Raw genomic sequence first — 115343 nt, 5'->3', positions numbered from 1 at the left:
CTCATGGCCACGACCGGCGCCAGGGTGAAGATCATGCGGTCGACGAAGGGCGGGTTCCAGTCTTCCTTGAAGAACATCTTCAGCATGTCGGCTGCGATCTGGAACATGCCGAACGGGCCCACGCGGTTCGGACCATAGCGGTCCTGCCACCAGCCCAGCAGGCGACGCTCGACGAAGCTGAGCAGCGCGCCGCAGACCACCACTGCCAGCAGGACCACGATGGCCTTGACGACGGCGATGATCGCATCCATCACTTCGGGGGTGAACCAGCTCATCGTGCTGCCTCCTGCAGGCCTTCGACGGATGCACCGAAGATGGCGGGAGGAATGCCCGCCAGGCCTTTGGGCAGGGCAACCAGGCCTGCGCCCAGCTCTTCATTGATGCGCAGCGGCAAGCGCAGCGACTGGCCAGCCACCTTCAGGCTGAGCAGCGCGCCTTCGTTGACGCCCAGGCGGTCGGCCTCGGACTTGGCCAGGGCCACGTACGCCTCGGGGATGCGCTCCAGCACAGGCTCGGCGCGCGAGGAGTTCTCTTCGCTGCCGAACAGGTGATAGAACGGCACGGCCTTCCAGGTGCCACGCACTGGGTTGAACGCAGCCGGAATGGCACTGAACCAGCGCAGGCGGTCGCCTTGGGACTCGATCAGGCGCACGCCTGGGTCGCCGGCGCGCAGATGACCACCAACCTCGTCCTGGAACTTGTTCCAGGCCTGTGGCGAGTTCCAGCCCGGGGACCAGGCGAATGGCACCTGCTGGCGCGGCTCGGCGGAGCCCGAGTAGCCTTCCATCGAGAAGGCGAAGGCAGTGTCGCGGTCCTGCGGGGTACGTGGCTCGTGCACGCTGATGTTGGCGCGCATCGCGGTACGGCCCGAGTAGCGCAGCGGTTCGCGCGCCAGCTTCATGCCCTTGATACGGAAGGACGCCGACGGCGCGGCATCGACAATGCCAGACAGCTGCGGTGCGGCTTGGGCGCAGGCGCCGGTGACATGGTCAAGCTGGGTCCAGTCGACCGGCTTGTTCAGCAGGGTTGCACGCAGGGCGTGCATCCACCGCCAGCCTTCATGGACCAGGATGCTGCTGTCCAGGTAGGTAGGGTCGAACACCTGGAAAAAGCGCTGGGCGCGGCCTTCCTGGCTGACCAGGGTGCCATCGCCTTCCGCGAAGGAGGCGGCGGGCAGCACCAGGTGGGCGCGCTCGCTGGTGGCGGTCTGCTGGTGATCGGCAACGATCACCACCTTGGCGGCAGCCAGGGCAGCATCGACCTTGGCGGCCGGCAAGCGGCTGTACAGGTCGTTTTCCAGTACCACGATGGCGTCGGCCTTGCCGCTGATGACAGCGTCCAGCGCGGCATCGGCGGAGTCACCGCCGAGCATGGCCAGGCCGAAGCTGTTGGCTTCCGGCACCACCAGGCTCAGCGAGCCGTTCTTCTCGCGCAGCTTGAGGGCCTTGGCGATGTTGGCCGCGGCTTCGATAAGCGCGGGGGCCGCGAGGGAAGTGCCAGAGACGATCAGCGGACGCTTGGCCGCGACCAGGGCATCGGCGATGCGCTGGGCCAGTGCGATGGCCTCGGCATCGAGGCCAATCACCGCAGGGGCGCTCGGGTCGATGGCGTTGGCCACGGCAAAGCCCAGGCGCGCCAGGTCATCGGGGGCTGCATGCACGCATTCCTCGGCGACGTCATCGAGCTTGGTCTCGGCAAGGCTTGCAATGAACAGCGGGTACTTGGCGTGCTGTCCGATGTTCTTCACGGCAGCGTCGAGCCAAGGCTGCACGCGCATGCCTTCAGCCATTGCCTCGGCCTTGCCCTTGACCGACTGGCGCAGGGCCAGGGCGACGCGGGCGGCGGTCTGGGTCAGGTCTTCGCCGAGGACGAACACGGCGTCATGGTCTTCCATGTCGCGCAGGGTCGGCACAGGCAGCGGGCTGTCGTTGAGCACCTGCAGGGCCAGGCGAACGCGGGCCAGCTCACCGGCTTCCATGCCCGAGTAGAAGTGGTCGGCGCCGACCAGTTCACGCAGGCCGAAGTTGCTTTCGAGACTCGCACGCGGCGAGCCGATGCCGACGATGGTGCGTCCGCGCAACAGGTCTGCGGCCTTGTCGAGGGCAGCGTCGAGGCTCAGCTTGGTGCCGTCCGCCAGCAGTGGCTGCCGTGGACGGTCCTTGCGGTTGACATAGCCGTAGCCAAATCGGCCACGGTCGCACAGGAAGTACTGGTTGACCGAGCCGTTGAAGCGGTTCTCGATACGGCGCAATTCCCCATAACGCTCGCCCGGGCTGATGTTGCAGCCGCTGGAGCAACCATGGCAGATGCTCGGGGCGAACTGCATGTCCCACTTGCGGTTGTAGCGCTCGGAGTGGGTCTTGTCGGTGAATACGCCAGTCGGGCAGACCTCGGTCAGGTTGCCAGAGAACTCGCTCTCCAGCACGCCGTCCTCGACGCGGCCGAAGTACACGTTGTCGTGGGCGCCGAACACACCCAGGTCGGTACCGCCCGCGTAGTCCTTGTAGTAACGCACGCAGCGATAACAGGCGATGCAGCGGTTCATCTCGTGGGCGACGAACGGGCCGAGATCCTGGTTCTGGTGGGTACGCTTGGTGAAACGGTAGCGGCGCTCGTTGTGGCCGGTCATCACCGTCATGTCTTGCAGGTGGCAGTGACCGCCTTCCTCGCACACCGGGCAGTCGTGCGGGTGGTTGGTCATCAGCCATTCGACGACGCTGGCGCGGAACGCCTTGGATTCATCGTCTTCGATGGAAATCCAGGTGCCGTCGGTGGCGGGGGTCATGCAGGACATGACGATGCGCCCGCGGGTGTCGTTTTCGTCGGTGTACTGCTTGACCGCGCATTGCCGACAGGCGCCGACGCTACCGAGCGCCGGGTGCCAGCAGAAATAAGGGATGTCGAGGCCGAGCGACAGACAGGCCTGTAACAGGTTGTCTGCGCCGTTGACTTCGAGCTCTTTGCCGTCTACGTGGATAGTGGCCATGGTTCAAAGTTCTTCGTTGGCCCGCGTGAGCGGGCGTGGCTAATGGAAATCTGTGTGCCTGCGGCTCGCCCGGAATTCTTCTGGCAAGCGGTGCAGGCCGCGGGTGGCACGGACCACCCGCGTTTCAATGCTTAGGCGCCGACCACAATCGGCCTGGCCAGGTCCGGGCGCGGGGCGGCGCTGCCAGTGGCAGCGATGCCGGCCTCGAACTCCGGACGGAAATACTTGATCGCGCTGCCCAGTGGCTCGACCGCGCCTGGCGCATGCGCACAGAACGTCTTGCCTGGGCCGAGGAAGCCCACCAGGCCCAGCAGGGTCTCGATGTCGCCTTGCTGGCCCTGGCCTTTCTCGAGGGCGCGCAGGAGCTTGACGCTCCATGGCAGGCCGTCGCGGCACGGGGTGCAGAAGCCACACGACTCGCGGGCGAAGAATTCTTCCATGTTGCGCAGCAAGGACACCATGTTGACGCTGTCGTCCACCGCCATGGCCAGGCCTGTACCCATCCGGGTGCCGACCTTGGCGATGCCGCCTGCATACATCTGCGCGTCCAGGTGCTCGGGCAACAGGAAACCGGTACCGGCGCCGCCTGGCTGCCAGCACTTGAGCCTGAAGCCATCGCGCATGCCGCCGGCGTAGTCCTCGAAGAGCTCGCGGGCGGTGACGCCGAATGGCAGCTCCCACAAGCCTGGGTTCTTCACCTTGCCGGAGAAGCCCATAAGCTTGGTGCCATGGTCTTCGCTGCCTTCGCGGGCCAGCGACTTGTACCAGTCGTTGCCATTGCCGACGATGGCCGGCACGTTGCACAGCGTCTCGACGTTGTTCACGCAGGTCGGCTTGCCCCACACGCCGACGGCGGCAGGGAAGGGTGGCTTGGAGCGCGGGTTGGCGCGGCGGCCTTCGAGCGAATTGATCAGCGCGGTTTCTTCACCGCAGATATAACGCCCTGCGCCGGTATGGACGAACAGCTCGAAGTCGAAACCGCTGCCCAGGATGTTCTTGCCCAGCAAGCCAGCGGCCTTGGCTTCCTCGACCGCACGGTTGAGGTTGCGGGCGGCGGTGGTGTACTCGCCCCGCAGGAAGATGTAGCCGCGGTAGGCCTTGAGCGCACGGGCGCTGATCAGCATGCCTTCGATCAGCAGATGGGGCTGCTGCTCCATCAGCATGCGGTCTTTCCAGGTGTTGGGCTCCATTTCATCCGCGTTGCACAGCAAGTAGCGGATATCCATGGATTCGTCTTTGGGCATCAGGCCCCATTTGACGCCAGTCGGAAAGCCCGCGCCGCCACGGCCCTTGAGGCCGGAGTCTTTCACGGCCTGGACGATATCGTCCTGGGACATCTGCGCGAACGCCTTGCGCGCGGCGGTGTAGCCGTCCTTGGCCTGGTACTCGTCGAGCCACACGGGCTCGCCGTCGTCACGCAGGCGCCAGGTCAGGGGATGGGTCTCGGCGCTTCGCGCAATGCGGTTGGCCGGGCCGAAGGAAGTGATGGTCATGCGTAGCCCTCCAGCAGTTTGGAAACGCCAGCAGGCTGCACGTCGCCAAAGGTGTCGTCATCGATCATCAGCGCCGGGGCCTTGTCGCAGTTGCCCAGGCAGCACACCGGCAGGAGGGTGAAACGCCCATCCGCAGTGGTCTGGCCCAGGCCGATGCCCAGTTCGTCCTGGATCTGGCTGACCACCGACTCGTGGCCGCCGATGTAGCAGACCATGCTGTCGCAGACGCGGATGATGTGCCGGCCGACCGGCTGGCGGAAGATCTGGCTGTAGAACGTGGCCACGCCTTCGACATCGCTGGCCGGGATGCCAAGCACCTCGCCAATGGCGTAGATAGCGCCGTCAGGCACCCAGCCGCGTTGCTTCTGAACGATCTTCAGGGCTTCGATGGACGCCGCGCGCGGGTCCTCGTAGTGGTGCATCTCGTGCTCGATGGCCGAGCGCTCGGTTTCGCTCAGGGCGAAACGGTCGGTTTGGATAAGCGTGCTGTTCATGCTTAGCGGTCCACGTCAGCCATAACGAAGTCGATACTGCCCAGGTACGCGATAAGGTCCGCGACCATGCTGCCCTTGATCACCGAAGGGATCTGCTGCAGGTGCGGGTAGCTCGGGGTGCGGATCCGGGTGCGGTAGCTCATGGTGCCGCCGTCGCTCGTCAGGTAGTAACTGTTGATGCCCTTGGTCGCCTCGATCATCTGGAAGGACTCGTTGGCCGGCATGACCGGGCCCCACGAAACCTGCAGGAAGTGGGTGATCAGGGTCTCGATGTGCTGCAGCGTGCGCTCTTTGGGCGGCGGCGTGGTCAGCGGGTGATCCGCCTTGTACGGGCCTTCCGGCATGTTGCGCATGCACTGGTCGATGATGCGGATGCTCTGGCGCATCTCCTCGACACGGACCATGCAGCGGTCATAGGCATCGCCGTTGTGGGCCAGTGGCACTTCGAACTCGAAGTTCTCGTAGCCCGAGTACGGGCGGGCCTTGCGCAGGTCGAAGTCCAGGCCGGTGGAACGCAGGCCGGCACCGGTGACGCCCCAGGCCAGGGCCTCCTTGGTGTTGTACTGGGCGACGCCGATGGTGCGGCCCTTGAGGATGCTGTTCTGCAGGGCAGCCTTGGTGTATTCGTCGAGGCGCTTTGGCAGCCAGTCCACGAAGTCCTTCACCAGTTTTTCCCAGCCGCGCGGCAGGTCGTGGGCCACGCCACCGATGCGGTACCAGGCCGGGTGCAGGCGGAAGCCGGTGATGGCTTCGATCACGGTGTAGGCGCGCTGGCGGTCGGTGAAGGTGAAAAACACCGGGGTCATGGCGCCCACGTCCTGGATATAGGTACCCAGGAACAGCAGGTGGCTGGTGATGCGGAAGAACTCGGCGAGCATGACGCGGATCACGTCGACCTTCTGCGGCACCTTGATGCCCGCCAGCTTCTCGACCGCCATTACGTACGGCAGGTTGTTCATCACCCCGCCGAGGTAGTCGATGCGGTCGGTGTAGGGAATGAAGCTGTGCCAGGACTGGCGCTCGGCCATCTTCTCGGCGCCACGGTGGTGGTAGCCGATGTCCGGTACGCAGTCGACGATCTCTTCGCCGTCCAGCTGCAGGACGATGCGGAAGGCACCGTGGGCCGATGGGTGGTTAGGGCCCAGGTTGAGGAACATGTAGTCCTCGTTGGCGCCCTGGCGCTTCATGCCCCAGGCTTCGGGGTTGAAACGCGCGGATTCTTCCTCGAGCTGCTGCTTGGCCAGGGTCAGGCTGAACGGATCGAACTCGGTCGCCCGTGCCGGGTAGTCCTTGCGCAGCGGGTGACCTTCCCAGGTCGGCGGCATCATGATGCGGGTCAGATGCGGGTGGCCGGCAAAGTCGATGCCGAACATGTCCCAGACTTCGCGCTCGTACCAGTTGGCGTTGGGCCAGATGCCGGTCACGGTCGGCAGGTTCAGGTCACCCTCGCTCAGGGCCACCTTGATCATCACGTCGCTGTTGCGCTCCACCGAAAGCAGGTGGTAGAAAACGCTGAAGTCGGCGCCCGGCAGGCCGCGGCGCTGGGTCCGCAGGCGCTCGTCGACGCCGTGCAGGTCGTACAGCATGCTGTACGGCTTGGCCACGTTGCGCAGGAAGGTCAATACCTCAACCAGCTTGGCACGGGTCACCCACAGCACCGGCATGCCGGTACGGGTTTCCTGGGCGACGAACGCCTGCGGGCCAAATTTGTTGTTGAGTTCGACGACCACATCCTGGTCGTCAGCCTTGTAAGGCGGAATATAAATAGCGGTGTCCGCTGTCATGGTCTCGGTCGCTTTCGGTCAACGTAGAGAATGAAGCCAGGCCGCCGGCTCGAAGGAACGGGCGGCAGGTCGCTGGATCAGACTTCGTCGGGGCTGCGCAGGTTGGTGACCTGGATGCGCTGTTCACGGCGTTGCTCTTTCTGCGACGGCATCTCGGCACGGTAAATGCCTTGATCACCGACGACCCACGAAAGAGGACGACGCTCCTGGCCAATCGATTCCTGCAACAGCATCAGGCCTTGCAGGAAGGCTTCAGGGCGCGGCGGGCAGCCAGGCACGTAGACATCCACGGGGAGGAACTTGTCGACCCCCTGAACGACCGAGTAGATGTCATACATGCCACCGGAGTTGGCGCACGAACCCATGGAGATGACCCACTTGGGCTCGAGCATCTGCTCGTACAGGCGCTGGATGATCGGCGCCATCTTGATGAAGCACGTACCGGCGATGACCATGAAATCGGCCTGGCGCGGCGAAGCCCGGATGACTTCGGCGCCGAAGCGGGCGATGTCGTGGGGCGCCGTGAAGGCCGTGGTCATTTCCACGTAGCAGCAGGAGAGGCCGAAGTTGTACGGCCACAGGGAGTTCTTGCGACCCCAGTTGACCGCGCCCCGCAGAACATCTTCGAGCTTGCCCATGTAGATGTTCTTGTGGACCTGGTCCTCTAGCAGCGAATCGGAGACGGTTTCCCGGTCTCCGACTGGATACTGCTCGTTAGGCGCGTCCGGATCGATTCTGGTGAGATTGTATTGCATTGCCAAAGCCTCATTGTTTCAGCTTCGCTTGCCGCTTGCGACGACCCACGGGAGCCCAATCGAGCGCCCCGACCCGCCAAAGGTAGACAAGACCTGCCAACAGAATTGCTATGAAAACGAGAGCTTCGACGAATCCGGTCCAGCCGCTTTCGCGGACGGACACAGACCATGCAAAGAGAAAGAGGGCTTCGATATCGAAGATCACGAACAGCATCGCGACCAGATAGAATTTGGCGGACAGGCGCAGGCGGGCGGTGCCCACGGGCAACATGCCGGATTCGAACGGTTCGTTCTTGCTGCGGCCCCAGGCCTTGCTGCCGAGCAGGCTGGACAGGCCGAGCATGAAGGCGCACAGGCCAACGACACCGAGGAGGAAGATGGCAAAGCCCCAGTTGTGGGCGATCAGTCCTGTCGAATCGGGCATGCTGGTAGTCCTTGTACAGAGGCCGGGCTCTGCGTCTAGAAAGAAGTAAAGCAGTGACGAAATGTCGCAGCGCAATCAATCGCGCTGATTTTATGGGTAAAGCGTTGGCAAGTAAAATTTCTGTCGCAAATTTATTCGAAGGTATAAGAAGAAAAGACTCGCGTAACTGCCTGAGAGCCTTGGTTTTTGGGCGTTTGGCAAGGTTTCGTCAAATATGTTTCTCGCAGGATGTAACAACACCTTACTTCCGTAATGATAATTAATATCATTACGCTTTGAGTGGGGTTGCTAGTTGCTTTCTGCGGTCGAAAGTTGAGGGTGCGGCGCCGTGGTACTTGCCAAAGCTCGATTGGCAGGTTCTACCCCTTCTGGACCACGCCTGCACCGTTCTGGATCAATGTTTTTTCAATGGGTGTGAATAAGAGCATAGACGGTGGCCGCCTCCTTCGCGCAGCGAAGGGCGGCGCCACAAAGGAAAAGGCCCGGCCTCATTGCAAGGCCGGGCCCTCTGGGCTGATCACACTCAGTGGAACTGCTCTTCCTCCGTCGAGCCGGTCAGCGCCGTCACCGACGAAGCCCCACCCTGGATCACGGTGGTCATGTCGTCGAAGTACCCCGTGCCCACTTCCTGCTGGTGCGCCACGAAGGTGTATCCCTTGCTTGCGTCGGCGAACTCCTGCTCCTGCAGCTTGACGTAGGCGGTCATGTCGTTGCGGGCGTAGTCGTGTGCCAAGTTGAACATGCCGTGCCACATGTTGTGGATGCCGGCCAGGGTGATGAACTGGTGCTTGTAGCCCATGGCGGACAGCTCGCGTTGGAATTTGGCGATGGTCGCGTCATCCAGGTTCTTCTTCCAGTTGAAGGAAGGCGAGCAGTTGTACGACAGCAGCTGGTCCGGGTACTCCTTCTTGATCGCCTCGGCAAAGCGGCGGGCTTCGTCCAGGTCGGGCTTGGCGGTTTCGCACCAGATCAGGTCGGAGTACGGCGCGTAGGCCAGGCCGCGGGCAATGGCCTGGTCAAGGCCGGCGCGCACCTTGTAGAAGCCCTCGCGGGTACGCTCGCCCAGCACGAACGGCTGGTCATACGGGTCGCAGTCGCTGGTCAGCAGGTCGGCGGCGTTGGCGTCGGTACGGGCCAGGATGATAGTCGGCACTCCGGCGACGTCGGCCGCCAGGCGGGCAGCTACCAGCTTTTGCACGGCTTCCTGGGTCGGTACCAGAACCTTGCCGCCCATGTGACCGCACTTCTTGACCGAGGCGAGCTGGTCTTCGAAGTGCACGCCCGCGGCGCCCGCCTCGATCATGTTCTTCATCAGCTCATAGGCGTTGAGCACACCGCCGAACCCAGCTTCAGCGTCGGCGACGATCGGCGCGAAGTAGTCGACGTAGCCCTCGTCGCCTGGGTTCTTGCCGGCTTTCCACTGGATCTGGTCGGCGCGGCGGAACGAGTTGTTGATGCGCTTGACCACGGTGGGCACCGAGTCCACCGGGTACAGCGACTGGTCCGGGTACATGGACTCGGCCGAGTTGTTGTCGGCGGCCACTTGCCAGCCAGACAGGTAGATGGCCTGGATGCCGGCCTTCACCTGCTGGACTGCCTGGCCGCCAGTAAGGGCGCCCATGCAGTTGACGAAATCCTTATCGGGACGGAAGGAAGGGTGGGCACCTTGGGTGACCAGCTTCCACAGCTTCTCTGCACCTGCCCGGGCCAGAGTGTGCTCTGGTTGCAGCGAGCCACGCAGGCGGACGACATCAGCGGCGGTATAGGTACGGGTCACGCCTTTCCAGCGCGGGTTTTCGGCCCAGTCTTTCTCAAGGGCTGCAATTTGCTGTTCGCGTGTCAGTGCCATGGAAAATAACCTCGTCGCATCGGTCTTGGGTAGAGGGTGCTCAACACTTGCAATGCGGCTCGAAGGCCCTGTCCAGGGCCCTTGATCAGCAGGGAGCGGGGCCATCATGCCTTCGCCAAAAGAGGTCGTCAAATGTTTTGTAGTGCTTTTTTGCTGGCACTACATCTTTGGTCTAATGCGACTTGGTGGTCATTTTGAAGGCCTCTGGTCGAGGCCTTGAAGTGCCTGGATCAGTCCAGGGCGTCGACCTTGATGCGCAATGTCATGTTATCGCCGCGCTGGGTACTGTAGCTGCGGCTCGACCCGCTGCGATCTGCCTGGCTTTGCCGGTTGAATCCGGCAACGGTGATCCATTCGCCAAGCGGTCCTCTCACAGTCGTGTCGGTACTTTGCACGTTCACTACATCAGCACGTTCCGGGTTTATCCGGTCATTATTGGTGCTGATCGCGACCTCGGCGGTGTCTCCATCAAGGTTCGCGGTAACGTAGAAGCCTTGTGTCACGTTGCGGTATTCGGTGTAGCTCTGCATGCCGCCGTAGCCGTCCGGACTGCTGCTGGTGACGGGCACGCTCTGGCCGACCTGGATCAGCGCCGGCTTGCCCTCGATGGCCTGTACCTGCATCAGTCCGCCATCACGGTTGGTGGTGCCATAGCGTATGACACGGCCCTTGCCATGGGTGTCCTGGACGTTGCTGTCGGTGTTGTCGACGCTGATCATCAGGCGTCGCGGAAGTACATCGGGCGCGGCCTGGGCCGCAAAGGTAGTCGCGAGCAGCAGGGAAGCGAGGAGGGGGCGTGAGCGCATGGCGAGGTCTCCACAAGTGATGTAGACATGATCGCAGATCACTGGGGCCTGTGCGGGCCTCTTCGCTGGCAAGCAACCACCACCTGAACCTTTGCCGCGCAGGCACAGTCGCAACATGACCTGCCCCCACGGTCGCCGCCCCATGAAAGGTCTCGTCCTGCTGGTCTGCCTGCTCATGCCCTCGCTCGCTGCGGCTGACACCCTGCGCATCAAGCACCTGCAACGTTGTGGCGACCTGCTAGCCCAGGACTCGCCACGCTGGTGCCTGGATACCGAGGGCCTCGGCCAGACGACGCCCACGGTCTGGCTCGGCGAGCGGCGCCTGGCCCAGGACCGCATCCAGCGCCACGGTGATCAACTGCAGCTGGAGCTTGCCAAGGCAGCCACGCACAGCGCCCCGCTCTGGCTGGAAGCCGGCAACCAGCGCAGCAACCCGGTCTGGCTCACCCAGCGCTCCAGCCATGTGGTCGCTGCCGGCCCTGATGAAGTGGCCAAGAACATGGACGGCCTGACCACCTACCTCGATCTGGTCAGTCTGTTGATCGAAGAACAGCATGACGGCCTGCAGGAAGCCCGCCGCATTGCCGAGAAGTACGGCGCCAAGGTAGTGGGCGCGATCCCGCCCTTGAACGTCTACCAGCTGCGCCTGCCCGCCCGTGACCTGGAGCAGCGCGATGCGTTGATCCTGCGCATGGGCAGCGAAACCAGTGTCGATGCGGTGGTTGTCGAAGAGTCCGCGCCCGAGCGGGGCGAGGAGGGCGAGCCCCGTCCGGCCGGGACAGCCAGCCAGGATGATGAGTGGGCCGCCAATCGCTTCACGGATGCCCTCTACTACTACCAGAGGCGCATCCCCGCCTCCAGGGTGCCCGTGCAGCCGATACGGATTGGCGTGATCGAGCGTGATATCGATTTCGACACGCCGGCTTTCAGTGCATACCGGAACAGCTGCACGGCAGGTCAGACCTGCGTCTATGCGCGCGATGGCAATCGAGCCGACGGCCATGGCAGCCATGTCACGGGCATCCTTGCGGCGAAAGGCGAGGGCACCGAGGGTGGTTTTCTGACTGGCCTAGGCCCCTCCAGCCCAGGCTTCGAGGTCATTGTCGAACGCAACTCCGATGCCGGCATCACCGCCAACGTCGCAGCGTCCGTGAACCTCGTGGAAGACGGTGTGCGGGTGCTCAACTGGAGTTGGGGCATCCATCGCGTCGGCGCCCGCAACATCGAAGGGGACGAGGTCGACTCGCTGGTCCGCTCGGGCCTGGCCATGAGCGGGTACGAGGAGCTGCTCGAGGAGTTCTTCCTGTGGCTGCGAAAGGAGCATCCTGATGTTCTGGTGATCAACTCGGCAGGCAATGGCGCTTCGTGGTCCGGCACGGACGAATACCGGCTGCCCTCGTCCTTCGTCACCGAGCAGTTGCTGGTGGTCGGCGGTCACCAGCGCAGCGACCGGTCAACGCCGGTCCAGGATCCGTCACATGTAGTCAAGCGCACCCGCTCGAACATCGACATGCGCGTGGACATCAGCGCCGCCGCCTGCATTCGTGCCGCCGCCGACAAGGACGCGCACTGCGGCACCTCCTACGCAACCCCGCTGGTGACCGCTACCGTGGCCACCATGTTGTCGATCAATCCGCGACTGACCCCCGAACAGATACGCATGCTGCTAAGGCGCAGCGCCCTGACGATGGGCACAGAACAGGACTTCGAAGCCATGGACGCCGAAGACCTGACCGCGCCGATCCTGCCCTCCGAGCGCAACGGCTTGCTGCATCACCCGGACCTCGGCCGCTCGGCCCGGCTGGACATGCAGCGCGCGCTGGACCTGGCCGTGCAGAGTCGTGAGCGGGTGCGCTGAGGCGTGTGCGGCTGGCCCGCACCAGACAAATTCCGTAACATCCCCGCTCTTTTTTCCCGTCCGGGCTACTGCTGCCCGGGACACGCCACAGGATCCGCATGAAACCAGCCCGCCTCCGCGCCGACGTGCTTGCCGGCCTCACCACCTCCTTCGCGCTGGTGCCCGAGTGCATCGCCTTCGCCCTTGTCGCCCACCTCAACCCGCTGATGGGTCTGTACGGCGCCTTCATCATCTGCACCCTCACCGCGCTGTTCGGCGGTCGCCCGGGCATGATTTCCGGCGCGGCCGGCTCAATGGCGGTGGTGATCGTCGCGCTGGTAGTGCAGCACGGCGTGCAATACCTGCTGGCCACGGTGCTGCTGGGCGGGGTACTGATGATGCTGTTCGGCCTGCTGCGCCTGGGCAAGCTGGTGCGCCTGGTGCCTTATCCGGTGATGCTCGGCTTCGTCAACGGTCTGGCGATCGTCATTGCCCTGGCCCAGCTGGAGCATTTCAAGGCTGGCGAGCACTGGCTGAGCGGGACGTCGCTGTACCTGATGCTGGGCCTGGTCGCCTTGACCATGTTCATCGTCTATGTGCTCCCGCGCCTCACCCGTGCCGTACCCCCGGCGTTGGTGGCCATACTCGGTGTCGGCCTGCTGGTGTACCTGTTCGACCTGCCGACGCGTACCTTGGGCGACATGGCTCACATTGCCGGTGGCCTGCCACAGCTGGCCTGGCCCGAGCTGCCTTGGAGCCTGGAAACGCTGAAGATCATCGCCCCGTACGCGGTGCTCATGGCCATGGTCGGGCTACTGGAAACCCTCCTGACCCTCAACCTGACCGACGAAATCACTGAAAGCCGCGGCTTTCCCGATCGTGAATGCGTGGCGTTGGGCGCGGCCAACATGGTGTCGGGGCTGTGTGGCGGCATGGGCGGCTGCGCAATGATTGGTCAGACTGTGATCAACCTCAGCTCCGGTGGCCGTGGTCGCGTCTCGGGTGTCGTGGCGGGAGTCATGATCCTGCTGTTCGTGCTGTTCTTGTCGCCGTTGATCGAGCGCATCCCACTGGCGGCGCTGGTCGGGGTGATGTTCGTGGTTGCCCAGCAGACGTTTGCATGGGCCTCGCTGCGGGTACTGCACAAGGTGCCGGTCAGTGACGTCCTGGCGATCATCGCAGTAACGGTGGTGACCGTGTTTACGGACCTGGCCACCGCCGTGCTGTTCGGGATCGTCATCGCGGCGGTCAATTTCGCCTGGCAGCACGCGCGCGAGCTGTATGCCGACAGTCACTTGGACGAAGAGGGCGGCAAGGTCTACCAGATACACGGGACGCTGTTCTTTGCCTCGAGCACGCCTTTTCTCAACCAGTTCGACCCGGCAAACGACCCGGCACGGGTAACGCTGGATTGCCGGCACCTGAGTTTTGTCGACTATTCGGCGGTTGCCGCGCTGCAGACCTTGCGCGAGCGCTATGCAAAAGCCGGTAAGCACCTGCGGGTGGTACACCTTTCGGAGCGGTGCCGTCAGTTGCTGCGCCGGGCCGGCGAGCACGGTTGATGCCATGGGGGGCCGATAGCCTTCAGCCTATCCCCCCCGATTCTTCTTCACGATCGCCTCCGCAATATTGCCCGGCGCTTCCGAGTACTTTGTGAACTCCATCGAATAGCTCGCCCGCCCCTGGGTCATCGAGCGCATGTCGGTGGAGTAGCCGAACATTTCGCCCAGTGGCACTTCAGCGCGAATGACCTTGCCCGCAGGGCTGTCCTCCGAGCCCTGTATCAGACCGCGACGGCGGCTGAGGTCGCCCATGATGTCGCCCAGGTAATCCTCGGGGGTGACCACCTCGACCTTCATCACCGGCTCCAGCAACACTGCGCCGCCTTTTTGCGACAACTGCTTCGTGGCCATTGAGGCGGCAATCTTGAAAGCCATCTCGTTGGAGTCGACGTCGTGGTATGAGCCGTCGAACACGGCGGCTTTCAGGCCAATCAGCGGATAGCCAGCGAGCACACCGTTGCGCATCTGCTCCTCGATGCCTTTCTGGATCGCCGGGATATACTCGCGCGGCACCACACCGCCGACGACCTCGTTGATGAACTCAAGTCCTTCCTTGCCCTCCTCGCCAGGGGCGAAGCGGATCCAGCAATGCCCATACTGGCCGCGCCCGCCGGACTGGCGGACGAACTTGCCCTCGATCTCGCAGGTGTTGCGGATCTTCTCGCGGTAGGCCACCTGCGGCTTGCCGATATTGGCCTCGACCCCGAATTCGCGGCGCATGCGGTCGACGATGATATCCAGGTGCAGCTCGCCCATGCCGGAAATGATGGTCTGCGCGGTCTCCTCGTCAGTCTTGACCCTGAACGACGGGTCTTCCTGGGCCAGCTTGCCCAGGGCAATGCCCATTTTCTCCTGGTCCGCCTTGGTCTTCGGCTCGACGGCCACGGAAATTACCGGGTCGGGAAAGTCCATGCGTTCCAGGATGATCGGCTTGTTCAGGTCGCACAGGGTGTCGCCCGTGGTCACGTCCTTCATGCCGATCAAGGCAGCGATGTCGCCCGCGCACACGGCCTTGATCTCGGCGCGCTGGTTGGCGTGCATCTGCACCATGCGCCCGACGCGCTCCTTCTTGCCCTTGACCGAGTTGAGCACCGCATCGCCGGAGCTCAATACCCCCGAGTAGACGCGGGCGAACGTCAGGGTGCCGACAAAGGGATCCGTGGCGATCTTGAACGCCAGGGCCGAGAACGGCTCGTTATCGTCGGCGTGGCGTTCGAGGTGCTTGTCTTCGTGGTCCGGGTCGGTGCCGTTGATCGCCGGGACTTCGCTGGGTGCCGGCAGATAGTCGATCACCGCATCGAGCATCAGCGGCACGCCCTTGTTCTTGAACGATGACCCCAGGATGGTCGGCACGATTTCGTTGGCCAGCGTACGCTGGCGCAGGCCGGCCTTGATCTGCTCAATGCTCAGGTCCTGCCCTTCGAGGTAGAGCGTCATGAGCTCGTCGTTGGCTTCCGCCGCGGCCTCGATCATATGGGCGCGCCATTCGTCGGCCAGGGCCTGCAGTTCGGCAGGGATCGGCTCTTCGCGATAGCTGGTGCCCTGGTCGGCATCGTTCCAGTAGATGGCCTTCATCTTCACCAGGTCGACCTGGCCGATGAACTGCTCCTCGGCGCCAATGGCCAGCTGGATCGGTACCGGATGATGCCCCAGGCGCTGGTCGATCTGCTTGACCACGCGCAGAAAGTCCGCGCCCTGGCGGTCCATCTTGTTGATATAGGCCAGGCGCGGTACGTGGTACTTGTTGGCCTGGCGCCACACTGTCTCGGACTGCGGTTCGACCCCGTCAGCGCCGCTGAACACCACCACGGCGCCGTCGAGCACCCGCAGCGATCGCTCCACCTCGATGGTGAAGTCGACGTGGCCGGGAGTGTCGATGATATTGAATCGGTACTTGTCGGCGAACTGCTTGGCCGAGCCCTGCCAGAACGCCGTCGTGGCTGCCGAAGTGATGGTGATGCCGCGTTCCTGCTCCTGCGCCATCCAGTCCATCGTTGCCGCGCCATCATGCACCTCGCCCATCTTGTGGTTCACGCCGGTGTAGAACAGGATGCGTTCAGTGGTAGTGGTCTTGCCGGCATCCACATGGGCGACGATGCCAATGTTGCGGTAGAGCTCGATGGGGGTTGTGCGGGCCATGATGGAATCACCTTCGGGTGAAATGCGCGGCAGTGGTTTCCCCAAGGTAGCAGAGGCAGATGATCCTGCTGACCGATTCGTGTCGCGCTTTGTCGAATGCATGGAGAACAGCGCATGACCCTTCGGATACCGCTTGAAACCTGGTGCCGGGAGCACCCCGTAATCGCCGATCTGGCGCGGCATGCGCCGGTGACCTGGTTCAATCCGGCCGTAGCCCCGAGCGCCGAGGCGCTTGCGGATGTGCCGCTGGGCACGTCCGATATCGCCGACGCCAGCGAACGCCTGGCGCGGTTCGCGCCGTTCATCGCCTCGGCATTTCCCGAGACGGCTGCCAGGCAGGGCGTGATCGAATCGCCACTGCTGCCGATCCCCCAGCTGCAAGCGGCGCTCTGCGACGAACTGGACATCGAGCCGAGTGGCAGTCTGTGGCTCAAGGCCGACAACCTCCTGCCGATATCGGGTTCGATCAAGTCCCGTGGTGGTATCTACGAAGTGCTCAAGCACGCCGAAGACCTGGCCTTGGCTGGCGGCCTGCTGCAACCGGGCGATGACTACAGCCTGCTCGACAGCGAACGGGCGCGCACCTTTTTTGGCCAGTACGCCATTGCGGTCGGTTCGACCGGCAATCTCGGCCTGTCGATCGGCGTCATGGGCGCGCGCCTGGGTTTCAGGACCACCGTGCACATGTCGGCCGATGCCCGGCAATGGAAAAAGGACCGGCTACGCAGTTGTGGCGTACAAGTGCGGGAGTACAGCGCCGATTTCAGCGTGGCCGTGGCTGAAGGCCGGCGCGAAGCCGACGGCGATCCCCATTGCCACTTCGTCGACGACGAATATTCCACCGACCTGTTTCTCGGCTATGCAGTCGCGGCCGAGCGGTTGCGCGGGCAGCTGGCACAGGCTGGGATTCTGGTCGACGCCGAGCATCCGCTGTTCGTCTATCTCCCCTGCGGCGTAGGCGGCAGTCCAGGCGGCGTGACCTTTGGCCTGAAGCAGGCCTTTGGCGATGCGGCGCATTGCCTGTTCGCCGAGCCGAGCCATTCGCCGTGCATGCTGCTCGGGGTCTATACCGGATTGCATGAGCAGGTGTCGGTATATGACTTCGGCCTGGACAACCACACCGCCGCCGATGGCCTGGCGGTGGGGCGGCCGTCCGGTTTTGTCGGGCGAGCCGTGGAGCGCCTGGTCGATGGGTACTACACGGTCAGCGATGCAGAGCTGTTTCGTCTGCTGGCGCTGGCACAGCTGAGCGAAGGACTGGTGCTTGAGCCCTCGGCGCTGGCGGGGGTCCCGGGCATGGGCCGTGTGCTGCAGGAGACGCAGGGTTATCGGCAGCGGCTGGGTTTGGGCGAAGCGGACATGGCCAAGGCCACTCACCTGGTCTGGGCGACGGGCGGCAGCATGGTGCCGCAGGATGAAATGAATACCTACCTGGAGAAGGGCAGGGCGTTGCTGCATGGGCGCCAGGGGTATTGAGCCGCGCTGGCGCGCATCGCCGGCCTGTCAGTCGACCTGGGCTTGCATCAGCCACTGGCCGTCCACTTCACGCGCCAGGCCACTGGCTGGCAGCAGGGCCAGCAGGCGCGGGTGCAGTGAGTAGTCGGTGAAGGTCTTGACGGTGGACAGGTCGAGCACGCCGATCGGGTTCAGCTCGGCCTTGGTGTAGGACAGCCAGGCCTTCTTCAGGACCATCAGCACATCGCTGCCAGCGGTGTTGGCAAAACGCCGGTGCAGTGGGCGGCCATCGAGGCTGAAGCTGTGTCGATGGGTGTAGGTGCTCTCGTCGCCGCCGCTTTCATGGCAGCGGTTGCAGCGGCAGGCGCCGTCGCCGAAGGCATTGCGCAGGTAGTTGTTGAAGTCCACCACCGGCTTGAGGCTCAGGCGTTTGTCGACCTCGAACAGGTCGGCGATCAGGGGTTGTTCGGCGCTCACTCGGCGGTCCTCGTTGGGTGTGGCAGTTGACGGCGGGCACCTTAACAGCCTGGGTGGGCCAAGGCTATGTCGGGGTGGGACATCTCGTCGATCGCGACACAAGACGCTCCTCCAGTTACCCTACGCACCTCAGGCGCACCGGGCGCCCATTTTTCCTGCCGTTGGAGTCAATGCATGTACAACTACACAGCCACCGTAACCGTCAGCAACGAGGGGAGCGGCGAGGTCGAAGCGGTGGAGAACCTCAATCAGCGCATTGGCCTGGAAGCGGTCACCGAGACCCTGAAAAAGGTGCACTTCATCGGCACCCTGGCCGCGCCGGACAAGGCTAGCCATATCTGCGTCACCCTTGACAACGGCTTGACCTACTACGGGCCGATCGTCAACGGCCACGCCGAGCTCGAAGGCGGCTGGATCGCCTTCGAGAACGACATGCTCACCCCTGAGGAGCTGGGCCTCTAAGGCCTAGTCCAGGCGGGCCAGGCAGCGTTCCAGGATGTCCAGGCCCTCCTCGAGCACCTGCGGCTCGGTGGTCAGAGGTGCCAGCAGCCGAATGATGTGCCGCGCCTTGCCGCTGGGCATCAGCAGCAGCCCCGCGTCACGTGCCAATTGCAGCAGCTGGGCCAGTTGCGCGGGCGCTGGGCTGCCATCGGCGTCGACCAGCTCGATGCCGCGCATGGCACCGACGCCTGTCAGCCGCCCTAGCCACGGCGACAGGTTGCCAGCCTTCCAGCGTGCATGGCGGGAAACAATCGCCTGCTCCTGCCGTTCGCCCCAGGTGGCAAGGTTGTCGTCGGTCATTTGCGCAAGGCTCGCCAGGGCTGCAGCACACGCGATGGGATTGCCCGAATAGGTGCCGCCCAGGCCGCCCTTGGGCAAGCTTCCCAGCACCTCCCTGCGGCCGACCACCGCACCCAGTGGCATGCCGCCGGCCAGGCTCTTGGCCAGGAGCAAGAGGTCGGGTTCGATGCCCAGTCTCGGGAATGCGAAGCGCTGGCCGGTACGGCCGAATCCTGACTGGATCTCGTCGATGATGATCAGGATTCCGTGGCTGTCACAGAAGCGTCGCAGGGCCTGGGCGAAGTCCGGTTCCATCGCCAGGAAGCCGCCTTCGCCCTGCACGGGTTCGAAAATGAACGCCGCCACGTCTTCCACGGCGATCTCAACGCTGAACAGCCGCTCCATTGCCTTGAGCGCCTGTTCGGTGGTCACGCCGGTATCCGCGCTGGGGTAGGGCAGGTGATACACCGGGCCCGGTAGCTCGCCGACCCGCTGCTTGTACGGTGCAACCTTGCCATTCAGGTTCAGGGTCGCCAGCGTGCGTCCATGGAAGCCGCCGTCGAAGGCGATGATCGCCCGCTTGCCAGTGGCGCCGCGAGCCACCTTCAGGGCGTTTTCCGCTGCTTCCGCGCCGCTGTTGGTGAGCATCCCGGCCATGGGGTAGCTGAGTCCGACGAACTGCTCGAGGCGTTGCATCAACTGCAGGTAGGGTTCATGGGGCGCGGCATTGAACGCGTAATGGGTCAGGCGTGATGCCTGGACCTGGATCGCCTCGACGACCGCAGGGTTGCAGTGGCCCAGGTTGAGCACGCCGATACCACCGACAAAGTCGATGTAGCGTTTGCCAGCGGTATCCCACACTTCGGCGTTGCGGCCATGGGAAAGTGTGATCGGGTGAACTATGCCGATGGACTGGCTGATACTTTCCTGATTCATGCGCACGCATACCTTGTTCGAGTTTCTTATTATCCAAGCGCGTCGAGCTGCCGTCGTGCAAACGAATTATCCGATTGCAATCATTCCGGAAAATATCGAACTTCCCGCCAGTCCCTTGATTTTTGTCGGGGATGCACTGGGGGCTGTCGCGCCGCCGTCGGCCCGCTTCGAGCTGTTTCCCGGCGTCATGGATGAAGATCATTCCGTAGAGGAATCATGTGCGTCGAAAAGGTCGTTTGTTAGCCTTGCGTGCTTGGATTAAAACTGACCCGTCTCAACGATCACAAAACGTTGTAATAACAAGAACCTCGCACTACCCACTTACAAGAAATCTGCTCCAGCTTCAGTCGCATTTGCGTGCGGCCGACCCACTTGAGGGTTTTTGAATGGCATCGCTACAACAAGACAAGCAGCGTTCGCTGCAACATGGCCTGACCTCCCGCCAGGTATCCATGATCTCCATCGCAGGCATCATTGGCGCCGGCCTGTTCATCGGTTCGTCGAACGCCATCGCCACGGCCGGCCCGGCCATCCTCATCTCCTACGCTCTGACCGGCCTGCTGGTGCTGCTGGTGATGCGCATGCTGGGCGAAATGGCCATCGCCAACCCCAACAGCGGTTCATTCTCGACGTATGCCACCGAGGCCATCGGGCCTTGGGCGGGCTTTACCATCGGCTGGTTGTACTGGTGGTTCTGGGTACTGATCATTCCGGTCGAAGCCATCGCTGGCGCGGATATCCTGCACACCTATTTCCCGGATGTGCCGTCCTGGCTGTTCGCCTTCCTGATCATGATCCTGCTGTCGGGCAGCAACCTGGTCAGCGTGAAGAACTTTGGCGAATTCGAGTACTGGTTCGCGCTGGTCAAGGTCATTGCCATCGTGGCCTTCATCGTGGTGTGCACGCTTGCCATCTTCGGCTTCTGGCCGCTGGCCGAAACCCGCGGGGTCAGTCAGCTGTGGGCCAATGGCGGCTTCATGCCCAATGGCTTCGGGACTGTGCTGGGCGGGGTGCTGATCACCATCTTCTCGTTTTTCGGCGCAGAGATCGTCACCATCGCTGCCGATGAGACGGCCAATCCCAAGGACAAGATCCGCCGCGCCACCAACCTGGTGGTCTACCGCATCGGCATCTTCTACCTGGCATCGATCTTCCTGGTGGTGTCGCTGGTGGCCTGGAACGACCCGGGTCTCAAGGCAGTGGGCTCGTTCCAGCGGGCGCTGGAGGTGCTGAACGTGCCAGGCGCCAAGCTGGTGGTCGACCTGGTCGTCCTGGTCGCGGTGACCAGCTGCATGAACTCGGGTCTCTATACCGCTTCGCGGATGCTCTATTCGCTGGCGGCACGGGGCGAGGCACCGAGCATGGTCAAGCGCATTTCCGGCAGCGGCGTGCCCACCGTGGCGGTAATCCTGTCGACGCTGGCGGGGTTTGCCGGCTGCCTGGTCAACTACGTGTTCCCCGGCAAGGTGTTCGGCTTCCTGCTCTCGACCACCGGCGCCATCGCGCTGCTGGTGTACCTGGTGATCGCCGTGTCGCAGTTGCGCATGCGTGCCCGCGCCGAGCGCGATGGCACCGAGCTTGCGATGAAGATGTGGCTTTTCCCCTGGCTGACCTGGCTGGTGATCGGGGTGATCGTCATGGTCCTAGGGTACATGCTGTTCAGCGATGCCTACCGTTATGAAACCTTGATGACGGCAGGTGTGACCCTGACCATCCTGCTCATCTCCCTGAGCCGGCGCCGTGGCGTGCAAGTTCCGGCGAGTCCCTCCATGGCCAGCGGCAAGGGCGCCTGACCCTCGCGGCTTGGCAACTGGAAGCCCGTGACCTGGTCACGGGCTTTTTTCGTTGGCGCGTCCCCTGCGCGGGACTACCATCGATAAGGCCAGGCTTCGCAAGCTGAACCCACGAAGCCAGCTGAATGCCCAAGGCGCGCTGCGGAGGACCGCATGATCCAGTGCAAGCGAGTGTACGACTCCCTCACCGACACTGACGGGCATCGTGTGCTGGTCGATCGCCTGTGGCCGCGCAACCTGCGCAAGGAGGACCTGCACGGCGAGTGGTTGCGTGACGTGGCACCGTCCAGCGAGCTGCGTCAGGCGTTGCACGAAGGCCGATTGGATTTTGCTGTGTTCACGCAGCGTTACCGCCAGGAGCTGGCGGGGCATCCTGAACACTGGTGGGCGCTGCTGGAAGTGGCAGGGAAGGGCTGCCTGACCCTGCTGTATGCCGGCCGGGACATCGAGCACAACAACGCCCTGGTACTGGCTCGCTGGCTGGAGGACGAACTGGACCGGCAGGGGCCGGCCAGCTCCCCCGTGTGCTACGCCAGCAGTGCATCGCATGAATGAAGAGCTCCGCAGGGAATTGAAGCTGACCCCTGCCAGCGATCGTCACCTCACCTTCGCCCGGGACCTCACCCGCCGCGCCATGCTCCCGTACTACCGTGAATTCGACCTGCTCTGGATGGAAGAGGCCTTCGACCAGGCGTGGTGCTGGCGCGAGCAGTGGCTGGTGATGGAGAGTGATCGGGTGCTGGGATACTGCAGCCTCAGCCAGGACCGCCAGGCCCTGTACCTTCGTGAATTGCACCTGCTGCCCGAACACCGCGGACGAGGAGTCGGCAGCTGGGTGCTTGAGGAACTTGCCGCCTGGGCTGCGCTGCGCCGGGTGCCGCTGCTTCGGCTGATGGTGTTCAAGAGCAATCCCGCGCGCTCGCTTTACGCACGGCACGGCTTCACCGAGATGGGTGAAGATGAGTGCTTCGCGCGCATGCAGCGAGCCATTCCTTTATCGGCCTGATGGCCAACTCATGGCTTGTGCCCAGGGAAGCGCTTTGTGCATAGTGCAGGGCTCATGAGTCGCGTGGCGGCTTGAAGGTTGCTGGAAGCAACCGTGGCAGCTCAATTCGGAAGAGGTCTTGTATATATGAAAGCTTTTGGTCCGCGCATCAGGGCAGAACGCGAGCGGCTGGGCATGACCCAGCGGGTCTTTGGTGACATCGGCGGCGTGGAGCCTAATGCACAAGGCAAGTACGAGAGTGGCGAGCGCACTCCGCGGATCGATTACCTGGCTGCTGTCACAGCGCAAGGCGTCGATGCGCCCTACGTGCTCAGCGGCATTCGCACTCCGGCAGCGGTGGACAGCCTGACCCCGGAAGAAGACCACCTGCTGGCGTGTTTCCGGCGTCTGCAGTCGGCCGATCAGGCAGCCGTGCGGCGACTGCTCAGCAGCTTGTCCGGCAGGGCTGGAGGGCCTGAGCACAACGGGTTCCGCCAACAGGTGCGATCAGCGCACAACCTTGAAGTTTTACGCTAGGTTCGCGCAGGAAAATTTTGATAAGGTGGCGGGATCCAATTCCCGCCGCGTGACGAGGTGTCTGCTTGATTAGGGTCCTTGTGGTCGATGACCACGATCTGGTGCGTACCGGCATCACCCGCATGTTGGCCGATATCGACGGTCTGCAGGTGGTGGGTGAAGCGGATTCGGGCGAAATGGCACTCAAGTTGGCCCGCGACCTCAAGCCGGACGTGGTCCTGATGGACGTCAAGATGCCCGGCATCGGCGGCCTCGAAGCCACCCGCAAGCTGCTGCGCAGCCAGCCTGACACCAAGGTGGTGGCGGTCACCGTCTGCGAGGAAGACCCTTTTCCCACGCGCCTGCTGCAGGCTGGCGCCGCTGGCTACCTGACCAAGGGGGCAGGCCTCGACGAAATGGTCCAGGCAATTCGCCTGGCCTTTGCCGGTCAGCGCTACATCAGTCCCCAGATCGCCCAGCAACTGGCGCTCAAGCCGTTTCAGCCGCAGGGTTCGCCGTTCGACACGCTGTCGGAACGCGAAATCCAGATTGCCCTCATGATCGTCGGTTGCCAGAAGGTCCAGATCATTTCCGACAAGCTGTGCCTGTCGCCGAAGACCGTGAATACTTACCGCTATCGAATCTTTGAAAAACTCTCGGTCACCAGCGATGTCGAACTGACGTTGCTGGCGGTCCGTCATGGTATGGTCGACGCTAGCCTTTAATGGCGAATTCCTGAGTTCTCATGTCCCAGACTTTTGATCCAAGTGCCTTCCTGGCGACCTGCAGCGGTCGCCCGGGCGTCTACCGCATGTTCGATGCACAAGCCCGCCTGTTGTACGTGGGCAAGGCCAAGAACCTGAAGAAACGCCTGGCCAGCTATTTCCGCAAGACTGGCCAGGCGCCCAAGACGTCAGCGTTGGTGGCGCGGATCGCGCAGATCGAAACCACCATCACCGGCAATGAGACCGAGGCGCTGCTGCTCGAGCAGACCCTGATCAAGGAATGGCGCCCGCCCTACAACATCCTGTTACGCGATGACAAATCCTACCCGTACGTGTTCTTGTCTGACGGCGCCTTCCCGCGCCTGGGCATCCACCGTGGCGCCAAGCGCGCCAAGGGCCGCTATTTCGGCCCCTATCCCAGCGCCGGGGCCATCCGCGAAAGCCTGAGCTTGCTGCAGAAGACGTTTTTTGTCCGCCAGTGTGAAGACAGCTATTTCAGCAACCGCACCCGGCCGTGCCTGCAATACCAGATCAAGCGCTGCAAGGGCCCCTGCGTCGGCCTCGTCGACCCTGCCGAGTACGCCGAGGACGTACGTCACTCGGTGATGTTTCTCGAAGGCCGCAGCCAACAGCTGAGCAACGAGCTCAACAGCGAGATGGAGCAGGCCGCCATGGCCCTCGACTTCGAGAAGGCTGCCGAGCTGCGCGACCAGATCGGCCTGCTGCGCCGTGTCCAGGACCAGCAATACATGGAGGGCGGGACCGGCGATATCGACGTGGTCGCCGCCTTCGTCAACCCTGGCGGCGCGTGCGTCCACCTGATCAGCGTGCGCGGCGGGCGGGTGCTGGGCAGCAAGAACTTCTTCCCCCAGGTGGGCATCGAGGAGGAGGTGGCCGAAGTCATGTCCGCCTTCCTGTCCCAGTACTACCTGGGCAACGCCGAGCGCGAGCTGCCGGGCGAACTGATCGTCAACGTGGTCCACGAAGACTTCGCCGTCATCACCGAAGCGCTCGAGACCCTGCGCGACCGTGAGGTCGCGATCAGCCATCGGGTACGCGGCACCCGCGCACGCTGGCAGCAGCTGGCCGTGACCAACGCCGAGCAGGCCCTGGCCGCACGCCTCGCCAACCGCCAGCACATGGCCTCGCGTTTCGATGCCCTTGCGCAGGTACTGGGCCTGGACGAGGTGCCCCAGCGCCTCGAGTGCTACGACATCAGCCATTCCAGCGGCGAAGCCACCGTGGCTTCCTGCGTGGTGTTTGGCCCGGAAGGTCCGATCAAGTCCGATTACCGGCGTTTCAACATCGAAGGCGTCACCGCAGGCGACGACTACGCCGCCATGCACCAGGCGCTGACGCGCCGCTTCAGCCGCATCAAGGACGGCGAAGGCAAGTTGCCCGACGTGTTGCTGGTCGATGGAGGCAAGGGCCAGCTGAACATGGCCCGCGACGTACTCCAGGAGCTCGCCGTGCCCGACCTGATCCTTATCGGCGTGGCCAAGGGCGTGACCCGCAAGGCCGGTTTCGAGACGCTTTATCTCAACGAGGTCAGCAACGAGTTCACCCTGAAGGGCGACTCCGCCGCTTTGCACCTGATCCAGCAGATTCGCGACGAAGCCCACCGCTTTGCCATCACCGGCCACCGGGCCCGCCGTGGCAAGGCCCGCCGTACCTCAAGCCTCGAAGACGTGGCCGGGGTAGGGCCCAAGCGCCGCCGCGAGCTGCTCAAGCATTTCGGTGGCCTGCAAGAGCTCAACCGCGCCAGTGTCGATGAAATCGCCAAGGCCCCTGGCATCAGTAAAAAGCTTGCCGAGTCGATTTATGCCAGCCTGCATAGCGAGTAGAATGCCGGGCTCAACTTGCAGCCAGTCGTGCCGATGAATATTCCAAACCTGCTCACCGTACTACGTGTCCTGCTCATACCCATCTTCATCCTGCTGTTCTACATGCCGTACCACTGGAGCTACGCTGCCGCCAGCAGCGTGTTCGCCGTAGCCGCCGCCACCGACTGGCTCGACGGCTACCTGGCGCGTCGCCTGCAGCAGAGCACCCCGTTCGGTGCCTTCCTCGACCCGGTGGCCGACAAGCTGATGGTTGCGGTGGCGCTGGTCCTGCTGGTGCAAGAGCACGCCAACTTCTGGCTGACCCTGCCAGCTGCGGTGATCATCGGCCGCGAGATCGTCGTCTCGGCCCTGCGCGAGTGGATGGCAGAGATCGGGGCGAGGGCACACGTGGCCGTTTCCAATCTCGGCAAATGGAAGACCGCCGCGCAGATGCTCGCCCTGGTGATCCTGCTCGCCAACCCGGCTGCGCTGACTTTCTGGGTTGCACTCGGCTACGGCCTGCTGCTGATCGCTGCCGGCCTGACCCTGTGGTCGATGGTGCATTACCTGCACGCTGCCTGGCCGCACCTGCGCGAAGGCTCCGAACAGAAATAAAGTATTTTTGAATCAAGGGGTTGACGCCATTCATCAGATCGCTAGAATGGCCAGCACCAAGACGCGGGAATAGCTCAGTTGGTAGAGCACGACCTTGCCAAGGTCGGGGTCGCGAGTTCGAGTCTCGTTTCCCGCTCCAGACATAGCTTCATGTGATCGCAATGATCACATGGGGATCAGAAAAAAGGACCTTCGGGTCCTTTTTTCGTTGCTGCGTGAACCTACTGGAGATTACTTCCGTGCCACATCCGGACTCCAGGGCATGCCGGATCTGAAAATACGCGTAAAAGTGGATATGTACTTGCTCAGGTACAAAATTAGTTTCTTTCCTCTCCTCCTCCTGGCTCATTGACGTTCTTAAGTGCAATGCTATTTTAGTGGTGCAGTCTTCGTGCGGCGTCAGGTCTGGGCGCTGCTTGCCTCGATACGCCGCCACCGAAGCTGCGCATCAACGCTGTTTGGATCGACAACAATAAAGCTCGGCGCCGACAGGCGCGGCACTAACTTCTGAACCAGGACCTGTCCACAATGCATCCAGCCACACTTGGCTTCACCGCTTTGGCTCTTGGCCTTTCAAGCCTGTTGGCACAGGCTTCGGATCAATCAGACGCCAAAGGCTTCACCGAGGACGGCAGTCTGCGTCTGCTCAATCGCAATTTCTATTTCAATCGTGATTTTCGGGATGCCGCGCCCGGCGACCAGAGTTACCGGGAAGAGTGGGCGCAAGGGGTCATGGCGTTCTACGAATCGGGCTTCACTCAAGGCACAGTCGGTCTTGGCGTTGACGCCCATGGTCTGCTTGGCCTGAAGCTCGACAGCGGGCGCGGGCGCTCCGGCGCGGATCTTTTGCCGGTGGACAGTGATGACCGGCCAGAGGACAGCTATGCCAGCGCGGGTGCTGTCGTGAAGGCGCGCGTGTCCAATACCGAGCTACGGTATGGCGACATGCGCACCGAATTGCCGGTATTGGCTACCGCTGACTCCCGGTTGCTGCCAGAGACAGCGACAGGGCTATTGCTCAGCAGCAGGGAAATCGAGGATCTGGAAGTGAATGCAGGTCACTTCACTGCGTACAAGCTACGCGATTCCAGCAACCACGATGGTGACCTCTACCTGAACTACGGGGAGGGCAAGATCGGCAAGTCAATCGACTTCGTTGGGGGTACTTATGCTGTGAGCAAACAGCTCACGGCCAGCCTGTATGCTTCCGATTTTGCTGATACCTGGCACCAGTACTATGGAAATCTGCTGTACGTGCTTCCCTTGGGTGATACCCAGTCGCTGGATTTCGATTTCAACCTGTACAACACCCAGGACACCGGTAAGGCGCTCCAGGGGGAGATCGACAACACGACCTACAGCTTCGCCGTGGGCTACGCCTTCGGTGCGCACAAACTCACCGCCGCGTACCAGAAAGTGGAGGGTGATACGCCTTTCGACTATGTCGGTGGCGACTCCATCTTCCTCGCCAACTCCGTCAACTACTCCGACTTCAACGGCGCCAATGAGCGTTCATTCCAGCTGCGCTACGACCTGGACATGGCCTCTTACGGGGCGCCAGGCCTGAAGTTTTCCGCTCGCTACATAAAGGGTGACGACATTGATGGCAGCAAGGCCGATGCTTCGGGTGGCTATGCGGGCCTGCAGGGCGAAGGCGGCAAGCACTGGGAGCGTAACCTCGACGTGCGCTATGTAGTGCAGTCAGGTGCGGCCAAGGACTTGTCACTGCGTGTCCGCCACGCCACTCACCGTGCGAATGAAGCCCAGGGTGAAGGCGATGTGGATGAGATCCGGATCATCGTCGAGTATCCCCTGGACATCTTCTGATAACGGGCCTCAGGACCTGGTCGCGGCGCCTTTGGCCAGGCACTGCGGCCGATGGCAGGCTTGAGGCGGGCACGCGGTCTATGCCAGTGGGCAGGTCGAATCAAGCAGAACGCGAGCAGCGCATGCTCGCGTATACTGTCGTGCAGTTCCAGCAACACAAACACACCTTCCATTGGTTCTGATACATGGCATCGAGCACCCTGGTCCAGCGAATCGTTTCTGAAATTCGGCAAAAGATTCAGTTGGGCGAACTGACCACTGGCGCACACTTGAGCGCACAGAAGGTGGCGGACGACTTCCACGTCTCTCGCTCACCCGCGCGTGAGGCTTTGACGGTGCTCGCCGAGCAAAAAGTGCTTGAGCAAATTGCGAATCGGGGTTTCTTCGTTCTCGAAAGCCCACGGGATCTGCCTGCCAGTATCGACGAGGTCCACTCGCTTGAGGAGCCGCCGGAGTATTACCGGCTCTCGGAAGACTGGCTCAATGACGCAATCCCGGCGCAGGTCACCGAAAAGTACCTCCGTGAGCGCTACGACCTTACCAAATTCCAGGTCATCGACATTCTCAATCGTGCGGCGAAGGTAGGCTGGGCAGAACCGAAGCCTGGCTACGGCTGGCGCTTTCTGGACGTGGCCAAGACGCCAGAGACCCTGGAGCAGATCTACCGGGTGCGCTCACTGATCGAGCCGGCGGCCTTGCTGGAAAGCAGCTTCAGCTGCGATCTCGAAGTGCTCCGGCGCCTGAAGAAGGAGCAATGCGATTTGTTGGCGGGAGGTATCGAGTCCTTGCCCGCGGACAGGCTGCTCAAATCGGGCATTCGTTTTCACGAGGATCTGATCCAGCTCTCAGGCAATCCTCTCTACCTCATGATCCTGCGCCAGCTCAACAACATGCGGCGGCTGATCGAGTACCGCTCGATGATTGACCGAAAGCGGCTCTATACCCAGTGCGCAGAGCATCTGCGCATGCTTGAGCTGGTGGAGGCGGGTGATAACCTGGAAGCGGCCCACCTGATGCGGCGGCATCTGAGTGGTTCGTTTGCCCGCAAGTCACCCATCCTGGAGTTGCGTCGTGCGGCAGAAGGGCAGGCGGCGGTGTCGGCCGAAGCAGAAACCTGAATCTCGATTCCAGTGTCACTCTGCGCGGTCGTCTTCAAATGACGGCGCGCGACTCAGCCAGAGCTTCAGCAGCGGCTCGGCGCAGAGCATGACCACGACCAGCCGCATGATCTGCATTGCCGTCACCATCCCCGCTCCCAGATTGAGTGCTTCGGCGGTCAAGTACATCTCCGTTGTGCTGCCGGGCATCATGCCCAAGGCCAAGGTGTACAGTGCAGAGCCGGACAATACTGCAAAGACCCAGGCAAACAGGAACGTGCCGGTGATCATCGCCAGGGTGAAGGCCAGCACCTTCAGCAGGTAGACGGGTGAGCGGCGGAAGAACGCCCGGTCGAAGAAGCTTCCCAGGGCACAGCCGATCATCAGTTGGCCGTAATGGCTCAACTCCACCGGCAACGCCATGTGCAGGTCGAACGCTGCGGTGATTGTCCCGCACAGGGCCATCGGCCCGAACATCCAGGGGTTGGGCAGGCCCAGTCTTTTCCACAGCAGCGCCATCGCCACACCCCCCGCCAGCATGGGGCCGAGCCAGTGCCAGTCCGCCGGTGGACGAACGTATACCGCACCTGGGGCAACATGCAGGAGCAGGTACATTGCGGGCGGTACGCTGAGCACGATTACCACCAGGCGGATGCTGTGCGCGGCGGCAATCTGGCTGACATTGGCTTGGTAACGCATGCCAAGCTGGATCATCTCGGCAAAGTTTGCCGGCATGAACGCGAAGTAGGCGGTCGTCAGGTCCATGCCTTGGCGCCGCATGAAGGCGATGCCGGCCAAGGCGAGCAAGAGAGTGATGAACGCCGCGGCGAGCATCAGCGGAAAGTGCCCGGCGATCTCGTGGACAACCGCTTGGGTAAAGTGCAGGCCAATGGACGTGGCGATCAGCCATTGGCCGGATTTGCGGCCGTTGGGGATTTCGGCGATGGTCCATCCACTGCAGCGTACGATGATGACCGCCAGCATCGCGCCGATGATCCACGGCAAAGGCCAATTGGCCGCGCTGGCCAGCAATGCACCCGCAACACCCACAAAGGGAGTTGCCCACCAGCTTCTGAAGGTATTGAACATTTTTCGTCCTTGGGATGCCTCCCCCGTCACTTCACTATTTGAGCGGATACCGCCGATGCAGGTCTGCGATCTGCTCTGGAGTCAACGTGCGGAACCTATGCTGAAAGATCAGCAGGAACAGCTGCGCCGTAGCTTCCAGTTCCTCGGTGGCATCCACGGCGGCATGCAGGTCACTGCCCGCAACCACCGGGCCATGGTGGGCCAGGAGCATCGCGTGGTGCTTGCCGGAAAACGCCCGCACCGCCTCGGCCAGCGCCGGATCACCAGGAGCGTAGTAGGGCACCAACGGCAATTTTCCGACGCGCATGGCGTAATAGGCAGTGATCGCCGGCAGCAGGTCCTCCGGATCAAGCCCGTCGAGCACCGAGACAGCCACCGAGTGGGTTGAATGCAGATGCACGACGGCACCGCTGGTGGGCCGCTCCTGATACATGGCCAGGTGCAGCATCAGCTCCTTGGAGGGTGTGTCACCACTGACATGGCGGCCGTCCCAGTCGAGCTTGGTCAGGCGCGCCGGGTCCAGTCGGCCCAGCGATGAGCCGGTAGGCGTGAGCAGCCAGCCGTCATCCAGCCGCACGCTGATGTTGCCGGTGCCGCCGTGGGTCAGGCCGCGGTCGTACATCGACTTGCCCAGTAGAACGATTTCTTCTCGTTGCTTGCTCTCATTCATGGGGCCATCTCCAGTGCTCGGGTGAAGAAGTCGGGGCCACCAAAGTTACCGGATTTGAGCGCCAGCGCCACGGTTGTCCGCCCTTGACCCAGCGTCCAGGGCACGCCGGGCGCGATCGATGTACCGATACGCAACGCCTCGACGCCGAGTGCCTTGACCACGGCGCCCGAGGTTTCACCGCCCGCCACGACGAACGTACCTACACCCAGCCCAAGCAAGCCGCTGGCGATCTGCGACAGGGCGCGCTCGACGATTTCGCCGGCGGCTTCCACGCCCAGGCGGGCTTGTACCCCCTTGACGGCATCCGGGTTGGCGCTCGCATAGATCAGCACCGCGCCCTGACTCAAGAGGGGCCGAGCCCACTCCAGTGCTTCTCTCACCACGTCATGGCCATCGGCAAGGCGCAGCGGGTCGATGGCAAAGCCAGGTCGGCCGCTGTCGCGCCAATGGGCGACCTGCCCATTGGTGGCAACGGAGCAACTGCCGGAAAGTACAGCCGCGAGACCGTCCACGTGGGCCAGTTCGGACGCGCAGGCCGCGTCGGGCAACAGGCCGGCGCGCTTGAAATTGTCCGGCAAGCCCAATGCAACCCCGGAGCCTCCGGTGATCAGCAGATGGTCGTCGGCCGCCTCTGCGATGGTGGTCAGGTCAAGATTGCTGATGGCATCAACGATGGCATAGCCGCAGCCGTCGGCTTGAAGCGCGGCAAGGGCCTGGCGAACTGCAGCAGCACCCTGGCTGACAGACGCATGACGGACCAGCCCCACCTTGCGCGGGGTCTGCTGCTGCAGCACGCGCACCAGGTTGGAGTCGGTCATGGGAGTCAGTGGGTGGTGGCGCATGCCTGACTCGCTCAGCAGCATGTCGCCGACGAACAGATGGCCGTTGAACAGCGTGCGCTGGTTCTCCGGGAAGGCCGGGCAGGCCACGGCCAGCGGTGTGTCCAGGGCCTCGAGCAAGGCATCGGCGACGGGCCCGATATTGCCTTGTTCGGTGGAATCGAATGTCGAGCAGTACTTGAAGAAGTATTGACGGCAACCAGCGGTCTTCAGCCAGGCAAGCGCGGCGAGAGATTCTTCGACTGCCTGGTTGGCGGGCAGGGTGCGAGTCTTGAGGGCGATGACCACGGCGTCGACGTCGGCCTCGATCGGATAGTCTGGTACGCCAATCACCTGCAGGGTTCGCATGCCGCCGCGCACCAACATGCTGGCGAGGTCCGTGCCTCCGGTGAAGTCGTCTGCGATGCAGCCTAGTAACGGTTGGCTCACGGCCGGTTCCTCCTGCCTGGCGCCGACTGCAACGGGTAGCGGAGCACAGGCCTGTGATGGGGCAAGAATAAAGTGGCGGCACGCCGTAACGTGCCGCCGATCGCTTCAGCCTGCGATGACCTGAGCGACCGCTTCGCCGAAAGCTTTGCAGCCCAGCTGGCCACCGAGGTCGGCGGTGCGTTTGGCCGGGTCTTCGAGTACTACGTCTACAGCCTGCTCCATGGCTCTTCCGGCTTCGAACAAGGCGGCCTTGCCGTGGTGCTCGCCCATCCACTGCAGCAGCATGGCCACCGAAAGGATCATCGACACGGGGTTGGCCTTGTCATGCCCGGCAATATCCGGCGCTGAACCGTGCTGGGCCTGGGCGCAGCAATGGATGTCGCTCGCCATCATAGAACCTGCCAGACCCAGGCTGCCGGACAGCTCGCTGGCCAGGTCACTGATGATGTCGCCGTAGAAGTTGGTTGCCACCAGCACGTCGAAGCGCTCGGGGCTGCGAACCAAATGTGCGGTAGAGGCGTCGACCAGCAGGTCGTCAAGCTGCACTTCGGGGAAGTCCTTGGCGACGTTGCGCACGCATTCCAGGAACAGACCGTCGGTCATGTGGAAGCTGTTGGCTTTGTGAATCGCGGTGACCTTGCGGTTGCGCTTCATCGCCAGCTCGAAGGCGCGGCGGGCAATGCGCTCGCTGCAATGGCGGGTTATCTTGCGGGTTGACAGGGCCATGTCCGGGGATGGCATCACCTCGCCCCAACCGCGCGACATGTTGCGGTCTGGATAAAAGCCTTCGGTGGCCTCGCGCATGATGACCAGGTCCATGCGCTTGCCCGGTTTCATGTTCGATTCCAGAAAGTCGCGGGTGCGTGCCGGGCGCACGTTGGCGTACAAGTCCAGGCCAATGCGGAAGCCCGCGGAAACGTTGCGACCGCCTTTTTCCGGTGCCGGGTAGTCTGCATGGGATTGGGTACCGAGGATGACGCCGTCGTAAGTCCTGGCTTTTTCCAGCACTTCATCACGCAGTGTAGTGCCGTACTTTTCCAGGCTGACAAAGCCGACGTCGTCGTAGTCGAACTCCAGGCCCAGATCGTACTTGTGGTTGGCGGCGTGCAGTGCTGCCATCGAGGACTCGACGATCTCGGGACCGATACCGTCGCAGGGAAGAACCAGAATTCGCATCACACTCTCCTAACCATTTTTATTCAGGGCCGTCTGGGTGCCAGGGTGAACGGTACGCCACAAGCAAAGTGTATGTAATTCTCTTGAAATACAATCGAATTGGCGTTCCTGGATCGCTGGTGACATTCCATGAGGAACGCAACCGGCCAACCATCACTCCTGTGTTTGCATTTTATTGCACGCAAAGCCAATTCATGCAACATTTGTTTTGACTTGCAGCTTCCGCAAGCGGCCCAGGAGACCATGATGATCAGGACAACCGACCTGTGTGACGAACATGGCGCGAATGCGAGGGTGCTGGCGCCCCTGTTCATTGACTTGGGAGGCAGGATCGATTTCCAGGGACGAGCAGTGACCGTCAAATGCTTTGAGGACAATTCACGTATCAAGGAGCTGAGCGGCCAGCCGGGAGCAGGCAAAGCGCTGGTGATCGACGGTGATGGCGTGCTGGTGCTCGATGTGCCGGGCGCTTAACCCAGGTCCGCGGCCGCCAGCGCATGGGTGAGCTCCATGGCATCCTGGGCTTCGCGTGCCGCCTTCAGGCGGCTGACCACATCCAGGTGCTCGCGCAGAAAGGCGGCGGCTTCTTCGCGCCGGTCTTGCTCGATCAGATCGAGCAGCCGGATGTGCTCCTTGCATTGGCTGATCAGCCGTGGGCGATCGACGTTGGACTTGTAGGCCATGAAGCGGCGCAATTGATTCTGTCGGCGGATTGCTTCAAGGAAGAAGCTGTTGCCCGAACAGCGCACGATCAGCTCATGCAATTGCGCGTTGATCTGGAACAGTTCCGAGCGCGACAGATTGAAGATGTCGCCGTCGAGCAGTGCCTGCTGGATTCGCCGCGCATTGGCAAATGCCCCCTTATCCACCTGGTAAGACGGCTCAAGAAGCGCTGCTGGCTCGATCGCCATCCGAAACCGATAGCTTTGGACATGCGCATCAGAATCATGCAGGAAGCTGTTGATACTCCAGCCCTGGCCTGGGTTGCGCTCGATCATGCCTTCACTGGCCAGGCGGTTGAGTACTTTGAGCAGTTGTCCACGAGTGACATCGTACTTGCGCAGCAGCTCCGCCTCGAAGAACGAGGTACTGATGTCGCCGACCAGGACATCATCGACCACCCGCAGATAGAACTCTTCGAAGGTGTCGACCTCCAGCGGCAGCTTGCGGATATCGATGCTGCGCGCGTCCTGGGTAAGGAAATAGCCGCGGTTCGGCTCCTTGGTCGCCAATCCCAGCTCTTCGAGCAAGGCGAACCCGCGGCGCACGGGCGACCGGGATACCCCCAGTTCCTTGGCGAAGGCTTCCTCGCGCAATGGGTCACCTGCTCGCATGGAGCGAGCCCTGGCCATATCAAGGATCTTGGGTGCGAGCTGGCCTGCGAGGTCGGTCTTGATCTTGGATGTCATTGTCTGGCGCTTCAAACGTCAAGCGGCAAGCCGCGAAAAAGGGTTGGGAAATTGCCCAGCCAGAAAAGTAGTCAACTGCCGGTAAATGATGACTCGCTGCAAAGCCTGCAGCCTGCAGCTGCCCGGCGACCCATTACAATGTTTGCACCCCGGAGAACACATGACCAGCACCAAACGTATTTTTCTTGTACACGCAACTCCGGTGGCCATTGCACCGATCAATGAAGCATTCGCCCGGCTCTGGCCTGAGGCCGAATTGTGCAACCTGCTGGAAGATTCGCTGTCGCGTGACCTGCGCAGTGCCGGCCAGCTCACCGAGGGGCTGAAACGTCGGCTCTGCGAACTGGCATGTTATGCCCAGGGCGCGGGTGCCGATGCCGTACTTTTCACCTGCTCGGCATTTGGCGAAGCCATTGAGCTTTGCCGCAGCCAGCTCGACATCCCTGTCCTCAAGCCCAATGAAGCCATGATCCAGGAAGCGCTGGGGCAAGGTCGCAAGATAGGCATACTGGCTACCTTCGAACCCAGTATCGATTCCATGACCGAAGAGTTCATTCAGGCAGCGGCAACCCGCGGTGGCGACGTCGAAATCGTGTCGGGTACTTGCCCCGAGGCGATGGAGCAGCTGCAGCAGGGGAACGCCGCTCGTCATGACCAATTGATTGCAGCGTTGGCCGCTCATATCGAACCTTGCGACGTGCTTTGCTTCACGCGATTCTCGATGACCTCAGCGGCGCAACAGGCATGCGCTGCCAGTGGGCGGGCAGTGCTGACGACGCCGGACAGCGCCGTGACGCTGCTGCGGCACCTGTTGGAAGGGTGAGCGGGACACCGTTGGCTTCGGGATAACTGCATATTTGTTTACCAATAAGCAGTTTAACTGCACGCGGTTCACCGCGTGCTCGATACCAGACGTCGACAAACGACCTTAGCTCGGAGAAATTGTACTCCGGTGCCTTGCAAAACAATTCTCCATGACGTTAAGTAGCGTTACCTGCCATCCCCGATGGCCGCGCAACGCTCCCACAAAAACATAATGGAGTGCGTCATGAGCAAACGTATCGCTTACGTCACAGCGGGAATGGGCGGTCTTGGGACCGCCATCTGTCAGCGTCTGGCCAAGGACGGATTCACTGTCATCGCTGGATGCGGGCCTGCCTCGCCGCACAAGGACGAATGGTTGGCCGAGCAGAAACGCCTGGGTTTCGACTTCAGCGCGTCGGAAGGCAACGTCGCTGACTGGGCGTCCTGTCAAGAGGCGTTCGCCCGCATCAAGCGTGACATCGGGCCGGTCGATGTGCTGGTAAACAACGCTGGTACTGCCATCAACGTGGTGTTCCGCGACATGCAGCCCGGTGACTGGAGCACTGTCATCGACACTAACCTCAATTCGCTTTTCAACGTTACCCGCCAAGTCATCGACGACATGGTGGCGCGAGGCTGGGGACGCGTGATCAATATTTCTTCGGTCAATGCCCAGATCGGTCAAGTCGGGCAGGTCAACTATTCCACTGCCAAATCCGCCATCCGTGGTTTCACCCGTGCCTTGGCACGCGAGGTTGGCTCTCGAGGAGTCACCGTGAACACTGTCTCGCCGGGCTTCATCAGCACGCCCAAATTGCGAGCTGTCACACCGGCTGCAACCATGGATCGTATCCTGCAGGACATACCTGCACGGCGCCTGGGTACGCCAGAGGAGATTGCAGCGATATGCGCCTGGCTTGCGTCGGACGAATCCGGTTATGCAAACGGCGCGGACTTCTCGCTCAATGGCGGGCTGCACATGAGCTGACCTCTGGTCAGAGGCTTTCAGGTTAGCCGCTCTACCTTGATGCGCCTGTTTGGCGCTGACTCATAACAACAATTGTACTTCAAGTCAAGGTGATACAATGCTGTCATTTCTCGGATACGGCATGATCGTGACCTTCATGGCACTGATCATGACCAAGCGCCTGTCGCCGCTGGTGGCCATGACCACAGTGCCCATCGTCTTCGCGTTGATTGGCGGTTTCGGCCCTGAGATGGGCGACATGATGATCGAGGGACTGCGGAAGGTTGCGCCCACAGCGATCATGGTGATGTTCGCCATCCTCTATTTCGGCGTGATGTTCGACACTGGGCTGTTCGACCCCATCATCAAGAAGTTCATCCAGCTGATTGGAGGCGACCCGATGAAGGCGGTTGTCTTCGCCGCGGTGCTTGCGGGGCTGGTGTCGCTGGACGGTGACGGCTCGACCACCTACATGATCACGGTCACTGCAATGCTGCCGATGTTCAAGCGCATGCGCCTCGATCCTCTGGCGCTCACCTGCGTGGTGATCCTGGCGGCGAGTGTCACCAACCTGCTGCCGTGGGGTGGTCCGCTGGCTCGGGCAGCGGCGTCGCTACAGGTAGAAACGTCTGAGCTCTTCATACCCTTGATCCCGACCATGATCGTCAGCTTCCTGGGTGTGCTCGCGCTGGCTTGGTTCATCGGTACACGGGAGCGTCAGCGCCTTGGCCGCCTGCCCCAGTCGCTGGGAGCAGCCGCCACGATCTTCGACGATGCCGATAACGAAGCCACGCCATCGCTGTCGGAAGAGAACGCTGAGCTGCGCCGGCCGAAGCTGTTCTGGCTCAATGCTGGCCTGACGATCGCCTTGATGACTGGCCTGGTGCTTGAGGTTCTTCCGCTGTCCATTCTGTTCATGGTCGCGTTCTCGATTGCCCTGGTCATCAACTATCCGCACATGCAGGACCAGCGCCGCCGGATATCGGCTCACGCGCCAACCGCTCTCAATCAGATTGCCATCTTCCTCGCTGCGGGCATTCTTGCCGGGGTTCTTTCGGGTACTGGCATGGTGGATGCGATGTCCCAGAGCTTCCTTAACATGCTGCCCGAAAACTGGGGCCCGTACATGGCGCCAATCACTGCGCTTGCGAGTATCCCGGGCACGTTCTTCATGTCCAACGATGCATTTTACTACGGCGTGTTGCCGGTGCTGGCCAAGGCAGCGGAAGTCTATGGCATTACCCATGCGGAAATCGGTCGCGCGTCGATGGTCGGCCAGCCGATTCACCTGCTCAGCCCCCTGGTGGCGTCGACCTACTTGCTCTGTGGCCTGGCGGGCGTGGAGTTCAGTGACCACCAGAAGTACACCCTGAAGTGGGCGTTTGCGTTGTGCATGCTGATCATGTTCGTGTCCATGGCCTTTGGCCTGTTCCCGTGGAGCGCGAGCTGATCATCATCGTTGAATACCGGAGCGATCCGCGATCGCTCCGTTTCTAGCCATTCAGGACTCAACAGCGCTGATTGCGTTACCCAAGCCTGTGAACACTATAAAAGCCGAGCGATAAGAGCATGACCGAGACTGCCCGTGACCTGATCAGTACCCTGGAAATCGACCAAGTACAGTTTGCCTACGTCGATCTGAAGAAGCTGCTGAGCACGAGCCAGCTGCAGCGGCTGCCTTACTCGATCCGTATCCTGCTGGAGAACGTGGCCCGCTGCACGCCCGAAGCGCTGGAGCCTGTTCTGGCCCGCGCCATGGGCAAGGGGGCGGACTGTGAAGTGCCGTTCCAGCCCAACCGCCTGATGTTCCACGACACCACGTGTCTGCCTGCCCTGGCCGACTTCGCCGGTATGCGCGACGTGGTGGCTGAGCTTGGCGGCGACCCTGCAGCGATGAACCCGTTGATTCCCGCGGTGCTGACCATCGACCATTCGGTGATCGTCGAGCGCTATGCCGAGCCGGAGGCGGTCGAGCAGAACCTGGAGATCGATTTCCGGCGTAACAGCGAGCGCTACCGCTTCATCAAGTGGGCGCAGAAGAGTCTGGACAACTTCGGCGTCATTCCGCCGGGGACCGGCATCATTCACCAGATGAACATGGAGGCCCTGGCCAAGGTGGTGTGGGAAAGCCGCACAGCCGATGGCCAGCGCCTGCTGCATCCGGACGACATGGTTGCCACCGACAGCCACACCCCGATGATCAACGCAATTGGCGTGCTGGGCTGGGGCGTGGGCGGGCTGGAAGGGCAGGCCGCCATGGTGGGCGAGCCGGTCCCGATCAATTTCCCTCAGGTCATCGGTTTCCGCGTGACCAATGCACTGGGCCCAGGTGTAACGGCTACTGACCTGTCGCTGCATGTCGCCGAGATCCTGCGCAAGCGCTCGGTAGTGGGCAAGTTCGTCGAATTCACCGGTCCCGGCCTGACCACGCTCAGTTGGGCGGCCCGCGGCACGGTGTCGAACATGGCGCCGGAATACGGCGCCACTGTGGTGTTCTTCCCGTTCGACGACCAGACGCTCGACTACCTGAAACTTACCGGCCGCTCCCCAGAACTTTGCCTGCAAGCCTCCAGCTACATGCACATCCAGGGCCTGCACCGGCGCGACGATCTGCCGGAGCCACACTTCGATGAACTGATCGACCTGGATCTCGCCAGCATCGAACCAAGCGTGGCCGGGCCTTACCAGCCGCACCAGCGCCAGCCGCTGTCGGCATCGGGTCCCTCGTTCCAGAAAGAAGTGCTGGGCGGCGGCAATCTGATCGCCGGGCCCAAGGCCGAACAGTTCCTCGAACCCTCCTTCGGCGAGCCTATCAGCCACGGCGCCGTGGTGATCTCGGCGATTACCAGTTGCACCAACACAGCCAACCCGGCGCAGATGATCCAGGCCGGCCTTGTGGCTCGAAATGCCCGCCGCCTGGGCCTGCAGCGCAAACCCTGGGTCAAGACCTCGCTGTCGCCTGGCTCTCAGGTAGTGGCTGATTACCTGGCTGAAGCGGACCTGCTGCAAGACTTCTCTGCATTGGGCTTCGAACTGGCAGGCTTTGGTTGCATGACCTGCATCGGCAACTCCGGCAAGCTCGAGGAGCATGTCGAGGCTTTTGCCGACCAAGGTCTCAAAGGTGTCGTGGTGCTGTCTGGCAACCGCAACTTCGAAGGCCGGGTGAACCCCAAGGTGCCCGCCGGCTACCTGGCTTCACCCGCCCTGTGTGTTGCCTTCGCCATCGCTGGCACCATCGAGGTCGACCTGACCCGCGACTCGCTTGGCCAGGATAGCGACGGCAACCCGGTCTATCTGCACGACCTGATGCCCAGCGACGAAGAGATCGCGGCGCTGGCGGCCCGTGTGGTCAAGCCTGAGTTCTTCCAGCAACGCCTGGCCACTGTCTGGGACGGTACGCATCATTGGCAGGCCCTGTCTGCCGAAGGCAGCGTGCAGTTCCCGTGGAACGCCCGCTCGACGTACCTGCGCCGCCCGCAGTACCTGGCCGACATTCAGGCCGAGCCCAAGGCCAGCCTGGCGATCCAGGGCGCGCGGCCACTGATGGTGTTGGGTGACAACGTCACCACCGACCACATCTCGCCAGCGGGTGCCATTCCGGCGAACAGTCAGGCCGGCCAATGGTTGCTGGAGCGTGGGGAGGATCCACGAGACCTCAACCAGTACTCCACCCGCCGCAGCAACCACGAAGTGATGCTGCGTGGCGCCTTTACCAACAAATCGGTGCAGAACCGCCTGCTCGGTGATGAGCAACCAGGCCCCGGCGCCTGGGCCTGGAATGCCGATCACAGCCAGATCCAGCCATTGTACGACGCGGCCCAGAGCTACGCTGGCACTCCGATGGTGATCTTTGCCGGCATCAATTATGGTGCCGGCTCCAGCCGCGACTGGGCGGCCAAGGCACAGGCCCTGCTCGGTGTACGCGCAGTGGTAGCGCGCAGTATCGAGCGGATTCATCGCAGCAACCTGATCGGGATGGGGGTGCTGCCACTGCTGTTCGCCGCAGGGCAGGGCGTAGATGACCTGAAGCTGGATGGCAGCGAACAGTTTGATTTTGTCGGTCTCGACGAACTGATAGTGGGCGACAATGCCATTGGCATGGTGGTCCGCCGTGGGAACGGCAGCCGTTACGAGGTGCAACTAGTTGCCCGTATCGATTCGCTGCAGGAAATCCGCTACCTGACCAATGGTGGGGTGCTGCCCTACGTGATTCGCAAAGTGGTCAAGCGTACCCGCGGCTGAAGCTGGCGGCCCATCTGGCGAGGCTTATTCGCAGGCAAACCCGCGAAGAGGCCCGCCCCGGACAACGGAGAAACCCATGTCAAATGTAATCCCGGCACAAGTTCTGGCCGAACTCGCCCCAAACGGCACCTTGCAGGTCGCCATCAATCTCGGCAACCCGGTCCTTGCCCAGCGCGGCCCGGACGGCGACCCCCAAGGCGTCTCGGTCGCATTGGCCAAAGCCCTGGCCGAGGAACTGGACGTCACCCTCGAAATGCGCACCTTCGACGCCGCCGGCAAAGTGTTCGCCGCGCTGGAGGAGGGCGCCTGGAACCTGGCCTTCCTGGCCATCGAGCCCGTGCGAGAGGCGCAGATCGCCTTCAGCGAGCCTTACGTTTTGATCGAAGGCACCTACCTGGTCGGCCGCGGGGCGCCGTTCCAGCATGTCGCGGAGCTGGACCAGGCTGGCCTGCGCCTGGCAGTTGGCAAGGGCGCGGCGTACGACCTGTACCTGAGTCGCACGCTCGAACAGGCCGAGCTGGTGCGGGCCGATACCTCTGCCGGGGCGGTCGACCTGTTCATCGAGCAAGGTCTGGATGCTGCCGCTGGCGTGCGTCAGCCGCTGCAGAAGGTTGCAGACGCCGACCCGCGCTACCGCGTGCTGGAGGGTGCTTTCACGTCTATCCGCCAGGCGATGGCGGTGCCCCGCGGCCGCGACAGTGGCGCTGCCTATGTTCGCGATTTCGTCGAGCGCCAGCTTCGCTCAGGTTTTGTCCGAGGCGCATTGCTCGCCACCGGCCAGACCGACGTCAGCGCACCCCGCTGATCAAAATCACGTTGCCTGGCGCAATGCGTTCGCCAAGCAGTCGAACACGCGGTCAGCTTCTGCAACGTTCGCCGCCCTGAGGCTGCCATGAAGCAGGCCATGCCCCACGTGGAACTCCACGGGCACGCCTGCCTTGGCCAGTTCATCAGCATATATCCGGGCGTGGTCACATAGCGGGTCGTATTGCGCTGCGACGATAAATGCCGGTGCAACGCCGGGCCGGATGGCAGCGTCCAGAGGCAATGCCCTGGGGTCGGAGGACAGTTCCGTGGTGGGGGTATAGATTGCCAGGGCGTCGCGAACATCCTCAGCGCTCAACAATGGCGCGTTTGCATGCTCCTGCATGGACGGCAGGTCCGGACGGGCCGTGAGTAGCGGATAAACCAGGCCTTGCAATGTCGGCTGCGGCTGACCGTTCTCATGCAGGTGGACGCACAAGCCCGCTGCGAGCGTTGCGCCCGCACTGTCGCCCACTATCGCCAGCCGCTGGCTGTCCACCGAATCCCAGTGCCCCGATGTGAGCGCGTGCCACACTGTCAGGGCGTCCTCGAGAGGCGCGGGAAAGGGATGCTCGGGCGCCAGCCTGTAGCCGACCGCAATTATCCTGGCCGGCAGACGTGACAGCAAAGCCCGTGCGAACCAGTCATGGGTGGTGTGGTCTCCCAGGCACCAGCCGCCGCCGTGCAGATACATGACCGTCGGCCAGCCGCCTGTGGCGGGTGCTTCCCCCGGTTGGTAGATGCGCACGGGTACCTGCTGGCAGAGCTCGTCTCGTATGCTGATGCCGTGCATGTCGGGACAGAAATGAGTGGATGATTCGCGAAAACTGGCTCGGCGTACTTGCCAGTCATCCGTGCGAGCCACGAATCTTGCGCATTCCTGCACATACCTCTCAAGCGGCGGTTCGAGTCCGTAGGTAGCCATTCAAGCCTCATCGATAAAAGCGTCGGGCATGTAGGCATCAGAAAACAAACTGGTGGCCCAGTTCCTTTTCCACCCATTGCAGGAAACACCTTACCCTGGGGAACGTCGCGTGGGCCTTGGGGAAAACCAGATGGTGCGCAGCGACTCGCGCGCCTAATGATTCGGGCGAGACTTTGACCAAGGTTCCGGCCTCGAGGTATTTCTGTGCCAGAAGTCCACTCTCCAGCGCAAAGCCCAAACCATGGCTGGCGGCCTCAAGGCTCATGTAGGAACGATCGAAACTGAGGGCATAGGGCTTTTCCGGGCGTGCCAGGCCATGCTGGGCAAACCAGGCTGGCCATTTCAACAGCGTCGCTTCTGAAAGGATCAGGTCGTAGTCGAGCAGGTCCGCGGCCCTGCTGACTGGCTGTCGGGCAAGAAGCTTGGGGGCTGCCAGGACCTCGAATGTCTCGTTACCCACGGTACGTACTTCGTAGCTGGGCCAGTTTGGCTCGCCGTGACGGATGTCCACGTCGATCTTGTCGCGGCTGAAATGCAATGCCTCGTAGGAGCAGGACAGATTGATCTGGATGGCCGGATATTCCTCACGAAATGCCTCGAGCCGGGGCATCAGCCAAAGCAATCCGAAACTTGGGGAGGAGTGCAAGCGCAGGCAGTCCAGGCTGACGTCACTGCTTGCGCGTTCCGTCGCAATGGCAAGGCTGTGCAGGATGCCCGAAACCTCCTTCAGGTATTGCTGACCTACCGGGGTAAGGGTCACGCCACGAGCGCCACGGACAAACAGTTGCCTGCCGATCAAGGCCTCGAGCTTTGCCAATTGGTGACTGACTGCGGATGGCGTCAGGTCCAGCACTTCGGCTGCACGGGCAACGTTTCCGAACCGGGCGGCCTGCTCGAAGGCCTGTATGGTCTTGAGCGGTGGCAAGGGCGTTGCCGCGTCGTTGAGCGAGCGCATAGGGGCTCCACAGCATTATTTTTAGTATGGGTTGCCCGAAGGATAGCCGAGTAGAGCTGAATTTTTTTCAGCGTTGGATGATTTTCACGTTATTGCTCGTGCTGCCCCTGGGGCACAAGCTGAACCCACGATTCCTGAATCGCCCCATAAAAACAAACAGAGGGTTCACACATGCTTCTCCAAGGTAAAGTCGCGATCGTCACCGGTGCCGCCTCCGCACGTGGCATCGGCCGTGCTACTGCAGCCACATTCGCCCAGCAAGGTGCCCGCGTGGTAATCCTCGACCTGGACGAATCCGCCGCCCGCGACGCCGCGGCCTCCCTGGGCGAAGGCCATCTGGGCCTTGCGGCGAACGTCGCTGACGAAGTTCAGGTGCAGCGCGCTGTCGCAACGGTCATCGAACATTTCGCACGCATCGATATCCTGATCAACAACGCCGGTATCACCCAGCCGCTGAAGACGCTGGATATCCGTGGCGCTGACTACGACAAGGTGCTGGACGTCAGCCTCCGTGGAACGCTGCTCATGTCGCAGGCGGTAATTCCGCTTATGCGCCAGCAAGCCAGCGGCAGCATCGTCTGCATGTCCTCTGTTTCAGCACAACGCGGCGGCGGCATTTTCGGTGGCCCCCACTACAGTGCCGCGAAAGCAGGCGTCCTGGGGCTGGCCAAAGCCATGGCCCGGGAGCTGGGCCCGGACAACGTTCGGGTCAACTCGATCACCCCAGGTCTGATCCATACCGACATCACTGGCGGCTTGATGCAGGACGAGCGTCGCCACGCCATCATCGACTCCATCCCGCTGGGGCGCCTGGGCGCAGCACAGGATGTGGCCAACGCCGCGCTGTTCCTGGCCAGCGACCTTTCTTCGTACCTGACCGGTATTACCCTGGATGTGAACGGTGGAATGCTGATTCACTGATTTCACGTGGGCGGGCCGTTGTGGCCCGTTCGGTTCTGGATCGATGATGCAGCCGGGTCTCGCGACCTGGCGGTCGATAAAAACAAGAGATCGGACCATCATGACTACCCTGTCGCTCGAAGCGGTTACGACCGTGCGTACCTCCGCCTACCGGAAGACGGCCTGGCGCCTGATGCCTTTTTTGATGCTGTGTTACCTGTGCGCCTATCTGGACCGCGTCAACGTTGGCTTCGCCAAGCTGCAAATGATGAACGATCTGGCCCTCAGCGAAATGGTCTACGGGCTGGGCGCCGGCATGTTCTTCCTCGGTTACTTCCTCTGCGAGGTCCCAAGCAACATCATCCTCCACAAGGTGGGCGCACGGATATGGATCGCCCGCATCATGATCACCTGGGGGATCATCTCCGCGCTGTTCGCCTTTGTTGAAACCGCCTGGCAGTTCTATCTCCTGCGCTTCTTGCTAGGTATCGCCGAAGCCGGTCTGGCCCCAGGGCTGTTGCTCTACCTCACCTACTGGTTCCCATCCTATCGCCGGGCGCGCATGACGGTGCTGTGGTTCGTCGCCATACCTCTGTCCGGAATGGTCGGTGGCCCGCTGTCGGGCTGGATCATGAATCACTTTGCAGGTGTACACGGTTGGGCAGGGTGGCAATGGATGTTCGTGCTCGAAGCCGTGCCCACTGTTGTCGTTGGCTTGCTGGTCTTGAGTTATCTCAAGGATGGGGTTCATCAAGCTAGCTGGCTCAACGATGAAGAGAAGGCCCTGGTAACCCGTGAGCTGGCCGAAGACAATCAGCAGAAGGTCACCCATGCATCGGTAGGCGAGTTCATTCGCGATCGGCGCCTGTGGTTGTTGGCGGCCATTTACTTCTGCGTCGTGATGGGCCAGTACGCAATCACCTTCTGGCTACCGACGCTGGTGCGCAATGCCGGGGTGTCCGACCCTCTGCACATCGGCTTCCTTACCAGCCTGCCTTACCTCTGCGCAATCGTCGCGATGCTACTGGTTGGCCGCAGCGGCGATAAGCACCGCGAGCGTCGCTGGCACCTGATCTTGCCGATGATCGCTGGGGCCATCGGGTTGAGCCTGGCCGCGCTGATGGGAGGAAACGTAACCCTCTCCATCCTCAGCCTGTGCCTGGCCGCCTCGGGAATCCTGTCCGCGACCTCGCTGTTCTGGATGTTGCCCACCACACTACTGGGCGGTGTCTCCGCTGCCGCGGGTATCGCTGCAGTCAACAGCTTCGCCAACCTGGCAGGTTTCTGTTCGCCCTACCTGATCGGCTGGATCACTACCCAGACTGGGTCCAGCGCCATCGGCATGTACCTGATAACCGGCATATTGGTGGGCGGTGCCTCGCTGGTACTGCGCATACCTGCTGCCTTGGTCAATCGTTGAGATACCGGAGTTTGTAGCCATGACGACTGTTCGACCCCTGAGCCTTGCTGAACGCGCTCACAATATCCGCCGACACGCCTTGCGAATGGGCCAGGTCCAGGGCCAAGGCTATGTAGGCCAAGCCCTTGGCGCCGCCGACTTGCTTGCAGTGTCCTATTTTCATGCCCTGAATTATCAGCCTGACGATCCAGAGTGGGAGTCGCGCGACCGCTTCTATCTTTCTATCGGCCACTATGCGATCGCGCTGTATGCCGCATTGATCGAAGCCCGGATCGTTCCCCTCGATGAGCTGGAAACCTACGGCTCGGACGACAGCCGCCTGCCGATGTCGGGCATGGCCGCTTACACCCCTGGCATGGAGATCACTGGCGGGTCGCTGGGCCAAGGCCTGGGTATTGCGGTCGGCGCGTGCCTGGGCCTCAAGCGCAAAGCCTCGTCTTCCTTCGTCTACAACCTGCTGTCGGACGGTGAGTTGAACGAAGGTTCCACCTGGGAAGCGGTGATGTCAGCGTCGCATTGGAAGCTCGACAACCTGATCGCCATCGTCGACGTCAACAACCAACAGGCCGACGGCTATTCGAGCGAGATTCTTTCCTTCGAGCCTATCGTGGATCGCTGGCAGGCGTTTGGCTGGTTCACCCAGCGCGTCGACGGCAATGACCTCGATGCATTGGTCGCAGCGTTCGACGCGGCACGCAATCATGAGGGTGCGCAACCGCGGGTCATCATCTGCGACACCAAGATGGGCAAAGGGGTGCCGTTCCTGGAAACACGAGAGAAGACCCACTTCATCCGTGTGGAAGAACACGAATGGGAGCTGGCCCTCAACAATCTCGAAGAAGGAAAACAACAATGAGCAACGCTGCCAACAGCCAGGCTTCGGCTGGCGAACCGGTCAAGAAGCGCCTCACCACATCAGCGATGATTGCTTCCATTGCCTCTGAGGGCCAGGCAACCAAGTCAGCACCTTTCGGGCATGCGTTGGCTGCGCTGGCCGATCAGCGCCCGGACATCGTGGGCCTGTCTGCGGACCTGTCCAAGTACACCGACCTTCATATCTTCGCAAAGGCCCACCCGGATCGTTTCTATCAGATGGGCATGGCCGAGCAGCTGCTGATGAGTGCGGCCGCCGGGATGGCGCGCGAGGGTTTCGTGCCATTCGCCACGACCTATGCCGTATTTGCGTCGCGCCGCGCTTACGACTTCATCTGCATGGCGATTGCGGAGGAAAACCTCAACGTCAAGATCGTCTGCGGCCTACCGGGTCTTACCACGGGCTATGGACCTAGCCACCAGGCCACAGACGACCTGGCGATCTTTCGCGCAATGCCCAACCTGATGATCGTCGACCCCTGTGACGCACTTGAGATCGAACAGGCCGTACCCGCGATTGCTGCGCATCAAGGGCCGGTCTACATGCGCCTGCTGCGCGGCAACGTACCGATGGTTCTGGACGAATACGGCTACAAGTTCGAGATCGGCAAGGCCAAGACCCTGCGCACCGGCAAGGACGTATTGATCATTTCCACCGGTCTGATGACCATGCGCTCGCTGGAAGCGGCGAAGACACTGCAGGCAGACGGTGTTGATGTCGCCGTGCTGCACGTGCCGACCATCAAGCCTCTGGATGAGCAAACCATCCTTGCCGAAGCGAGGCAGTCGGGCCGCCTGGTGGTCACCGCCGAAAACAGCTCGATCATTGGTGGCTTGGGTGAGGCTGTCGCCGGGCTGTTGATGCGTAACGGCGTAACGCCGACCTTCAGGCAGATCGCGCTTCCCGATGCGTTTCTCGATGCGGGTGCGCTGCCGACGCTGCATGATCGGTACGGCATATCGACCGAGGCGGTGTGTGCTCAGGTCAAAGCCTGGCTTTGAGATCAGCCTGGGGCTGTGCATCTGCAGGCCACCGGCAAGCAATACGTAGTCATCTTCGCCGGTGCTCGCCGCACTCTGACAAGCGCGGAGACAGCGTTATCCCTTCCGCACTGCCATAATCGACAAATCTGCACTCAAGCGGCCCGGGCTTGGCATGACGCCAACCCGGGCCGTCTTTTTTTCGGTCAATGCCACTGCCCACGTTTCAGGAAGCTTCACATGTATCCTCTCCCTTCCACTCTGCACGCCAGTGTCCGTGCAGGACTGACCCTTTTGCTCACAGGAGGCATGAGCGCCGTGTGCCATGCCGCAACGAGCGCCGCAAATACGGTCAGCGTCGCACCCACGGTCGTTACCGGGTCGTATTTGCCGGCGAGCAGTTTCGATTTGCCGTTTTCGGTCGATACCGTGGACCTTTCCCACGGAGCCGATGGCCAGCTGGGGGTCAACCTGTCCGAAGTGCTCACCAAGGTTCCCGGCCTGGTGGTACAGAACCGGCAGAACTATGCCCAGGACCTGCAGGTTTCCTCGCGGGGCTACGGCGCGCGCTCGGCCTTCGGCATCCGTGGCCTGAAAGTGCTCAGCGATGGCATCCCGGCCAGCACGCCGGACGGGCAGGGGCAGGCCGCCTCGCTCAATCTGGATGTGGCCGACCGTATCGAAGTGCTTCGCGGCCCGGCAGCGACGATCTACGGCAGCAACGCCGGGGGTGTGATCCAGATGTTCAGCCGTGACGGGCAGGGGCCCGCCCGAGTCGGCGCCGAAACCACCTTTGGCAGTGATGGTTTCAACAAGAACCACCTGTCCGCCGAGGGCGGCAATGAAACGGCCGGCTTCCTGCTCGATGCATCGCGCATGGACACAGACGGCTACCGCGACCATAGCGCAGCACGGCGTGACCAGACCTTCGCCAAGGTGCATGTGAACCCGGACCCCGACTCGCGCCTGGCGCTTGTCTATAGCAGCCTCGAGCAGAATGGTACGCAGGATCCGCTTGGGCAGGCCTGGGAAGCCTACAAGCACGACCCGCGCTCCAGCCCGGCGGTGGCCGAGACCTACAATACCCGCAAGAGCATTGACCACCAGCAGGTCGGGATGAACTACGAGCGCTACATAGGCGATGCCACGCTGCAGTTCAACCTGTATGCCGGGCAGCGCAGTGTCGTCCAGTACCTTTCCATTCCCCGAACCGTGGCCTCCAATAGCCAGCGCGGTGGTGGCGTGGTGGACTTCGATCGCGAATTCCACGGCGGCACCTTGCGCTGGATCCAGCCGGTACTCGCAGTGCCCGGCGACCTGAAAGTCAGCGTCGGCGCCGATTACGACCAGAGCAGGGATGAACGCCGTGGATACCAGAATTTCAGCGGCAGCGAACTGGGCGTGAAGGGCGAGCTGCGCCGTGATGAGCGCGACACCGCCACTAGCCTGGATCCCTATGTCCAGGTCCACTGGGAAATCGGCGACTGGACCACTGACCTAGGCCTGCGCCACAGCACCATGCGCATGAAGGTGGATGACCACTACCTGGCCAATGGCGACTCCAGCGGTTCCAGAAAATACCAGCAGAACAGTCCGTCGTTGTCGGTGATGTACGCCTTCACGCCCGGCCTGCGCGGCTATGCAAGCGTCGGCAAGGGCTTTGAAACCCCCACGCAAGCCGAGATGGCCTACGCCCCGGGTGTGGCCGAGAGCTTCAACTTCGGGCTCGAACCCGCCACCAGCACCCAGTACGAAGTAGGTATCAAGTACCGCCTGGGCGAGCAGACCCGGCTTACCGCAGCGGTGTATGAAATCCATACCGATGACGAGATCGTCGTGGCCAGCGCCACGGCAGGGCGCACTAGCTATCGCAATGCCGGGCGCACCCTGCGCCGCGGTTTCGAAGCCAGCCTGCAGAGTGACCTGAGCGCGCAGTGGCAGGCGACCCTGGTGTACACCCGTACCGATGCGCGCTACGCGGATGATTTCGCCCAGGGCACCCAGACCATCGATAGTGGCAGCCATCTGCCGGGTGTTCCGCTGAATAACCTGTACGGCGAGCTGGTGTGGAAGCCTGCGGCGTTCGTCACTATGGGCCTCGAAGGGCAGTACCGCAGCAAGGTGTATGTGGAGGACAGCAACGGCGCCAAGCCGGCGCCGGCCTATGCGGTGTTCAATTGGCGTGCACGCTTTGAACAGCACGCCGGCCCCTGGACGTTCCACCAGCTGGTGCGCCTGGACAATCTGCTGGACCGGCAGTATGTAGGTTCGGTGATCGCCGGTGACAGCAACTCGCGCTATTACGAGGCAGCGCCGGGACGGTCGTGGTACGCGGGGGCGGGCCTGGGCTACCAGTTCAGGTGACCGATATCAGGGTCGAGCGCGGCGGGGTCGTTGAGTCGCGCCGTCTTTGAGGTTTGACTCGATTGGCACCTCTCTATCTTGCTGATACCTTCAGCTGCATCGCGATCTCCTTTCGGTCGCTGCCTGGATAGCCAACAGAGGTGCCGCATGACGTTAGAACGTACCCAAGCCCAGCTCTACCTCGAAGACCTGAAGGTAGGCGACACCTTTACCAGTGGCACGTACGAGATGAGCGAAGAGCGTATTCTGGCCTTCGCCGCCGAGTTCGATCCCCAACCCTTCCATACCGACCCCGAAGCCGCCAAGGACACCTTTTTCGGTGGGCTGGCAGCCAGCGGCTGGCATACCAGTGCAGTCACCATGCGCTTGCTTGTGCAGAGCACGCCCCTGGCGGGCGGCCTGATTGGCGCGGGCAGCGAGGTCTCGTGGCCCAGAGCTGTGCGGCCGGGGGATGTCCTGCGGGTGGTCACTACGATCAAGGAGCTCACTCCCTCCAAATCCAAGCCTGACCGGGGCATGGCTCTCGTCGAAAGCGTTGCTCTGAACCAGGACGATGCGGTGTGTCAGAAGAGCGTTTCCAAGGTTCTGGTGTTTAGACGCGAGCAGCTGGGGCCTGCCTGAGCACGGCGGTCTCCGGTATGAAGGGCGATGTGAGCCGTGTGACAGGCGGCACGGCAAGCAAGCCGCATGCTTACAGACCCGCGCTGGACACGAGATGGGTCCACGCCCTGGCGTCCATCTGGCCAAGGATGCGTGCCTCGCCCTTGTCGGCGACCGAGATGAACAGCGCGCTGGCGTAGGCGCTGGAGCGTTCTCCGCCGGCAACTTTCAACTGCCGTTCCAACCGGTCGATGCACCCGCTGTGGGTGACCAGTACCAGATTGCGCCCGGCATTCTTGTGGCCAAGCGCGGTGTCGGCGAAGCCCTTGTCGCATTGGTTGAGCCAGTCTTGCGTGGCGATCGGCTTGCTGAAGATGAAGTGGGCGGTTTGTCGTGTACGGACTTCCGGGCTGCTGAAAAGGTCGGCATTCTCCAGCCCCAGCTCTGCAATGCCCTTGCCGACGTCGGCGGCCACCTGGCTCCCGGCGACGGTAATGCCAGCCGGGTCGTCCAGGCAGGCACTCTGTGACCGGTCACAGCGCTCGGCGTGGCGAATCAGCACCATCACTCCACCCTTGGCCCATTGCGCGTAGATCCCGCTATCGCGCATCTCCTGCTCGTTGGTCACGTCCAGCACCTGCGTTTGCGCGAGATACCATGCGCTCGCTGCGGCGAGCGCGATGACGGCCGTCACCGCCGCTTTCATCAGTGTGGTTACGTGAAACCGGCGTTCATGTGAACGCCCAGGAACAGCGGGACGCTGCATGATGCCTTGCTGCATGGGTCACTCCGACAAGTAGACAGGGGCAGGCGGCAGTCAGGCGCGGACCCCCATGGATCGCCGCACTCTAGGGGGGGATGCATGGCGCGGCGGTGAAGCAAACGTGAAAAAAACCTGAAATGGGGGCGTGGCCGCTCATGGTTTCTTCGATGACTTTCTCAATACACTGCCCCAGGCCTGGTCCTTTTCATGTTTCCATTCTCGATCAGCCTGGCTGTCGGGCCTCAGCTGTCGCTCGATGTCGCTGGCGGCACTGGCCTGGCACTGGCGAAACCCATCGTCCCAGCCCGTGGCATATTGCGGATCCTGCAGGTAGACGGTCACGTTTTTCCGGAACTCACCCAGCGCTCCGGCCGCTTGTCGACCGCTGGCACATCCGTCATCGAAGCCGTTGGCAAACGGCGCGGGATAACCTTCGGCAAGTAGCCGCTGGCTGGTGCTCTGACAACCGCCCAGCAAGGCAAGCGTGAAACAGACAGCTGTTCCCATCCGGGCTTTCCGCTGCCAACAGCGCAAGATACTCATTCAACTAGCCCTGCATGCCACGAGGTTGCTGATCAGGTTGCCAATGAAGCGTTCAGGCAAACACTGCTCGAATGCTTGAGACTGTAAGTGGAGATGCATTGGGGTGCGGTGAAGCGAATGTGAAAAAAGTCTGTGTTGGCCCGGGCTGGCTCAGTCCACACTCGGCGCATTGTCGCTCCCTTGGACTTTTGCCTCCTCAACGCTGCCAACACTCGCCCGATAGAGCAGCCAGCGATAGCACGACACCGCTATCAGCCAGTCAATCAACAGGGTCCACACGTTGTGAGAAAGAAAGTGGGCGCCTTGCAGCATCCTGCCTGCCGATAGAAGCGTGCCAAGGCCGAGTGCTACGGCAAGTGCAACTCGGCTGGCCCGTGGATGCCGGTCACGCAGCGCGAAATACAGGGCCAGAAGAGCAAACCCAGTGGAAGCATGTCCGCCCGGCCAGCATCGGCCCGGCTTTGGCGAGTCCACCCGGTCTCCTAGCAGAGGGACGTAGGGCTCGCTCCCCCCGAACGCCTGCAAGCTCCACGGGCACTGCACGTCGGTCAGTGCCTTGAGCGGCGTGACGATGCCGGTGCACAGGCCAATGGTCAGAACGGCGTAGCCCAACGGTCTTCGCCACACCCGGAGTCTCGAGTTGAACACGCTCGCAACCAGGCCGGCGATCAAGACCAGGGCAAAGAGAATGACCCCCTGTTTGACACGTTCATGCAACACTGTTTCCAGCCAGTAACTGTGCCGGCCGGTAAAACCGAGGCCGGGAACATAGAATATCTTGGCAAGAGGAAAATCGATGGCGGCCACGTTGGAAACAAGCAACGCTATCATGGTCAGGACTGGCAGTGCGATTGCAATTCGGAAGTTGAAAGGACGTGAGGCGGGTTGAACATGTAATGAGAATCTTTTCATATAATCCATTCCAGAAGCCGTTACGCCGACTCACCATCAGACGTCGACTTTTCACGAATACTTGACATTTTATCGACACAACAGCGACTGCCCGGAACATCAAATGCCACGCCGCTCCAGTTGGAGTCAGTCCAACTAATAATGCTCGGCAATGGCCTCCAGGAAAGCGCCCGCATGAAGCTCTTGATCGTTGAAGACAATCGTGACATCCATGACAACCTCGTTGATTTTTTCGAACTCAGGGGCCACGCCGTTGAAGGGGCACTGGACGGCCTGACCGGTTTGCACCTGGCCGAGACCGGATGTTTTGACGCGATCATTCTCGATATCATGCTGCCCGGCATCGACGGAAACGAGATCTGCAACCTGCTACGCAGACGCTCCAGGTCGGCGGCCGCCATCATCATGCTGACCGCAAGGGACGAGCTGGATGATCGACTGATGGGCTTCAAGGCAGGGGCCGACGACTACGTGGTGAAACCTTTCGCCATGGCCGAGATACTCGCCCGGATCGAAGCCATCGTTTTCCGGCGAGCCGGGCATAACGGCCGCAAGCTGGACTTGCTGGATCTTCAACTCGACCTGGACACCCTGGAGGTCCGTAGAGGCAACATCCCGATCAAACTAAGCCCCGCCAACCTGAAGATTCTCGAACTGCTGATGCGCAGCAGTCCGGCCATCGTCAAGCGCAAGAAACTTGAAGAGTTGCTCTGGGGATCGACCTGCCACGACATGAAAGTCGACAGTATCCGCAGCCATATTCATCAGATCAGGCAGGCCGTGGACAAACCGTTCGAAAAAAAACTGCTGCATACCGTGCGCGGTGATGGCTACAGGATCTGCAGTCCGGACCCTTGAACCTCCCGGGTGGGTACAGACCGGGAGCTTAAGTCGCCAAGCGTGGCCTTGAAGTCGTCAACTTGTGAAAAATACGTGGGGTTCACATAGCAACTTCCAAGTGTAATCTGGCCTGCTACCGAAACCGCGCTGGCTGACATCCTTTAGTTAATGTTTTCACAAAAACACCACGGAACGTGCCCTAGCTTGCGCGCCAATGCCATCCCATCAACGCAAGTCTGCGTTGATGCCCCTGGTTTTGATCGCGTAGGGTTTTATGCTCAAGATAAAAGCGGTTCGTCCTGCCTTGGTGACAATGCTCGCCAGCGTTTTTCTGTTGATCGGCTTCAATAGTACGCTCTGGCTGCATATAGCTTCTATTACGGAGTCAAACGGGTCGGGCATGATGATGCGGCTCGCTTTCGCACTCTTGATAGTCTGTGCATTCAACCTGTTCATCACACTGTTCACGTTCGGCCGCACGCTGAAACCGGCACTGATGCTGCTCTTCGTCATCAGTGCGGGCGCTACGTACTTCATGAATGAATATGGGGTGATGATCGATGTCGGCATGATCCGCAACGTCGCGCAAACCGACCCGAGCGAAGTCCAGGGCTTGATGTCGCCATCCTTGCTGGGTTACCTGCTGGCGTTGGGCGTATTCCCTGCGTATGTACTCTGGAAAACACCAATCCGCTATCGTCCATGGCCCCAGGAGTTGATTGGAAAAGGGCTGGTAGTGCTGTTCTGTGCATCGCTGATGGGCAGTGTCAGCCTGCTCAACTACAAGGGCCTGTCTTCGTTGTTTCGCAATCATCACGAGTTGCGCTTGATGGTAGTGCCGAGCAACGTCATCGGTGCTTCGATCAGCTATGCACGCGAAGGTCTCGAGACGGCTCGGCAGCCCTTCATGCCGATTGCGCAGGATGCGCAGCTGGATGGCAGTTGGGCGCGCCACCCGCGCAAGTCCCTGACGGTGCTGGTCGTGGGCGAGAGCGCGCGAGCGGCAAACTTCGGCATACTGGGCTACCCGCGCGACACAACGCCTGAGCTCAGCAAGGAAGAGGGCCTGCTCGCCTTCAGCAAGGTCACTTCATGCGGCACGGAAACCGCAGTTTCTGTCCCCTGCATGTTTTCCAACATGGGCCGCAAGCACTATGACGTGGCCCGTGCGAAAAACCAGGAAGGCCTGCTCGATGTACTCAAGCGTGCGGGTTTGGCAGTGATATGGCGTGACAATCAATCCGGCTGCAAGGGCACCTGCGATCGAGTGGCACTGCAAGACGTGAGCAAGAGCAAGGCCCCGGTGCTATGCGCCAACCACGAATGCCGCGACGAGATCCTCTTGCAAGACCTCCAGCCACTGATCGATCATCTCGACAAGGACACTGTGCTGGTCCTGCACCAGATGGGCAGCCATGGCCCTGAGTACTTCAAGCGCTATCCTCGCGCGTTCGAACGTTTCTCGCCGGTATGCCAGGGCAATGCGCTTGAAAAGTGCAGCCGGGAAAGCATCGTCAACGCTTATGACAACACCATCGCCTACACGGACCACGTCCTGGCCAGCCTGATCGACGTGCTGCGCGACAACGCGGACAAGGTAGACAGCGCCATGATCTATCTGGCCGACCATGGCGAGTCGCTCGGGGAGTACAACCTCTATCTTCACGGTACGCCCTACCTGCTTGCGCCGGAAGAGCAGAAACATGTGCCGATGATCACCTGGTTTTCCGACGGCTATCAACGTGCGTTCCAGCTCGACAGCCGCTGCCTGCAGGGGAAGAGGGATAACGCCCTAAGTCATGACAACCTGTTCCATTCTCTGTTGGGTCTGCTGAAGGTGAACACACAAGCCTACGAGCCATCCCTGGATCTTTTTACAGGATGCCGGGCCGCAAGTCCGATGACCTGAGCAGAGGAGAGCCGCAGAGGGGTTAATGGCAACTGCAACGCATGCGACATCGAGCGAGCGGGTTACGCCATCTGGAACGCTCGCCTGGCCATGAACACCAGAAACAGAATGCGTCAGAACGCATATGCCAAGGTGGCCGTGGCACTACGCGGGGTGCCATACCATCCACGTGAACCGATCGCCGTGTAGTAGTTCTCGTCCAACACGTTGTTGAGGTTCAGCGAGACACTGGTTTGCGGCGTGACCGCGTATTGCGCCATGAGGTCGACCACGCTGTAGGCGTCCTGCCCGAACGTTTCACTGTTGGGTCCGGAACCTTTGTAGTATTCCGCTCCCTGCCAGCGCACACCACCGCCCACTTTCAACTTCGGCATGGTCTGCAGACGATAGCTCGTGAACAGTTTCAGGGTGTCGCGCGGTACTTCGGTGAGCAGGCGGTCGCCGTCCGAATCCGTTATCTCGGCATAGGTGTAGCTGGCCGATACTTGCCAATCGGGCAGGATCTCTCCCGCCATTTCCATCTCGAAACCGCGGGTCTTGGTACCGGACTCGGCACGGTAGGCCTGGTTCCCGTCCGGCGCCAGGTTGCTGCCGTCGGCCACGGCAAGGTTGTCCTGACGTACCTCGAACACGCTGAAAGCAGTGGTCAGGCGTTTGTCCCAGAACTCGCTCTTGATACCGAGCTCGTAGTTCACACCTTCTTCCGGGTCCAGGTAGGTGCCGCTGGCAGTCTTGTTGCTCTGCGGCTTGAAGATGGTGGTGTAGCTGGCATAGGCCGACCAGTTTTCATTCAAGTCATACACAAGCCCGACGTAAGGCGTGACGACCCCGCTTTCGCCGCGCGAGGTGCGGCTGGAGTCACCTGTCGACAGGGTGTGGGAGACTTCGTCACGTTTCCAGTCGATCACCCGCGCGCCGGTAATCAGCGACAGGTCATCGGTCAGGCTCCAACGGGCCGAAGCCACCAGGCCGGTCTGGGTTTCATCCAGCGCATCTTTCGACGACTTGGTGTGGATGGCGTCCGGGATCGCCAGCGAGCCGTCCCAGGTGTAGATGTTGTCAATGGTCTGGTACGACCACAGCGGATAACCGTCGTTGCGGTAGTAGGCGTTGTAGTGACTGGCCCCAAGGTAAAGTTGATGCTCGCGGGACAGGAACTCGAACGGCCCGGACGCCGACAGATCGAACGAGGTCTGCCGGGGCTCTCCCGCCCAACGGCCAGTCCAGGTGCTGATACCGCTGCCATCCGGGTTTACGGTGCCGCTGGCAGCGGTGGCAAAGGCGTCGTCATAGCTGCGGCGGTTGTGTTCGGCATTCAGCTTCAGCTGCCAGCCGTTGCCCAGCTCGTGATCCAGGGTCGTGAACACCGTCTTCGTTCGCCGCTTGTGATAGCTCCAGTCCGAAGCCGAGTTGAACGAGCGGGAAGGCTTGAAGTGACTGCCATCGGAATTGAACATCGGGAAGCCGTGGTTGCCAGCCCCTTCGTTGTCCATTTCCTGATATTCCGCCCCCACCGTCAGCATCGTGCTCTCGGTGAGGTCCCATTCCAACACGCCGTATGCCACCTGCCTTTCCAGGGACTGGCGGTCTACATGGCCCTGGTTGTCGGTGTATGACGCGACGAAACGGCCGCGTACATTGCCGCTCTCCGACAACTTGCCGGACACGTCCAGTTCGGTGCGATAGCTGTCCCACGAGCCCGCCTTGAGGGTCAGCGTACGTTGAGTCTCGAACGTAGGCTTCTTGCGAATCAGGTTGACGGTCGCGCCGGGGTCCCCAGTGCCAGACATCAAGCCAGTCGCCCCGCGTACCACCTCGACCCGGTCATACGACACCATGTCGGCGAGCTCGTCACGAAAACCGAAGGTATTGGGCCGGTTGATACCATCGACCTGAATGCTGCCAATTTCGAAGCCACGCACATAGATATGATTGGCGTCGCTACCGGCCGGTCCCATGCTGTCAACGACCACACCAGGTGTCTGTTCAAGCACCTGAGTGACATCTGTCAGATTCTGGTCTTCGATCTGCTGCCGGGTTACCACGCTGACCGATTGCGGCGTCTCGCGTGGCGACAGGCGCATCCCGGTCGCGGTGCTGCCCGAGCCAGTGGTGTAGCTGCCTGTGCCTTCGGTGGTGGCGCCCAGCTGCACGCTGGACACGGTAGTGGCGTCGAGCTCCAGTGAGCCGTCCTGGCCGACAGGCGCGGCCCAGGCATGGGTGCTGGCAAGCAGCGAGCCGGGAAGACTCAGCGCCAGTGCAGCCTGGCGAATACCGAGGGCGAGGGGAGAAAAGCAAGCGGACATCCATTGGCTCCTGATCGAAGAGACAGCGTGATACCAATACGAAACGTATAATTAACGATAATCCTTCGCAGAAATGCGGCGCGATGGTGTGATGCTGCCTCGCAATTGTCAACGGATGTTTCAAATTCATAGGGAAGAACTGGAGGATTTCCTACTGGCTCGGCTTTCTATAATTCGTGTCAGGCGTTAGCCTCGGCACAATGAACACCCCTAAGCCGGGCAGCAGATCGACCCTGCGCTGGGCCGCAAGAGGCCTACAAAAACTCCACCCGCCGATAGAACTTCAATCGCCATGTCAGACGGTTTCCCTGGATTGCCCTCGCTTAACGCCCTACGTGTCTTCGAAGTGGTCGCTCGCCATCTGAATTTCCGCCTGGCTGCCGAGGAACTGGGCGTGACCCAGGCCGCAGTGGCTCAACAGGTCCGCGGGCTGGAGGCGAGCCTGGATCTTCGCTTGTTCGAACGCCTGGCCCGCGGTCTGGCACTGACCGACGCGGGCTTGGCCTACAGCTCAAGCATTCGCAGTGCATTGGGAATGATCGATGAGGCAACGCGCCTGCTCAGGCCACAGGCTGCTCACTTGACGGTCAGCGTCACGCCTACTTTCGCTTCGAAGTGGCTCATTCCCAGGCTTGGAACCTTTGCACAAAGTCATCCGGACATCGATTTGCGGGTGCTGGCAACGGATCGGCTATCCCATTTCAGCACCGACGGAGTGGACATCGCTGTCCGCTACGGCTCGCCCGAATTCGGCGCTGGGTTGAACAGCGAACTGTTGATGGAACAGCGCATCGTTGCAGTGGCCAGCCCAGCGTTGGTTGCAGGGTCTCAAATCCCGGTCAGCTTTGAGCAGCTTCAGGATTTCACCATGCTTCACGATGCGCATGACTTCTGGCCCCAGTACTTGGCGCAGTTGTTCCCCCGACACGTCCAACCTACCTCGAAAAACCTGCGCTTCAACCAGACGTCGCTCGCCATCGATGCAGCCGTCAATGGCCAAGGCATCGCATTGGCCAGCATGGCCTTCGTCAGCCAAGACATCGTGGCGGGGAGGCTGGTGCAGGTATTCGCGCAGCAGCTCCAACTCGAAAAGGCGTTCTACCTGGTATGGCCGCGAAAGGGGCAGCAGTCTTCGGCGCTGAGCGAGGTAAAACACTGGCTGAAGCAGCAGGCTGACGATAGTTGATCTACTGTCTTCGTGAAGCTTGGCTGTCTCCCTCCGCTCTGGGTGCGCTGCTAAGGTAAATGCACCTTGGCAATCAGTATTTCCACATCTGGAGGCAGCATGTCAGTAGAAAAAGTAGCGATCATCACCGCCGGTGGCAGCGGTATGGGTGCGGCAGCAGCACGCCGCCTGGCAGCCGACGGTTTCAAGGTGGGCATCCTGTCTTCATCCGGCAAGGGTGAAGCGCTCGCCAATGAACTGGGCGGCATCGGAGTCACCGGTAGTAACCAGTCGTTGGAGGACTTGCAGCGGCTGGTCGACACCGTGGTCGAGAAGTGGGGACGCATCGATGTACTCGTCAACAGTGCAGGCCACGGCCCTCGTGCCCCCATCCTGGAAATCAGCGATGACGACTGGCACCAGGGGATGGAAACCTACTTGCTCAATGTGATCCGTCCGACCCGCTTGGTGACGCCGATCATGCAGCGTCAGCAAGGCGGCGTGATCATCAATATCTCGACTGCCTGGGCTTTCGAGCCTGTGGATCTGTTCCCGACATCCGCTGTGTTCCGCTCAGGCCTGGCTGCATTCACCAAGATATTCGCCGACAATTTCGCCGGCGACAATGTGCGGATCAACAATGTGCTCCCAGGCTGGATCGACAGCTTGCCGGCCACCGAGCAACGCCGCGACAGCGTTCCACTCAAGCGCTACGGCACCAGCGAGGAGATCGCTGCCACCATCGCTTTCCTTGCCAGCGAGGGCGCTGCCTACATCACTGGCCAGAACATCAAGGTCGATGGCGGCGTGACCCGCAGCGTCTGATCCTGCGCGGCAGCAGCCTCCGCTGCGGCCATCGTTTCGTGGAGCCGGCATGTGACGTCGGTGTAGCGTCATTACAAGCAGGCGCCCCTGTCACCAAATGAAAAGCCATTGTCGTCTGATGAGAAGCGTCTCAACAGGCCTCGTCTTACAGTCCAATCAGCGCAATTCGATGCAGCGACCCTATTGCAGATTGGAGTACAAGAAAAATGGCCAAAGCCGTACGTTTTTACGAAACCGGGGGTCCCGAGGTCCTGCGTTATGAGGACGTCGAAGTCGGCGAGCCTGGCCCCGGCCAGGTTCGCCTGCGTCATGTGGCGGTCGGGCTCAATTATGCCGACACCTACTTTCGCAATGGCACTTATCCGATCCCGATGCCCAATGGCATGGGGGTCGAGGCCTCGGGCGTGGTCCAGGCCGTAGGGGAGGGGGTGACCCATGTCCAGGTGGGGGATCGCGTCACCTACACCGGTTTTCTCAATACCCTCGGCGCCTACAGCACTGAGCGCCTGATACCGGCCGCGCCGCTGATCAAACTCCCGGAAACCATCAGTTTCGAAACCGCCGCGGCGATGACCATGCGCGGCCTGACCTCTTCGTACCTGATGCGCCGTATCTACGACTTCAAGGCCGACGACAGCATCCTGCTGCATGCCGCTGCCGGGGGTGTCGGCCTGATCGTTTCACAATGGGCCAAGCTGCTGGGCCTGAACGTGATCGGCACCGTGTCGACCGAGCAGAAGGGTGAAGTCGCCAAGGCCCACGGCTGTGATCATGTGATCAACTACAGCCACGAAGACGTCGCCGCGCGGGTTCGCGAACTGACTGACGGCGTGGGCGTCAACGTGGTCTTCGACAGCGTCGGCAAGAACACCTTCGCCGGCTCCCTCGACTCGCTCAAGCGGCGCGGCCTGATGGTATGCGTGGGCACCGCATCCGGACCGATTCCGGCGTTCGATCCGGTGATGCTGGCGATGAAGGGCTCACTGTTCCTGACCCGCCCGGCCCTGGCCGACTACATCGCTGATCCGGCGGAAAAGGCTGCACTGGCCGGTGAGCTGTTCGACCACGTCGGCAGCGGCCGGATCAAGATCGAGATCAACCAGCACTACGCCTTGCAGGATGCCGTGCAGGCGCATCGCGATCTTGAGTCCCGCAAGACCACCGGCTCGTCGATCTTCGTCATCTAGGGAGCTGCCAGCCATGAAAGTCGAACAGTTGACCTGCAGCATCGGCGCCGAACTGAGCGGTGTCAGTCTCGCGGATGCGGTGCATGACGACGGTCTGTTTGCAGAGATTCGTGGGCAATTGCTGAAGCATCGCGTGGTGTTCCTGCGCGATCAGGACATCACCCGCGCCGAGCATGTGGCTTTCGCCCGGCGCTTCGGCGAGCTGGAAGATCACCCGGTGGCCGGCAGCGATCCAGAGCATCCCGGACTGGTGCAGATCTACAAGAACCCTGACCAGCCGATGGATCGCTACGAAAACGCCTGGCACACCGATGCCACCTGGCGCGAAGCGCCTCCGATGGGTTGCGTGCTGCGCTGCGTCGAGTGCCCGCCGGTGGGAGGCGATACGATGTGGGCAAACATGGTCCAGGCCTACGCGAACTTGCCGGATGACGTGAAGGTGAAGATCGAGGGGCTGCGTGCGCGCCACAGCATCGAAGCCAGCTTCGGCGCGGCCATGCCGATCGAAAAGCGCCTGGCGCTCAAGGCGATGTACCCGGACGCCGAGCATCCGGTGGTGCGCACTCATCCTGAGACCGGTGAAAAGGTGCTGTTCGTCAACGCCTTTACCACGCACCTGAGCAACTACCACACCGCTGAGCGGGTGCGTTTCGGCCAGGACGCCAACCCGGGGGCGAGCGAGTTGCTGCGCTACCTGATCAGCCAGGCGTATATCCCCGAGTACCAGGTGCGCTGGCGATGGAAGCCCAACAGCATCGCCATCTGGGACAACCGCAGTACCCAGCACTACGCCGTCATGGATTACCCGCCGTGCCATCGCAAGATGGAGCGCGCCGGGATCGTCGGCGACAAGACTTACTGATCCACCGCCTCTGCATCCGCTCTCGTAAACACGTCCGCCCGGCGCGATTCCGGGTGGGCGGGACAATCATAAGAACTGGAGTAAACCATGCAATTCTTCGACGATTCCCTGCACCCGGAAACCATGCAAAAGGTAGTCATCACCGTGGCCCCGTACGGCCCGGAGTGGATGCCGGAAGACTTCCCGGAAGATATCCCGCTGACCATGGACGAGCAGGTTCACAAAGCAGTCGAATGCTATGAAGCCGGAGCCACCGTGCTGCATTTGCACGTGCGGGAGCTGGACGGCAAGGGTTCCAAGCGCCTGTCGAAATTCAACGAGCTGATCGCCGGTGTGCGTGAAGCCGTGCCAGACATGATCATCCAGGTTGGTGGCTCGATTTCCTTCGCGCCGGAGAGCGATGGCGAAGCGGCCAAGTGGCTGTCCGACGACACTCGTCACATGTTGGCCGAACTGACGCCAAAGCCGGATCAGGTCACGGTGGCGATCAACACCACCCAGATGAACATCATGGAGCTGCTGTACCCGGAGTACGTGGAAGGCACCTCGCTGGACAACCCGATGATCCACGCCGCCTACAGCGAAATGACTGTTCCGGCGGGACCCGCCTGGGTTGCCGAACATCTCAAGCGCCTGGCGGACAACGGCATCCAGCCACACTTTCAGCTGACTGGCATGCATGCCCTGGAAACCCTCGAGCGCCTGGTGCGCAGGGGCATCTACAAAGGCCCGCTGAACCTGACCTGGATCGGCATCGGTGGCGGCTTCGACGGCCCGAACCCGTTCAACTTCTTCAATTTCATCCACCGCGCGCCGGACGGCTGCACGCTGACCGCCGAATCGCTGCTGAAGAACGTGATGCCGTTCAACACCATGGCGATGGCCATGGGGCTGCACCCGCGCGTGGGCATCGAGGACACTATCATCGATCACAAGTGCAATCGTTTCAGCTCGGTTGCCCAGATCAGGCAGACCGTGCGTATTGCTCACGAACTGGGTCGCGAAATCGCCAGCGGCAAGGAAGCCCGCGAGATCTATCGCATCGGCGAGCAGTACGAAACCATCGAGCAAACCCTGCTGGCCAACGGTATGGCCCCCAACCGCAAGGCTGGGCAGAAAGGTGTGCCGCAACGCGGCTGACCGGTACGGCGAACGAGCGGCCGTGACCAATCGTTCGCCGAACGACTACCCGCTTGATAACAACAATAAAACGAAGTTTCGAGGAGGCTGCATGGCCTTTCACCCAACCGCTGCGGACGATGACGACGCGGGTTGTGCCGGTGTTGCCCGCCACTATGCCTGGATCGTCTTTGCATTGACGTTCGGCCTGTTGATTTCCGACTACATGTCACGCCAGGTACTGAACGCGGTGTTCCCGCTGCTCAAGGGCGAATGGGCGCTGAGTGACGGCCAGCTCGGCCTGCTCAGCGGGGTCGTTGCCCTGATGGTCGGGCTGCTGACGTTTCCCCTGTCGCTGATGGCCGACCGCTTCGGCCGGGTCAGGAGCCTGGCGCTGATGGCGATGCTCTGGAGTCTTGCGACCCTGGGCTGCGCGCTGGCCCAGGACTACCAGCAGATGTTCATCGCGCGCTTCATGGTCGGAGTTGGCGAGGCGGCCTACGGCAGCGTCGGCATCGCCGTGGTCATTTCGGTCTTCCCGAAACACATGCGTGCCACCCTGGCCAGTGCGTTCATGGCGGGCGGCATGTTCGGCTCTGTCCTGGGCATGGCCCTGGGTGGGGCGATCGCCGCCAAACTGGGCTGGCGCTGGTCGTTCGCCGGCATGTCGCTGTTCGGCCTGGTATTGGCAGTGTTGTACCCGATCATCGTCAAGGAAGCGCGCATCGCGCCGCAACGCGTGGTCAAGGCTGTCGCTGGGGTCAAGCGTCCGCTACGCACCTTGTGGTCCAGCCGCTCGGTGGTGGCCACCTACGTCGCCAGCGGTTTGCAGTTGTTTGTCGGCGGCACGGTGATGGTGTGGATTCCCAGCTATCTCAACCGCTACTACCACATGCCCACCGACAAGGCGGGCGGCATGGCGGCAATCGTCGTCCTGTGCAGCGGTGCCGGCATGATCCTGTGCGGCATGCTCAGCGACCGCTTGGGTCGTTACTCGCCAGAGCGCAAGGTCAGCCTGGCCATCGGTTTCTGCCTGGGCAGCTGCCTGTTGCTTTCGGCGGCTTTTGCCTTGCAGGCCGGGCCGTTGCAACTGGTGCTGGTCTGCCTGGGCATGTCGATCGCCGCGGGCACCACCGGCCCTTGCGGGGCGATGGTTGCCAACCTGACCCACTACTCGGTGCACGGCACGGCGTTCGCCACGCTGACCCTGGCCAACAACATGCTGGGACTGGCACCGGGACCGTTCATCACCGGCCGGGTATCCGATCTCATCGGCCTGGACGCCGCATTCCAACTGGTACCTCTGGTCAGCCTCGCGGCAGCGGCGGTGTTCTTCTATGCCAAGTGCCATTACCACAAGGACATTGCCCGCCTTCAGGGTGAGCGCGTGCCTGACACTGTCAGCGACGCCGGGCTGGGGGTGAAGTCATGAGCCGTCATCTGCAGTTCGACCGCCGGATGACGGTCATCGGTCGGCAGCCGGTATGACCCGGCGCGTTGCTGTCCCTGCCAGCAAAGAACCAGAGGCCGGTGGTCGCGCACTCTTCGAATTCGAAGACAAGTGCCTGGCGTTGTTCAACGTCGACGGGCAGCTGTTCGCCATTGACGACAGTTGCCCGCATCAGGGCGCCTCGTTGTGCGGCGGACGTCTCGAGGGCCGGGTCATCCAGTGCTGCGCACATGGCTTGCGCTTCGACCTGTGCAGCGGCTACCTGCTCAATTCCAGGCTGTTCAAAGTCAACAACTACCCGGTCGAGATCATTGACGGCCAGGCGTTCATCGTCATCGCTACCGAGGAGGCCGCGCCATGAGCGCCATCGCACTTTCCCGTATGCACAGCCGCACGCGCGAACTGGCACCGGGTTTCATCGTCAGTCTGATCGTCGCGGCTGCCGCGTCGTTCCTGTCCGAGCATTACACAGCACCGGTCATGCTGTTCGCCTTGCTGCTGGGCATGGCCCTGAACTTCCTGGCCGATGATGGCCCTTGCAAGGCCGGTATCGAATTCACCGCGCGCACGGTGCTGCGCATCGGCGTTGCGCTGCTGGGCATGCGCATCACGCTGGAGCAGATGGCGGCACTGGGCTGGAAGCCCATCGCACTGGTGGTGATCCTGGTGGCGGTGACCATCAGCGTATCGGTGGTCGCGGCGAAGGCCCTTGGTTTCCAGCGTCTGTTCGGCATGCTCACCGGTGGGGCAACGGCGATCTGCGGGGCCTCGGCGGCGTTGGCGCTGGCGGCGGCTCTGCCAAACCACCCGCAGAAAGAACGCGCCACGCTGTTTACCGTCATCGGCGTCTCGGCGCTGTCGACAATGGCCATGATTGTCTATCCGATGATTGCCAACTGGTTGGAGTTGTCACCCCAGGTGGCGGGCGTGTTCCTCGGCGCGACCATTCACGATGTGGCCCAGGTGGTCGGTGCCGGCTACAGCATGTCGACCGAGACCGGCGACACGGCCACCGTGGTCAAGCTGATGCGGGTTGCCATGCTGCTGCCGGTGATCGTCACCGCGGCGATGATCACGCGCATGCAAGGCGCAGATCCGACCGGCAGACGGCCACCGTTGTTGCCGTGGTTCGCTGTGGGCTTTCTGATTCTGGCAGGCATCAACAGCACTGGCTGGATCGCCCCGGCGGTACAGGGTTCGATCAACGAACTGTCGCGCTGGTGCCTGGTGATATCCATCAGTGCCCTGGGCATGAAGACCCGGCTCAAGGAGCTCGCGGCGGTCGGGATCAAGCCGATTCTGCTGATGATGGGGGAGACTGTGTTCCTCGTCGTGCTCGTGCTGTTGCTGCTGCGCTGGGGATTCTGAGCCCTTCCTTCCCGGGGGCGCAGCCGCGGTTTTTTGCCGTGCTGTCAGGACAGTCTGGTCCCCGTCTGTTTCTGCGCCCGCCACGTTGCTGGCGGCATGCCGAACTGGTTGATGAACCACCGGGTGAATGAGCTGGCCATGGAATAACCGAGCATGTCGGCAATCCTGCTCAGCGAGTAGTTCGGGTTGTCCAGGTAACGCAGGACCAGATCGCGGCGCACGTCGTTGATCACGTCATTGAACGCACAACCATCTTCCTTGAGACGGCGTTGCAACGTGCGCACGTTCATGCCCTGGCTCTGGGCAACCTGTTCGATGGTGGCGCGGCCCATGGGTAACAGCAGGTAGATGGCCTTGCGCACTTCGAACAGCATCGAAGTGCCTTCATGGCGCTGCAGCGAATCAAGGTAGCTCTGGGCATGACGGGCCATGGCAGGGTCCGCGTTGGGGTTGGTCATGTCGAGGCTGGCGTTGGAACAGACGATGCCGTTGAACTCGCTGCCGAACTCCAGGGTGCAGCCGAACAGCCGTCGATGCAGTTGCAGATTGTCCGGCGGCTGGTGCATGAAGTTGACGCTGTAAGGGTGCCAGTGCGGGCCGAGCAGGGCCGCGCACAAGCGAAACATCACGCCGATGGCCAGCTCGGTAGCCTGCCGGCTGGGCATTGGCGAGTCGGTCACTACTTCTTCACGAATGATCACCATCTTGCCGGCCTCTTCGATGAAGATCGCCAGCGAGTCATTCATCAGATGCCGGTAATGCACCACCACCTGCAACGCCTCGCGCAGGGTGCGCTGGTGGCTGAGCAGCAGGCTGACCACGCCGAAGTCCGAGAGCTGCCGGGATTCGGCCATGCTCAGGCCGAAGGTCTGGCAACCACTGGCGGCGGCGGAGTCTTCCAGCAGGCGCACAGCGGCATCGATGGGGATGCGGTGTTCGGGCGCCTGCAACTGGGCCCTGCTCAAGCCGACGGCGACCAGTGCATCGCGCGGGTTGAAACCCAGGTATTGGGTGACCTCCAGGTAGTTGGTCAATACAGCGGCGCGGACCTGCTGTGGCATGCGAGGGTCTTCCCTGGGCCGAGGGTGGATGGCATTGGCGGCGACTATATCCAGCGCATCGTCCGTTGAACAGGTGCCCTGTCGTGGATGGAATGCATGCTGGACGGTGCCTGACGACGCTGCTCCGCAGAGCAATCCAGGGTCATCCGTTCATTACAGTGACCCGGCGCCAACCCGCGGGGTTTTTCGACCAGTGGTCGAGGCGATGGAGCACCGCACCCCTTGTCATCAAAAGAAAAGTGCCTGACGTCCAATGTGAAGCGCCCCAGGCCGGCGCTCTTTAATGTCGACCCTACAAGAAGCCCCTGGCGAAAACAGCCAGTCGATTTATCGAGAAAGCGAAGGTGTCGACCGTGGACAAAATGCAAACCGCCGCCGTTCTGATAGTGGCCTCGGCCATTCTCGCGGCAACCGTGCCGATGGCCCATGCGGCCGAGATCGAGACAGGCAATCCGGACTGGACCGTTCGCCTGGACAACACCGTCAAGTACAACTACGGCGTACGCACCGAAAGCGCCGACAAGCGCATGTTGGCCACACCGAACAACAACGACGGCGACTACAACTTCCGCAAGGCCGGCACCAACATCACCAACCGTGTGGACTTGCTGACCGAGATGGACGTGGTCTACCAGAACCACATGGGCTTTCGCGTCAGCGCTGCCAGCTGGTACGACAAGGCCTACGAGAACACGGGCTCCAATTCCAACCCGTTCGTCAACGGCAACGGTTCGACCTCGGGCCTGATCGCCAATGACCCGCGCCTGGCAGGTGTCAGCAATGACAACGTCGGCACTGGCAGCCCGCACCTGAGCAACTACGCCCAACGCTACTACACCGGTCCGTCCGGCGAAATCCTCGATGCCTTCGTGTTCTATAGCACCGAGATCGGCGAAGAATCGCTGCTGAGCGTCAAGGCCGGTCAGCACAACGTGTTCTGGGGCGAGACCATTCTCAACCCGGTCCATTCGGTCAGCTATGGCCAGTCGGGCCTCGACCTGGCCAAGCTTGCCGCGTCGCCCGGGACAGAAGCCAAGGAACTGTTCGTCCCGCGTAACCAGCTGTCGATGTCGTTCACCGTCAACCCTGAACTGACCGTGGGCGCCCAGTACTTTCTCGACTGGGACGAAGCGCGCCTGCCGGAAGCGGGTACCTACTACGGGGGTTCCGACCTGGTCGGCTTCGGTGCGCAGTCGTTCCTGCTCGGCAACACCAACGCCGTGGTCCCGGGCAGCCCGCTGGGCTGTGGCCTGGCACCGTGCAACGGCCTGACCAATGTCCGTCGCGGCCATGACCTGACGCCGGACAAGCGTGGTGACTGGGGCATCATGGCCAAATGGTCGCCGGCCTGGCTGGATGGCACCCTGGGCGTCTACTACCGCGAGACGTCGGAAATCCTCCCGCAAGCCTGGCTGGATGCCCGTGGCCTGAGTTCGGCCAACCCCAACGGTACCCCGCCGGCAGGCGCAGTCCCCGCGGTGATCAATACCCTCAACTCGCTGAACACCGCCACCTATCAGATGGCCTATGCCGACAACATCAAGATCGTCGGCCTGAGCCTTTCCAAGGACGTCGGCGGGGTGAGCGTGGGGTCGGACCTGAATGTCCGCCACAACATGCCGCTCGCCAGTATCCCGGCGATTGTCAGCACCAACAGTCCGCTGGGCCTGGGCCAAGGCCTTGGCCTGCTGCCCCCGCGGACCGACGCCACCGGGGTGGTCTACGACTCTCCGGAAAAGGGCGACAGCATGGCGGCCACCGGCGACACCTTGCACTGGACCATCAACGGCTTGATGACCCTCGCGGATACGCCGCTGTTCGACTCCGCGACCCTGCTTGGCGAGCTCTACTACAGCAACCTGCTCAAGCTCGATAGCAAGAACGAGGCGCTCTACAAAGGCAAGGGCAGCTATCGCGGCATCGACGCGCCGACCCGGGACAACTGGGGCATCGCGGTCAACTTCACACCGACCTGGTACCAGGTGTTCCCCGGCGTCGACCTCAACGCACCGATGTCCATCAACCTGGGCGTCGATGGCGTTTCACCGGTCTCCGGTGGCGGTGCCAAGGACACCGGCAACTACGCCATCGGCCTCGGCGCGGTTGTGTACAACAAGTACTTCGTCGACCTGAAGTACGTGGACTCTTTCGGCAAGACCGGCAAGTGCAACGTCAGCGGTGTGAGCACTGGCCCCACCAGCGGCGACGGCTCCACGCCAAATGCCTTTAGCGGCAACCAGAACTATGCCTGTTACGCCGGCGGCCATTCGGCCTTCTCCGGCGGTGGTGCAACGACTGAGGACCGTGGCGCCGTTTACCTGACGATGAAAACCACCTTTTGATGCACCACTGATTTGCTCAATGCAAGCAGGAGAATAACAAGATGAAATTCGCAAAAACCGTATTGGCTGTTTCGCTGACCATGGTCCTTGCCGCCCAGGCACAGGCCGCTGTTTCAACCCAGGACGCTGCCAAGCTGGGCAGCAGCCTCACCCTGGTGGGCGCCGAAAAGGCCGGCAACGCTGATGGCTCCATCCCTGCCTACAACGGCGGCCTGACCACACCACCCGCCAGCTTCAAGTCCGGCGACAGCATGCGTCCGGACCCGTTTGCCAGCGAAAAACCAGTGCTGGTGATCGACGGCCAGAACGTCGATCAATACAAGAGCCTGCTCAGCGCCACCACGGTCGAACTCGCCAAGCGCTTCCCGACGTTCCGTGTCGATGTGTACCCGACCCATCGCTCCGTGTCGCTGCCACAGGCAGTGCTGGATAACGGCGTGAAGAACGCCAGCGGCGCCAAGTCCCTGGAAGGGGGGCTGGCCATCGACAATGTGTTGCCGGGCGTGCCGTTCCCGATCCCGCAGTCGGGCAACGAGGCAATGTGGAACTTCCTGCTGCGCTACCAGGGCGTGAGCATCAACTCCAAGTACGACTCGTGGAACGTCGACTCCGCAGGCGTACCGAGCCTTGCGACCACCGGGCAGGCGTTCATCTCCTACCCGATCTACGAGAACCTGTCGCAGCCCATCAGCAGCGCCGACGTGTACTACCAGATGAAGCTTTCGTACACCGGGCCTGCGCGCCGTGCCGGCGAGGCGGTGATGCTCAAGGATGCCGCCAACCCGCTGCAGCAACCACGCCGCGCCTGGCAGTACCTTCCCGGTCAGCGCCGGGTGAAACTGGCCCCGAACCTGGCCTACGACACGCCCAACCCAGGTACCGCCGGGGCGGGCACCTACGATGACGTGTTCGTGTTCAACGGTGCGCTGGACCGCTACGACTGGAAGCTGGTGGGCAAGCAGGAAATGATCGTGCCCTACAACACCTACAAGCTGACCTACGCCAAGGATCCGAAGTCGCTGACCACCGCCAACCACCTCGCGCCGGACTTCGTGCGCTGGGAAAAACACCGCGTCTGGGTCGTCGAAGGCACTCTCAAGTCCGGTGCCCGGCACATCTACGCCAAGCGCCGCTTCTATCTTGACGAAGACAGCTGGACCGCTCTGGCCTCGGATCAATACGACGCCCGTGGTCAGCTCTATCGCGGCTCCTTCGCCTTCCTCAGCCAGAGCTATGACAAGCAGGTGCCGGACTCCACGCCGTTCATGATCTACGACCTGGTGGGTGGTTCCTACAACATCAACGGCGTGGTCGGCCCGTACGGCGGCATCAAGTACATCGAGCCGCTCTCCAAGGCGCAGTGGTCGTCGGAATCCCTCGCCGGTGCAGGCATTCGCTAAGCCAACCGCAAACAAGCGTCCACTCGATTCCCTGCCCACGAGGCGATGGGGTCGAGCGGGCGTCAGGTTCGAACGTAAGGCACACGCAGGTGTGTGCCAGCGCGGTTTCCGAAGAGGAGGCGGTATGTGTTCGTCTAGAAATTATTTGAGGCTGGCGTTCGGCATTGTACTGGGCGTGTTGCAAGGCGTCACTCACGCAGCCGACTACGTCGATGTGCTGGACCTGCCCGCCAAGGTCAGCGCCGTGGCCAGCAACAGCCCGTTGTCCGGAATGGCCCGCGCCGGTGAGCGTGTGATCGCCGTCGGCCAGCGTGGCCATATCCTGTATTCCGACAATGACGGCAAGCAGTGGCAGCAGGCTAGCGTGCCGGTCAGTGCCGACCTTACCGCAGTGGACTTTCCGACCACCGCCCAGGGTTGGGCAGTGGGCAATGACGGCGTGGTGCTGCACAGCAACGACGCCGGCGCAACCTGGCAAAAGCAGCTCGATGGCCGCCAGATCGGCGCCTTGCTGGTCAATCATTACACCACGCTGGCCGGTGCCGAGCCCAACAATGAGCAATGGCCTTTGCTCATTGCCGAAGGCCAGCGCCTGGTAGAGCAGGGCGCGGACAAACCGTTGCTCGACGTGTGGTTCGCCAACGACAAGGTCGGCTACGTGGTCGGCGTGTTCAACCTGATCCTGCGCACCGACGACGGTGGCCAGACCTGGCGTCCATTCCAGGACCGCACCGACAATCCCCAGGGCTTGCACCTCAACGCCATCGCCTCCACCGGTGACGCGATATACATCGCTGGCGAGCAAGGCCTGTTGCTCAAATGGGATGACAACACGCAACGCTTCGTTGCCGTGCCGACGCCCTATCAAGGCAGCTTTTTCGGCGTGCTTGGCAAACCCGGGGAGGTGCTCGTGTACGGCCTGCGCGGCAACGTCTTGCGCAGCAGCGACGGCGGCCATGACTGGACAGCGTTGAACACTGGCCTGCACGTCAGCATCACCGCCGGCCTGATCGATGCCCAAGGCAATTACCGGCTGTTCACCCAGGGCGGGCAGATGCTGGTCAGCCAGGGCGCTGGCGCACAATTGCAGCTGGTGCAAAAGCCCGCGCGCGCACCGGTTTCCGCTGCCACCCAGGCTACCGATGGCGCGTTGCTGGTCGCAGGCAGCCGCGGAGCCCAGACGCTGGCCGCCGACCCGGCCCTCGAACCCTAATAGCGAGAACCCAGACATGGGCACTATCAAACAAGACGCCATGCCGGTGATCCGCGAACTGCGGGATTTCGACCAGCATTCTGGCAATCTCCTCGAGCGGCTGGTGTTCAACTACCGCCCGCTGTTCATGCTGCTGATGGCGTTGGCGACGGTGCTGCTGGGCTACATAGCCACGACCCGCCTCGAGTTGCGCCCCAGCTTCGAAAAAATGATTCCGCAGAGCCAGCCGTATATCCAGAACTTCCTGGAAAACCGCCAGTCGCTGCGGGGTCTGGGCAACTCGGTGCGCGTGGTGGTCGAGAACACCCAGGGCGACATTTTCGACCCCGCTTACCTCGACGTGCTCAAGCAGGTCAACGACCAGTTGTTTCTCACCGAAGGCGTCGATCGCGCCTGGATGAAGTCGCTGTGGAGCCCGTCGGTGCGCTGGACCGAAGTCACCGAGGACGGCTTCCAGGGTGGTCCGGTCATGCCCGACACCTATTCGGGGCAGCCGGAACAGATCGAGCAGTTGCGCCAGAACATCTCCCGCGCCGGTCTGGCCGGCAGCCTGGTGGCCAGCGACTTCAAGTCGACCATGCTGGTCGTGCCGCTGCTGGACAAGGCCGCCGCCGGTGGCCAGCGGATCAACTACCACGCCTTCTCGCAGATGCTCGAAGAGCAGGTGCGCGACAAGATCGAATTCGCCGGCGACAGCCAGGCGCGCAAGGCGGGGGAGGAGGGCAAGGGCCCGTACAAGGTCCGGGTGATCGGCTTTGCCAAACTGATGGGCGACCTGATCGACGGCCTGATCCAGGTGATGATGTTTTTCGGCCTGGCCGTCATCACCTCGTTGCTCATCATCTACGCCTACACCCGCTGCGTGCGCAGCACCCTGCTGGTGGTTGGCTGCTCGCTGATCGCGGTGGTCTGGCAGCTGGGCATTGTCGCCTGGCTCGGCTATGCCATCGACCCGTACTCGGTGCTGGTGCCGTTCCTGATCTTCGCCATCGGCGTCTCCCATGCCGCGCAGAAGATGAACGGCATCATGCAGGACATCGCCCGCGGCACCCACCGACTGATCGCCGCGCGCTACACCTTCCGCCGCCTGTTCATCGCCGGCGTCACCGCACTGCTCGCGGATGCCGTGGGCTTCGCGGTGCTGATGCTGATCGACATCCCGGTGATCCAGGACCTGGCGATCACCGCCAGCATCGGCGTCGCCGTGCTGATATTCACCTCGCTGTTGCTGATGCCGGTGGCGCTGTCGTATGTCGGTGTCGGCGCCAAGGCTGCCGAGCGCGCATTGAAGATCGACTCCCGCGCCGATCACCACAAAGGCTTCGGCAAGCTTTGGGATCTGCTCGATCGCTTCACCACCGGCAGATGGGCAACGGGGGCAGTGCTGGTTGCCGTCTTGATGGGCATCGGCGGCTTCATGGTCAGCCTGAACCTGAAGATCGGCGACCTGGAAAGTGGTGCGCCGGAGTTGCGTGCGGACTCGCGCTACAACCGCGACAACGCGTACATCACCGAGCACTACGCGCTGTCGAGCGACCTCTTCGCGGTGATGATCAAGACCGCGCCGGAAGGCTGCCTGAACTACAAGACGCTGGTGCTCGCCGACCGCCTGGCCTGGGAGCTGCAGCAGTATCCCGGCGTCCAGGCCACCGTTTCGCTGGTCAACGCGGTGCGGCAGATCACCGCTGGCACCTTCGAGGGCAACCCCAAGCTCAACAGCATCCAGCGCAACCAGGACGTGCTCAACTACGCCGCGCAGCAAGCCTCGGTCAACTCGCCGGAGCTGTTCAACAACAACTGCTCGCTGATGCCCGTCATCGCTTTCCTGAAGGACCACAAGGCCGAGACGCTGGACGCCGTGGTGGCGATTGCCGACAGGTTCGCCAGGGAGAACAGCACTGAAGATCGGCAGTTCCTGCTCGCCGCCGGCACCGCCGGCATCGAGGCCGCGACCAACATCGTCGTGCGCGAGGCCAATCGCACCATGCTGCTGTACGTCTACGCGGCGGTGACGCTGTTCTGCCTGATCACCTTCCGCAGCTGGCGCGCCACGCTGGTGGCATTGTTGCCGCTGGTGCTCACCTCGATCCTCTGCGAAGCCTTGATGGTGGCCATGGGCATCGGCGTGAAAGTCGCGACCCTGCCGGTCATCGCGCTAGGCGTGGGCATCGGCGTCGACTACGCCTTGTACCTGCTCAGCGTGCAGTTGCACTTCCAACGCCAGGGCCTACCGCTGTCCCAGGCCTACCGCAACGCTGTGTCGTTCACCGGCCGGGTGGTCGGGCTGGTGGGCATCACCCTGGCTGCCGGGGTTGTGTGCTGGGTCTGGTCGCCCATCAAGTTCCAGGCCGACATGGGCATCCTGCTGACCTTCATGTTCCTGTGGAACATGCTCGGCGCACTGATCCTGATCCCGGCCCTGTCGTACTTCCTGCTGCGCAAACGGGTGCCTGTCGTGGGCGCCCAGGGCGCGCAACCCGAAACCACCGAACGTCCCGGCATGCCCCATGCCATGACCACTTCCGAGTAAGCAACGATGTCTGACTACAAAGCTCCCCTGCGCGACATGCGCTTCGTGCTCAACGAGGTTTTCCAGGTGTCCCGGCTGTGGGACACATTGCCCGCCCTGGCCGAAGTGATCGATGCAGAAACCGCCGCCGCGATCCTTGAAGAGGCCGGCAAGATCAGCGCCGAAGTGATCGCACCATTGAACCGCGCCAGCGACGAACAGGGCTGTGCCTGGAGCAACGGATCGGTGACAGCGCCGGAGGGTTTTGCCGAGGCCTACCGTGCCTTCGCCGACGGCGGATGGGTCGGTGTGGGTGGCGATCCGCAGTTCGGTGGCATGGGCATGCCCAAGGCAATCTCGGCGCAGGTCGAAGAGATGGTCAACTCGGCCAGCCTGTCGTTTGGCCTCTACCCGATGCTGACGGCGGGCGCTTGCCTGTCGATCAACGCCCACGCCAGTGAAGCACTCCGGCAGTGCTATCTGCCGAAGATGTACGCGGGCACCTGGACCGGTTCGATGTGCCTGACCGAAGCCCATGCCGGCACCGATCTGGGCCTGATCCGCACGCGCGCCGAACCTCAGCCGGACGGCAGCTACAAGATCAGCGGCAGCAAGATCTTCATCACCGGCGGCGATCACCAGCTGACGGAGAACATCATTCACCTGGTGCTGGCGCGGCTGCCGGACGCACCGGCGGGGCCGAAGGGCATCTCGCTGTTCCTGGTGCCCAAGGTGCTGGTCAACGCCGACGGCTCGCTGGGTGAACCCAACGCCCTGGGCTGCGGCTCCATCGAACACAAGATGGGCATCAAGGCCTCTGCCACCTGCGTGATGAACTTCGACGGCGCCACAGGCTGGATCATCGACGCGCCGAACAAAGGCCTGGGGGCGATGTTCACCATGATGAACTACGAGCGCCTGGGCGTCGGCATCCAGGGCCTGGCGCAAGGTGAGCGCTCGTACCAGAGCGCCGTCGAATATGCCCGCGACCGCCTGCAAAGCCGCGCGCCGAGCGGTGCACAGTTCCAGGAAAAGTCCGCCGACCCGATCATCGTCCACCCCGATGTCCGGCGCATGCTGATGACCATGAAGGCCCTGAATGAAGGTGGCCGCGCATTCTCCAGCTACGTGGCGCTGCAACTGGACACCGCCAAGTACAGCGAAGATGAAGTCGCCCGCAACCGCGCCCATACGCTGGTGGCGCTGCTGACGCCGGTGGCCAAGGCATTCCTCACCGACATGGGCCTGGAAACCACCCTCCACGGCCAGATGGTGTTCGGCGGCCACGGCTATATCCGCGAGTGGGGCCAGGAGCAGCTGGTGCGTGACGTGCGCATCACGCAGATCTACGAAGGCACCAACGGCATCCAGTCCCTGGACCTGGCCGGGCGCAAGGTCGTCGGCAGCGGCGGGGCACTGTATCGACTGTTTGCCTGCGAAATGCGCAGCTTCAGCGCCAATGCCAGCGCCGACCTCGGCGAGTTCACCAAACCGCTGAACACCGCCATCGACACTCTCGACGAACTGACCACCTGGCTGCTGGACCGCGCACAGGGTAATCCAGACGAGATCGGTGCCGCCTCTGTCGAGTACCTGCACGTGTTTGGCTACACCGCCTACGCCTACATGTGGGCGCGCATGGCCGAGGCCGCCTTGAGCAGCCAGTCATCGGACGATTTCTACGCCGGCAAGCTGGCCACCGCGCGCTTCTACTTCGCGCGTCTGCTGCCGCGCATCCATTCGTTGAGTGCCGCGGCCAAGGCCGGTAGTGAATGCCTCTTTGCGCTGCAAGCCGATCAGTTCTAAGGAAAAGGGACCCCAATCATGATGGCGACAAAAATAATTCCGCCCGCCGACGGTGCCTATGCCTACCCCTTGCTGATCAAGCAATTGCTGTTGTCCGGCGTGCGCTACGAGCCGGGCCGGGAGATCGTCTACGCCGACAGGCTGCGCTACAGCTACCAGACGCTGAACACGCGCATCCGCCGCCTGGCCAACGCCCTGACTGCCGCCGGGGTAAAGCCCGGCGACACCGTGGCCCTGCTCGATTGGGACAGCCATCGCTACCTGGAATGCTTCTTCGCCGTGCCGATGATCGGCGCGGTGCTGCACACGGTGAACATTCGCCTGTCGATGGAACAGGTGCTCTACACGATGAACCACGCCGAGGATGACCTGGTGCTGGTGCATGATGACTTCCTGCCCATGGTCGAGCAGATCCAGGGGCGGCTCAGCACCGTGAAGCGCTATGTCCAGCTGACCGACGACACGCCAATGGGGACGTCCTTGCCGGTGCTGGGTGAGTACGAGCACCTGCTGTCCCAGGCATCGGACCACTATGACTTTCCCGACTTCGACGAGAACTCGGTAGCGACCCTGTTCTATACCACCGGCACGACCGGCGACCCAAAGGGCGTGTACTTCACCCATCGCCAGCTGGTGCTGCATACCCTGGCTGCGGTGGGTACGCTGGGCGCCTACCAGGGCCAGCCGCTGCTGCGCTCCGACGACGTGTACATGCCGATCACGCCCATGTTCCACGTGCACGCCTGGGGCGTGCCGTATGTGGCGACCCTGATGGGCATCAAGCAGGTCTATCCCGGCCGCTACGAACCCAACAGCCTGGTCAGGCTGTACCGTGAGGAGAAGGTGACCTTCTCGCACTGTGTGCCGACCATCCTGCAGATGATCCTCAACTGCGAGGAAGGCAAGCGGGCGCGCTTTGACGGTTGGAAAATACTCCTCGGTGGCAGCGCCCTGACCCTTGGCATCGCCAGCGAAGCCAGCGGCAAGGGCATGGTGGTGCATGCCGGCTACGGCATGTCGGAAACCTGCCCACTGCTGTGTGTGACCTACCTGCGAGAAGAAGACCTCGCGCTGTCCCGCGAAGCCCAGCTGCCGCTGCGCATCAGGACCGGCACCACGGTGCCGATGGTCGACCTGAAGATCATCGACGCCGAGGGCAATGACGTCGCCCACGACGGCGAGTCCCTCGGCGAAATCGTCGTCCGCGCACCCTGGCTGACCCAAGGCTATCTGAAAGACCCGGCAAAAGGCGCCGAACTCTGGCACGACGGCTGGCTTCATACCGGCGACCTGGCCTCCATCGACATGCTCGGTGGCGTGGAAATCAAGGACCGCATCAAGGATGTGATCAAGACCGGCGGCGAGTGGATCAGCTCCCTGGAACTGGAGAGCCTGATCAGCGAACACCCGGCCGTGATGTCGGTCGCGGTGGTGGGCATCGTCGACGCGCAGTGGGGCGAACGACCCATGGCCATGGTGGTGGGCGAGCCGGGGCAGTACCTGGACTGCAAGCTCCTGGAGACTCATCTGCAAGCCTACGTCGATGGCGGGCGCATCAACAAATGGGCGATACCCAAGCGGTTCGTCTTCGTCGCCGAGATCCCCAAGACCAGCGTCGGCAAGATCAACAAGAAACTGATCCGCGAAAGCGCGGCCAACTGACCGCTACAACTGCAACCGGGCTCGCAGCCCGGCATCACGAGAGCCGCCATGAGCAGATCCACCCGAACCAGCGAGACTACCACCAACACCAAGCGCCCTCCGGGAACCAGCCGAAAGCGAGGCGCTCGCAAGGCTGGCGTTGCCCCGGACAGCACCCATCAGCACGAGCTTATCGGCACCGCGACCAACCAGACCCTTGCGGGCAATCCGCTCGTCAGCGTGCGCGCAGCGGACCTGGCCAGCTCGGCCGGCTACCTGCTCAAAGCCGTAGGCACGTCGCCGCTCAAGGCCGGGGCTCACGTGGGCGGCTACCTGAAGGCGCTGAGCGCGATCGCCAGCGGCAACTCCAGGCTTGAGCCGGACCCGAAGGACAAGCGCTTCGCGGACCCGGCCTGGCAATCCAACGCCTTCCTGCACGCACTGTTGCAGAGCTACCTGGCCGGCCAGGGCGAGTTGACCCGCTTCATCGCATCCACCGACCTTGTCCCGCTGGAAAAGAGCCGAGCCCAGTTCGTCGCAGCGCTGCTGGTCGATGCACTGGCACCGAGCAACTCGCCGCTGACCAATCCGTCGGCACTGCGCAAGCTGGTGGACACTGGCGGCATGAGCCTGGCCAGGGGCATCCGTCAATTCGGCGAGGATGTGCTGCACAACCGGGGCCTGCCCAAGCAGGTCGACAGCACGCCGTTCAAGGTCGGGGAGAACATCGCCACGGCCAAGGGCGAAGTGGTGTTTCGCAACGAGATGTTCGAGTTGCTGCAGTTCGCGCCCACCACCGAAAACGTCTACGCACGGCCCTTGGTGATGTCACCGCCGCAGATCAACAAGTACTACGCCATCGACCTGTCGCCGGAGAAAAGCCTGGTCAAGTGGATACAGGACAGTGGCGTGACGCTCTTTGTCATCAGTTGGCGAAATCCCACTCGCGAGCATCGCGACTGGGGCCTGTCCGACTACGCGCTGTGCCTCGACCAGGCCGTGGAGGTGGCGCGCAAGATCACCGGCAGCCCCGACGTGAACATGTGGGGTTCCTGCTCGGGCGGCATCACCCTGGCGGCGTACCTGGGCTGGCTGGCCGCCCGCGGCGAAGGCCACAAGGTGGCCAACACCAGCTGGGCCGTGTGCGTGCTCGACATGCCCTCGGCGCTGGGCGACACCACCCTGGGGCTGTTCACTACGCCGGCTGCATTGCGCGCGGCCAAGGCCAGCTCACGGCGCAAGGGCGTGCTGAGCGGGCAGGACATGGCCCGCATGTTCGCCTGGATGCGCCCCAACGACCTGATCTGGAACTACTGGGTCAACAACTACCTGCTGGGCAACAAGCCACCGGCCTTCGACATCCTGGCCTGGAACAACGACACCACGCGGCTCCCGGCCCAATTGCACGCGGACTATCTCGATCTGATCCAGCAGAATCCCTACAGCAACCCGGGCACGCTGGAGATTGCTGGCGAGCTCATCGACATGACCCAGGTGAGGGTAGGGGCGTATGTGGTGGGCGGCACCACCGACCACATCACCCCCTGGCAGGGGTGCTACGGCACTGCCCGGATGTTTGGCGAGGAGGCAACGTACGTGCTGTCCAACGCCGGCCACCTGCAGAGTCTGGTGAACCCGCCTGGCAACCCCAAGTCGTTCTACTACGCGGGGCCTGCTACTGCAGATGCCGCTGAGACCTGGTTGGAAAAGGCCGGGGAGCGGCAGCAAGGCAGTTGGTGGCCGCATTGGCGCGAATGGATCGGACAACGGTCGGGCGACAGTCAGCCCGCGCCGAAGAAGCCTGGGTCGCGCAAGTATCCGCGGCTTGGCCCGGCGCCGGGTACGTATGTGATGGAGCGTTGAGGATCGACGACGTGCGCCTCTGCTTCGGTCGAAGCAGGCGAGCCTCGATCCGGACTTGATAGGGCGCGCAGGGTGGGCTCAGGACTGGTACCGCAGTGCCTCAACCAGTGCTGTGAAGGCCGGGGACGACTGGCGCCGGTTGGCGTAGTACAGGTGATAGCCCTGGAACGTTGGACACCACTCCGGCAACACCTCCTGCAGCCTGCCCTCGGCAAGATACGGCGCGACCAGTTCTTCTGGTACGTAGCCAATGCCAATGCCGTCCAGGGCGCCATTGAGCACGTGGACGATGCTGTTGAACACCAGCGGGCCTTCACCCTTCACTGTAAAGGGCTTGCCGTCGCGCTCGAATTCCCACGCGTAGATGGATCCGGACGGCCGGTGGCGAATATTGATGCAGGTGTGCTTCATCAGATCGTGGGGCGTTTCGGGCGGCGGGTGCGCTTCGAAATACGTGGGTGAGGCTACCAGCGACAGGCGCCAGTCCCGACCGATTCGTACCGCGATCATGTCTTTGCTGATCGCCTCGCCCAGGCGGATGCCGGCATCGAAGCGCTCTTCCACCACATTGGTGAAGCCGTAGTCGACAAAAAATTCCAGCACGATTTCGGGGTATTGCTCGATGAACTGTTTCAGCTTCGGCCTGACGCACAGTTCAATCGAGTCGTCTGTACACGTGATACGGATTGTTCCTCGCGGCTTGTCGCGCAGGTCATTCAGCGCCTCGACTTCGGCAACGATCTGGTCGAACAGGGGCGCGATGGACCGCATCAACTTGGCGCCCGCCTCAGTCGTAGACACGTTGCGAGTAGTACGCGACAGCAGCCGCATGCCTAACCGTTCTTCGAGTCCACGAACCGTGTGGCTGAGTGCGGAGGGGGTCACTCCGAGCTTGAGCGCTGCCTTGGTAAAGCTCTGGTCGCGGGCGACGGCCACGAAGGCTTGCAGGTCATTGACCTTGGTTTTGGCCATTACTGAGGTTTTCTCATCAACTCATAAAAACTCTACCTACTAATCATGTTAATGCGGATCCGTCAACATGGTCGCACTCGATCAGCCATGGCCCTGTCCCTGGCTGAATGCTTTTTTCGGCGGGCACAGCGCCCGTTCAATGACGTGTGCAGGTACAGCCCATGAATGCTTCAACCATCGATCCTGCCCGCGAGGGCACCTCTCCCACAGATAGCCAGTCGCATTGGAGTGGCGTGTTTGCCATGACGCTGTGCGTCTTCGCGCTGATCGCCTCCGAGTTCATGCCCGTGAGCCTGCTCACTCCTATCGCCAACGAACTGGGCGTCAGCGAGGGCCTGGCAGGCTATGGCATCGCTATTTCGGGCGCATTTGCCGTGCTGACCAGCTTGTCCATCTCCAGGCTTGCCGGCGCGCTGGATCGCAAGACGCTGCTGCTGCTGATGACTGCGTTGATGTGCGTGTCCGGGCTGGTCGTGGGCCTTGCCAGCAACTACTTCATGTACATGGTTGGGCGGGCATTGATTGGCGTGGTGATCGGCGGCTTCTGGTCGATGTCCGCTGCGGTCGCCATTCGTCTGGTGCCAACTGAAAGTGTGCCCAAGGCCTTGGCAATCTTCAACGGCGGCAATGCCCTGGCTACTGTCATAGCCGCGCCTTTGGGCAGCTACCTGGGCAGCGTCATCGGCTGGCGCGGCGCTTTTTTCTGCCTGGTTCCGATCGGGCTCATTGCTTTGCTCTGGCAGTGGATCAGCCTACCGGCAATGAAGCCCCAGGCGAGAGCAGCAGGCGCATCCAATGTTTTCACGCTGCTGGGCAACCCGCTGGTTGCGTTGGGCATGCTCGCCGTCGGCTTGTTCTTCATGGGCCAGTTCGAGCTGTTTACCTTCATTCGCCCGTTCCTTGAGACCGTGACTCGCGTAGATGTACCTACGTTGTCGACCATGCTCCTGGCACTGGGCATCGCCGGCTTCCTGGGCACGGTTTTCATCGGATCTTTCTTGAGGAAAGGGCTGTACCCGACCTTGATCGTCATTCCACTTTTGATGGCGGCGTTCGGTGTGGGCCTGGTGGCATTCGGTGGCTCGGTTGCACTGGTTTTCGTACTCCTGTCGCTATGGGGGCTGGTCGCGACTGCGGCGCCGGTAGGCTGGTGGTCATGGCTGGCGCTGTCGGTGCCAGAAGACGCCGAAGCCGGAGGCGGCCTGATGGTGGCGGTCATCCAGCTTTCCATCGCGCTAGGCTCGACACTGGGTGGCGTGCTGTTCGATAGCCGTGGTTATCAGACTACGTTTGGTGCGGCGGCAGTCCTGCTGATTGCCTCAGCTGTCGCAGCGTTGCTTACAGCGAGGGCCAAGCAGGGCGCGATGGCCTGAGGGGCACTTCCCAGCGAGCGGCAAGCTGCTCTGGCACGCAGTAGAGAATCGACGTTCATAGCGCAATGTGCACAATAAAACGGCCCTGATGGGCCGTTGTCAGGGGTAGTGCCCCGAGCGGGGCACCGTGCGAGTTACTTGAGGTTCTTCTGGAAGAAAGCGGTCAGCTTTTCCCAAGGGATCTGGTCGACACGGTCGTACAGGTCGACGTGCCCTGCGCCTTTTACGTAGTACAGCTCTTTAGGTTCGGCAGCACGCGTGTAGGCGTCTTCGCTGAATTCTCTTGAGTGCGCCTGGTCGCCGGTAATGAAGAGCAGGGGGCGAGGCGAGATGGTGTCGATATCGTTGAACGGATAGAAGTTCACGAAGCGAACTTCGCTACTCAACATGCGGTTCTGCGTTTGCTCCAGCGTTCTGCCTTCGGGGATCGCTATACCCCGTGGAGTGCGGTAGAAATCCCAGAACTCACGAGTCACCGGATCCGTCTGCGCCGTGGGTTTGGCGGGCAAGTAGTTGAGCAGGATCGGTTTGCCGGTGGTGTACTCGGTGTAGCGTTGCTTGGCCGCTTTGGCGAGCATTGCCTTGCGTTGCTCAAGTGTTACCGAATGGCCAAGGCCATTGCGGGTGACTGCACCCATGTCGTACATGCTCACCGTGGCCACGGCTTTCAAGCGGGGGTCCATCTTGGCCGCGTTGATGGAGAAGCCGCCGCTGCCGCAAATACCCAGTACGCCAATACGGTCACGGTCGATGAAGTCGCTGGTGCCGAGGTAGTCGACCGCTGCGCTGAAGGCTTCGGTGTACAGTTCAGGCGCTACCAGGTTGCGTGGCTTGCCTTCGCTTTCGCCCCAGAATGGCAGGTCGATCGCCAGGGTCACGAAGCCTTGTTCAGCCAGCTTCTGAGCATAGAGCATGGAGCTTTGCTCTTTAACCGCGCCCATGGGGTGGCCAATGACGATGGCAGGCGCCTTGCCTTTGCGATCCAGATTTCCTGGGGTGACGAGATTGCCCGTTACCTGCATGTCGTACTGGTTTTTGAAGGTGACTCTTTGCACGCTTACGCTGTCGCTTTTGTAAAAGTTGTAGGCCCCCACCGGGGCGCCTGATTTACTGGCTGGTTCGGCGGCGAAGGCTGAGCCAGTTGGACTGCAAAGCATACCCAGAAAGGCGAGAAAAACACCCAGCGCTGCGAGCCGGAGGCGTGGCTTACCGGCGTCTGGAGGGAAGGAGAACATGCCGTGGCTGTTCTTGAACGAAGTACTCATGGTCGATGCACCTTTCAGAGTGGAGATGACCCCGCAAAGCTCGTTTCAATCCGGCTTCAGGGTTGATTTTGGTGCCGACTATGTTGATCCCCGCGCGACGCGTTGATTAGTAGCGGTAATTTTCATGTGTTTGTGAAATTAGATCAGTAATCGCCACGAGTGATCGGCTTGAAACGAGCTAGTATCCGAAGGCTATGGCGCTTCCGGACACCTGCTAATGTTGAAAGCGTCCACTGCCTCCCGTGCCAATGATCAAGAACGATTTCTGAGGAGTCTCGCTAAATGGGGCACGTCGTATCGCTTCATCGCTATCCCATAAAAGGGTTCCAGGACGAAACACTGGACAGCGTCTCGCTGGTCTGTGGCAAGGGTATGCCGGGCGACCGCGTTGCCGGTATCGCCCGAGGCAGCATGGCGAAGGATGCTGCGCCATTTCATCAATTGACGACCAACGAGAGCCTGGTGCACTACCGTGCCTGCGACGATGCGGGCGCGTTGACGCTGCATGAGCGCACGCCAGGCGTCAGCGGCGATCTGCTGAGTGATCCGGCGCGTCTGCGTGAAATCTTCGGCGAGCAGGCGAGCGTCATCCGGCGCGAAGATGGCCTCGGGCATTGGGATTTCGACGACTCGATGCTGTCGATCATCAACCTGAAGACGGTTGAGGTTCTCTCGGCGAAAATGGGTGTGCCAGTTGATCCGATGCGCTTTCGCGGCAACATCTATATCGAAGCCGAGCCGTTCTCTGAGTTCGACTGGCTTGGCCGCGGCGTGCAGTTCGGCGATACCTGCCTGTCGATAATCCGGCCAATCAAACGTTGCAGGGCCACCTCCGTGAATCCTCGAACGGGCGAGCTGGACATGAACACCCCCGCGCAGCTCAACCGGCACTTCGGGCACATTTACTGTGGGGTGTACGCTCAGGTCGAGCGAGGGGGCATGCTGCTTCCGGGCGATGCGGTGCTGGCGACGGCCGAGCGTTTTCCCGCGAAGTTGGCGATTGCGGCAACGGTTCCCAAGGCGCCTGCGCTTGTGTCCTGGCCTCGCCCGGCGAGAGTGGTTGAAGTGATTGAGGAGGCGCCCGGCATTCGCTCTCTGTGGCTGGAAGATCCCTTGGCCCCGCTGGGCTCACTCGATGAAATCAAGGCTGGCCAGCATATCGCACTCCATGGATTGACCGAGAGCGGCACCTGGCGCCGCTATACCGTGTCGGGGCGCCAGGGCGATCGATTGCGGATCACTGTCAAGCGCGAGGGAGGCGAGGGCTCACAGGCGATTCACACCTTCGAGGTGGGCCAGTCGATGCGCCTGAGCGGGCCGTTCGGCCCGGACACTCTCGATCTCGACAGCCCGGCCACCCTTATCCTGAGTGCCGGCATTGGCATCACACCCACGATCACCAAGCTCCAAGCGCTCGCCGACGCCCAGTACACCAACCCTGTACGCGTGGTGCATAGCGTGCGTTTCAGCCACGAGCTGGCGCTCTGGAGCGAGACCAGCGCCATCGCGCAGCAGCTAAGCAATGTTTCAACTGCGTTGCACGTCACCCAAGGTTCCGGCGGCTTCGAAAACGCAGTGGCTGGCCGGCCAGATATCATCGCGCTGGTGACAGAGGCCGCCCGCATGAACGCCGGTATTCACGTCTGCGGCCCTGAACGCTTCCAAGAGCAGGTACTGGCCATTGCAACGCAGGCAGGCGTAGCGCAGCACCTCCATATGGACAGTTTCGTGACCCCTGACAGCGCAGTGGAGATGCGCGCGATCCCCGAGGAAGGCCCGTTCACCGTCACCTTCAAGCGCTCGGGCGTCATTGCCAAATGGCAGCCCCAGGATGGGCCGCTGCTGAACTTTGCCGAATCCAAAGGGCTCGTGGTGCCAGCACATTGCCGTGCGGGTTTGTGCCAGACCTGCGAGTGCGCGCTGGTTGAAGGCGAAGTCTTTTCCCTCAGCGAGCCTTCTCGGGCCAGGAGTGGACATGCGCTGTTGTGCGCAGCGGTGCCTAGGGGTGATGTTGTGCTGGATTGCTGAGGCTAGCGTTTGCGACTGGCAGTTTTTGACCCTACGGCTCAACCGGCTATGGCGACCAGTGTCTGCCGAGTGAGCGCGCCGCCTCGCTCGGCGAACAGGCCGAGGATGCCCTGATGCCTCAACTATTCTTCGCCAGATAATTGATAAACAACCGGAACAGCTCGGCATTGCCGGCAATCCCAAGGCGCTGCCAGATATTGTGCCGGTGGACCTTCACCGTCCCTTCCGAGATCCCCAACTCGCGTGAGATCGACTGACTGCTATGCCCCTGCAGGATCAGCTTGGCCACGTGACGCTGGGTCTGCGTCAGCTGGCCTTGCAGGATGTCGACGAAAGCATCTTCCAGCTGGCTGTCCGAATCCTGTGGGTTTGCCAGCGCGTCCGCATGCGCCAGGCGCAGGTGCTGGCTGAAGATTGCGTCCATCACCGGGCTCAGGACCGCCAGCCGCTCGGCTTCAGATTCCGTGAACGCTCCCTTGTCCAGTCCGCGCATCAGCGAATATACCAGCGCCGTACGTGGCCGCACGGGCACGATGAAGCCGATCTCCTCGATAAGGCTGCCGTGGTGCGAGGAAACGCAGGGGTGGATGTCGTGGGAAATGGAGAAACCCGATGCGAAGAAGCTGTCGGGCGCCAGTTCGCGCATGCGCCACAAGCCAGCGGGATGGTTGTTGGTGCAGGCGACATAGAATGGGTCGAGCAGATAACCACCGCGCAGATAAGCCTTGAGCGTGCGCTCGGCCACTCTTTGGTTGTAGCCATCGTGTATCAGCAGCGCAGGCTGGTTGAAGCGAAACAGGTAGGCGCAGCTCATGTCGAAATTGACCACGCCCTTGAGCGCTGTGTCGATGGCCGGGCCCAGTGTGTCGCTGCCAATGCTGCGAATGACCGTACCCAGGCGGTTGGCGTCGTCGCTGTTCATGATGGGTGCCTGTGCTTTTTCGTAAGGGGCGCACGAATGCCGTCCGGCTCTACCAGCCCGGACGGCATTGAACGATGCCAGGCCTGGTCAGTGCAACGGTGCGCTGACTTGCAGCAGGCCAGCCTGCTCTTCCTCACGCGCCAGTTGCTCGGCCTTGGGTACGGCCAGCCAGTACGCAAGCAGCATGCCCAACAGCCCGCCCGAGAGCTTGCCGATGATCAGCGGCCCGATCAACGTCGGCTGGAAGTTGGCCGAATACGCCAGGTGGTCACCAAAGGTAAATGCTGCACAGACGGCGAATGCAATGACCAACACCTTGTCCTTGGGCGGCATGTCCGCGACCAGCCGGAACATCGCCAGGATATTGGCCGAGGCCGCGAGCACACCCGCCGCCCCGACTGGAGAAAGGCCAAGCTTGGAAGCCATCGCCTCGATCGGCCGCGACAGGAAGCGCTTGATCAGGTAGACCATCGGGAACGCACCGCAGAGCATGATGCCCACGTACCCAGCGATTTCCAGGGCACGGAACTGATCGTCCTTGTCAGCGATGATTGGCGCGAAGCCCCAGCCACCAAACAGCGAGGTAAACGCACCGGTGAAGTACTCGACGATCGAGGCCACCAGCACCAGCGTCACTGCTGCATACATCAACTGTCCCAGCTTGAGGAACAGGCTCACCATCAGGTTGGGGAAGTACCGCAGTGCCGCTGCCAACGCCAGACAGAACAAGATCAACGGCGACAGGTTACGCAGCAACGTCGGCAGGGTGAAATGCAGCGCCTGGGTGGCCGCGCCCGCCGTTGCGATGTCCGGGCGCACGCCCAGCCCCATGGCCTGCATGCCCATGGCGATGACAACGATGCTGACTGGAATGCTCAACAGCCCGGCCATGATGCCCAGCGCCATGTACTTGTGGTCGGCCTTGTTGAGCATGGCCAGGCCTACAGGGATGACGAAGATTACCGTCGAGCCGCACTGGAAACCGGTGATCAGGCCGAGGATCCAGCCCTCTGGGCTATGCGACAGCGCCTGGGCCAGTTGGTAGCCTCCAAGGTCCGAGGCGATGAAGATCGGCCCGGCGATACCGGCATCGGCGCCCATGGCCAGGAACAGCGGGCCTATGAAGTGGCTGATGAAGCTGGATATGAACGGAATGGCGGCCATGATCCCGGCGACTGGGATGAAGATCGGACCGATGCTGTGCAGGCCCGCGGTGAACTCCTTGCCCAGCTCGGATTCTGCATTGATGATCGATGCGATGGCGCCGATCACTGCGCACACCATGATCACGTAGATGACGTAAGTGCCGATGTTTTCCATCTGCTGCCTCTCTTTTGTTGGAATTGGCTTGGGGCAGAATTGAAAGTTGGAGTCTTTTGTTGTTGTCATGGACCAGCCGCGTAGGGCTGGCCGGGCTTTACATGGCGGTGTAGGCGTTGTCGACGAACAGGTGCGAACCGCTGACGAAGCTTGATTCGTTGCTTGCCAGGAACAGCGCGGCGGCGGCCACCTCAGTCGGATCGCAGAGGCGTCCCTGCATGGTCTTGATCGCTTCGTCAGAGGCATCCACACCATACCCACGCAGCAGATCCAGCTCGCGCCGGCCATGGGCGGTACCGATGAAGCCTGGGCAGATGGCGTTGCTGCGGATGTTCTGGTCGCGGTACTCCACGGCCAGGGCGCGCGCAAACATGTGGCAGGCACCTTTGGTGGTGCAATAGAGCACCTCCATGGGCGTGCCTACCACTGCCGAAATCGATGAAGTGCAGATCACGCTGCCCCCACCAGAGGCGAGCATGCCCGGCAGCACTGCCTTGGTCACCAGGAACATGCTTTTGACGTTGACGCTCATCAGCCGGTCCCAGTCCTCTTCACTTGTTTCCAGGAAGGGGCCGGCGGCGATGATGCCGGCGTGGTTCATGAGCACAGTAATTGCGCCGAAATGTGCCTGCGCCCAGCTCACGGCCCGGTGCACCTGGTCGGCCACCGAGACATCCGCAGCGACAAACAGGGCCTGTCCGCCTGTGGCATTGATACGTGCGACTACGGCTTCGCCCTGGCTGGTCGGCAAGTCGAGGATCACTACCTTTGCGCCCTCGGCGGCGAACAGTTCCGATGCGGCCAGCCCACAACCCCCTGCGCCGCCGGTAATCAGTGCCACCTTGCCTTTCAATCGATCCATGGGAATGTTCCTCGGTGTTTTATTTGTGGCTTCAAACTAAAACCGAGGAGTTGCTGGGTCCATATACCCGTGGGTATAGGTAGGTGAGAAAGATCAGCCCGCTGGTGTTGGCACCAAAGTAGCGATCATTCCAGAACGGTTATCGATGGGTGTTGGCATCCTCAGCCGGATAAAACTCTCCCTTCCTCCCCCAGCTTTTCGAGCCGTTCGCGCGCGATCACCTCAACGCTGGCCACCGCAGCTGGGTCGTCAGGATTGACCAGTTTCACGCACAGGCGCTGGACATTCTGATCGTGGGTGCCCTCGCTGAGCATTTCGTGGGTGAAGACGTGTTCGCCACTCCACAGGCATAACTGGGTATGAGGCCCGTCGAGCCATATTTCGTTGATTAACCCGAGATCAGTGGTAGCCAGTTGATCCACTGTGATCGTCTTGTCCATTGTGCTGTACCTCTTCAATGAATCGATACAGGTCAGACTTGCGGGCCCAGCGGGTCGTTCCCGGCGTCGGCTGCTCGACGGCGGTCGAGACCACGAACCCAGACCTCAACAATGCGCGTTCGATGGAGGTATGGGTGGCAGGCGGTCTTTCCATTTCCCGGAAGCCTGGTCATCCAATGGACACATCAAGGCTTTAGGCTCGGGAAAGAGCCTCCAAGGGTTACAGTCCAGCGGGTCAATTCGGGATGACGCATGAAAGCAATGGACACTGCTACAGCCAAACGCAAGAGCATCAAGCTCCGGACTACCGTGATTTATTGCGTGGGCCAGGTCGATAGGGGAATTCCGGATGCCCCCCGGGTTGCGGCTGGTCTTTCGACCCGGGAGGCTGTGGCGCATCGGTCGCCGCGATCAAACAGCGACTGGGCGTAGGATGGGCGCTGGACAATGTACAGTTCGAACCACGCCCAATCAGCGCAGGTTGTCAGTAATGTCCACAACACTTTCCAAATGCTCAAGCTGCATGATTGCATCAAAGGCACGTTGCGCGCGTTCATCACTGACCGTTTTTGCGAAATGAATGTTGCGCCAGAACTTCTCAGCCACATCAAGTTCGCTGACCGGGTTTGCCGCCCAACCCCTCGGTAGCTTGTCACGCTCAGCTCTGAGGATCCGGCCATCCTTGAGCTGGATCGTCAACCGTAACAATTGGTTGGTGACCAGATCCGCAGCTCCTTGCAACTTCACCAGCTCAGTTAGCGCCATGACTTTTGGGTTGAAGATATGGGGCGCGCAATAATGCTCGATCAGAACTTCTCGGTTGACTAATACATTTGCAAGGCCATAGGGAATGCTAAACAGTGCTCTGGCATGGCCATCGCCTGCCCGCATGGGTTGATTGAGGAAGTGATCGACCCGACCAGGCGGTACGTCAACAGTGATTGCCTCGATATCCTCGACAGTGAAGCTGTGGGCACTTACCAATTCAAGCGCGCACTCGATCGGGTTGTGATTTCCATAGCATGAGGGATGAATCTTGTGCATTCCGTGCACATAGAAAACACTGCCGAGATCAGCTGTGAAATTTTCGGGCGCAGGATTGTATGAATACAGGTTGTAATAACCCAACTTGCTGGTGAACGCGTCCCTGACACCTTCAAAACCGCCCAGGCTCAGTTGCGCTGCAGTGATCGCGTTGTATGCGGCCAGCGCGCCAGGCAACTTGAAAGTGTCGACACCGTCCCAGAGGGATTGGTAAGAACCGGACATCATGTGCAGCAGGATACCGTAGGCGTTGACGATCTGTTGCTCGTTCAACTTCATCAAACGAGCGACGGTTGCCAGGGCACCTACTGCGTTGGCGGTACCGCATACTTCGAAGCATTTATCAAAATTGAACTCCTCTGACACCGCCAGACGTGCACCGACATCGCCGCCCAGCACCAGGGCAACCAGCAATTCACGCCCGTCACTGCCCATGAACTCGGCCACGCTCAGCGCAGTAGGATCGGTGGTGCTGCAGACGTGCCCGACCATCTTGCCTTTGTTGACACCCTCTGCTTCAGGACCCGTCACTTCGAAGTCGAACGATCGTGTGCTCATGCTGTTGATAAGCGCTGCCTGAGGTAGCGGCAGCTTCTCGCCGAAGCCCAGCACGCTCGCCTGGCCCGCCCCGCCCCAGCTTCTGAACAAATTCAAGTAAACAGCGTTGCTGGGGGACACGTGGCCGCCTACCGCACAGCTCAGCGCGTCGGTCAGGCGCAGCTTTGCAGCACGGATTACCTCGGAAGAAAAGTCTTCGAAGCGAGTATCGAGAATGTGTCGAGCGATACGTTGAATGAGCATGTGCGGCCTCGATTTTATTTTTGGTAAGGACGGCGCAACTTATCCAGTATGCGTGCTCGATCGCAAGTCAGCACTGCTGTCACGTGCACTATGTGCACGCATCTCCCACTAAGGGTAACTCTCCATGAAATTTGCCGTTTAGTATCGGCTTGCACTCCCTTGCGCTTTTCTCCCACCACACGAACAAATAGAAAATGGTGACCGCCCATGAAACGCATAGAACGCCCTGGACTCATTCCGCTATGGTGGGAAACCATCGAGCCTTGGTGGATGGTATTGGTATTACTGATGTTGTACATCATGTCGATCGTAGACCGGCTGGTGTTGAATATGCTGGTGGTGCCGATCCAGCAGGAAATGGGTTTTTCAGACGTGCAGATGAGTTTCATCATCGGACCAGCGTTTGCCGTTTCACACGGTTTGTTCGCTTATCCGCTGGGCTGGGCCTGCGACCGCTTTTCACGGCGCAAGGTGCTGTTCGGAGGTTTCGTCATATGGTCGCTGGCTACGTTCTGCGCGGGTTTGGCAAAAACCTTTACCGGACTGTTTGCAAGCCGAGTAGCAGTAGGCGCTGCGGAGGCGTCGCTGATACCTGCGGCGTATTCCATGATTGCCGACCGAGTGCCACGTCAGCGCATGACAACAGCAATGTCAATATTTGGTATGGGGCCTAAATTAGGAAACGCGTTCGCGTTTGGTGTCGGTGGGTGGGTGATCGCCTATACCGCCAGTCTGGGTAGCATGAATTTCCCTGTGCTGGGAGAGATGAATGCGTGGCGATCGGCCCTGATTCTTTTAGGCGCACCGGGTATACTCCTGGCCCTGTTCATATTCACGTTCTCCGAGCCGCTGCGTAGAGGTGCCAAAGATATCGCCGAGCGGGCTGGCTCCCTTGCCGGCAGCCTGGGCGAAGTTTCCTTCAAGGCCTACGTCACGCAACGCAAACTGCTGTACGGGCTGCTCTTGCTTGGTTTCTCCTGCACAACGCTAGCGGCTATGTCCTCATTATCGTGGGGACCCACCTACATTACTCGTCAGTTCGGTTTGTCGCCCAAGGATTACGCACCAGCATTAAGTATGCTTTATGCCGTTGGGGCGTTGTCCATGATTGTCAAAGGGCTATTGATCGATTGGATGGTAAAGCGCGGCGTCGAGGACGCCCATATCCGCTTTTATACATTCATCCTGGTACTGTCATTACCCGCGATGTTTATCGCCTTTACCACCGATGACTTCTCTGTGTTCGTCATTGCATATGCGGTGCTCGACATCATCCTGCTCAATTCTATCTTCTACGTTTCGGCGACCATCCAGATCATGGCTCCCGGACATCTGCGCGGCCGCGTCATGGGCATGTTCATACTGGTCGTGGGAACGGTAGCGCCGACTATCTCGCCACCGCTTGTCGCGACCATCACCGAGTACATGTTCAAGGACCAGGCAATGTTGGGGTATTCGCTGCTCATTGTGTCTGGCACCAGCGTGGTCATGGCGATCATCGTGCTGGGGTTCGCCCTTCGCTACCTGCGCCGGGAGCTGGTCACGATCGCGCGAGAAGCCGATGGAGCTCAAGCACCTGAGCCATTGTTCCCCGGTAGCACCGCACCCTCGCGCTCCATGAGCTGAGCTCATTCAGCGCTCCCGAAATATGGTTTGAGACGCTTGAGGCCAGCCCCTAGAGTCAAGGCATAACAACAACCCAGGATTAAACTCATGTCGCTCTCAAGCCTCAAGCAAGACATCAATGCCGCTACTCTGGCACGCCAGCAATGCTGGCAGGCGTACCGAGCGCGCGCGTTGGAGACTGGCAAGGCCTACCTGCAAGCCGTGCAGGCCGCAGTGCCAACGATTCGTGCGCTCAGGTCCGAATCCGAAGAACAAGGCCGCGTCAGTGATGCTGCGGTCCAGGCGATGATCGATGCCGGTGTGTTCCGTACCTTTACCCCTATGCAGTACGGCGGGACCGAAATCGATCCCGCATCATTCTTCGAGGGCATCATGATGATCGGCGAGGCTGACAGTTCTGCTGCCTGGATCGCCGGCCAGCTGAATTGCCATGCTTTCGAGATCGCCCTGATGGACAAACGCATGCAGGATGAGTTCTGGGCAACAGGGCCTGATACCCGTGCATCCAGTTCCTACGCGCCGATCGGCAAAACCGAGCCGGTTGAAGGCGGATATCTGCTCAATGGTACCTGGACCTTCTCAAGCGGCGTGGACCATGCGCAATGGGTCATCCTCGGTGGAGCTGCGCGTAACTTCGTGGTGCCTGTCAGCGATGTGATTATCGATCACTCCAGCTGGAGCGTTTCGGGTCTCAAAGGCACTGGCAGCAAGGCGGTCACCCTTACAGATGTCTTCGTGCCCAGCTACCGCATCCATGAGCTGGTAGACACCTACAACGATGCAAATCCAGGCTGGGAAGTGAATAACCGCCCTCTGTACTGGATGTCCTTTCTTGGCATTTTCAATTCCACTGCGACCAACATGGTCATTGGCACCGCCATGTGCGGTATCAATACCTTCATCGAGCAGTCGCGGGTGCGCCTCACGCGCCAAGGGACCGGTGCGCCGATTGCACAGAATCCGTTCCTGCATCTCAAGCTGGCCGATGTACTGACCAAGGTAAACGGCGCCCGCGAGCGCCATCTGAACAATTGGAAAGCGCTGTTCGATACCGCTTGCCGTGGCGAGCAGGCAACTCCCCTGGAGCGGATGCGAGTACGTTTCGAGTCGGCTACTGCCAATGCCACTTGTTTCGAGAGCATTGCCGAGCTGTGGCCGATAGCCGGGGCGGCCGCGTCTGCCTCGGACAACATTCTCCAGCAAGTCTTCCGAGACCTTATGGCTGCCCGCAACCATGGCTCGGCTGGCCGCGAACTGGCCGCGGGCCAATACATCAAGACAATGTTTGGCATGGAGCCTGCGCCATTCAGCGATTTTGGCACTTTGGCCTACTACAAGTAGGTGCAGCCGCACTTGCTGTAATTGCCCTCGTGCAGAACGCGGATTCTGCTGAGTCCTGCTTTGAACAATCATCCAGCCCCTGTGTCGGGCTAGGGATACGGCATGTCTGAACACCCGCTCTATACGCTTGATCCAACCTTGCTCGAGCAAGGCGAACCCTTGGCCGACGGTCGAGCCTTCCGGCGTTGCCTGGGGCAATACCCGACCGGCGTTTCGATCATCACCGCCCAGCATGGCGACACGCGTGTCGGCATGGCGGTCAATTCCTTTGCAGCCGTATCGCTGGACCCCGCGCTGGTACTGTGGTCGATTCGCTGCGAGTCCGGCAGTGCCGCTGCGTTCATGGCCGCCAGCCATTTCGCCGTCAGTGTGCTGGCCGCGGAGCAGGTGGAAGTCTCCCAACTGTTCGGTGCTTCGCATGAAGAGCGCTTCAGCCGCGTACCTTGGGTGGCGGGTGCCGGTGGCGCGCCCCTTATCAAAGGGGCCATTGCCCATCTGCAGTGCCGTCTGGTCAAAGTGTACGAAGGGGGGGATCACTGGATCCTCATCGGCCAGGTCGAGCACTATGCACGCTTTGCCGGCGAGCCCCTGGTCTTTGCCCAGGGACAATATGCGGTCAGCCAGAACCATCCCCAGCTGGCCATTGCCGTACAACAGGCCAATCTGGCGCAAGACTGTTCCGAGCAGCTTCTTTTCACGAGCTTGCTGACCAACGCCAACCTGAACATGTCGCACCTGTTCGACGCACATCGCCAAGCGCTCGGCGTGAACCACGCCACATCGCGCATCATCAGCGTGTTGGCCCAGGGCGCCCTGGCGATCGATGCACTAGAGCACGAAACGCTGCTGGGGCGAGGTGCCACTGAAGATGCATTGAGCGAGTTGATCAAGCAAGGCTTGGTCGAGGCCAACGCAGGGGACTACGCGCTGTCCGCCGCCGGAATGGAAAAGCGCCGTGGGCTGTCGGAGAGGGCCCGAAACTTTACCCAAGAGCAGCTCAGTACCATCAGCGAAGCCGACATCGCTGCCGCGCGTCGTGTCTTGACGGTGTTGTCAGCTCGGTAATCAGGTAATCGGCAAGATACAAAGGCGCGTTATACGCGCCTTTGTCAGATTGCAGCAGCGTCAATCAGTCCTGGATGCCTAGCATCAGCGTGCACTCGTCGTTGCACGCCTGGATCTGCTGCACCAACCAGCGCTTGAACAACTGTACCTTGAGGTCCCCTTCCAACTCTGGCGTGTGTGTCACATAGTAATCACGGGGCGATTCAAAGGTGTCAGGTATGGCAAGCACCAGGCGGCCACTCTTGAGTTCGGGCAAGAACAGAAACAGTGGTACCAGCGCAAAGCCCATGCCCGCCATCGCCGCTTCAGCCAACAGCAGCAGCTGGTGGTAGCGCGGGGCCACCCGCATGTCAGGGGCAGGCAGTGAAAAATGTTCGAAGTATTCGCCCCAGAACCCGCTGTCGGTCGCTGCCTTGTGCGTCAGCAACGGGCCAGCCAGCAAATCGGCCGGCGTGACAAGGGTCCGTGAACGCTTCAATTCAGGCGAGCAGACCACGCCCATCAGGCTACCCACCACAATGGATTCGGCAACCACACCGGGCCAGTTTCCAGTGCCATAACGAATGATCAGCTGAGCTTTCTGGACGGCCTGAGCATCCTCGGTGTCATCTCCCAGGATGTGCACGGTGAGGTGTGGGTACTGGCGCTGGAATGTCAGTAACCGCGGCATCAGCCAGCGGACCGCGAAAGCCGAGTTGACGACCAGTTGCAACGCCTGGTCGTCGTGCTCCTGACGCAGCGTGCGGGTAGCCTGGGCGATACTTTCCAACGCGAGGCTGACTTCTTGATAGTAGCGCTCGCCACTGGGCGTGAGGCTGATGAAACGCCCCTGGCGATTGAACAATGGGACACCGAGTTCCAGCTCGAGCGCCTGGACCATTCGACTCACTGCGCCCTGCGTCACATGCAGCTCCCGGGCAGCGGCTGTGAAGCTCTGTGAGCGGGCGGCAGCGACAAAGCTACGAATAGCGTTCAGGGAGGGTAATCGGCTCATGCAGCACCTGGCTGGTCGACCCAGCCTTGAAAAATGAACTGAAACACCCGCAGGCAGTAGCCGTGCGGGCGTGATCAACTCCAAGCTTATCAAGCGGGTGCGCTGAGGGCGCCGCTTTGCTCACCTGCGTTCTGTTCGCGGTCCTGCTGATCCAGCGCCGGACGCAGATGGCGCAGGGAATAACGCAACACCACGAATGCTACCGCGCTCGCGATGGTCGTCACCAGCATCAGGGATTTACCCAACTGCTGCTGGTCGCGGAAGACAAAATCAGTAAGCGAGGCGACGATGGTCGGAGCGAACCCGGCAGCTACGGTAGCCGTGACAAACATGAAGATAGCAGTGGTCTGGCCGCGCATTCGATTGGGTACCAGCAACTGTACCGTGGCAGCGATGTACAGCAGGAAGGACACCAGCACTACATCGATGACTGCATATGCCGCCATGAACCAGTACGGATTGGACATGCTGAACGCAATGATGGCCAGCGGCGGCGTGGAGGCCAGCAACCAGGTATAGAAGCGCACGTGCGCGTCCTTCACACCCCGCTTGTACAGCCAGTCGATGATCATGCCTTTGCACAGAATGCTTGAAGCGCTGATGACGTTAACAATCCCCATGATTGGCGCGTACTCTTTGGGCGTCAAGCCGAACTCCCGGGTGATGTATGTCGGCACCCAACTGACCAAGCTTGCCGCAGCAACCGCGGCGCAGGCAAAGCCCAGCAGGAGGCTGACGTACAAGCGCTTGTTCTGCCCCATGTAGGTGAGGACGCTGACGCCCTCGACTGCAGGTTTGACGTGATTTTTACGGCTCGGCTCGGAAAAACTGAATGCCAGGAATGCCAGCAACAATCCGGGTATACCTATCAGGATCATTGCCAGGCGCCAGGAGTTGACCTCTCCAAACACTGGGAGTACCAGCCCTTCGTGAGCAGCCGAGTAGGAGATGACCCATCCGCCTACGGCGAAGGCGAAGGCGGTGCCGACCTTGGGGCCCATACCGAATATCGACAGCGCCGTGGTCAATCGTTCTTTTGGAAACTTGTCGGCGATCAGTGAGTAGGCCGCTGGCTGGAGACCTGCCTCTCCTGCCCCTACACCCATTCTGGCGGCAAACAGCAGCGGGAAGGATTTAGCCATCCCTGTCGCTACTGTCGCCAAGGACCAGGCCACGATGCCGCCAAACACAACCCCGCGTCTAGAAAAGCGGTCTGTTGCCCAACCCAGAGGATAGCCGCATATGCCAAAGCATATTGCGAAGGCGGGCCCCAGCAACAGGCTGATCTGGAAATCGCTCAGCCCCAGATCCTGCTGGATGGGGATCACCAGCATGTTGATAACCAGACGATCAAGGATGGAAATCACGTAAAACAGCAGCAGGACCGCCACCATCCACCAAGGCTCAATCCTTGACCACCTGGTAGCTTGCAAGGGCGGCAGTGGCAAATTACTCATCTGTCATCTCCAAATTTGTATTTATTGGTATGTAAAGAACTGCTATAGCCAGAGTGCGAGCGTGCTCCCGGTGTCCCTAGAAAAGAGGAATACTGTATTCGGTGGTAAAGCGGGTTTCGGTCATATCCCTCACACCCGGCACATGGCTCTTCAGCGTTCCCTGATCCACACGGAATCCGAGACCTCTGAGCGGGCCGCCCTGAATCGCGTAGGTGACCGCTGCGATATGTACTTGCTCGCTCTTGGCACCCTGGACCGTCCGAGCGTTATAACCTTTGAGATAGATCCAGTTGAAGTTGAGCCCAGGTATGCCCATGCCGGCAAAGTTATAGCCATAGCGCACCTGGCCCGTACGCTCACCGGCGCGGGCAAACTTGTTTACCTGAATATCACTGGTGATCGGAGCGATACTGCCGTCGCCTTGGTTGGGCCAGACAAAATCGCTGCTCCCCTCAGCGTGCTGATAACCCAAGCCAAAGGTGTGAGCGCCGTACTTGTAGCTGAACAGGGCACTGCTAAGGCGGTTATCGACCTCACCTACCGTCACGCCATTACCGTAATAGCCGCTCGCCAAGTAGCCTTCCATGCGGCCATCGAAGTGGCTGTTCTTGCCATGCCCTGAGCTGTCGTAGTGCCGAAAATCGCCGGACAGCACACCGTCCCCAATCTTCCACTCAGTGAGCGCACCTATCATGTGCTGCTCGTAGAAGTCCTCCATCTGTGCGTAGTAGTAACGCAGCGTCAAGCCAGGATTTACCGCGTATTCACTGCCAAAGAACCAGAAATGGTTACTGTCCTGCGCAGTGCCGGGAATGGACTGTCCGTACACTGCCTGATTATACGAGTTCGCATACTGGCGCCGCCCGGAGCTTGAAGCGCTGATGGTCATGGACATGCCATCGCTGGAGGCCCGGCCTTTGGACTTTTCGTACAGGCCACCTAGCAGTGTCAGTCCCTCGATTTCCCGCGAAGTGATCAGTGTGCCTTCGAAGAGCTGAGGCGCGATGCTTCCGGACGAAGCCTGGAGGACAGGCAAGCGTGGGAGATGCGCACCGTACATGATTTCGGTTTTGGAAATGCGCACCTTGGGATTCAGGTAGGCCCAGGAGAAACTGTCCACGGAGCTCTCGTCCGTATCCCGCGGAAACACGATTGCTGGCTGGCGGGACGAGTTCACATCACCTGCCTTGCCTCCAGAGTCGAGCTTGATTCCATGGAACGCCAGCGCGTCCACGCCGAAGCCAACCGGGCCTTCGGTATAGCCTGAACGGGCGTTGAGCATGAAGCCCTGGCCCCACTCGGTGAGACGGGAGCCACCCGCGCCGTGACCGTTGCGAAAATCATTGTCGTAGTAAAGGTTGCGCAGTCGAAGCTCTGCATGTGCATCGTCGAGGAATCCCCCAGCCGATGCTGCAGGCGAGAGTGCAATCAAGGCGGCCAGCACGCAGGCGCGTCGCGGAAACTGTTGTTCACCCGTTCGGGTCACAGTCAGATGCATGTAGATGTCTCTTATTCTTGTTTTGGAAGGTTATTGCCAAGCGCGCTCCGCTGAGTACCAAGCGTTTTGAAGACTGCGCGTCGGGCTTGCGCTCAAGTATCAAAATCGCGCGCTCACTGTGCAACGGAAAGGTGTTAGTCCGTGCACAGTGTGCACGTCGGCTCAATCTTTACTTTTGCCTGCAAAGGTCTCTGGTATGAATATGCACAGCGGTGGATCCGCTCGCCGCCAAGCTGGCGTGAGCGCCTAGTGAACCACTAGGTCCTCGATGGCGTACAGCGTGGTATCGACAGAGTCTGGGAAACACATCAACAATAATTTCGACAAAAGGGTAGATAGCATGGCACTTCCTCAAGGCCGTTTTCGTCACATCGGGGTTCCCGCATTCGATCCGGATGCGCTTGGCCAGTTTTACAGCCGGTGGTTTGGTTTCGTTGTCTCCGACACGGGCACGGGGCGAGCCGACGGTGCCCGAGTGGTGTTCATGACTGGGGATCCAGAAGAGCATCACCAGATTGCCTTCGCGAACCTGCGACGGGAAAACCATCCGGGCATGCAGCAGATTTCCTTCGTCTACGAGAGTCTGGAAGAGCTGAAGCTGATGGCCTTGGAATTCGACAAGGCGGGTGTACCCATTCTGCAGCAGAAAGACCACGGCAATACCTGGAGCGTGTATGTAGGCGATCCAGAAGGCAACCGGATCGAATGCTACACCCCGTCGCCCTGGTATGTGCCGCAGCCAACCTGGTGGGACATTGACTTGTTGACGGAGTCTTGCGACGACATTCGGGCCCGTACCGAAGCCAAGGCCAAGGAACAAACTGGTTTCTGCAGCCGCGAAGAATGGCAAGCGCGCATTCGCGATGGGGTACAGGCCAACCTGCAAGCCTTCCAGATGCAGACAGTCTAAGCACTGGGCAACGACCGCCCAGATGAGTTCTTCATGATGCAAGCGGCCCCCCAGGGAGCCGCTTCACACGCTAGTCGAACCACTGCACTTCAAAAGGCAATGCTCAAGGTCGTTCAGCGCTTGAGCAGGTCCAGGGCAACATCGACGATCATGTCTTCCTGGCCCCCCACCATGCGCCGCTTGCCCAGCTCGACCAGGATGTCCAAGGGCTTGAGGTCGTACTTCTCTGCCGCCACTTCGGCATGCCGCAGGAAGCTGGAATATACCCCGGCGTACCCCAGTCCAAGCGTCTCCCGGTCCACGCGTACCGGTCGATCCTGCAGCGGCCGCACCAAATCGTCGGCGGCGTCCATCAGAGCGAACAAGTCGGTGCCATGGACCCAACCCATTCGTTCCGCTGCTGCGATAAAGACTTCCAATGGCGCGTTGCCCGCGCCGGCTCCCATGCCTGCCAGGCTGGCGTCGACTCGGTCACAGCCTTCCTCGACGGCGACGATGGAATTGGCCACGCCCAAGCTCAGATTGTGGTGTGCATGCATCCCGGTCTGGGTCTGCGGGGCAAGGACAGCTTTGAATGCGCGCATTCGGTCTCGCACATCGTTCATCGTCATCGCACCGCCCGAGTCGGCCATGTAGATGCACTGGGCGCCATAGGACTCCATCAGCTTGCCCTGGTGTGCCAGCTCAGTGGCAGGGATCATGTGACTCATCATCAGGAAACCAACGGTGTCCATGCCCAGGCTGCGCGCGTATTCGATGTGTTGTCTGGATACATCGGCTTCCGTGCAATGGGTGGCCACGCGTACGCTGCGTGCGCCGGCGTCGTAGGCTGCCTTGAGGTCATGCACGGTGCCGATGCCCGGTAGCAGCAAGACGGTGATTCTTGCATGCTCGATGACATCGGCGGCGGCTTCGATCCACTCCAGGTCAGAGTGAGCGCCAAAGCCATAGTTGAAGCTGGAACCCTGCAAGCCGTCGCCATGGGTCACTTCGATGGAATCGACGCGTGCCTTGTCCAGTGCGCGAGCGATGTCTTGCACGTTCTGAATCGAATACTGGTGACGAATGGCATGACTGCCATCGCGCAGTGTCACATCCGAGATATAGAGTTTCTTGCTCATGCACAGGTCCTCAAGGCGCGATGGCCAGCAGTTGGGCGGCCATTCGCTCAGCAGTGGCCAGGGCGGCACTGGTCATAATGTCGAGGTTGCCGGCATAGGCCGGCAGGTAATGGGCGGCGCCTTCGACCTCGAGGAACACCGAGGTTTTCAGGCCAGAGAACGTACCCAGGCCAGGAATGTTCAGCGGCGCGTGCGCCGGGATCTCATCGAACTGCACCTTCTGTTTCAGACGATAGCCAGGCACGTACATCTGCACCTCGGCGACCATTCCCTCGATGCTCGCTTCGACCGCTGCCTTGTTGGCAGCCTCGGATAGCACGAACACGGTATCGCGCATGATCAAGGGAGGTTCTGCGGGGTTCATGACGATAATGGCCTTGCCTTTGGCCGCACCGCCAATCACTTCGATGGCTTTGCTGGTTGTCTCGGTGAACTCGTCGATGTTTGCGCGCGTGCCCGGACCGGCCGACTTCGACGCAATCGAGGCAATGATCTCAGCGTAATGCACCTTCGCCACGCGAGAAACGGCGGCCACCATCGGAATGGTGGCCTGGCCGCCACAGGTCACCATGTTGACGTTGAGCTTGTCGACATGTTCGGCGCCGTTGACCACAGGTACACAGTAGGGGCCTATGGCCGCAGGGGTCAGGTCGATCAAGCGGATGCCGGGTTTGGCGGCGCGCAGGACCGCGTCGTTCTGCACATGGGCGGCGGCGGAGGTAGCGTCGAAGACGAAATCGATTTCAGCAAATTCGGGAAGATTGATCAGTCCCTGCACGCCTTCGGCTGTGGTTGCCACGCCCAGTCGGGCCGCGCGAGCGAGACCGTCCGAACTGGGGTCAATACCGACCATTGCGCCCATTTCGAGGTACGTTGCGTTGCGCATGATCTTGATCATCAGGTCCGTGCCGATGTTGCCAGGACCGATAATGGCGACTTTGAGTTTCTTCATGATATCTACCTTAAGTGCTTGCAGAGCCGGCTTATTCAATGCTGAAGCGCACGCCGACCTGGCCCAGGCCCTGGATCTCGGCTTCGAAATGGTCTCCTGGAGCCACTGGCACCATGGGTCCGAGCGCGCCAGTGAGAATGATGTCGCCGGCCTTTAGCGGCGTGCCCAGGCGTGCCATGGTGCGCGCCAGCCACACCGCAGCATTGATCGGATGGCCGAGGCATTCAGCCCCTGTTCCTTCGGACACCACGTGGCCGTTGCGGCTCAGGCGCATGCTGACCTGACGCAGGTCCATGTCGGCGATGCGCCGGGCCGGCCCCCCGAGCACGAAGCAGCCGCTGGAGGCGTTGTCTGCCACGGTGTCGACGAAGCGGATGTTCCAGTCAGCCACACGTGATCCGACGATTTCCAACGCCGGTAGCACCCATCCGCTTGCCTGGATGACATCCATGAACGTGGTATCTGTGCCGGGCAAGTCATGCTCCAGCACCAGCGCAATTTCTCCCTCGATCTTTGCCTGCTGCACACGGCTCAGAGGCACGGTTTCGTTGTCGCCGTAGCACATGTCGGCGAACAGGGTGCCAAAATCCGGTTGATCGACGCCGAGCTGGGCCTGAACCTTGGGATTGGTCAAGCCTATCTTGCGACCGACCACACGACGGCCTGTCGCCTGGGCATGGGCCACGTTCAGACGCTGGATGGCATATGCCGCCTCGGCCGCCTGCTCGCCTATCTGGTCACGCAGCGGGGCAATCGGCACGCCGCTGGCTTCGGCCTCGCGCAAAGCGGCGGCGAGTCGGTCAAGGGTGTTCTGGGAAGTATCCATGTCGAGGCCTTAATAAGTGAGGAAGTCGACGACCAGGCGATTGAAACGCCCGGCGTGTTCCCATTGCGCCCAGTGTCCGCATTTGTTGAAGACATGCAGTTGGGAATTGAGGATGCCTGCGTTCAGGCGATAGCCCACGTCCACCGGCACGAAGCGATCATTGCGCCCCCAGACGATGAGCGTGTCGGCTTTGATCTCGGCCAGCCTTGGACCGAAATCGGGAAACTGGGCAGGGTAGGCCTGGGTGCTCTTGACGAAATTTTCCAGGTGATCGGGACGTGCCATCAGGTTGGCCAGTCTCGTCTTCATCAGGTCTTGGGTCAGGTCGCTCGCATCGTAGACGAACACCTGCATCATGCGAGTGAGGTTCTCCAGGGTCGGCTCACGATAAAGAGCGCCGATCAGCTTGATACCCTCGGTGGGCATGGGCACGAAGGCGCTGACGCCTCCGGTACCGCCGCCCATCAATACCAGCTTGTCGACCCGCTGCGGATTGGCCAAGGCGAATGCCACGGCGCTATGGCCACCCATCGAATTGCCCAGCAGCGAGATTTTGTCGATACCCAGCTGGTCGATTACAGCCTTGACTACACGGCCGTTGAGGTCCGAACGCGATTCAGCGCAGACCATCGAATCACTCTGTCCCCATCCGGGGCAGTTGATCAGCAGCACACGGAAACCGGCGTCGACCATCACGTCGATATTGCGGTTGAAGTTGGCCCAGCCGGTGGCTCCGGGTCCGGAACCATGCAGCATGACCACCACACGGTCACCGCTGCCAAGGTCGTTGTAATGGATGTTCAGCGTGCGGTCAGCGTCTTCGATGGTGACAAACTGGCTGCTGTCTTGTTCATTGAATCGAGTCATGGGCGTGGCCTTAAAAATGTCGGGGGCGAGCACTGAGCGCTCCGAACCCGGCGATCCATTCAGGGATTTCTCGGTAGAAACGGTTCCCGGCCTCATAAGGGCCGTAGGTCTGCAGGGCGGCAAAGGCGGCTACCCAGGTTTTCACCTCATGGACCGACTTGCCAGCAAGCGCCGACAGCTCGGCGTTGCCGGTGTTGTCCAAACTGGCAAGGTCGCCACCGCTGAGGGTGTCGAGGAAACGCTGATCCCATTCCGGGTTCAGAGGGTGCAGCGAATGGGGATCCTCCACAAACCGTTGCGCTGCCTGGATCACGCGCTGCGTGCGGGCTTCGCGTTCGTCGTGCGGCAGGTTTCGGCCGCTGCCTTTCAGTCTGTCGGCCATCAATCCGTCGACCTTGGCAAGTTCCGGTACGGGTGGCTGATGTGACAGGCCACCGGATCCTATGAACAACACACGCTGGCCGGTCGATCGTGCCCAGCGACCAATGGCCTCACCAAGCAGGCGAGCACGCTGGAAGCTTGGCAAGGGGGTGGCGACGGCATTGATGAAGACCGGGATCACGGGTACTTCACGCAGGCCGTTGAAGAGCAATTCCAGGGGTTGCGCAGCACCGTGGTCGAGTTGCATGCGGTAGGAAACAGCAGCGTCGACACCGGCATCGAGCACGGCCTCGGCACAAGCCTCTGCCAGCGCCTGCGGAACGTTCAGCGAACCCGACAATGTGCCGAAATCACCGATGGCATGGGCAGCCATACCCAGGCAGAACGGCGGCATGACATCGTAGAAGAAGCCGTTGTAGTGATCCGGGCTGAACAGCACTACCAACTGCGGATCGAACGAAGCTACCCGGCAGCGGGCGGCCTCCACAACCTCTGCCACCTCCGCCAGCACTTCAGCGGAGGGATCGTAGAAGCCTACGAGCGGCGTATGCGACAGGCACTGCACCAGAGCAGTCATATCAAGCTACCTTGCTCAAGTGGTGGGATGTAGAGGGCTGCGTCCGGGCCTGAAGTTTATCCAGCAGTTCGGCCGCCACGGTGCTGACAGTTTGTGGAATCGCCATGGCGGCGATAAAGCGATCCGGCCGTAAAATCACTACCGAATCGGCATGCTGGCCGAACCAGGTTTTGAGCCGGTTGTCCAGGTCGCCCACAGTGATGACCCCCTCGATCGTATTTCGCTGGGCCTTTAGCTGGACCGCCGGGAGCATCTGGATGAATTTCACGCCCAGCGCCTCGTAAGCGGCCAGCAAGCTTTCGTTCAGGCCCCATTTGGGATTGGTGCCCCACGCCAGCACGGCAAAGTTGGCCCCTATGACATCATCAAGCAGCACCTGCCGCCCATCCTCCAGCAGCACCTTCGGCTGGATGAACATGCGGCCCACCGCAGGCTGCCTGGTCGGATCGCCGGCGATCACGCCTTGGGTGTACTTGGGCATGGGTTTGAAGCGCATTTCCAGGAAGTAGCGTTTGACCGGTGGCAGGTAATTGAGTAGCCAGCTGATGCCGTCTCTCAAGGTGGCGTACCAGCGCTTGGGAGGGTTGAGCACGTGCCCGGCCATTACCGAAAGATCGATCATCGCCTTCACGTGGTCGCGACGTTCCTGCTCGTAGGTATCCAGTAGCGATGGAGAAGCGCAGTCCTTGACCACCAGCGCCAGCTTCCAGGCCAGGTTGCTCGCATCACGCAAGCCGCTGTTGTACCCCTGGCCCTGCCACACCGGCATGATGTGCGCTGCATCGCCGGCCAGCAGGATCCGGTCTATGCGAAAGCGCGCGGCCAGCCGAGCATTGTGGCTATACACGCGCTGACGGATCAGTTCCACTTTGTCCGGTTCGGGCAATACCTTGGACAACAGTGCGCGCATGTTCTCCGGGCGGCTCAATTGTTCCTCGGTCTCACCGGGCATGACCATGAACTCGAACCGGCGCACGCCGTGAGGCAAGGCGGCAGAAACATAGGGACGCAAGGGATCGGCACAGAGGTAGATGTTGGGTGTGCCAAGCGGGTCGTTGGCGATGTCGATCACGATCCACTGGTTCGGCGCGGTCTTGCCATCAAAGGCGATGTTCAACGTACGGCGCACGGAGCTGTTGCCGCCGTCGCAGGCCACCATGTACCCCGCGTGCACGTGTTCTTCGCTGCCATCGGTCTTGCGCAGTGTCAGATCAACCCCGTCACTGTCCTGACTGAAGGAGATCAAGTCGCGGGCGAACAGGCAGCGGACATTATCAAAACGCTCCAGCCCCCTGAACATGACGCCGTCGACCTGAGGCTGGATGAACGCATTGCGGCGTGGCCAGCCGAACTCATCGCTCATTGGCTGAATGTCAGCAAAACAGCGTCCTTTTGAAGTCAGGAAGCGCATTGCATGCCAGGGGGTGGTATGCGGCAGCACTTGCTCGATCAGTCCGAAGGCCTGAATGGTGCGTAGCGACTCGTCGTCGATGCCGATGGCGCGAGGGTAATCGATCAGGCCCTCGAGCCTCTCGATAACCAGTACCTGAACGCCCATCTGGCCAAGGTAGTTGGCGATAGCCAGGCCAACCGGGCCGGCGCCCAACACCACGACTTCGGATGAATGGGATGACACATTGGGGTCGAGGGGGGTGGGGTTCATTGTTGTTCTCCGCCAAGAAATACCGCTGCTTTTCGGGGCACAAAATAGCCCTGCCTCACGCTGCCGTGAGGCGCAAACCACGGTGAAAAGTCAGTAAGATGGGACTGCGACCTGTTGGGCTGCGGCATAGGCCGGTTATGTGAAAGTCTCCATTCAGGTCGGACTGGAGTATAAGAACAAGCAAAAAACAGCAGCAATCGCAACGCTGCTTCTGGTGCACCAAGTGCACACTTACAAAGTGATACGTCATGTCAAAACAAGAAAAAGAAGCCGAGTACAAATCCGTACGGGGCCTGATGCGTGGGCTCGCTGTACTTAACACCATGAGCCGTGCCCATGGTGCCGCGTCGATCAACGAAATCAGCGCGTTGACGGGGCTGCATCGCACCACGGTGCGCCGCTTGCTGGAAACCCTGCAGCACGAGGGCTACATCAGACGACATGCCAGCGAGGATTCGCTGTACCAGCTCACGCTCAAGGTACGTGAGCTGAGCGAAGGCTTCCGAGATGAGCAGTGGATCTCTTCTCAGGCCGTCTCGGTGCTGGGCAGTCTGCTTCAGAAGGTTCACTGGCCTACCGACCTCTGCACGCCGGACGGCGACGCCATGCTGGTGCGTGAGACTACTCACAAGTTCAGTCGTCTCTCGTTCAACCAGGCCATGGTCGGGCGCCGGTTGCCAATGCTGTACACCTCCGTGGGGAGGGCCTACCTCAGTTTCTGTCTTGATGAGGAGCGTGAGGCGGTGCTTGATCTGCTGCGAGCGCGGGCGGACGAAGAGGGCACACTGGCCCGTGATGACACCTATATCCGCCGCCTGATTGAGCACACTCGCAAAGCGGGCTATGGCGAGAACTATGCCCACTGGCAGTCGGAAAAACGCATTGCTGCGATCGCCTTGCCGTTGTTCAAAGGCGAACAGGTCCTGGCATGCCTGAGCCTGGTGTATGTCGCTAAGGCCATGACTATCCAGGACGCGGCCAAACGCTATTTGCCGATGCTGCGTGATGCGGTCGATCAAATTCAGATCAGCTGGCAGCAGGGCCCGAGTGAGCATCCGCATGATGCAATCGTGCATGAGGTAAATTCCGTGCACTCCGTGCACGAATCACGTTGAAGTTATTGCCTCTGCGAAGACCCATGGCTACTGTCGGGGTGCTTCAACCTGCCTGATCCCATTCGTTGAACACCGCGTCTTGAGGCCGGTGTTCGGAAGTTGCAAGGTCGCCATGGACAATTATAAAAGCATTTGGAAGTACCTGTTCCGCGTTCCCCATCGCCTTGGTTTCGTCGATGCCAATGGCGTCAGTACTCGCTATCTCGAGGCCGGTACTCCCGGCAGGCCAATACTGATACTGCTCCACGGCACTGCTGGCAGCCTTGAAAATTTCTGCGCCAACTATGCGGCGTATGCGGAGCATTTCCACGTTTATGGCATCGACATGCTTGGCTGTGGTGCTACCGACAAGCCCGATCATGATTACCTGATTGAACACTATGCCCGCCATGTCAGTGACTTCATGGAAGCGCTCAATATATCTTCCGCTTCGCTGGTCGGGGTATCGCTCGGTTCGTGGGTAGCCGCGCAATTGGCCTTCAGTCAGCCAGAGAAGGTAGAGCGCATGATCATGGTGGCGCCGGCCGGGATCATTATGGATGCCGAGGAAGAGCGCCGGGTCGCCGAGGGCGTGCGCAAGCGCCGCAGTGCTGCGGCCAGCACCCCGACCTGGGAGACTGTACGCACCGCCATGAGCGGGCTGATGCTCAATCCCGACGATCTGATAGACGACCTCATCGCCATCCGCCTGGATATCTACAAAGACCCGCGCATGCAGGCAGCCATGCCACGCCTGTTGGCCTTCAGTCTGGGCGGCCAGGATCTCAAGGTTGAACAATGGAAGCGCTTGCGCCAACCGATCCTCTGCATTGCTGCGGTGGATGCGCCGAACATGTTCCTTCGAAACGCGTATGCGATTGCAGAGACTGCGGCAAATGGAGAGGTGGTGGAACTGCAGGGTTGCGATCATTGGGCTCAGTTTGAACAAGCTGATGCTTTCAACGCCTTGAGTATCAAATTTCTCACTCGATAGTGCGCCTGCCGCCGCAGGCCTGTTAGGCGATATGTCATGAACGATTACTGCAGTATCTGGAAATACCTGTTTCGCACACCTCATCAACTTGCGTGGGTCGACGTCCAAGGTGTGAGCACCCGTTACTTGGAAGCGGGTAGACCGACCGCACCGGTGGTCGTCCTGTTGCATGGTGCTACCGGAAGCCTTGAGTATTTCTGCGCCAATATCGCGGCCCTGGCCGAGCATTTCCGGGTGATTGCCGTGGACATGCTGGGCAACGGCCTTTCCGAAGCACCGAACTACCCGTACACCCCCAGTGTGTATCGCACTCATGTAAAAGACTTTCTGGATGCACTGAACATCAGGAAAGCCTCGTTCATTGGGGTCGCACTGGGTTCAGCCATTGCCGTGCACATGGCTCATCACCACCCCGAGCGCGTTGAGAAGGTGGTCATGGTATCGCCGGGCGCAATCGTGGTGAACGAAGAAGAGGTCGGTCAGTTCATTTCTGGTGTCAAGGAGCGTCGCGGCGCAGCCACCGAAAACCTGAATTGGGAAAACGTCGAGAAAATTGTCTCGGCACTGTTTTTCGACCCTGCCTCGAGCCTGATGGATGATCTGATCAGTACCCGCCTGGAATGCTACCGCGGGGAGAACCTGCCGCAGCGCATGAGCAACATGATGAGCTCAGCGCAACCCGAGCAGTTTCTCAGTCATGACACGTGGCGGCAGTTGCAAACGCCGCTGCTGGTTGTAGCTGCAATCAGCATCAAGCACATGTTCGTCGAGAATGCGCACAAGATCGTCGAGCTAGCGCCAAACACTGAATTATTGGAATTAGCCAACGCCCGCATCTGGCCTCATTACGAACAGGCTGCTCAATTCAACGCCGCCGTCATCAAGTTTCTGCGCACTTGAGTGCCCGAGGACTCCCCATGCTTGATCAAACCCTTATCAGCCAACTGGCTGCCCAATTGCACGCCGCTGAACAGGAAGGCGTGCAGCTGGAGCATTTCTCCAAACGATACCCACAGATGACCATCGATGATGGTTATGCCGTTTCTCGCGCTTGGGTGCAGCTCAAGTTGGCCGAGGGTCAGGTGGTGAAAGGCCACAAGATTGGTCTGACTTCGCGCGCCATGCAGATCAGCAGCCAGATCAGCGAGCCGGACTATGGCACGCTGCTCGATACCATGTTCTTCAACCAGGGCGGCGATATCCCAGTGGCCCGTTTCATTGCCCCACGCGTTGAAGTCGAACTCGCCTTCATCTTGGCCAAGCCGCTCAAAGGACCGAATGTAACGCTGTTCGATGTGTTGGCGGCTACTGACTATGTGGTGCCGGCATTGGAAATCATCGATTCGCGCATTGAGCAGTTCGATCGCAACACCAAGGCCCCACGAAAGGTTTTTGACACCATCAGCGACAACGCCGCGAACGCCGGCGTCGTACTCGGCGGGCGACCGGTCAAGCCCGATGCGGTGGATCTGCGCTGGGTAAGTGCGCTGTTCTACAAGAACGCGGTGATCGAAGAATCCGGTGTAGCCGCCGCAGTGCTCAACCACCCGGCGACCGGTGTGGCCTGGCTGGCGAACAAGCTGGCGCACTATGGTGAGTTCCTGGAGGCAGGGCAAGTCGTTCTGGCCGGTTCGTTCACACGCCCTGTCGCAGGCGTGGCCGGTGATCATTTTCACGCCGATTATGGCCCTCTGGGCAGTATCTCCTTCCGTTTTGTCTGAGAGGAACACCATGAGCGCACCACGCTTGCACAACCCCTTCAAACAGGCGCTGGTCGAAGGTCGCCAGCAAATTGGCTTGTGGCTGGGCCTGGCTGACGGCTACGCGGCTGAAATTCTCGGCGGCGTGGGCTATGACTGGCTGTTGGTGGACAACGAACATGTCCCCAACGACCTGCGCAGCACCCTGGGTCAGCTCCAAGCTATCGCCAGCGCTGCCCAGGCTGTGCCGGGCGGGCCCAGTAGCCATCCGGTAGTACGTCTGCCGGTAGCTGATGCCACGCTGGTCAAGCAGTACCTGGATATCGGCGCGCAAACCTTGCTCCTGCCGATGATCGATACGGCTGAGCAGGCCGTTACAGCGGTGCGTTCAATGCGTTATCCCCCGCAGGGGATCCGCGGCATGGGGAGTGGTATCTCCCGGTCCTCGCGCTGGCACCGCTTCAGCAACTACATCCAGGAAGCCAATGAGCAGGTTTGCCTGCTGGTGCAGGTAGAGACCCGCGAAGCCTTGGACAACCTTGACGCCATTGCCAACACCGAAGGGGTGGATGGGGTATTCATCGGTCCGTCGGACCTCGCAGCATCAATGGGGCTCGCAGGCCAGGTGGAGCATCCCGAGGTGTGCGCTGCCGTAGACGAAGCCATCGTGCGAATTCGCAAGGCAGGCAAGGCCCCCGGCATCCTCTGCGCCAACCCGTCGCTGGCGGAGCACTATCTGAAACTGGGCGCACAATTCGTTGCGGTGGGCGTGGACACCTCGCTGCTTAACAGTGCCGCGAAAGCTCTTCTGGCCAGATTCAAGGACGATGGAAATACCCATGCAACCAGCGGCTCGGGTTACTGATCCGAGCTGCCTTGGCAGGAGCACACCTAGTGATGCGCGCGACTCATGCTTGAACCTAATACCGTCCGATTCCTGCCTTGGCTGGTAGCAGTAGCATTCTTCATGCAAGCGCTGGACAGCACCGTCCTCAACACGGCGTTACCTGCCATGGCCCGGGATCTGGGTGAGGATCCTCTGCGCATGCATGGCTTGTTGCTGGCTTACCTGGTGACCGTGGCTATCCTGATCCCGGCCTCGGGCTGGCTGGCCGATCGGTTCGGGACGCGGCGCATCTTTTTCAGCGCGATCGTGCTGTTTTGCAGCGGCTCCCTGCTGTGTACCCTGGCCAACAGCTATGACGGGTTGATGTTGGCGCGGATCATCCAGGCCGTCGGCGGCGCGCTGATGATGCCCGTCGGACGACTGGTGGTGCTCCGCGCTTTTCCACGCGAAGACCTGGTGCGCGTGATGAGCTTCATCACTCTACCTGGTCTGGTGGGCCCTCTGATCGGCCCCGCCATAGGAGGATGGCTGGTCGAGTACGCCACCTGGCGGTGGATATTCGCGATCAACCTGCCGATTGGGGTCATCGGGGCTATTGCTGCCTATCGCTTGATGCCTGAGCTGCGGTCGGTACAGTCCTGGGGATTCGATGCGGTTGGGTTCACTTTGTTCGGCGCTTTTACCCTTTCGATCATCTTCGGGCTCGAAGGACTGGCACGTCCGATGGCGGTGCACTCGGGCTGGATGTTACTGAGCGCGTTGCTCGCCCTGGGTCTCTACATGTGGCATGCCTCTCGCCATCATCATCCACTCTTTGCGTTATCGCTTTTTCGGGTGACCAGCTTCAGTCTGGGAATCCTCAGTAATTTGTTATCACGATTAGGCAGTTCGGCCATGCCGTTTCTTACGCCGCTGATGATGCAGGTAGGGCTGGGCTATTCACCGGCGGTTGCCGGTATGAGCATGCTTCCTCTGACGCTGTCCGGCATGGCCACCAAGCCGGCTATGGCCTGGCTGATTCGGCGCTTCGGCTACCGTACTGTGCTGGTATGCAATACATTCGCCCAAGGTCTTCTTGTGGCGATGATGGCGCTGGTCGATGCCGGCACCCACCTGGGATGGCTGTTACTGCTACTGAGCTTGATAGGGGTCTCCAACTACATCCAGTACACGGCGTTGGGGACCTTTACCCTGACTGACCTGGGCACCCAGCAAGCGAGCAGTGGCACCAGCTTGATGTCTGTGACGATACAGTTGGCCATCGGTATGTCTGTGTCTCTGGCTGGCGCGTTGCTTGCTATCTTCAACCCGAGCTCTGGCAGTTACCCACGTACGGACTTGATGGATGCATTCGCCTGTACGTACCTTTGCCTTGGAACGATCACTCTGCTTTCAACGATAATGTTTCTAACGAGGCCCGTCGGTAGTCTCACTCGATAGGTTGCCGACCTGGTGTTGAAGGCAGTGAAACGCCCGGCCTGCTAGCGCCTCAACACCAGATGTTGTGCCAGTGAACCTTCACCGTCCCTTTCGAAATCCCCGCTCGGGTGGGATCGACTGGCTGCTGTGCCTTTGCAGGATCAGCTTGGCCACGTGACGCTGGGTCTGCGTCATCTACCCTTACATCCCTTCCTGCCAAGGGTTCGACGAGGACGCCGCCATGAAAACGGTCATGACTAAAATCAAGCATGAGTTCATGAAGGTGCTTCCCCCGACACTATTTTTCTTCGTGATTTTGCACATCGTTGTCCTGATTCGCGCGCTCATGATCAAGGGGTCGGGGGTGGAACTGCCTGTTTCAGCGTCAGTGCTGATCGCCGCTCTGGTATTGGGTAAGTCTGTATTGGTTGCCGATATGTTGCCCTTCATCAACCGGTTCCCTGATAAGCCGCTGATATGGAACGTCGCCTGGAAAACACTCATGTATGCCCTGGTCGCGCTGGTCGTTCATTACCTGGAACGACTCTACGACTATTGGAAAGACGCAGGCGGGTTTCTCGATGCGAACACGCTGTTATGGTCATCAATGAACTGGCCTCGTTTCTGGGCCGTTCAGATCTTGCTGATCACGTTGATATTCATCTATTGCGTACTCGCGGAGCTGGCACGTGTGATGGGTCATCAGCGCCTGAAACGAATGTTCTTTGGTCCGCTGCCGGCAGAAACTATCGAAGCCTCGGATGACGCCTGATACCCGACCGGCATAGCCTCCCACTCTTTAGCATCACTTGCTGCGAACCCGCCTCAGCGCCTAGCCTCTCCAGCGCCGTAGGTGGCCGCACGGGCACGATGGGCCAATCTCGATCATTGATGAGTGTCCACCTTCTCAGCGGGATAAAACTCGCCCTTCCTCCCCATCTTTTCCAGCCGTTCACGCGCGATCATCTCAACGCTGGCCACTGCAGCCTGCTCGTCAGGATCGACCAGCTTCAAGCACAGGCGCCGGACATTCTGGTCGTGGGTGCCCTCGCTGAGCATTTCGTGGGTAAAGACTTGTTCTGCACGCCACAGGCATAAGTGGAGATGAGTCCCGTCGAGCCATATCTCGTTGAATGATCCAAGGTCGGCGGTAGCCAGTTGCTCCATGGTGATCATCTCGTCCATCGCGCTGTACCTTTTCAATGAGTCGGTACAGGTCAGACTTGAAGCCGCAATGGGTTGTTCCCGGCGTCGGCTGCTCAACGGCGTCATCCACTACCTCCAGGATAGCGCGACGATGGATCAACCTCGAAGGTGTTGGCCATTGCTCCCAGTCACGGGCTGCTCCTCTTTCGTAATACGATTCAAAGCTCTACAGAGCCAGTAATGCCGTACAGGATTCCAGGCCGCCGATCCGGATTAACCTCGTTTCAGGCTGGAAAGGGTCGCTTTCCTTTTCCACCCGCGTCATGGTGACCGTTCCTCCTGAATTACAACAATGACGTAGGAGAACGGCATGAGAGTTCGTGGCACCATTTTCTGGCAGTGGTCAGATCCCACCCTTCATCATCGCGTGCATGACGAAACAATGGACGATGGCACGGAGATCGAGGTACAGGTCAGGCTCTCTCGGGTAGGAAGCACGCAGATGTTCATCGGCGTCTACTCTCCCTCGGGCGCGCCCGTGCTTGAGGAAGCCTTCGCTTCGCGCCCGGGCGAGTCGATGACCCGGGCTCTGGTATGGGGCGTCGACTATGCTCGCCATATCGCGACCAAAGGCGTGCGCACTTCTCGTAGGACCGCTGGCGGATCCAGGTAGCGCATGCTCTTCAGAGATCACGCACCTGGGACCGAAAACGTGACGAAGTCGCTCTTTCGTTGATCCGGAGAACCGTGATGCTCACTCAAAGAACCAAGGATATCGTCAAATCAACGGCCCCCGTCCTGGCCGAACATGGAACCGCCATTGTCCAGCGCTTCTACGAGCATTTGCTGCTCGCGCATCCCGAGCTGAAGAATCTGTTCAACCTTGCTCACCAGCAGCAGGGCCAGCAGCAAGAAGCGCTGGCACGGGCGGTGTACGCCTATGCCGCGAATATCGATAATCCGCAAAGCCTGATGGCGGTCCTCAGGGGCATCGCCGGCAAGCACGCCAGCCTGGGCGTTCGGCCCGAACAGTACCCTATCGTCGGCGAGCATCTGTTGTGGGCTATCAAGGACGTCCTGAAGGAAGCCGCTACGGACGAGATCATTTCCGCATGGGCGCAAGCGTACGGAAACCTGGCCGACTTGCTGATGGGCATGGAAAGCGAGCTGGCAGAGCATACGGCCGAAGCGCCGGGCGGTTGGAGAGGGTGGCGCGACTTCATCGTCCGGGAAAAGAACCAGGAAAGCGAGGTGATCACTTCCTTCGTCCTCGAGCCGGCGGATGGCCAGCCTGTGATTGATTTCGAGCCTGGGCAGTACACGAGCGTCGCTGTTCAGGTGCCTGCACTCGGGGTCCAGCAAATCCGCCAATACAGCCTGTCCGACATGCCTAACGGACATACCTATCGCATTTCGGTAAAGCGCGAAGATGCAATTCCCGGACGGCCTGCGGGCCATGTGTCCAATCTTCTGCATGCCGAGATCAATGTAGGTGATCACCTCAAGCTAGCGGCCCCTTACGGTGACTTCTACATCGACGTGCATGCCAGCTCACCGGTCATATTGATCAGCGGCGGGGTAGGGGTGACGCCCATGATCAGCATGTTGAAAAGGGTTCTGCTTTCACCGTCGCGTCAGGTCGTATTTGTCCATGCTGCGCGAAACAGTTCCGTACAGGCAATGAAGCAGAAGCTGCGCAGCGCCGCGGACACGCATCCCAATCTGAAGCTTTTTGTCTTCTATGACGAGGCACTGCCCACCGATGTGCAGGGCAAGGACTACGACTACCCAGGGCAGGTTGATTTGCCGAGCATCAGCGCCCAGGTCCTGTTACCGGATGCGGATTACTATATCTGCGGGCCGATTCCGTTCATGCGGCACCAGCATGACGTGCTGATGAATCTGGGGGTGGCGGAGTCGCGGATACACTATGAAGTGTTTGGGCCGGATGTGTTTGATGCGTAGGCAGTGATATGGCGATGCAAAGTGGATCATTGAAGGCAGAGGCCGGGAGCGGCTGTTTTGCTGCCCGGCAGACAATGCCATTCTCGCCTACCGCTCAGACAACGAGCGTCTGATCCAGGCGAGGCGCCAGTCATCGCGTACATGCAGGCCGCAGCACGCAACTTCCAGCTACCGGATGCTCGAC

At 61.1% G+C, this 115343-nt stretch carries 97 protein-coding genes, 1 tRNA gene and 2 pseudogenes (2 of these 100 cut by a window edge); 58 read left to right on the top strand and 42 right to left on the bottom strand.

Annotated elements, in window-relative coordinates; genetic code table 11:
- The 9 genes and pseudogenes from nuoH to AC0ZZU_RS17240 all read right to left on the bottom strand — a co-directional run.
- Positions 1–275: the 5' portion of an NADH-quinone oxidoreductase subunit NuoH gene (gene nuoH, locus AC0ZZU_RS17280; protein ID WP_476342333.1), read on the bottom strand. Its footprint begins 733 nt before the window's first position; the window shows 275 of its 1008 coding nt (coding positions 1–275); its start codon is at positions 273–275; the stop codon falls past the left edge of the window.
- On the bottom strand, positions 272–2986 hold the full coding sequence (gene nuoG, locus AC0ZZU_RS17275; protein ID WP_476342332.1) for an NADH-quinone oxidoreductase subunit NuoG: 2715 nt from the start codon (positions 2984–2986) through the stop codon (positions 272–274). Before nuoG ends, nuoH begins: the two co-directional genes overlap by 4 nt.
- A 131-nt stretch (positions 2987–3117) precedes the next feature.
- Complete coding sequence (gene nuoF / locus AC0ZZU_RS17270; RefSeq protein WP_476342331.1) at positions 3118–4479, bottom strand: NADH-quinone oxidoreductase subunit NuoF; 1362 nt, start codon at positions 4477–4479, stop codon at positions 3118–3120.
- Positions 4476–4973: an NADH-quinone oxidoreductase subunit NuoE gene (gene nuoE / locus AC0ZZU_RS17265; RefSeq protein WP_158459164.1), complete on the bottom strand. Its 498-nt coding sequence runs from the start codon at positions 4971–4973 to the stop codon at positions 4476–4478. Before nuoE ends, nuoF begins: the two co-directional genes overlap by 4 nt.
- 2 nt (positions 4974–4975) lie before the next feature.
- A complete protein-coding gene (gene nuoC / locus AC0ZZU_RS17260; protein WP_476342329.1) occupies positions 4976–6757 on the bottom strand; it encodes an NADH-quinone oxidoreductase subunit C/D in 1782 nt (593 codons plus the stop codon).
- A 77-nt stretch (positions 6758–6834) separates the two neighbouring features.
- A complete protein-coding gene (locus AC0ZZU_RS17255; RefSeq protein ID WP_158459166.1) occupies positions 6835–7512 on the bottom strand; it encodes an NADH-quinone oxidoreductase subunit B in 678 nt (225 codons plus the stop codon).
- A gap of 10 nt (positions 7513–7522) precedes the next feature.
- A complete protein-coding gene (locus tag AC0ZZU_RS17250) occupies positions 7523–7936 on the bottom strand; it encodes an NADH-quinone oxidoreductase subunit A (RefSeq protein WP_158459167.1) in 414 nt (137 codons plus the stop codon).
- Between the two features lie 523 nt (positions 7937–8459).
- Entirely contained in the window at positions 8460–9785 is a 1326-nt protein-coding gene (aceA, locus tag AC0ZZU_RS17245) for an isocitrate lyase (protein ID WP_158459168.1), read from the bottom strand.
- Between the two features lie 230 nt (positions 9786–10015).
- A pseudogene (locus AC0ZZU_RS17240) lies at positions 10016–10525 on the bottom strand (secretin N-terminal domain-containing protein); the annotation flags it as partial.
- 208 nt (positions 10526–10733) lie between these two features.
- Here AC0ZZU_RS17240 and AC0ZZU_RS17235 point away from each other — a divergent pair.
- Entirely contained in the window at positions 10734–12449 is a 1716-nt protein-coding gene (locus AC0ZZU_RS17235) for a S8/S53 family peptidase (protein WP_476342328.1), read from the top strand.
- Positions 12450–12547: 98 nt separating this feature from the next.
- The gene (locus tag AC0ZZU_RS17230) at positions 12548–13990 is read left to right on the top strand and encodes a SulP family inorganic anion transporter (protein WP_476342326.1); all 1443 of its coding nucleotides are present in this window, start codon (positions 12548–12550) and stop codon (positions 13988–13990) included.
- Positions 13991–14017: 27 nt separating this feature from the next.
- Here the strand turns inward: AC0ZZU_RS17230 and fusA are convergent, their stop codons facing one another.
- The gene (fusA, locus tag AC0ZZU_RS17225; protein WP_476342325.1) at positions 14018–16129 is read right to left on the bottom strand and encodes an elongation factor G; all 2112 of its coding nucleotides are present in this window, start codon (positions 16127–16129) and stop codon (positions 14018–14020) included.
- A 114-nt stretch (positions 16130–16243) separates the two neighbouring features.
- On the opposite strand from fusA, the gene dsdA reads away from it, so the two are divergent.
- On the top strand, positions 16244–17605 hold the full coding sequence (gene dsdA, locus AC0ZZU_RS17220; RefSeq protein WP_476342324.1) for a D-serine ammonia-lyase: 1362 nt from the start codon (positions 16244–16246) through the stop codon (positions 17603–17605).
- Positions 17606–17632: 27 nt separating this feature from the next.
- Here the strand turns inward: dsdA and AC0ZZU_RS17215 are convergent, their stop codons facing one another.
- On the bottom strand, positions 17633–18061 hold the full coding sequence (locus tag AC0ZZU_RS17215) for a hypothetical protein (protein WP_476342323.1): 429 nt from the start codon (positions 18059–18061) through the stop codon (positions 17633–17635).
- Positions 18062–18235: 174 nt separating this feature from the next.
- Between AC0ZZU_RS17215 and AC0ZZU_RS17210 the strand changes: the two genes are divergently transcribed.
- Positions 18236–18523: a hypothetical protein gene (locus AC0ZZU_RS17210; RefSeq protein ID WP_476342322.1), complete on the top strand. Its 288-nt coding sequence runs from the start codon at positions 18236–18238 to the stop codon at positions 18521–18523.
- A gap of 3 nt (positions 18524–18526) precedes the next feature.
- Here the strand turns inward: AC0ZZU_RS17210 and AC0ZZU_RS17205 are convergent, their stop codons facing one another.
- Complete coding sequence (locus AC0ZZU_RS17205; RefSeq protein ID WP_476342321.1) at positions 18527–19777, bottom strand: 2-aminoadipate transaminase; 1251 nt, start codon at positions 19775–19777, stop codon at positions 18527–18529.
- A 386-nt stretch (positions 19778–20163) separates the two neighbouring features.
- On the opposite strand from AC0ZZU_RS17205, the gene AC0ZZU_RS17200 reads away from it, so the two are divergent.
- From AC0ZZU_RS17200 to AC0ZZU_RS17155, 10 genes are all read left to right on the top strand, one after another.
- Complete coding sequence (locus AC0ZZU_RS17200; protein ID WP_476342320.1) at positions 20164–21570, top strand: amino acid permease; 1407 nt, start codon at positions 20164–20166, stop codon at positions 21568–21570.
- 153 nt (positions 21571–21723) lie between these two features.
- Positions 21724–22125: a DUF488 domain-containing protein gene (locus tag AC0ZZU_RS17195; protein WP_476342319.1), complete on the top strand. Its 402-nt coding sequence runs from the start codon at positions 21724–21726 to the stop codon at positions 22123–22125.
- Complete coding sequence (locus tag AC0ZZU_RS17190; RefSeq protein ID WP_476342318.1) at positions 22118–22576, top strand: GNAT family N-acetyltransferase; 459 nt, start codon at positions 22118–22120, stop codon at positions 22574–22576. Before AC0ZZU_RS17195 ends, AC0ZZU_RS17190 begins: the two co-directional genes overlap by 8 nt.
- A gap of 126 nt (positions 22577–22702) precedes the next feature.
- On the top strand, positions 22703–23092 hold the full coding sequence (locus AC0ZZU_RS17185; RefSeq protein ID WP_476342317.1) for a helix-turn-helix domain-containing protein: 390 nt from the start codon (positions 22703–22705) through the stop codon (positions 23090–23092).
- 65 nt (positions 23093–23157) lie between these two features.
- Complete coding sequence (gacA, locus tag AC0ZZU_RS17180) at positions 23158–23796, top strand: response regulator transcription factor GacA (protein ID WP_158459180.1); 639 nt, start codon at positions 23158–23160, stop codon at positions 23794–23796.
- Between the two features lie 20 nt (positions 23797–23816).
- On the top strand, positions 23817–25640 hold the full coding sequence (gene uvrC / locus AC0ZZU_RS17175) for an excinuclease ABC subunit UvrC (protein WP_476342316.1): 1824 nt from the start codon (positions 23817–23819) through the stop codon (positions 25638–25640).
- A 33-nt stretch (positions 25641–25673) separates the two neighbouring features.
- Entirely contained in the window at positions 25674–26234 is a 561-nt protein-coding gene (pgsA, locus tag AC0ZZU_RS17170; RefSeq protein ID WP_158459182.1) for a CDP-diacylglycerol--glycerol-3-phosphate 3-phosphatidyltransferase, read from the top strand.
- Positions 26235–26297: 63 nt separating this feature from the next.
- Positions 26298–26373: transfer RNA gene (locus AC0ZZU_RS17165), tRNA-Gly, on the top strand.
- A gap of 389 nt (positions 26374–26762) precedes the next feature.
- Positions 26763–28061 carry an OprD family porin gene (locus AC0ZZU_RS17160; protein ID WP_476342315.1) on the top strand — a complete coding sequence of 433 codons (1299 nt, stop codon included), beginning with the start codon at positions 26763–26765 and terminating at the stop codon, positions 28059–28061.
- Between the two features lie 185 nt (positions 28062–28246).
- A complete protein-coding gene (locus AC0ZZU_RS17155) occupies positions 28247–29179 on the top strand; it encodes a GntR family transcriptional regulator (RefSeq protein ID WP_476342314.1) in 933 nt (310 codons plus the stop codon).
- 15 nt (positions 29180–29194) lie between these two features.
- Here AC0ZZU_RS17155 and AC0ZZU_RS17150 read toward each other — a convergent pair whose 3' ends face one another.
- From AC0ZZU_RS17150 to AC0ZZU_RS17135, 4 genes are all read right to left on the bottom strand, one after another.
- Positions 29195–30247 (bottom strand): AbrB family transcriptional regulator, encoded by a 1053-nt coding sequence (locus AC0ZZU_RS17150; RefSeq protein ID WP_476342312.1) that lies wholly within the window; start codon positions 30245–30247, stop codon positions 29195–29197.
- A 34-nt stretch (positions 30248–30281) separates the two neighbouring features.
- On the bottom strand, positions 30282–30917 hold the full coding sequence (gene otnC, locus AC0ZZU_RS17145) for a 3-oxo-tetronate 4-phosphate decarboxylase (protein WP_476342310.1): 636 nt from the start codon (positions 30915–30917) through the stop codon (positions 30282–30284).
- Complete coding sequence (otnK, locus tag AC0ZZU_RS17140; RefSeq protein ID WP_476342309.1) at positions 30914–32185, bottom strand: 3-oxo-tetronate kinase; 1272 nt, start codon at positions 32183–32185, stop codon at positions 30914–30916. Before otnK ends, otnC begins: the two co-directional genes overlap by 4 nt.
- 105 nt (positions 32186–32290) lie before the next feature.
- On the bottom strand, positions 32291–33361 hold the full coding sequence (locus AC0ZZU_RS17135) for an isocitrate/isopropylmalate dehydrogenase family protein (RefSeq protein WP_476342308.1): 1071 nt from the start codon (positions 33359–33361) through the stop codon (positions 32291–32293).
- A gap of 129 nt (positions 33362–33490) precedes the next feature.
- On the opposite strand from AC0ZZU_RS17135, the gene AC0ZZU_RS17130 reads away from it, so the two are divergent.
- Positions 33491–33835, top strand: a complete 345-nt coding sequence (locus AC0ZZU_RS17130) for an RraA family protein (RefSeq protein WP_476342307.1) — start codon at positions 33491–33493, stop codon at positions 33833–33835.
- On the opposite strand, the gene AC0ZZU_RS17125 is transcribed toward AC0ZZU_RS17130, so the two are convergent.
- Positions 33832–34770 carry a GntR family transcriptional regulator gene (locus AC0ZZU_RS17125; protein WP_476342306.1) on the bottom strand — a complete coding sequence of 313 codons (939 nt, stop codon included), beginning with the start codon at positions 34768–34770 and terminating at the stop codon, positions 33832–33834. The genes AC0ZZU_RS17130 and AC0ZZU_RS17125 overlap by 4 nt on opposite strands.
- A gap of 160 nt (positions 34771–34930) precedes the next feature.
- Between AC0ZZU_RS17125 and AC0ZZU_RS17120 the strand changes: the two genes are divergently transcribed.
- The 5 genes from AC0ZZU_RS17120 (at position 34931) to AC0ZZU_RS17100 (ending at position 41588) form a co-directional block, all read left to right on the top strand.
- Positions 34931–35593: an aspartate/glutamate racemase family protein gene (locus AC0ZZU_RS17120; protein WP_476342304.1), complete on the top strand. Its 663-nt coding sequence runs from the start codon at positions 34931–34933 to the stop codon at positions 35591–35593.
- A 225-nt stretch (positions 35594–35818) separates the two neighbouring features.
- Positions 35819–36562, top strand: coding sequence for an acetoacetyl-CoA reductase (gene phbB, locus AC0ZZU_RS17115; protein WP_476342302.1), 744 nt, complete (start codon positions 35819–35821; stop codon positions 36560–36562).
- A 97-nt stretch (positions 36563–36659) separates the two neighbouring features.
- A complete protein-coding gene (locus AC0ZZU_RS17110) occupies positions 36660–37991 on the top strand; it encodes a CitMHS family transporter (RefSeq protein WP_476342301.1) in 1332 nt (443 codons plus the stop codon).
- A 119-nt stretch (positions 37992–38110) separates the two neighbouring features.
- The gene (gene acnA / locus AC0ZZU_RS17105) at positions 38111–40783 is read left to right on the top strand and encodes an aconitate hydratase AcnA (protein WP_476342300.1); all 2673 of its coding nucleotides are present in this window, start codon (positions 38111–38113) and stop codon (positions 40781–40783) included.
- 76 nt (positions 40784–40859) lie between these two features.
- On the top strand, positions 40860–41588 hold the full coding sequence (locus AC0ZZU_RS17100) for a transporter substrate-binding domain-containing protein (protein WP_476342299.1): 729 nt from the start codon (positions 40860–40862) through the stop codon (positions 41586–41588).
- 6 nt (positions 41589–41594) lie between these two features.
- On the opposite strand, the gene AC0ZZU_RS17095 is transcribed toward AC0ZZU_RS17100, so the two are convergent.
- Both AC0ZZU_RS17095 and AC0ZZU_RS17090 read right to left on the bottom strand, forming a co-directional pair.
- Positions 41595–42512, bottom strand: a complete 918-nt coding sequence (locus AC0ZZU_RS17095) for an alpha/beta hydrolase (protein WP_476342297.1) — start codon at positions 42510–42512, stop codon at positions 41595–41597.
- A 37-nt stretch (positions 42513–42549) separates the two neighbouring features.
- A complete protein-coding gene (locus AC0ZZU_RS17090; protein WP_476342296.1) occupies positions 42550–43467 on the bottom strand; it encodes a LysR substrate-binding domain-containing protein in 918 nt (305 codons plus the stop codon).
- Positions 43468–43638: 171 nt separating this feature from the next.
- Between AC0ZZU_RS17090 and AC0ZZU_RS17085 the strand changes: the two genes are divergently transcribed.
- From AC0ZZU_RS17085 to AC0ZZU_RS17060, 6 genes are all read left to right on the top strand, one after another.
- On the top strand, positions 43639–44388 hold the full coding sequence (locus tag AC0ZZU_RS17085) for an SDR family NAD(P)-dependent oxidoreductase (protein WP_476342294.1): 750 nt from the start codon (positions 43639–43641) through the stop codon (positions 44386–44388).
- A gap of 100 nt (positions 44389–44488) precedes the next feature.
- Positions 44489–45787, top strand: a complete 1299-nt coding sequence (locus AC0ZZU_RS17080) for an MFS transporter (protein ID WP_476342292.1) — start codon at positions 44489–44491, stop codon at positions 45785–45787.
- A 19-nt stretch (positions 45788–45806) separates the two neighbouring features.
- Positions 45807–46643, top strand: coding sequence for a transketolase (locus tag AC0ZZU_RS17075; protein ID WP_476342290.1), 837 nt, complete (start codon positions 45807–45809; stop codon positions 46641–46643).
- Positions 46640–47662, top strand: a complete 1023-nt coding sequence (locus AC0ZZU_RS17070) for a transketolase family protein (protein WP_476342288.1) — start codon at positions 46640–46642, stop codon at positions 47660–47662. The genes AC0ZZU_RS17075 and AC0ZZU_RS17070 overlap by 4 nt, the downstream gene beginning before the upstream one ends.
- Before the next feature lie 288 nt (positions 47663–47950).
- Positions 47951–50005, top strand: a complete 2055-nt coding sequence (locus AC0ZZU_RS17065; protein WP_476342365.1) for a TonB-dependent receptor family protein — start codon at positions 47951–47953, stop codon at positions 50003–50005.
- Positions 50006–50152: 147 nt separating this feature from the next.
- Positions 50153–50626 carry a MaoC family dehydratase gene (locus tag AC0ZZU_RS17060; RefSeq protein ID WP_476342286.1) on the top strand — a complete coding sequence of 158 codons (474 nt, stop codon included), beginning with the start codon at positions 50153–50155 and terminating at the stop codon, positions 50624–50626.
- A gap of 70 nt (positions 50627–50696) precedes the next feature.
- On the opposite strand, the gene pmrG is transcribed toward AC0ZZU_RS17060, so the two are convergent.
- From pmrG to AC0ZZU_RS17045, 3 genes are all read right to left on the bottom strand, one after another.
- A complete protein-coding gene (pmrG, locus tag AC0ZZU_RS17055; protein WP_476342284.1) occupies positions 50697–51386 on the bottom strand; it encodes a lipopolysaccharide core heptose(II)-phosphate phosphatase PmrG in 690 nt (229 codons plus the stop codon).
- A gap of 135 nt (positions 51387–51521) precedes the next feature.
- Positions 51522–51875, bottom strand: coding sequence for a hypothetical protein (locus tag AC0ZZU_RS17050; protein ID WP_476342283.1), 354 nt, complete (start codon positions 51873–51875; stop codon positions 51522–51524).
- Positions 51876–52061: 186 nt separating this feature from the next.
- Positions 52062–52823 carry a phosphatase PAP2 family protein gene (locus tag AC0ZZU_RS17045; protein ID WP_476342281.1) on the bottom strand — a complete coding sequence of 254 codons (762 nt, stop codon included), beginning with the start codon at positions 52821–52823 and terminating at the stop codon, positions 52062–52064.
- Between the two features lie 174 nt (positions 52824–52997).
- Between AC0ZZU_RS17045 and AC0ZZU_RS17040 the strand changes: the two genes are divergently transcribed.
- Together AC0ZZU_RS17040 and AC0ZZU_RS17035 are read left to right on the top strand one after the other, a co-directional pair.
- Positions 52998–53681, top strand: coding sequence for a response regulator transcription factor (locus AC0ZZU_RS17040; RefSeq protein ID WP_476342279.1), 684 nt, complete (start codon positions 52998–53000; stop codon positions 53679–53681).
- A 256-nt stretch (positions 53682–53937) separates the two neighbouring features.
- On the top strand, positions 53938–55572 hold the full coding sequence (locus tag AC0ZZU_RS17035; protein WP_476342277.1) for a phosphoethanolamine transferase: 1635 nt from the start codon (positions 53938–53940) through the stop codon (positions 55570–55572).
- 113 nt (positions 55573–55685) lie between these two features.
- Here the strand turns inward: AC0ZZU_RS17035 and AC0ZZU_RS17030 are convergent, their stop codons facing one another.
- Positions 55686–57878 (bottom strand): TonB-dependent siderophore receptor, encoded by a 2193-nt coding sequence (locus AC0ZZU_RS17030; protein ID WP_476342275.1) that lies wholly within the window; start codon positions 57876–57878, stop codon positions 55686–55688.
- Positions 57879–58170: 292 nt separating this feature from the next.
- Here AC0ZZU_RS17030 and gcvA point away from each other — a divergent pair, with 292 nt between their 5' ends.
- The 8 genes from gcvA (at position 58171) to AC0ZZU_RS16990 (ending at position 65854) form a co-directional block, all read left to right on the top strand.
- On the top strand, positions 58171–59064 hold the full coding sequence (gene gcvA / locus AC0ZZU_RS17025; protein WP_476342274.1) for a transcriptional regulator GcvA: 894 nt from the start codon (positions 58171–58173) through the stop codon (positions 59062–59064).
- Positions 59065–59163: 99 nt separating this feature from the next.
- Complete coding sequence (locus tag AC0ZZU_RS17020; RefSeq protein WP_476342273.1) at positions 59164–59868, top strand: SDR family oxidoreductase; 705 nt, start codon at positions 59164–59166, stop codon at positions 59866–59868.
- Positions 59869–60074: 206 nt separating this feature from the next.
- The gene (locus AC0ZZU_RS17015; RefSeq protein ID WP_476342271.1) at positions 60075–61055 is read left to right on the top strand and encodes a quinone oxidoreductase family protein; all 981 of its coding nucleotides are present in this window, start codon (positions 60075–60077) and stop codon (positions 61053–61055) included.
- Between the two features lie 13 nt (positions 61056–61068).
- Complete coding sequence (locus AC0ZZU_RS17010; RefSeq protein ID WP_476342270.1) at positions 61069–61917, top strand: TauD/TfdA dioxygenase family protein; 849 nt, start codon at positions 61069–61071, stop codon at positions 61915–61917.
- 87 nt (positions 61918–62004) lie between these two features.
- Positions 62005–63057, top strand: a complete 1053-nt coding sequence (locus tag AC0ZZU_RS17005; RefSeq protein WP_476342269.1) for a beta-keto acid cleavage family enzyme — start codon at positions 62005–62007, stop codon at positions 63055–63057.
- 91 nt (positions 63058–63148) lie between these two features.
- On the top strand, positions 63149–64468 hold the full coding sequence (locus tag AC0ZZU_RS17000) for an MFS transporter (RefSeq protein WP_476342267.1): 1320 nt from the start codon (positions 63149–63151) through the stop codon (positions 64466–64468).
- A gap of 52 nt (positions 64469–64520) precedes the next feature.
- The gene (locus AC0ZZU_RS16995) at positions 64521–64847 is read left to right on the top strand and encodes a Rieske (2Fe-2S) protein (protein WP_476342266.1); all 327 of its coding nucleotides are present in this window, start codon (positions 64521–64523) and stop codon (positions 64845–64847) included.
- Entirely contained in the window at positions 64844–65854 is a 1011-nt protein-coding gene (locus AC0ZZU_RS16990) for a YeiH family protein (RefSeq protein ID WP_476342265.1), read from the top strand. Before AC0ZZU_RS16995 ends, AC0ZZU_RS16990 begins: the two co-directional genes overlap by 4 nt.
- A 44-nt stretch (positions 65855–65898) precedes the next feature.
- Here the strand turns inward: AC0ZZU_RS16990 and AC0ZZU_RS16985 are convergent, their stop codons facing one another.
- The gene (locus tag AC0ZZU_RS16985; RefSeq protein ID WP_476342264.1) at positions 65899–66915 is read right to left on the bottom strand and encodes an AraC family transcriptional regulator; all 1017 of its coding nucleotides are present in this window, start codon (positions 66913–66915) and stop codon (positions 65899–65901) included.
- A 362-nt stretch (positions 66916–67277) separates the two neighbouring features.
- Between AC0ZZU_RS16985 and AC0ZZU_RS16980 the strand changes: the two genes are divergently transcribed.
- The 7 genes from AC0ZZU_RS16980 (at position 67278) to AC0ZZU_RS16950 (ending at position 79689) form a co-directional block, all read left to right on the top strand.
- Complete coding sequence (locus AC0ZZU_RS16980) at positions 67278–69257, top strand: DUF1302 domain-containing protein (RefSeq protein ID WP_476342364.1); 1980 nt, start codon at positions 67278–67280, stop codon at positions 69255–69257.
- 41 nt (positions 69258–69298) lie between these two features.
- Complete coding sequence (locus AC0ZZU_RS16975) at positions 69299–70657, top strand: DUF1329 domain-containing protein (protein ID WP_476342263.1); 1359 nt, start codon at positions 69299–69301, stop codon at positions 70655–70657.
- A gap of 124 nt (positions 70658–70781) precedes the next feature.
- Complete coding sequence (locus tag AC0ZZU_RS16970) at positions 70782–71870, top strand: WD40/YVTN/BNR-like repeat-containing protein (RefSeq protein WP_476342261.1); 1089 nt, start codon at positions 70782–70784, stop codon at positions 71868–71870.
- Between the two features lie 16 nt (positions 71871–71886).
- The gene (locus tag AC0ZZU_RS16965) at positions 71887–74400 is read left to right on the top strand and encodes an efflux RND transporter permease subunit (RefSeq protein ID WP_476342260.1); all 2514 of its coding nucleotides are present in this window, start codon (positions 71887–71889) and stop codon (positions 74398–74400) included.
- A 6-nt stretch (positions 74401–74406) separates the two neighbouring features.
- Positions 74407–76185 (top strand): acyl-CoA dehydrogenase C-terminal domain-containing protein, encoded by a 1779-nt coding sequence (locus AC0ZZU_RS16960; RefSeq protein ID WP_476342259.1) that lies wholly within the window; start codon positions 74407–74409, stop codon positions 76183–76185.
- 18 nt (positions 76186–76203) lie between these two features.
- Positions 76204–77847 carry a fatty acid--CoA ligase gene (locus AC0ZZU_RS16955; RefSeq protein WP_476342258.1) on the top strand — a complete coding sequence of 548 codons (1644 nt, stop codon included), beginning with the start codon at positions 76204–76206 and terminating at the stop codon, positions 77845–77847.
- A gap of 48 nt (positions 77848–77895) precedes the next feature.
- The gene (locus tag AC0ZZU_RS16950) at positions 77896–79689 is read left to right on the top strand and encodes an alpha/beta fold hydrolase (RefSeq protein ID WP_476342257.1); all 1794 of its coding nucleotides are present in this window, start codon (positions 77896–77898) and stop codon (positions 79687–79689) included.
- A 78-nt stretch (positions 79690–79767) separates the two neighbouring features.
- On the opposite strand, the gene AC0ZZU_RS16945 is transcribed toward AC0ZZU_RS16950, so the two are convergent.
- Complete coding sequence (locus AC0ZZU_RS16945) at positions 79768–80661, bottom strand: LysR family transcriptional regulator (RefSeq protein WP_476342255.1); 894 nt, start codon at positions 80659–80661, stop codon at positions 79768–79770.
- Positions 80662–80822: 161 nt separating this feature from the next.
- Here AC0ZZU_RS16945 and AC0ZZU_RS16940 point away from each other — a divergent pair, with 161 nt between their 5' ends.
- The gene (locus AC0ZZU_RS16940) at positions 80823–82034 is read left to right on the top strand and encodes an MFS transporter (RefSeq protein WP_476342254.1); all 1212 of its coding nucleotides are present in this window, start codon (positions 80823–80825) and stop codon (positions 82032–82034) included.
- Positions 82035–82168: 134 nt separating this feature from the next.
- Here AC0ZZU_RS16940 and AC0ZZU_RS16935 read toward each other — a convergent pair whose 3' ends face one another.
- Complete coding sequence (locus AC0ZZU_RS16935; RefSeq protein WP_476342363.1) at positions 82169–83191, bottom strand: alpha/beta hydrolase; 1023 nt, start codon at positions 83189–83191, stop codon at positions 82169–82171.
- A 390-nt stretch (positions 83192–83581) separates the two neighbouring features.
- Between AC0ZZU_RS16935 and AC0ZZU_RS16930 the strand changes: the two genes are divergently transcribed.
- Complete coding sequence (locus tag AC0ZZU_RS16930; RefSeq protein WP_476342253.1) at positions 83582–85327, top strand: MOSC domain-containing protein; 1746 nt, start codon at positions 83582–83584, stop codon at positions 85325–85327.
- Between the two features lie 118 nt (positions 85328–85445).
- Here AC0ZZU_RS16930 and AC0ZZU_RS16925 read toward each other — a convergent pair whose 3' ends face one another.
- From AC0ZZU_RS16925 to AC0ZZU_RS16905, 5 genes and pseudogenes are all read right to left on the bottom strand, one after another.
- Entirely contained in the window at positions 85446–86249 is an 804-nt protein-coding gene (locus AC0ZZU_RS16925; RefSeq protein ID WP_476342251.1) for a helix-turn-helix transcriptional regulator, read from the bottom strand.
- An 87-nt stretch (positions 86250–86336) separates the two neighbouring features.
- Entirely contained in the window at positions 86337–87569 is a 1233-nt protein-coding gene (gene eutH, locus AC0ZZU_RS16920) for an ethanolamine utilization protein EutH (protein WP_476342250.1), read from the bottom strand.
- 97 nt (positions 87570–87666) lie between these two features.
- Complete coding sequence (locus AC0ZZU_RS16915; RefSeq protein WP_476342248.1) at positions 87667–88431, bottom strand: SDR family NAD(P)-dependent oxidoreductase; 765 nt, start codon at positions 88429–88431, stop codon at positions 87667–87669.
- Between the two features lie 139 nt (positions 88432–88570).
- Positions 88571–88871: pseudogene (locus AC0ZZU_RS16910) on the bottom strand (hypothetical protein).
- Positions 88872–89342: 471 nt separating this feature from the next.
- A complete protein-coding gene (locus tag AC0ZZU_RS16905; RefSeq protein WP_476342246.1) occupies positions 89343–90716 on the bottom strand; it encodes an MmgE/PrpD family protein in 1374 nt (457 codons plus the stop codon).
- Between the two features lie 207 nt (positions 90717–90923).
- Here AC0ZZU_RS16905 and AC0ZZU_RS16900 point away from each other — a divergent pair, with 207 nt between their 5' ends.
- From AC0ZZU_RS16900 to AC0ZZU_RS16890, 3 genes are all read left to right on the top strand, one after another.
- The gene (locus tag AC0ZZU_RS16900) at positions 90924–92342 is read left to right on the top strand and encodes an MFS transporter (protein WP_476342244.1); all 1419 of its coding nucleotides are present in this window, start codon (positions 90924–90926) and stop codon (positions 92340–92342) included.
- A gap of 87 nt (positions 92343–92429) precedes the next feature.
- The gene (locus tag AC0ZZU_RS16895; RefSeq protein WP_476342243.1) at positions 92430–93683 is read left to right on the top strand and encodes an acyl-CoA dehydrogenase family protein; all 1254 of its coding nucleotides are present in this window, start codon (positions 92430–92432) and stop codon (positions 93681–93683) included.
- A 102-nt stretch (positions 93684–93785) separates the two neighbouring features.
- Complete coding sequence (locus tag AC0ZZU_RS16890) at positions 93786–94748, top strand: flavin reductase (protein ID WP_476342242.1); 963 nt, start codon at positions 93786–93788, stop codon at positions 94746–94748.
- 64 nt (positions 94749–94812) lie between these two features.
- On the opposite strand, the gene AC0ZZU_RS16885 is transcribed toward AC0ZZU_RS16890, so the two are convergent.
- From AC0ZZU_RS16885 to AC0ZZU_RS16875, 3 genes are all read right to left on the bottom strand, one after another.
- Positions 94813–95742, bottom strand: a complete 930-nt coding sequence (locus AC0ZZU_RS16885; RefSeq protein ID WP_476342240.1) for a LysR substrate-binding domain-containing protein — start codon at positions 95740–95742, stop codon at positions 94813–94815.
- An 89-nt stretch (positions 95743–95831) separates the two neighbouring features.
- Entirely contained in the window at positions 95832–97199 is a 1368-nt protein-coding gene (locus tag AC0ZZU_RS16880; protein ID WP_476342239.1) for a spinster family MFS transporter, read from the bottom strand.
- 76 nt (positions 97200–97275) lie between these two features.
- The gene (locus AC0ZZU_RS16875) at positions 97276–98697 is read right to left on the bottom strand and encodes an OprD family outer membrane porin (protein WP_476342238.1); all 1422 of its coding nucleotides are present in this window, start codon (positions 98695–98697) and stop codon (positions 97276–97278) included.
- Positions 98698–98965: 268 nt separating this feature from the next.
- Between AC0ZZU_RS16875 and AC0ZZU_RS16870 the strand changes: the two genes are divergently transcribed.
- Positions 98966–99607, top strand: a complete 642-nt coding sequence (locus AC0ZZU_RS16870) for a VOC family protein (protein WP_476342237.1) — start codon at positions 98966–98968, stop codon at positions 99605–99607.
- 113 nt (positions 99608–99720) lie between these two features.
- Here AC0ZZU_RS16870 and dmpG read toward each other — a convergent pair whose 3' ends face one another.
- The 6 genes from dmpG to AC0ZZU_RS16840 are packed head-to-tail and all read right to left on the bottom strand — an operon-like array spanning position 99721 to position 105994.
- Positions 99721–100728 carry a 4-hydroxy-2-oxovalerate aldolase gene (dmpG, locus tag AC0ZZU_RS16865; protein WP_476342236.1) on the bottom strand — a complete coding sequence of 336 codons (1008 nt, stop codon included), beginning with the start codon at positions 100726–100728 and terminating at the stop codon, positions 99721–99723.
- 10 nt (positions 100729–100738) lie between these two features.
- Complete coding sequence (locus AC0ZZU_RS16860; RefSeq protein WP_476342234.1) at positions 100739–101680, bottom strand: acetaldehyde dehydrogenase (acetylating); 942 nt, start codon at positions 101678–101680, stop codon at positions 100739–100741.
- A gap of 31 nt (positions 101681–101711) precedes the next feature.
- Entirely contained in the window at positions 101712–102506 is a 795-nt protein-coding gene (mhpD, locus tag AC0ZZU_RS16855) for a 2-keto-4-pentenoate hydratase (protein WP_476342233.1), read from the bottom strand.
- Positions 102507–102515: 9 nt separating this feature from the next.
- Entirely contained in the window at positions 102516–103373 is an 858-nt protein-coding gene (locus tag AC0ZZU_RS16850; protein ID WP_476342232.1) for an alpha/beta fold hydrolase, read from the bottom strand.
- A gap of 10 nt (positions 103374–103383) precedes the next feature.
- On the bottom strand, positions 103384–104331 hold the full coding sequence (locus AC0ZZU_RS16845) for a 3-carboxyethylcatechol 2,3-dioxygenase (protein ID WP_476342230.1): 948 nt from the start codon (positions 104329–104331) through the stop codon (positions 103384–103386).
- Between the two features lies 1 nt (position 104332).
- Entirely contained in the window at positions 104333–105994 is a 1662-nt protein-coding gene (locus AC0ZZU_RS16840) for a bifunctional 3-(3-hydroxy-phenyl)propionate/3-hydroxycinnamic acid hydroxylase (RefSeq protein WP_476342229.1), read from the bottom strand.
- A 248-nt stretch (positions 105995–106242) separates the two neighbouring features.
- Between AC0ZZU_RS16840 and AC0ZZU_RS16835 the strand changes: the two genes are divergently transcribed.
- The 7 genes from AC0ZZU_RS16835 to AC0ZZU_RS16805 all read left to right on the top strand — a co-directional run bounded on the left by AC0ZZU_RS16835 (position 106243) and on the right by AC0ZZU_RS16805 (position 112820).
- Positions 106243–107109 (top strand): DNA-binding transcriptional regulator, encoded by an 867-nt coding sequence (locus tag AC0ZZU_RS16835; protein WP_476342227.1) that lies wholly within the window; start codon positions 106243–106245, stop codon positions 107107–107109.
- Positions 107110–107221: 112 nt separating this feature from the next.
- A complete protein-coding gene (locus tag AC0ZZU_RS16830) occupies positions 107222–108082 on the top strand; it encodes an alpha/beta fold hydrolase (RefSeq protein WP_476342226.1) in 861 nt (286 codons plus the stop codon).
- Positions 108083–108118: 36 nt separating this feature from the next.
- Positions 108119–108982 carry an alpha/beta fold hydrolase gene (locus AC0ZZU_RS16825; protein ID WP_476342224.1) on the top strand — a complete coding sequence of 288 codons (864 nt, stop codon included), beginning with the start codon at positions 108119–108121 and terminating at the stop codon, positions 108980–108982.
- Between the two features lie 17 nt (positions 108983–108999).
- Positions 109000–109803: a 2-oxo-hept-4-ene-1,7-dioate hydratase gene (gene hpaH / locus AC0ZZU_RS16820; protein WP_476342223.1), complete on the top strand. Its 804-nt coding sequence runs from the start codon at positions 109000–109002 to the stop codon at positions 109801–109803.
- 10 nt (positions 109804–109813) lie between these two features.
- A complete protein-coding gene (hpaI, locus tag AC0ZZU_RS16815) occupies positions 109814–110647 on the top strand; it encodes a 4-hydroxy-2-oxoheptanedioate aldolase (RefSeq protein ID WP_476342221.1) in 834 nt (277 codons plus the stop codon).
- A gap of 45 nt (positions 110648–110692) precedes the next feature.
- A complete protein-coding gene (mdtD, locus tag AC0ZZU_RS16810) occupies positions 110693–112069 on the top strand; it encodes a multidrug transporter subunit MdtD (RefSeq protein WP_476342220.1) in 1377 nt (458 codons plus the stop codon).
- Between the two features lie 220 nt (positions 112070–112289).
- Positions 112290–112820, top strand: a complete 531-nt coding sequence (locus AC0ZZU_RS16805; RefSeq protein WP_476342218.1) for a hypothetical protein — start codon at positions 112290–112292, stop codon at positions 112818–112820.
- Positions 112821–112933: 113 nt separating this feature from the next.
- On the opposite strand, the gene AC0ZZU_RS16800 is transcribed toward AC0ZZU_RS16805, so the two are convergent.
- Entirely contained in the window at positions 112934–113233 is a 300-nt protein-coding gene (locus AC0ZZU_RS16800) for a hypothetical protein (RefSeq protein WP_476342216.1), read from the bottom strand.
- 331 nt (positions 113234–113564) lie between these two features.
- Here AC0ZZU_RS16800 and AC0ZZU_RS16795 point away from each other — a divergent pair, with 331 nt between their 5' ends.
- Positions 113565–113867, top strand: coding sequence for a hypothetical protein (locus AC0ZZU_RS16795; protein ID WP_476342214.1), 303 nt, complete (start codon positions 113565–113567; stop codon positions 113865–113867).
- Positions 113868–113926: 59 nt separating this feature from the next.
- Complete coding sequence (hmpA, locus tag AC0ZZU_RS16790) at positions 113927–115159, top strand: NO-inducible flavohemoprotein (protein ID WP_476342213.1); 1233 nt, start codon at positions 113927–113929, stop codon at positions 115157–115159.
- 168 nt (positions 115160–115327) lie between these two features.
- Here hmpA and AC0ZZU_RS16785 read toward each other — a convergent pair whose 3' ends face one another.
- On the bottom strand, positions 115328–115343 hold the 3' end of the coding sequence (locus AC0ZZU_RS16785; RefSeq protein ID WP_476342212.1) for a hypothetical protein. The gene runs 164 nt beyond the window's last position; only the last 16 of its 180 coding nucleotides appear in the window; its start codon lies off the right edge, out of view; it ends in the stop codon at positions 115328–115330.

It is taken from the genome of Pseudomonas sp. JE3303, assembly GCF_056312565.1.
This window is presented reverse-complemented; position numbering and strand designations above follow the sequence as displayed.

What these genes read in the sequence shown, in the direction of transcription:
- AC0ZZU_RS16870 (WP_476342237.1), top strand. Translation starts at nt 98,966, where the DNA reads ATGGCGTACAGCGTGGTATCGACAGAGTCTGGGAAACACATCAACAAT.
- AC0ZZU_RS17020 (WP_476342273.1), top strand. Translation starts at nt 59,164, where the DNA reads ATGTCAGTAGAAAAAGTAGCGATCATCACCGCCGGTGGCAGCGGTATG.
- AC0ZZU_RS17190 (WP_476342318.1), top strand. Translation starts at nt 22,118, where the DNA reads ATGAATGAAGAGCTCCGCAGGGAATTGAAGCTGACCCCTGCCAGCGAT.
- AC0ZZU_RS17195 (WP_476342319.1), top strand. Translation starts at nt 21,724, where the DNA reads ATGATCCAGTGCAAGCGAGTGTACGACTCCCTCACCGACACTGACGGG.
- AC0ZZU_RS16875 (WP_476342238.1), bottom strand. Translation starts at nt 98,697, where the DNA reads ATGCATCTGACTGTGACCCGAACGGGTGAACAACAGTTTCCGCGACGC.
- AC0ZZU_RS17005 (WP_476342269.1), top strand. Translation starts at nt 62,005, where the DNA reads ATGCAATTCTTCGACGATTCCCTGCACCCGGAAACCATGCAAAAGGTA.
- AC0ZZU_RS17100 (WP_476342299.1), top strand. Translation starts at nt 40,860, where the DNA reads ATGTCAAATGTAATCCCGGCACAAGTTCTGGCCGAACTCGCCCCAAAC.
- AC0ZZU_RS17110 (WP_476342301.1), top strand. Translation starts at nt 36,660, where the DNA reads ATGCTGTCATTTCTCGGATACGGCATGATCGTGACCTTCATGGCACTG.
- hpaI (WP_476342221.1), top strand. Translation starts at nt 109,814, where the DNA reads ATGAGCGCACCACGCTTGCACAACCCCTTCAAACAGGCGCTGGTCGAA.
- AC0ZZU_RS16895 (WP_476342243.1), top strand. Translation starts at nt 92,430, where the DNA reads ATGTCGCTCTCAAGCCTCAAGCAAGACATCAATGCCGCTACTCTGGCA.
- fusA (WP_476342325.1), bottom strand. Translation starts at nt 16,129, where the DNA reads ATGGCCCGCACAACCCCCATCGAGCTCTACCGCAACATTGGCATCGTC.
- AC0ZZU_RS17210 (WP_476342322.1), top strand. Translation starts at nt 18,236, where the DNA reads ATGTACAACTACACAGCCACCGTAACCGTCAGCAACGAGGGGAGCGGC.
- AC0ZZU_RS17095 (WP_476342297.1), bottom strand. Translation starts at nt 42,512, where the DNA reads ATGGCTACCTACGGACTCGAACCGCCGCTTGAGAGGTATGTGCAGGAA.
- nuoF (WP_476342331.1), bottom strand. Translation starts at nt 4,479, where the DNA reads ATGACCATCACTTCCTTCGGCCCGGCCAACCGCATTGCGCGAAGCGCC.
- AC0ZZU_RS16835 (WP_476342227.1), top strand. Translation starts at nt 106,243, where the DNA reads ATGTCAAAACAAGAAAAAGAAGCCGAGTACAAATCCGTACGGGGCCTG.
- AC0ZZU_RS16955 (WP_476342258.1), top strand. Translation starts at nt 76,204, where the DNA reads ATGATGGCGACAAAAATAATTCCGCCCGCCGACGGTGCCTATGCCTAC.
- AC0ZZU_RS16990 (WP_476342265.1), top strand. Translation starts at nt 64,844, where the DNA reads ATGAGCGCCATCGCACTTTCCCGTATGCACAGCCGCACGCGCGAACTG.
- AC0ZZU_RS16885 (WP_476342240.1), bottom strand. Translation starts at nt 95,742, where the DNA reads ATGAGCCGATTACCCTCCCTGAACGCTATTCGTAGCTTTGTCGCTGCC.
- uvrC (WP_476342316.1), top strand. Translation starts at nt 23,817, where the DNA reads ATGTCCCAGACTTTTGATCCAAGTGCCTTCCTGGCGACCTGCAGCGGT.
- phbB (WP_476342302.1), top strand. Translation starts at nt 35,819, where the DNA reads ATGAGCAAACGTATCGCTTACGTCACAGCGGGAATGGGCGGTCTTGGG.
- AC0ZZU_RS17010 (WP_476342270.1), top strand. Translation starts at nt 61,069, where the DNA reads ATGAAAGTCGAACAGTTGACCTGCAGCATCGGCGCCGAACTGAGCGGT.
- dmpG (WP_476342236.1), bottom strand. Translation starts at nt 100,728, where the DNA reads ATGAGCAAGAAACTCTATATCTCGGATGTGACACTGCGCGATGGCAGT.
- AC0ZZU_RS16915 (WP_476342248.1), bottom strand. Translation starts at nt 88,431, where the DNA reads ATGGATCGATTGAAAGGCAAGGTGGCACTGATTACCGGCGGCGCAGGG.
- AC0ZZU_RS17000 (WP_476342267.1), top strand. Translation starts at nt 63,149, where the DNA reads ATGGCCTTTCACCCAACCGCTGCGGACGATGACGACGCGGGTTGTGCC.
- AC0ZZU_RS17050 (WP_476342283.1), bottom strand. Translation starts at nt 51,875, where the DNA reads ATGGGAACAGCTGTCTGTTTCACGCTTGCCTTGCTGGGCGGTTGTCAG.
- AC0ZZU_RS17155 (WP_476342314.1), top strand. Translation starts at nt 28,247, where the DNA reads ATGGCATCGAGCACCCTGGTCCAGCGAATCGTTTCTGAAATTCGGCAA.
- pgsA (WP_158459182.1), top strand. Translation starts at nt 25,674, where the DNA reads ATGAATATTCCAAACCTGCTCACCGTACTACGTGTCCTGCTCATACCC.
- AC0ZZU_RS17230 (WP_476342326.1), top strand. Translation starts at nt 12,548, where the DNA reads ATGAAACCAGCCCGCCTCCGCGCCGACGTGCTTGCCGGCCTCACCACC.
- AC0ZZU_RS16965 (WP_476342260.1), top strand. Translation starts at nt 71,887, where the DNA reads ATGGGCACTATCAAACAAGACGCCATGCCGGTGATCCGCGAACTGCGG.
- AC0ZZU_RS16880 (WP_476342239.1), bottom strand. Translation starts at nt 97,199, where the DNA reads ATGAGTAATTTGCCACTGCCGCCCTTGCAAGCTACCAGGTGGTCAAGG.
- hpaH (WP_476342223.1), top strand. Translation starts at nt 109,000, where the DNA reads ATGCTTGATCAAACCCTTATCAGCCAACTGGCTGCCCAATTGCACGCC.
- AC0ZZU_RS16845 (WP_476342230.1), bottom strand. Translation starts at nt 104,331, where the DNA reads ATGACTGCTCTGGTGCAGTGCCTGTCGCATACGCCGCTCGTAGGCTTC.
- AC0ZZU_RS16825 (WP_476342224.1), top strand. Translation starts at nt 108,119, where the DNA reads ATGAACGATTACTGCAGTATCTGGAAATACCTGTTTCGCACACCTCAT.
- AC0ZZU_RS16905 (WP_476342246.1), bottom strand. Translation starts at nt 90,716, where the DNA reads ATGCTCATTCAACGTATCGCTCGACACATTCTCGATACTCGCTTCGAA.
- AC0ZZU_RS17160 (WP_476342315.1), top strand. Translation starts at nt 26,763, where the DNA reads ATGCATCCAGCCACACTTGGCTTCACCGCTTTGGCTCTTGGCCTTTCA.
- AC0ZZU_RS16800 (WP_476342216.1), bottom strand. Translation starts at nt 113,233, where the DNA reads ATGGACGAGATGATCACCATGGAGCAACTGGCTACCGCCGACCTTGGA.
- AC0ZZU_RS17235 (WP_476342328.1), top strand. Translation starts at nt 10,734, where the DNA reads ATGAAAGGTCTCGTCCTGCTGGTCTGCCTGCTCATGCCCTCGCTCGCT.
- nuoG (WP_476342332.1), bottom strand. Translation starts at nt 2,986, where the DNA reads ATGGCCACTATCCACGTAGACGGCAAAGAGCTCGAAGTCAACGGCGCA.
- AC0ZZU_RS17205 (WP_476342321.1), bottom strand. Translation starts at nt 19,777, where the DNA reads ATGAATCAGGAAAGTATCAGCCAGTCCATCGGCATAGTTCACCCGATC.
- mdtD (WP_476342220.1), top strand. Translation starts at nt 110,693, where the DNA reads ATGCTTGAACCTAATACCGTCCGATTCCTGCCTTGGCTGGTAGCAGTA.
- eutH (WP_476342250.1), bottom strand. Translation starts at nt 87,569, where the DNA reads ATGGAAAACATCGGCACTTACGTCATCTACGTGATCATGGTGTGCGCA.
- AC0ZZU_RS17065 (WP_476342365.1), top strand. Translation starts at nt 47,951, where the DNA reads ATGAGCGCCGTGTGCCATGCCGCAACGAGCGCCGCAAATACGGTCAGC.
- AC0ZZU_RS17135 (WP_476342308.1), bottom strand. Translation starts at nt 33,361, where the DNA reads ATGCGAATTCTGGTTCTTCCCTGCGACGGTATCGGTCCCGAGATCGTC.
- AC0ZZU_RS17200 (WP_476342320.1), top strand. Translation starts at nt 20,164, where the DNA reads ATGGCATCGCTACAACAAGACAAGCAGCGTTCGCTGCAACATGGCCTG.
- AC0ZZU_RS16830 (WP_476342226.1), top strand. Translation starts at nt 107,222, where the DNA reads ATGGACAATTATAAAAGCATTTGGAAGTACCTGTTCCGCGTTCCCCAT.
- pmrG (WP_476342284.1), bottom strand. Translation starts at nt 51,386, where the DNA reads ATGCAGCAAGGCATCATGCAGCGTCCCGCTGTTCCTGGGCGTTCACAT.
- AC0ZZU_RS17120 (WP_476342304.1), top strand. Translation starts at nt 34,931, where the DNA reads ATGACCAGCACCAAACGTATTTTTCTTGTACACGCAACTCCGGTGGCC.
- AC0ZZU_RS17045 (WP_476342281.1), bottom strand. Translation starts at nt 52,823, where the DNA reads ATGAAAAGATTCTCATTACATGTTCAACCCGCCTCACGTCCTTTCAAC.
- AC0ZZU_RS17040 (WP_476342279.1), top strand. Translation starts at nt 52,998, where the DNA reads ATGAAGCTCTTGATCGTTGAAGACAATCGTGACATCCATGACAACCTC.
- AC0ZZU_RS16930 (WP_476342253.1), top strand. Translation starts at nt 83,582, where the DNA reads ATGGGGCACGTCGTATCGCTTCATCGCTATCCCATAAAAGGGTTCCAG.
- nuoC (WP_476342329.1), bottom strand. Translation starts at nt 6,757, where the DNA reads ATGACAGCGGACACCGCTATTTATATTCCGCCTTACAAGGCTGACGAC.
- AC0ZZU_RS16995 (WP_476342266.1), top strand. Translation starts at nt 64,521, where the DNA reads ATGACCCGGCGCGTTGCTGTCCCTGCCAGCAAAGAACCAGAGGCCGGT.
- AC0ZZU_RS17030 (WP_476342275.1), bottom strand. Translation starts at nt 57,878, where the DNA reads ATGTCCGCTTGCTTTTCTCCCCTCGCCCTCGGTATTCGCCAGGCTGCA.
- AC0ZZU_RS17070 (WP_476342288.1), top strand. Translation starts at nt 46,640, where the DNA reads ATGAGCAACGCTGCCAACAGCCAGGCTTCGGCTGGCGAACCGGTCAAG.
- AC0ZZU_RS16805 (WP_476342218.1), top strand. Translation starts at nt 112,290, where the DNA reads ATGAAAACGGTCATGACTAAAATCAAGCATGAGTTCATGAAGGTGCTT.
- AC0ZZU_RS17085 (WP_476342294.1), top strand. Translation starts at nt 43,639, where the DNA reads ATGCTTCTCCAAGGTAAAGTCGCGATCGTCACCGGTGCCGCCTCCGCA.
- AC0ZZU_RS16840 (WP_476342229.1), bottom strand. Translation starts at nt 105,994, where the DNA reads ATGAACCCCACCCCCCTCGACCCCAATGTGTCATCCCATTCATCCGAA.
- AC0ZZU_RS16975 (WP_476342263.1), top strand. Translation starts at nt 69,299, where the DNA reads ATGAAATTCGCAAAAACCGTATTGGCTGTTTCGCTGACCATGGTCCTT.
- AC0ZZU_RS16890 (WP_476342242.1), top strand. Translation starts at nt 93,786, where the DNA reads ATGTCTGAACACCCGCTCTATACGCTTGATCCAACCTTGCTCGAGCAA.
- AC0ZZU_RS17035 (WP_476342277.1), top strand. Translation starts at nt 53,938, where the DNA reads ATGCTCAAGATAAAAGCGGTTCGTCCTGCCTTGGTGACAATGCTCGCC.
- dsdA (WP_476342324.1), top strand. Translation starts at nt 16,244, where the DNA reads ATGACCCTTCGGATACCGCTTGAAACCTGGTGCCGGGAGCACCCCGTA.
- mhpD (WP_476342233.1), bottom strand. Translation starts at nt 102,506, where the DNA reads ATGGATACTTCCCAGAACACCCTTGACCGACTCGCCGCCGCTTTGCGC.
- AC0ZZU_RS16950 (WP_476342257.1), top strand. Translation starts at nt 77,896, where the DNA reads ATGAGCAGATCCACCCGAACCAGCGAGACTACCACCAACACCAAGCGC.
- acnA (WP_476342300.1), top strand. Translation starts at nt 38,111, where the DNA reads ATGACCGAGACTGCCCGTGACCTGATCAGTACCCTGGAAATCGACCAA.
- AC0ZZU_RS17075 (WP_476342290.1), top strand. Translation starts at nt 45,807, where the DNA reads ATGACGACTGTTCGACCCCTGAGCCTTGCTGAACGCGCTCACAATATC.
- nuoE (WP_158459164.1), bottom strand. Translation starts at nt 4,973, where the DNA reads ATGAACAGCACGCTTATCCAAACCGACCGTTTCGCCCTGAGCGAAACC.
- AC0ZZU_RS16935 (WP_476342363.1), bottom strand. Translation starts at nt 83,191, where the DNA reads ATGCTTTGCAGTCCAACTGGCTCAGCCTTCGCCGCCGAACCAGCCAGT.
- AC0ZZU_RS16850 (WP_476342232.1), bottom strand. Translation starts at nt 103,373, where the DNA reads ATGACTCGATTCAATGAACAAGACAGCAGCCAGTTTGTCACCATCGAA.
- AC0ZZU_RS17185 (WP_476342317.1), top strand. Translation starts at nt 22,703, where the DNA reads ATGAAAGCTTTTGGTCCGCGCATCAGGGCAGAACGCGAGCGGCTGGGC.
- AC0ZZU_RS17150 (WP_476342312.1), bottom strand. Translation starts at nt 30,247, where the DNA reads ATGTTCAATACCTTCAGAAGCTGGTGGGCAACTCCCTTTGTGGGTGTT.
- AC0ZZU_RS16980 (WP_476342364.1), top strand. Translation starts at nt 67,278, where the DNA reads ATGCAAACCGCCGCCGTTCTGATAGTGGCCTCGGCCATTCTCGCGGCA.
- AC0ZZU_RS17015 (WP_476342271.1), top strand. Translation starts at nt 60,075, where the DNA reads ATGGCCAAAGCCGTACGTTTTTACGAAACCGGGGGTCCCGAGGTCCTG.
- AC0ZZU_RS17250 (WP_158459167.1), bottom strand. Translation starts at nt 7,936, where the DNA reads ATGCCCGATTCGACAGGACTGATCGCCCACAACTGGGGCTTTGCCATC.
- AC0ZZU_RS16925 (WP_476342251.1), bottom strand. Translation starts at nt 86,249, where the DNA reads ATGAACAGCGACGACGCCAACCGCCTGGGTACGGTCATTCGCAGCATT.
- AC0ZZU_RS16945 (WP_476342255.1), bottom strand. Translation starts at nt 80,661, where the DNA reads ATGGCCAAAACCAAGGTCAATGACCTGCAAGCCTTCGTGGCCGTCGCC.
- gcvA (WP_476342274.1), top strand. Translation starts at nt 58,171, where the DNA reads ATGTCAGACGGTTTCCCTGGATTGCCCTCGCTTAACGCCCTACGTGTC.
- AC0ZZU_RS17125 (WP_476342306.1), bottom strand. Translation starts at nt 34,770, where the DNA reads ATGACATCCAAGATCAAGACCGACCTCGCAGGCCAGCTCGCACCCAAG.
- AC0ZZU_RS16985 (WP_476342264.1), bottom strand. Translation starts at nt 66,915, where the DNA reads ATGCCACAGCAGGTCCGCGCCGCTGTATTGACCAACTACCTGGAGGTC.
- AC0ZZU_RS16960 (WP_476342259.1), top strand. Translation starts at nt 74,407, where the DNA reads ATGTCTGACTACAAAGCTCCCCTGCGCGACATGCGCTTCGTGCTCAAC.
- aceA (WP_158459168.1), bottom strand. Translation starts at nt 9,785, where the DNA reads ATGGCACTGACACGCGAACAGCAAATTGCAGCCCTTGAGAAAGACTGG.
- AC0ZZU_RS16860 (WP_476342234.1), bottom strand. Translation starts at nt 101,680, where the DNA reads ATGAAGAAACTCAAAGTCGCCATTATCGGTCCTGGCAACATCGGCACG.
- AC0ZZU_RS16795 (WP_476342214.1), top strand. Translation starts at nt 113,565, where the DNA reads ATGAGAGTTCGTGGCACCATTTTCTGGCAGTGGTCAGATCCCACCCTT.
- AC0ZZU_RS16900 (WP_476342244.1), top strand. Translation starts at nt 90,924, where the DNA reads ATGAAACGCATAGAACGCCCTGGACTCATTCCGCTATGGTGGGAAACC.
- otnC (WP_476342310.1), bottom strand. Translation starts at nt 30,917, where the DNA reads ATGAATGAGAGCAAGCAACGAGAAGAAATCGTTCTACTGGGCAAGTCG.
- AC0ZZU_RS17090 (WP_476342296.1), bottom strand. Translation starts at nt 43,467, where the DNA reads ATGCGCTCGCTCAACGACGCGGCAACGCCCTTGCCACCGCTCAAGACC.
- AC0ZZU_RS17080 (WP_476342292.1), top strand. Translation starts at nt 44,489, where the DNA reads ATGACTACCCTGTCGCTCGAAGCGGTTACGACCGTGCGTACCTCCGCC.
- AC0ZZU_RS17255 (WP_158459166.1), bottom strand. Translation starts at nt 7,512, where the DNA reads ATGCAATACAATCTCACCAGAATCGATCCGGACGCGCCTAACGAGCAG.
- AC0ZZU_RS16970 (WP_476342261.1), top strand. Translation starts at nt 70,782, where the DNA reads ATGTGTTCGTCTAGAAATTATTTGAGGCTGGCGTTCGGCATTGTACTG.
- AC0ZZU_RS17130 (WP_476342307.1), top strand. Translation starts at nt 33,491, where the DNA reads ATGAGGAACGCAACCGGCCAACCATCACTCCTGTGTTTGCATTTTATT.
- AC0ZZU_RS16940 (WP_476342254.1), top strand. Translation starts at nt 80,823, where the DNA reads ATGAATGCTTCAACCATCGATCCTGCCCGCGAGGGCACCTCTCCCACA.
- AC0ZZU_RS17060 (WP_476342286.1), top strand. Translation starts at nt 50,153, where the DNA reads ATGACGTTAGAACGTACCCAAGCCCAGCTCTACCTCGAAGACCTGAAG.